The following is a 92682-nucleotide window of genomic DNA, read 5'->3' as shown; positions in this document are numbered from 1 at the left end:
CGTTCGTTCCGTTCCTCCTTTCTCTTCAGCATTCCAGACATACGCACCCCGGACCATCCGGGTCGAGGCGCACCGTAATTGATGTCGCTGACCCAGACCTGGTTCGGCGCGGTGGGCGAGAAGTTGCGGTCCAGCAGGTTGGGGGCGATCGGCAGGGCGTGCTTGCTGTCGGTGGTGCAGACGCGGAAGGCGCGCGGACGTTGGGCTCGAATGCCGTGACGGCGCATGAGGCGTTCGACGCGCCCGCGGCTGACGGTTCGACCCTGTGCCCGCAGGGCGGCGTGAATGCGCGGGGCTCCATAGCGTTTGCGGTGCTGGTCATGGAGGCGCTGAATGTCGGCCAGCAACTGCCGGTTCGCTGCCTTACGCGTGCTTTCCGGCCGAGACCGCCAAGCATAATAGCCGGACGGGGACACATCCAAGACGCCGCATAGAACACGCACCGGGTACTCGTCGCGGCAATCCTCAATGATCCGAAACCTCATTTCAGAGGCTCCGAGAAAATGGAGACAGTTTTTTTTAATATGTCCCGTTCCATGCGCACGCGATCAAGCTCTCGCTTCAGTCGAGCGATTTCCGCCGACTGATCGCCGGTAGACAGGGGGCCGCCGCCTGCTTATTGGGGAGCTGCGGCGGCCCCCCTGTCCCGCTAACCCGCCGACGCCAGTTGCGCAGCATCGAGGGCTGGATACCCAATTCCTTCGCCACGTGCTCCAGCGGCCGACCGCTGCTCTCCAGCAGCGCCACCGCCTCCCCTTTGAACTCGTCCGTGAAGAAGCGCCGTTTCGTCGTCATCGTCCACCTCTCCGCTCCCAGCGGGAGCTTACCAGAGGTGTCCACCGATTCGGAGGAGGGACATGACCGTGGTCCATGCCCGGTGCGGACTTGACGGTATCCGTGCGACTGCTCCAAGATTCGCCGGCTACCGGGTCGGCCGACCAGCTCGGGCTGGCGAACAGGCTTCGATCTCGGAGCGATTCCCAGCGAGGTCGGTCGTTCTGATCTGGAATCCGAAAAAGACCTTCCGTGCAATGTTTACGTTTGGAGGCAGGAGTGAGGTTGGCATTCGCCCACTTCCCAAAAACGGCAGGCACCTCTGTGATGAACAGCTTGGTCCGCCTGATCGACGGAATGCAGATAATATACATGAATTCCGAGATTCATGGCGAATTCAAGATGGACAAGCTTACGGAGACGTTGGGCGATATGCGATGTTTGAGCCCTCTGCATGCTTTGATAGGTGCCCCATCCTTCTGCGGACACTTCATTGCCTGGAGGATGGCGCAGTTCCTTGGACCCGCCGTCAGTCGGCAATACAAGTGGTTTACGGTTGTCAGGGAACCCGTCGACTGGGCCGTATCCATCTATAATTTTGCGCACCAGATCAGCCGCGACCCCTACCATTTCGCGTTCGGATGGGATGTCGCCCCGCGTTTCGGTGACTGGATCGCCAATCTGGAACCCAACCCCCAGACGGGCTTCGCCCCTGACCGGCGGGCAACAGCGGCAATGGACTATGCCCGCTTCCTGAACATGGATGTGATCCCACTGCCGAAGATCAATGAATACATCGATATCCTTTATAACGACTACGGCGCCCCGGCCCTCCCCGCCAACCACGACAACAAGAGCATCCCCCGTCTGCACAAGGACGACCTGTCGAAGCATGAACGGGATCTGATCCACGCGCGGTTGGCGGAGGATGCCCTTCTGTATGACTTGGCCGTCGAGCGCTTTTCCATGCCTACCCGTGTTAGGGCCGCGCCGTCGGCGGAAGTCGTGGCTCCCCGGACGACGGCCGACTTCGCTGGTTTGGCGAGGACGGGCCCGGTGTTCATCTATGGCAGCACCGTCCCCGGCCGGCTGGTTCTACGCGCGCTGCAGGAAACCCCGCAGGTGGACTTCGCCGGATTCCTCGACAGCACGAAGGAGGGGACGGTGGGCCGATATCCCGTCTTCCGAGCCGACGAGGTGTTGGTCGGCCTGCCTGGCAACGCCACCGTGATCGTTGCCGCCCAGGCGTACGGACCTGTCGCCCGGCGACTGGTCGATGCCGGTGTGAAACGGATATGGGACGGCTATCCTTATGCCGCCTCCCTCATGAACAGCCGGCCACGGGTCCGGTAGGCTCGGCATTCATTACGCCGGCGGAGATGCGGGCTTTTGGGAGGACGCGAGCCGAGATGACGGACTCCACCTGGGAAGCTCTCGCCGGGCCGGCGGTCCTCGCCGCCGAGCCGGTGCTCGCGGGACGCGCGCGCAGCGTCCTGGCGGCGATCATCGACGAACTTTTCGGCGATCAGCCGTTCACCGCGATCATTCCCGAAGCCAGTTGCACCAGCCTGTTCGCGGCGGTGTGGCGGCCGGGAGCCTCCATGTGTCTGGCTCCGCCGGATCCGGTGTATGGCGTCGCTCCAGCCCGTGCGTACCGCGAGGTGGCGCTCGCGGCCCGGCCTCCCGGGATCATCGTCCTGACGCACAGCTTCGGTTACCGCGTCGCCGACGATCGGGACGTCCGCGACTGCCTGGACGCCGGCTGGCATGTCGTCGAGAACGATCCTTGCAGCCTCGGCGTTCTCGATCCCGCCGGGATCAGCCGGCATGGTCTGGGGATCGTATTCAGCTTTGGCGCCGGAAAGGTCATCGATGCCGGAGTCGGCGGCGCCTTCCTTGCTCGCGACGAGAGTTTCGCGCGGCGGCTGCGTTGGCGGATCGCCACCTATCCCCCCGTCGATCAGCGCGCGCTGGATGTCGAATCCTATCTCGTTGGTCTCCGCCGCCAACTGTGGTACGGCCACCCCACCGGCCGTTCGCTGCTCGGATGCTGGCGTGCTTTTCTGACCGAGGAGCAGGCAGAGATCCGCTATCGCCTGCCCGATGGCACCGCGGCCATCGACGCGGCCTTGGATCGGGCAAAGACCGTTGCCGCCACCCGCGCCATGTTCGCCGCGCGCTGGCGGGACTCGCTTCAGGCCGCCGCCATTCCGCACCTGACCCTGCCGCAGCGGGAACCGGCGGCATGGTGGCGCTTCAACATACTGTTCGGCCGCGGCCGGGCGGAGGCGTTGCAGCATTGGCTCGGCGCGGGGCTGCGCGTCGGCCGCCTTTACCCTTCACTCGCAGCCTACTTCCCGGACCTGCTCCCCGAAGGGCCCAGCCCCGCTTGCGTTTCCTGGGCGGAGCGGGTCGTCAACCTGCCGGTGGACGGATCGGCGTCCTTGAGTGACATCGACCGGGCCGTGTTCTTGTTGTCGCGTTGCATGGGCGGCTGACGGCGACTCCCAGCCGCCGTCCAGCGGTTGGCGGCGTCCTCCGGCCGCCGTCAGCGGGCACCGGTCCCACCGACGGGGGCCAGCCGGCTCATCAGGCTGGCGTAGTTCGGGCCCGAGTCTGGCCAGTTGATGACCGACCAGTCCGGACATTTGCCGCAGAAGGCATGTTCGGAATAATTGCCGGAGAGATGGGCCTCGCGGAGCCGACGCATGGCCGGACCCTGCCAAACCTCGACGACCGTGCTTGATTCCAGGGCGCCCAGTTCGGCTTCGTGCAACCAGTCCGCGGGGCAAAAGCTGAAGCGCCCCGTCGGTCCGACGATCAGGCGCTCCCATGGATACAGGCAGGGGAGGCGCCGAGCCGGGGCCGCGGCCCAAAGCTCCTCGGCGACGGCTTCGATGGAGCCCGCGCAGGAATGCCGGCTTCGGACGACCACGGCGTCGGCGCCGGCGGCGGTCCACATCGCCCGGAACGCCTCCGCCTCGTGCTCGTTGGCGGGCTGCCGAACGAAGCTGACCACCACCTTGGCAGGGCATCCAAGGGTGCGATTGCGCTCAATCAGCGCCTCCACGTTGGAGCGGGCGACGGACAGATCGCCGTTGACGCGAATGCCGGCATACACCTCGGCAGACGCCGCATCCAGGCTAATATCGAATATAGCCACGCCGGCGTCGAGGAGCTGGTCGATCCGGCGCCGGTTCAACAGCATGCCGTTGGTCGTCAGATTGGTGGGCAGCCCCGTGGTTCTGACGGCATAGCCGATCATCTCTGCCAACTGAGGGTGCAGCAGCGGCTCCCCCTCTCCCGTGTATCGAATGTACCGGCAAACTCCCGCCCCCGCGTCGGCAATTTCATCGATCAATTTTCTATGAAGGTCCGGATCCAGGTTGCGGCGGTTGACGCCTTTTGTCTTGGTCACGGCTTCATATGGGCAATGGATGCAGGCAAGGTTGCAAAATTCGGTGACGTCGATGTTGATCTGGGAGGGGAAGGCCGAACTCAGGGATCCGTAGAAGGTTCCGGGATTCATGTTGGCTCTCCTCATTCTCGGGGGCGGCTCCCGCGAGGGAGTGGCACGAGACATACGCCGTCCTCAATTCGGAGCAAGCCAGTTAACAAAGCTCTAACAGGGTGCGGCTTTCGGAACCGCAGCGTGGGGCGGCACGGTGCTCGGTGGCGGCCACTCCCGTTTCAGCGATCTGTTAAGCATATCGAAAGACCTGCTCCGCTTAGATCCCGGTTCGGAAAAGCCATTTCGATGTGAAGATCGGACGATGTGCGGCATTGCCGGGGTGATCAGTCTCCAGCAGGGGCGGTACGGCGCCGAGACGCTCTCCGCCGTGGCGCACGCCATGGCGGACAGCCTGCGCCACCGCGGCCCTGACGACGAGGGCGTGTGGGTGTCGCCGGATGGGCGCTGCGCGCTGGGGCACCGCCGGCTCAGCATCATCGACACGTCGGCGGCCGGCCACCAGCCCATGGAGGACGATGCCGGATGTGTCGTCACCTACAACGGCGAACTCTACAACCACCTGGAATTGCGCGCCGCCCTGGAGCGCACCGGCGCAACGTTCCGCACGCGGTGCGACACGGAGGTGTTTCTGGCCGGACTGGCCCGCCACGGCGCCGACTGGCTGCCGCGGGTCGACGCCATGTTCGCGCTGGGCTTCCTCGATCAACGGCGCAGTCGGCTGCTCCTGGCACGGGACGCCTTCGGCGAGAAGCCGCTCTACTACACCGTCCAGAACGGTCTGTTCGCATTTGCGTCGGAGCTTCAGGCGCTGACCCGACTGCCTGGGTTCGACGCGGTGGTGGACGACGATTCGCTGGCGCTCTGCCTGTCTTTCCAGTACGTTCCGGCGCCGCGCACCATCTACCGATCCTGCCGGAAGTTGCCGCAGGGCTGTTTCCTGGAGGTCGACCTGACGGCCGGGGCGGCCGGGGTGGGCGAGCCTGTGCGCTATCACCGCTTCGCCTGCAGCAGCGAAACCGTGACCACAGTCCCGCTGGACGAGCAGGCGGATGCGTTGGAGGAGGTGCTGCTGCGCTCGCTGCGCCGTCGCCTCATGAGCGACGTGCCGCTTGGCGCCTTCCTGTCGGGCGGCGTCGATTCCTCCACCGTGGTGGCGCTGGTGACCCGGCGTCTTAATCGGCCGATCCAGACCTTCTCCATCGGTTTCGAGGGGACGGCGAGCACCGAGCACGAGTCCGCCCGCGCCGTGGCCGTTCACCTCGGCACCGCTCACCACGAGCAGATGGTCGCGCCCGGCGACGTCATGGAGATGGCGTCCTTCATTGCCGCCCGTCAGGACGAGCCGAACGGCGACAGTTCGTGCCTGCCAACCTATCTCCTGTCCGGGCTGGCGCGCCGGCGCGTCACCGTGGCGATCTCCGGCGACGGCGGCGACGAGATCTTCGGCGGCTACGACCGCTATTTCCACTGCGCGGCGGCGGTCGAGCGAAACCGCGACCGCATCGCCGCGGGGACCTGGCACGTCGGCCGTGACTACTATTCGTCGCGGATCCTGATATTCGACGATCGCGACCTGTCGGTCCTGTACGGCGGCATGCCGGCCGCCGCGGCGACGGTGCTGGCCGATCTGCGGAGGCGGATCGACGCCGACCCGCGGCCGCTGGTCAACGTCCTGCGCGAGATGGACGCCGCCCACTATCTGCCCGGCGCCGTTCTGCCCAAGGTCGACCGCATGAGCATGCAGCATGGGCTCGAGGTCCGCACCCCCTTCCTGTCGGTGGAGGTGGCGGACTTCGGGGCGGGGCTGCCCGCGTCCCAGATCAGCAATGGGATGAGCGGCAAGCTGGTGCTGAAACGGCTGGCGTCACGCTATCTGCCGGCGGAATGGATGGCGCGCCCGAAGATGGGCTTCGGTCTGCCCATGCACAATTGGGCGGAGGGAAGCCTGCGGGCTCGCACGCTGGCGCTGCTGTCGGAGCCCGACGCGCGGTTGACGCGCTGGCTTCCCGCCGAGACCGTCCGCGCGTTCTTCGAGCAGCGCGGCGCGGCGGCCTCGGTCTACCAGCTCTGGACGCTGCAGATCCTGGAGCACTGGCTGCGCACCCACCCGGCGGAACGGGCCGAGCCGGCGTGACAGGACGGCCGCGATGACCGACGGCGATCTCTGGCGCCGGGACGCGGTGCTGGCAGGGATCGATCTCACCGGAGTCGATCTCGTCACGATGGACGTCTTCGACACGCTGCTGATGCGGTTCAGCGGTCCGTCGGAATCGGTCTTCGCCCGCGTCGCCCGCGAGGCCCGCGGGCGGGGATTGGTCGAGGGCTGGGTGACCGGGGACGCCTTCACCCTGATGCGCCGCGACGCCGAGGCCCAGGCGCGGCGCGCGGCGGGGGGCGAGGTCACGCTGGCCGGAATCTACGCCCAACTGCGCCTGGACGGCGCCGACACCGCCGCGCTGGCGGCGCTGGAGCGGGAGGCCGAGGCGCGGACCACCTTCGCCAACCCCTACACCCTTTCCTTCCTCCGCAGTCTCGCCCGCCAAGGTGTCCCGGTCGCCCTGTTGTCGGACATGCATCTGCCCGCGGACGCCATCGACGCGATGTTGGAGACCGCCGGAATCCGCCGCGGTGCCGATTATGGAGAGCTGTACGTCTCCTGCGAGCGGGGAGAGGCCAAGGCGGCGGGCGGGCTGTTCCGTCGTCTGCTTGCCGACCGGCCGGACTTGACCGCGGCGCGCGTGCTGCATGTCGGCGACGACCCGGCGAGCGATCAGGCCGGCGCGCACGCCGCCGGCGTGCGCGCGGTGCTCTACGCGCCGCCAGCCCACTGCGCCGCCATCATGGCTCGGGAACAGCGGCTCGGCATCGTGGCGCCGGGCCCGCTTCCTGCGTTGCGCACACTGGCTGCCCTCGGGGTGACCGATCGCGGCGAGGGAGCGGATGGGTTCTTCGCGGAATTCGGCGCCCTCGTTCTCGGGCCGGTGGCTGTCCACTACGCCCACTGGGTGCTGCGCGACGCGCTGGCGCGCGGGATCGGCACCATCGCCCCGCTGATGCGCGAAGGCTGTCTGCTCGGCACCCTGATGGAACGCGAGGCACGCCGGCTCGGCCTGGAGGTGGCGGTGCGGCCGCTGCACGTGTCGCGCGCCGCGCTTCTGCTCCCCCAATTGACGGATTTCGACGCGGCGGACCTCGAGGGGCTCGCCACCGACAACGTGCACCGGACCGCCGGCGACCTCGCCGCGATGCTGGGCGTCGGACCACTGCCCGACGATCTCGCGGCGGCCGCGGCGGTGCCATTGATCGACCTCCTCGCGTCCCATCGCCGGGACGGCGGTGGTGCCTACGCACGGCTGCGTGACTGGTTGCTGGAGCCTTACCGTCACGCCGGCCTGACGGAGCGGGCGAACGCGGCGCGCGCCGCCCTCCTCGAATACCTGCGGCAGGAACTGGGGTACAGCGCCCGGATCGCGCTGGTGGACATCGGCGCCCGTGGCACGCTGGCGGCCCGACTGTCCGCCATCGACACGGTGCGCGAGCGCTACGATCCATTGGGATACCTGTTCTACGCCACGCCCGCGGCGCTGTCGCGCATGGCGGCGGGCCTGCCGTTGCGCGTCTGCATGCCGCTGACGGCCGAGCACATCGAACAGGCCCGCATCGTCTACCGCAGCCCCCAGTTCCTGGAGCTTCTGCTCAACGGCGAGGCCCAGACCACCGTCGGCTACCGCCGTGCCGCCGACGGCCGCGTGACCCCGGTGACCGAGCCGGCGACGCTGTCGGACGCGCAACGCGCGGCGTTGCGCGCTTGCCGCGCCGGCATCCTCCATTACGCCGATATCTGCGCCCGCGTCGGCGTCGGCGCCGACGCCGCGCCGGAGTCGGAACGGGACGTGGCGCCGGCGGCGCTGCTGGGCATCCTGCATCGGGCCGTCCACCTGCCGGCACCGCACGAGGCGGAACGGCTGGGGGCGCTCGTCTACGACGTCAACGACGGATCGCGCGCCGCCCGGGCGCTGTGCGATGCGCAGGCACGGCGCGTCGTCGCCGAGCTGTGCGCAACGGTGCGGCCGGCATTGTGGCCGAGCTTCGCGCTCCAGACGCGTCCGTCCGACGTGCCGTGGCCGCAGGGCGCGCTGGCGCTGGACCATCCCGGCCATCTCGACGACCTGATGGACGGCGTCCGCGGCGGGTTTGGGCACCGCGCGGTCAGCCGTCAGCTCGTCGACATGGCGGTCACCGACGGCATCGGTCACCTCTTGGTCTGCGCCGCCGGTGGTACCGGCGGCATGGGACCGGTCTTCATCGAAACGGCACGCGAGGCCGGACTGGCGATCGTCGGCTACGCCGATCTCCTGGTCCCGACGCCGGGCGGTGTCTTCGTCGGGGTACCGGCCATGACGATCGAGGAGGCGGCAAGACACGACTGCCGGCAGGTCGCGGTGATCAGCGTCGGCTACGGCGCCACGATCCTGGAAGCGCTGCGGGCGGGCGGGCGGGACGACCCGCGGCCGCTCGCCTGCGTCTGGTTCGACGGCGCTCGATTCCGGCGGACCGTTCTGGCCAACGGGTCTGAACCCGAAGGGACGCACGCGTGATCGGCGCTGCCGCGGCCGGAGCCCGGGCCGGGCGGACGGTCCCCGTCAGCCTCCGTTTTTCGCGGATCGCGGCAGGAGGTTCAGGCGCCGGGCGATCGTGGGAATGTGTCCGAGCTGCCGCAAGGCGGCCGGGGCGGACGGCAGCCGCTTCGCAGCCTCCAGTTCCACGGCGGCTTCGGCGGTCAGCCCGCGATCCGCGAGGAGACCGGCAAGCACCAGCCGTGCGTGCGGACCGGGAATGACGTCCGCCAGGCGACGCCACTCCGCGAGCGCCGCATCGGGCTCCAGGGTGTCGATGTCGATCAATGCGCGCACCAAATCGACCATAGGGGCCTCTCCGGCACGGGCGATGGCGGCTTTGGCCTCCGCCGTCCGTCCTGCGGCCATGTGGGCAAGGGCCGCGACCGCTTCGCGGGAGGGATCGCGGCCGAACCGCCGTTCGGCGTCGGCACACGCTGCAACGCAGCCATCCATGTCGCCGACCGTGAGCCGGATGACGGCCAGAACATAAGAGGACGGCGCGGCATTGGCACCGTCGATGTCGCTACACCGCTGCAAGACGCCGATCGCCTCGTCGATCTCGTCCATGAAGAACAGAGCGGAACCAAAGTACAGGAGCGGAAAGTCGTCTCCGGGCAGAGCGGCGACGGCCCGCCGCAGATGTCCCAACGCCGCCTCAATCTGGCGGCTGCGGTAGAGATCGTAACCGACTTTGAGGTTGGCTTCGCCATGCTCCGGGTCGGCCCGGAGGATCGAGCGCCAGAGATCCATCGCTTCCGCCTCACGCCCCGAGCCTTCTAGCTGGAGCGCCAGCAGGCGGCGCGGCGGCGTCCATCCCGGTCGCAGATCGGCGGCCGTGCGAAGCAGGCGGCACGCCTCGTCTTTCCGGTCGAGGCTGACCTCAATAGCGCGGCCCACGAGGATTTCAGCGTCCACGGCCGTGCAGGCGCCGGTGTCGGCCCCGAGCCGCCGAGCCGCACGCGCCAGTTCCTCGGCCGCATCGAATTCGCCGCGGTCGCAGGCGTCCGCGGCCTGCGCCAGTGCGAGCTCCGCCTCGAAGAGCGGCACGCGCTGCTGGGCTTTTTCCCGCCACACCCGAGCGTCGGCGCCGTTCGCCTCGAGAACGCGGATCAGCTCGCCCAGTGCGAGCAGATGGTCGGGATCCCGCTCCAGACAGGCCGTCAGGTGGGCAATGGCGGCGTCATGGTTGCCCTCCAGACGCTCGATCGCCTCGCCCATCCGGAAATGGTAGTTGGCTTCAACGTCGACTCGGATCCGGGTTCGCCACGCTTCGACATCGATGCTGCCAGCATCTACCGCCTGGCCCTGTGACATCCGCCCGTCCCCTTCCAATCCGGATTTTCGCCGCCCCGCGCTTTCCGGCAGGGAAAGGCAACGCGCGAAACCCTACACCAGCGCCGCGCGGCTTGTCATCCGTCGCCCGGAGCGGTAAAGGGGGTGGCCGCGGCCGGACCGATGGACTGGCCACATCCGTGCAGCGCGCCCGGCCCTTGGATTAATGGCTCGTTAAACACCCGACAGCATCATCGATTTCAATCATGACGGCGATGAAGACGCTCGAGCGTTGCACCATGGTGACTGGAGAATTCCTCTACGTGCCCGCTCTCCAGGCGCGGCCGTGAAGGCTGGCCTGACGACGGTCTGCGAGGGGCAATCGCCAGCAAGGCCGGACGGGACGCAAGACGCCGCGCAGCCACCCGAGGGAGATTGAGACTTGGCTTCCATGACGTTAACGCTTGATCTTCCGGGGCCGTTCATCCATGATGGTGGGTTCTGCTGGCGCTGTCTAGTCGACAGCTTGCGTCCCTTCGCAGACACGGCGGACGATCCCGCACGATCCGCTGTGATCGTCATGGAAGGGGAGCGGAAGCTGGATACCCCTCACGCTCCCCACAGGGACATCCGTGCGTTCGGCAGCGGGCGCTTCAGCTATTGGGAAAACGGACAGCTTTACTTCGCCGCTTCGGACAATTCGGATCCGAACCGCAACGGCCGCCCCTATCGCGTTCAGCTCGCTCTTGCCGAGGACGAAGTGTTGGCGGGCTTGGGAGTTCCCCCAAGGGTGTCCCCCGCCACGCCCCTGGCCGTGAGCGCGGCCGTCAAGGATTTCCTGAACGGAGGCCTCCTTTCCGAGAACCAGATGCGGGAAACCGCCGACGCCGTGTTCGCCGCGCTGCGCGATCCGCGGGACGAACGGAACCGAACCTATCACCTCAAAGAATACATCCTGCACAAGCTTGTGAACGAGCTGTGCCTGACCCAGGGCGCGTCCGTCAGGACCCTCACCATCGCGGACCAGTACATCCGACTCGCCCAGCGTCATCTTCCCAGCCTTCAGGGCGCCCACGTCGTGGAAATCGGTCCGGGTCGGAGCTTGGGCGCTGGCCTCGCCTTCCGCTTCCTCGGAGCCGACCGCTACACCGGGATCGAGATGCATGTGGGGGAAGACTTCAATTCCTGGTCTACATTGAACGCCATCGAGACCCTGGTGCGCTTCAAGTACGGGGAGTTCCTTGACAATTTTCAGAACCGGAGGCTCGGCATGGTGCCCCCCGGCGACCTCGCCGACGGGGTGACCCTGGATCCCGCCCACATGACCGTGCTTCAACCCGAAAGCCTCTCAAGGCTTCCGCTGCCCGACGCCAGCGCGGATCTCGTCTACTCCAACTTCACCTTCGAGCACATACAGGATCCGGCCGCCATGGCCGCCGAGATCGCCCGGGTGCTGAAGCCCGGCGGCTTGACGGCCCATTTCATCGACATCGAGGACCACAGCGATTTTTCGCAGCCCTTCAATTACCTCGTGCACTCCAAGGAGGCGTGGGATGCGCGCTACGGGCCGGGCAGGACGCCGCTTCATTACTACGAGAACCGGCAGCGAGCCTCCGACTTCAAGCGCGACTTCAGCGCCCACGGCTTGGAGGTGGTAGAGTTTCGCCCGCTGCGGTCGGCGACCATCCCGCCCGAGTTGCACGAGCGGATCGATTCGCATTTCAAAGCCTATGATCGGGACGATCTGCAGATCGTCTGGCTGATGATCGCCGCGGTGAAAGCCCCATGACCGACCAACGTTCCGCGCCCACCCCGCCCACGCTCTGCTACGGTTACGAATCCGGGCTGTGCTGGATGGTCATGCTGACGGACGGTGTCCTGGGCAGCGTCCCGGACGACACCATGGAGCATCCGTTCCGCTCGCCCCTGCGGGTGCTGGAGGACGGCCGGCCGCTCGCTTGGCCGCACGCGCCGCACACCGAGATCCGAAGCTGCGGCGGCGGACGCTATTCCCATTGGGCCTCGACCGTCCGCTTTTCGACCTCCGACAACAGCAATCCCCTCACCAACGGCCGCACGTACGAGCTGGAGGCCGGCTCCACGCGGGTTCGCCTGGCCATTCCGGCCGAAGCGTTGGCGAGCCCCCAAGACGAGGGGGCAAGGCGCTTCGCCGAGCGCATGGAGCAGCTTCGCCAGAACGCCAACGACGTCCACGTCTGGTTCACTCATGCTGGCGGCTTCTGCTGGAAGCTCGACCTCGCCCGGCTTGCCGCGCACCACGGGCGGGCGTGGAGCGACCGCGAGGAGGTGTCGATGGTCGTCGAGGACGGCAAGCCGCTGCCGGCGACCGACGATCTTCCTGAGCGGATCGCCGACCTTGGCGGCGGGCGCTGGTCGGTCGATGCGGACCGGCGGTTCCTGTTCCTGAGTTCTTTGGCCAACGACGACCCGAAACTGAACGGCGCGTCATACGCGGTCCGCATCGGCGGTGACTGGCTCGCCATCCCGCAATCGCTGGCGGCACGCGCGCTCGCCTCGGTGCCGGACAGGACGGTGGCGCCCCAGTTGGTGGCCATGATCCGCGACGCCCATTGCCTGGGCGCGGAGTGGAGGACGCGCAGACCCTTCGAAACCGAGTACTACCCGTTCCTGGCCGGTCTGGCTCAGCTCCTCGGGGCGCGGAGAATCCTCGAGATCGGCAGCGAACGCGGCGGATCGGCGGAAGCCATGTTGCTGGGGATGGGTGCCGAGGCCGAGCTGCTGGTGACCGTCGACGTGGTGGATCAGGCGCCGCGGCTGGACGACCGGCAGGGCGTCGTGAAGATCATCGACGACGCCGCGAGCGACCGCGCCGTACAGCGGGTGCTTGCCGCCTTCGGGCATCGCCCCATCGATCTCCTGTTCGTCGACAGCGCCCACGAATACGCCGCCACGCTGCAACACATCGCCATCTATACGGTCCTGCTGCGGCCGCGCGTGATCGTCGTCGACGATATCGTGCTGAACGAGTCCATGGCACGCCTGTGGGGCGATCTCCGCCGCGCGCTGGGCGACCGCGCGGTGAACGCGTGCGATGTCGAGCCGAGAATCCGAAATTGCGATTGCGGCCTGGGGCTCGCGGTGCTTATTGACTGGCCGGAATGGACGGTGCCGCCGCGTGCCGCCCCAGAACAGGAGATTTGATCATGGTGAGCGGTGTTTATCCAATCAAGTCGACGCCCTGCCCGCTGTGCGGGTCCCATGACCACACCCCCATACTTTCGCCATGGAAGCTCAACATTGCTTGCGGAAAGCACGAAATCATCGATGATCTCTGGGTCGTCGTATGCTCATGCTGTGGATTTGTTTTTGAAAATCCGACCATAGATGTGGACAAAGCGCCCGAATATGTCGCAAGTGGCTATTATGCTAGCCGAAATACCTTGACGCATCAGAACAATTTCCAATCGGCGACGGCCGTTCAGAGGTGGCGTTACCTCCGTGACCTCCTGCCGTGGCAATCGATGGAGAGAATCGCCGACGTCGGTGCCCTCGGGCCGTGGGCTCAGCTCGTCAAGGATAACTTTCCGCATCTGGTCAGCGAGGTCGTGGAGCCGTCCCTCGATGCGGTGAAATTCATCGAGGAGCATTATCCCACCCTCCGCCCGACGGCCAGTTCGTTCGAGAAATTCCAGGCCGAGGCGGGCTCTTACGACCTCATCGGCTTCTTCTTTTCCCTTTACGCGATCACCAATCCGCTCGAAGGCCTTGAGAAGGCTCGAAACCTGCTGAAACCCGGCGGCTTCCTCGTTATCGACATCTCGCACCAACTGCTCGAGGTCGAGCTTTGGCAGGAAATGGGGGGGCGCCCCTATGTCGATATGGATTTTCTGATCCAGTCGATCCTCGTCAGCTATTTTTCAAGGAGGACCTTGAAGAAGGCCCTCGAATATTGTGGGTTTACGATCGAGCACGAATTCGTCATTCCATTTCCTTTCGATCACGATTCACGTTATCGCCAGGAATTGGTGGTCGTCGCGAGGGCGCAGGGCCAACGCCCGGACGGGGATCGGATGGATTTCTTCCGCAATGAGGGGGAAGCGGCCTGGGCCCGGCGTTTCCTGACCGAGTTCTGCCGCGACGCGTCGTCACGCTCGATCGCCGCCTGGGTGGCCGAGGCTGCCCCACGGGAGGTCGCGATCATCTGGGATGACGAACGGTATCTGGCCATTCTCAAGGACCTCTTCCAGGAACACGGTTTGCCGGTGGTGGCGGTCCGATCCCTGGAGGAGGCGGAGCGGACGGTCGCGCCCACAACACCCATTCTCAATGCCGCCAGGACGCTCATCGACCATCCTAAGGTCATCAACTGCACGCGGGGCGACGACGGCAGCGACAAGTATCCGCCGGTGACGATCGGCTGGGGCGGACGCGAGGTGATGACCCGGGCCTTTCTTCCGCTTCGCCATTACCCCATCGAAGTGTTTCCGTTTCCGCGCGCGGTGGAGAGGCCGGTTCCCTAAGCGCAGGAACACACGACCGTTGCCCCGCTGTCCGTCCCGGCGGTCGCCCGTCGCCGCCTTCGGCCGCGGCGGGGGGCGGGTGGCTCGGTCATGGTGCGCCGAGGTGCGCTGGCGTGCCGCCCCGCCGCCGACGGCAGGTGAACCAGCATCCCGCGGCCGAATTTGCACTTTATTAACCTGCTTCTCCCTATACATGGCAGGAAACGGTTGATCCATGTTGCTTTCGCATCTGGCCGCTGATTGACGGCGGCCCGAAAGGAACAAGGCCTTTTGGTCCTGGATTTCGGGAGTGCAGGCATGGTCGGAGACGTGGCTCCTGTGGATTTTTCGTTTGGGAGGAACTGGCAATTTTTCCTGAATTTCTTTTTTGATGAATCCCGCCTGGACATCGCGCAAAAGAAGCTCCTGACGTTCCTTGGCCGTAGCGACCTGAGGGGCATGCGGTTCATCGACATCGGCAGCGGCAGCGGCATCAATTCCTGGGCAGCGTGGCGGGCGGGAGCCGACGAGGTCGTCAGCTTCGACGTCGACCGCCGTTCCGCGCAGGCGACGCGCGCCATGCGCACCCGGGCCGGATCACCGGCGAACTGGTCGGTGCTGGAGGGATCCGTCCTCGACCGCGCCTTCATCGACAGCCTCGGCCGCTTCGACATGGTCTACTCCTGGGGCGTGCTGCACCACACCGGAGCGGTGTGGGAGGCGATGGACAACGCGGCGCGCCTGCTCCAGCCGGACGGGCAGTTCTTCGTCGCTCTGTACACCCCCGACATGAGCCTGGACCCCACGCCGGATGAATGGCTGGCCATCAAGCAGCGCTACAACGCCGGCGGGCCACTGCGCCGCCGGCGCATGGAGTTGGATTACATCTGGCGCTTCATCCTCCACCAGGACACCCGGAACATCCCCTCCCTGCTCCGGCGCTTCGCCAATTACAAGAACGAAAGCCGGGGCATGGCCCTTTACGTCGACATCATCGATTGGCTCGGCGGCTGGCCCATGGAGTTCGTCGAACTGCACGACATCATGGCCTGGGCGCAGGGCCGCGCCGGCCTGTCGCTGATGCGGATCGAGACCGGCGAGGGCAACAACGAGTATCTGTTCGGCCGGGGGCGGGCCGCGGAGGGTCCCGTCAACCTGAGCCACTCCCTGCGACCGCTGATGTCCCTCGCCGACCTGCCCGCCGACCAGCCCGTCTATATCTACGGCGCCGGCCAGTCCGGCCGCACGCTCCTGCATGCCCTGCGCCGTGAAAGGTCGGCGACGGTGGCCGGTTTCGCCGACTCCGTCCGACGCGGCGAGACGGACGGGCTGCCCATCCTCAACGGGGACGATCTCGACGCGCGCGTCGACCGCTCCACCCCGATCCTGCTGGCATCCTACCGGTACGGTGAGATCGCCATGGCGCTTGCCGCGCGCGGCTACCGGAATCTTTATGCGGCGTATCCCCTGATCGTCCGGCTGCTGCGCGCCGGGCAAGGGGCGCCGGCCGCCGGCTCCTCCTGACCCATGGACCCGAAGATGCGTGACCCCGCCGGCACCACGGAGGCAAGATATGCCGCTCCTTGAAGGAGACGCGCAGCGTCGCCTCTACGAGGACGTACTCGACGGACGGCGCAAGCTGGTCGGCTGGGGAGCGATCAGCTCCTTCGTCTATTATTGCCTGCAGGCCCCCGTCATGCCGGAATGGGTGATCGACACCGATCCGGAGAAGTGGGGCACCTCCCTGTGGGGCGTGCCGATCGTCGGCCCCGACCGCCTGCGCGCCGAAGATCCAAACCGCGTCGCCCTCATGGTGTTTCCCTACTATGACGCATTCGTCACCGGGCAGATCCTGGAGGCGGTCGCCGAGTACGGGGATTTTCCGACGATCCCGCCCTTCCGGATCGAGGAGGACGGGCCGATGGTGCTCGACCTGCTGCGCCGCCGGATGGAGGACACCGGCCGCCACGGCGGCGCGGCGGAGTGCCAGCGGATCGGCGCGCTGCTGCGGAACTGGGCGGTGGAGGAGTTGGGAGGTCTGGTGGAGGCGCTGCGCGACAGCGCCGCACGGGACCTGCCGCCCCCCGTGCCGCGGCGCGCCAGGCTGATCACCAGCCGCCTCCAGCCGGGCGGTGCGGAGCGCCAGATGACCTATCTCGCCGAGGGGCTGAAGCGGCAGGGCTGGGACGTGTCCCTGATCACCTTCGCCCCGCCCTCCGCCGGTGCCGAGCACTACGCCGCCGATTTGGAACGCGCGGGCATCCACAACCGGATCATGCCGTCGGCGCGCGAGGCCTACGCCACGCCGCAGCCGACCCTGCCCGCCGACATCGTCCGTATCGCCGAGGTCCTGAGGCGCTTGCCGCTTCCGGTCGCGCACCCGGTCGCCATGGCGTATCGCGAGCTGGCCGCCGATCGCCCGGAGCTGGTGGTCTGCTATCTCGACCTCTACAACGTGACGGGCGGGCTCGCCGCGGCGATGGCGGGCGCGCCGCACGTGCTGCTGTCCGGCCGCAACCTCAACCCCACCTATTTCCCGAGCCATTACGGCTACCTGATGCGGTGGCTGGCCGACTACTACCGCATCCTGACGCGCTTCGCCGAGGTGCGGCTGTCCGCCAACAGCGGGGCCGGCGGGCGCTCCTACGCCGAGTGGCTGGATCTTCCGGCCTCCGAGGTGACGGTGATCGCCAACGGCGTGCCGAGGGAAGCCGCCGCCCCCGTGCCGGCCGAGGCGACGGCCGGCATCCGCGCCGAGCTGGGAGGCGATGACGGCACCCCGCTGGTGGTCGGGGCGTTCCGGCTGTCGGACGAGAAGCAGCCCCTACTCTTCATCGAGGTCGCCGCCCGCCTGCGCCGTCTGTGCCCCGACGTTCGCGTGGCCCTGGTCGGCGACGGCCCGCTGATGGCGGACGTCAAGGCTGCAGTCGCGGCAGCCGGGCTGGAACGGACGCTGACCCTGCTGGGCGTCCGCCAGGACGTGCGCGCCGTCATCGCGGCCGGCGACCTGCTCCTGCACACCGCGCTGGCGGAGGGGCAGCCGAACGTGCTGCTCGAGGCCCAGCTCCTCGGCGTCCCCATCGTCTGCACCGATGCCGGCGGCACCCGGGAGTGCCTCGCCCCCGTGCTGCACGGCGGCATCCGTGCGGTCGACGACGCCGACGGGCTGGTGGGCGCCTGCGTAGCGACGCTGGAGGATCTCGCCCGGGCGCGCCGTGCGGCCGCCGCGGCGGGTTCCTGGGTGGCGGACCGGTTTTCGGTTGAGCGGATGGTGGCCAACAGCCTGTCCGCCGCTGGCGTCAAGACCAGCGCCACCTCTACCGCACGCCCTTTTGCGGAATCCCTGCCATGACGCCATCGTCCCCATCGCCGATCATGAATCGCGTCGACCTCTGGCGCCTGCACAAGGACGCGGACTACCTCATCGCGCGCGGCGGCGACCGGACGCCGCCGCCCGCTTACTGCAACGTGGTCCTGACCAACAAGTGCAACCTGCGCTGCGAGATCTGCGGCAGCCAGAAGTACCTGGACCACACCGACACCACGCGCAGCCACATGCCCTTGGAGATCTTCCTGGGTCTGGCGGAGACGGTGTTCCCCGTGGTCTCGGAGGTGGAGCTGAACAGCCAGGGCGATCCGCTGCTGCACCCCGACATCCGGACCGTGCTGGACAAGGTGGCGGAGCACCGCTGTGAGTTGCGGCTCCAGACGAACGGCACGGTGTTCACCGAGGCGCTGATCGAGCGGCTCTGCTCCCTGCACGGCACGGTGTACCTGTCCATCGACGCCGTCGGCCCGAAGTTCGACGAGGTGCGGCGCAACGGCGTGTGGACCCGGGCCGAGCCGATGATGCGGCGCCTGTTCGGCCTGCGAGACCCGGCCAGTCTCGCCGTCCACCTCTACCCGACCCTTACCCGGCGGACCGTCGGCGGCATGGTGGACATCGTGCGTTGGGCTGCCGAATGCGGCCTCGACAGCGTCGAATTCCACAACTACAACCCCATCAAGTACAGCTTCGAGGAAGTGCCGACGGACGAAGAGCTGGCGCGCAACACCGACGCCGTCCGCGACTGGCTGAACGCGAACGCGCCGGACATGCGTGTGTCGGTGAATTCCGAGTCTCTTCACACCGCGCCGTCGCGCCGCCGCCTCTACGCCTGCCCCATCAAGGGGCGCTTCATCAACACCGTCCCGCTGTTCCCGCTGGACGCCGACCATCCCTGGGCGGCGACGCGCAGCCTGTGCATGGCGCCCTTCCGCCAGCTCGACGTCGGCATTTCCGGCAACGTCAGCGTCTGCTGCCGCTCGCAGGACGTTCCCCTGGGCAGGATCACCTCGGTGGAGGCCTTCGCCGACCTGTGGTTCGGCGACAATTACGAGGTCATCCGCCAGTCCCTGACGCGCGGCGACCCCGGGCCGCTGCCTCTGCCGAACTGTGAATCCTGCATCCGCTACCACGCTCCCAAGGCCGGGCAGGGCGTCCGAACCGTCCGCTACCGCGACGGCGTTCCCGACCATCCGCGGGCGCTGCGGTTCGGCGGGGAACATGTTCCCCTGGCCGTGATCTTCCGCAACGGGCCGAATGGCCACTGCTTCCGCGGGCAGATCCCGTACGGCCTCAACCCTGACGAGTTCGAGCTGTGCGAGAACGGCACGCCCCTGCCGCTGCGCGACGCGCCGCTCGACGACATCCGGACCCTGGGCGGCGGGCGCTACGCGATCACCGACAACATCGTATATTTCTCCACCAGCGACGGAACCGTGCCCATCCGCAACGAGCGCCGGTATGAGCTGCGCCGCCGCGCCGCCTGCTGAGAGGGGCGGCGCGGGCATGGAAAGCTGCCGCCGCCGGCTCCTGTTCCGGGACGTCGGGCCGGGCAATCTCGTTCGTGACGACGGCCTGTGCTGGCGTGCCGACGGGCTTCTCCTGCCCTGGGGCGACGATGACGCCGATCCCGAAGCGTCCGACATCGAGCTGTGGGAGGACGACCGCCGGCTCGGCCCGGCGCACGCTGTGCACGAGGCCATACGGGCTGAGGGGGCGGGCCGCTTCTCGCACTGGAGCGGTACGCTCTTTTTCTCCACGTCCGACGGCAGCGCCCCGGATCGCAACGGCCGCCGCTACCGGATCGCCATCCCCAGCGTCCTGGACGAGGACGACCAAGCGCGCCTGGACCGGCTGGCCGGCCGCCTCCGCAACCAGCGGCCCTACGCTCCGGAGGAGCTGCATCGTCTGATGCTGCTGCCGACACCCGCCCAACGCGGGCAGGTCTTCGCCGCGCTGGGGCGGGCCTTCCGGATCGCCGGACAGCACGACCGGGCAGTGGATCAGCTTCTGCGGGCATGGAATCTGGGGCGGGGGGCGGAGCTCGGTTATCTCGCCGGACGATTGCAGGCGGCCGGGCGCTTCTCCGAGTTGTGGCCGATCCTCATCCGGGCGGCCATCCAGGCCGCCGCCGCCGGCGACGCCGAAAGGGCCGCCACGGTGCTGATGGCGCAGCACGCGGCGATCTATGCCGCCTATACGGCCGCGGTGCCGCGGGTCTCCTTCCAGGACGATGTGGTGGCCCGCACCGCGGGACGACTGCTCCGGCCCCCTGCGCCGACCCCCGCCGCGCCGCCCGTATGGCCGGACGGCGCCCGTCCCCTGCGCGTCGGCTATCTTCTGGCCGGCCATGCCGACGCCAACTATTCGAGCCTGCCCGACATCGTCGTCGACCTCGCCGTCCACCACGACCGCCGCGAGATCGATCCGTGCGTACTGGCGTTCGAGGGCGCAACGATCCGGCCGGACGACGCGCCCTGGCACGCCGGACGCGCGGCGCGGCTGGCGGAGACGGGGATTCCGCTCCATCCCGTCCGGCTTGCCGATGCCGCGCCGCCCCTTGCGGCGGCCCGCGCGGCGGCCGATCGGATCGCGGCGCTCGGGCTGGACGTCCTGGTGACCACCACCGTCACCGGCTGGCACTTCCTCGTTTGCGCCCTGCGCCCGGCGCCGTGGGTGGCCGGCCTGGGCCTCGGCGAGATCGACATGTTCACCAGTCCGCTCCTGGACCTGGCGCTCCATTTCACCCGGAAGCCGACGATGGACGGTCTCTGCCCGTCGGTGGAGGTTCCCCCCTTCATGCCGACGGTCCGCTTTCGGAAGCCGACGCAGCCATTGAGCGCGTCCGATCTGGGCGTGCCCGCGGACGGCGTCATCCTGTTCGCCTCGGGGCGCGCGATGAAGTTCCACAGCCCGCCGTTCTGGCGCATCGTCGCGACCGCCCTCGCCGCGCGGCCGCAACTGTGGTGCGTCGTCGCCGGCATCGACGACGTCGCCGTCGCCCCGTGGCTGCCGGCCATGGCGCCGGAGGTGCGGCGGCGCATCCGCTGCCTGGGGTGGCGCAACGATATCCTTGACATCTATCCCGCCGTCGCCATGGCGATCGACACCATGCCGAATGGCGGCGGCTATTCCGTGATCGAGGCCATGGCCGCCGGCGTCCCGGCGGTCGGATTCCGCGACGACTATCTGAGCCGCTTCCGGGAAGACTCATGGCGCCCCGCCTTCGAGCGACTCGACCTCGCCGACGCCGTGTTCGCGGAGGATGACGAGGCGGGCGCCGTCGCCCGCATCCTGGCGCTGGCCGACGACCCCTGCCTGCGCGTCGCGGAGGGGGCGCGGGCGCGGGTGCAGGCGGAGACCCTGCGCCGTCCGGAGCGGACGTCGTCCGCCGTGGCGGCCGCCCTGCGCCGGCTCACGGCACCGGCGTGAGCCCGCCCGGGGCGAGAACCACCTCGTTGAGTCGCGCCGAGCGCAGGTGGAGCGCCGCCGCGTCACCGACGTTCATGAGCAGGTCGATGACGGACATGTGGTCGGTGAAGGCGCCCCACTGCTGGGGATAGGGCGCGTAGTCGTAGGTCTTGAACTCCAGGCCGATGCCGGCCCGGCGGAACTTGTCGACCTCGATGTAGGCCTTCGCCGCGGGACCGGACAGATAGGTCGTAGCGCCGACCTTCGTCAGGATGTCGACCAGGCGGTCGGTCTTGCTGCCGACGGCGGCGAGTTCCGCGGTCCGGCGCAGCGGTGTGGCGACGCCGAGCTCGCCGGCCAGCCAGTGGATGATCCGCTGGTTCAACTCCGACAGGCGTTGCGGACGCAGCGCGAGGATCTCGTCCAGCCGATTGCGGTAGACCCGGAAATGGGGTGCCTTACCGTAGCACTCCGCGAGCTGGTTCAGGTGTTCGCGCCGCCAGTCGGCATCGTAGGAAATCTCGATCTCGTCGATCCGCTGCCCGGCGGAATGGCGGCGCACGGGAACGGTCAGCCAGCGCCAGCTGGCGGCGGTCTTGATCCGGTTACGGTTCCGCCAGTCCTGCTTGGTGTACTGTATGTCGTCATGGAACAGGAACAGGTCCGCAGTGCCGATCAGGTCGAAATAGCCCCGCCAGGGAAGATAGCCGGACTGGATGACGACGACCCGCATTCTGAGATTCCTCTTTGAGAATGGCGGATCCGATCAATCCACCTCGATGTAAGCAGAGGGATTGCTGTGCCACGGAAACTTCCTGACCTTCGGCTTCCGGCCGGTGTGCTCGAGGAAAAACTCGTCCACGGCCTTGCTCTCGCCGCCGAAGCTGTCGATGGCGTACTCGTCGGCAATGATAATGCCGCCGCGCACCATGCGAGGATAGAGCGTCTCGAGCGCCAACCGGGTGGGTTCGTAAAGATCGAGATCGAGGTTGAGCAGGGCGATGCGCAGCCCTTCGCCCTTTTCGGCCACGAAACGAGGCAAGGTCTCCGCCACGTCGCCCTTGATCAGCCGGATGCGCGGGATGTGGCCGAGATGGCGGTCGGCGTCCATGGCCGCCGCGGCCCGGAGAAGGTCGCGCTCCGCGCCGGCACCCGCGGCGTAGCCGCCGATCACTCGGCCCTGCACCGGATCCGCCGGGCCGTCGGCCGCCGCGAGGGCCGTGAAGCCGGCGAAGGTGTCGAACCCGTAGACAGTCTTGCGGATGTCGGTGGGGCAGAAGATCTCGCACAGCTTGGCCCACGTGAACGTCGAGGCACCGCGGTACACCCCGAGGTCGACGATCACCCCCGGCAGGTCGACGATCTTCTTGAAGATCTCATAGTGGGCGAGGAAACGCGCGAGATTGAAGCGTGGCGCGTAGACCGGGAAATTCCTGAAGAGTTCGAAGTTGGACAGCTCCGTGTCCTGGAAGATCTCCTCCAGACGCTGCCGTTGCAGGGCCTCGTTGGCATGCCGTTCGGCCGCGTCGCTCATGGGAAAGCCCCGCGGCGCCGGGCGACGAACAGCTTGCGGGTGATCTGGGCGGTCATGTGGTAGCGCGGATTCTCCAGGATGCATTCGTGGATCGCCCGGTCGACCTGGGGATAATGGCCGGAGAACGCGTCGTCGAAGCAGACCAGGGCGCCGTCGGAACAGAACGGCTCGACGGCCGCGACATCGCGGCAGACCGCTTCGGTGCCATGGTCTCCGTCGATGAAGGCCAGCCGGCAACGCAGGTCGGCCGGCGCCTTGGCGCGGAAGTCTTCCGAGGAACCGCGATGGGGCGTGACGATGTCCGCCACCCCAAACCGGTCGAGCGTCGCCCGGAACTGGTCGAACACTTCTCCCTGGTCATACACCGGCGAGACTGCCCGATGGAACGCCGCGGCCCAGACCGTCTGGTCCTGATAGGCGTTGACCGGGCGGCCGTCGACGGTGGTGCGGATGCTCCACGATCCGTCGTCATTGCGCTGCCAATGCGCGCGTTCCGGGAACAGGTCGATGGCGTGAACGCGGGCACCGATCACGCGCGCCGCCAGTGCGAGGGCGACCGTGGAGCGCCCGCACCAGGAGCCGATTTCGATCACATCGCCGGCGACTCCGGCGTTGCCCATGGCCAGAGCGTGAAGCGCCACAAGCTCATCGAAATCGCTGAAGCCGGGCACCTCGGCGACGAGCCGCTGGAGCACCGACGATACCGAAGCCGAAGCCGCCGCAGGAACGGACGGCGCCGGCGCGGCGGCCGGGGCGTCGCTCGGTTCCGGCGCTGCGGCGCGCCGGCCACCCGCCCCCAGACAGTCCGCCAGCGCTTCGACCACCATCTCGACGTGCTCGTCCGGCATGGCCGGATAGAACGGCAACGACAAGGTCTCCCGCCCGATCCGTTCGGCGTTGGGGAACGCACCTTCGGCAAAGCCGAAGGTCTCCCGGAAATGGCGGGTCAGATGCACGGGCCGGTAGTTGACGACGCAGCCGATGCCCTCGGTCCGCAGACGGCGCAATGTCTCGTCACGGCGGTCGCCGTCGATCCACACGGGAAAGAGATGCCAGGCATGGACCGTGTCGGGAGCCCGTTCCGGCAGGCGGACGCCGGGCAACCCGGCGAGGCGCCGTTCGTACAGGCGGGCCAGCCGGTCCCGCCGGGCGTAGTTCCGGTCGAGCCGGTCCATCTGCGGCAGCAGAAGAGCCGCCTCGATGTTGCTCATGTTGTACTTCCAGCCCATGGCGACCATGTCCCAGTCGCCGCTGCTGCTGGCGTGGCGGTCGGCGAGGCTGCGGTCGATCCCGTGCAGCCTGAGCCGCAGGAGCCGCTCATGGAGCGCATCGTCATCGGTGACAAGGGCGCCGCCCTCGCCACAGGTGAGATTCTTGGTGGCGTAGAAGCTGAAGCACGCGGCCGCGGACAGCTCGCCCGGCCGGACGCCGTCGCGGCGCCCTTCGATGCAATGGGCACTGTCTTCGATCAACGCCAGGCCGTGACGGTCGGCGATGGCGCGCAGGGCGCGCATGTCGCACATGGCGCCGTAGAGATGCACCGGGATGATGGCACGGGTGCGGGGGGTGACGGCGGCCGCCACGGCGGCGGCGTCCAAGTTGCCGGTCGCCGGTTCGACATCCGCGAACACCGGCGTCGCCCCCGCCTCCAGAATGGCGGCGGCGGTGGCGACAAAGGTCATGGGCGTGGTGATGACCTCATCGCCCGGCCCGACGCCCAGGGCCATCAGCGCCATGTGCATGGCGCCGGTGCAACTGGTCACCGCGATGGCATGGCGCCGTCCCAGCAGGGCGGCAAGCCGGCGCTCGACCTCGGCCACCTCGGAGCCTGTGGTGAGAATCGGCCCTTCAAGCACCCGCGCCACCGCTTCCAGCTCTGGACGACCGAGGTCGTGGTGGTAGAACGGGATTGATTGCAGCTTGGGCGGCGCGGCGTCTTGCGCCCTCGGACGGTTCATCTCAGATCTCGCTTCGGATCGTTCGGGTCGCAGGAAAGACTGCCGTTGCCTGGAGGTCAATGCATATCGATCCGACCGCTCTGGGTGCGAATCGGAACGGTGCGCAGCCAGATCTGCGGCTCCCAGAGCCGTCGATTCTCTCTGAACCACGCAACGGTGTCGTCAAGGCCAGCGTCCCAATCGACATCCGGTCGCCATCCCAGGACATCGTGGATCTTCGACCAGTCCCCGTGGTGAAGAGCCACCTGCCCGGGGCGGTCGCCGATGTAGCGGATGCGATCGGCGCTGACGCCCATGCGCCCGACGACGTCGTGCGCGATGGACAGCACGCTGCGGCATCGGCCGCTGGCTACGTTGAACACTTCGCCCACGACGAGGTCGGTGGGGGCGTGCAGAACCGTATCCAGTGCGCGGCAGGTATCGGCGACGTGGACGAAGTCCCGCTCGGCCGCGCCCTCGCCATGCACCGTCAGCGATTCGTCAAGCAGGCAACTGGTGATGAAGCGCGGGATCACCTTTTCCAGATGCTGGAACCGGCCGTAATTGTTGAAGGGGCGGACGATGACCGCGGGCACCCCGTACGTCGTCCAGTAGGAATAGACCAGCCGGTCGGCACCGCACTTGGCGCTGGCGTATGGGCTCGCTGGATTGAGCGGGTGGTCTTCCGCCATCGCCACGTTGCCGACCGCGGTCCCGTAGACCTCGGACGTGGAGACGTGCAGAAAGCGCTTGACCCGCGAGCCCGCCCGCAGGACGGCATTCGCGACGATCTGCGTGCCAATGACGTCTGTCATGAAGAAGGGAGTGGTGTCGTGGATCGAGCGGGTGACGTTGGTCTCCGCCGCGAAATGCACGACCCAGTCCGCTTCAGCCACCAGATCATTGACGAGGCCGGCATTGCAGACGTTGCCGAGATGGAACGTCAGGGAGGCATTCTCGTCCAGGGGGTCAAAGGGCGGCAGATTCGTCATCGACCCAGCGTACGTCAAAGCGTCGAGAACGACGATCCTGTATTCAGGATAACGGTCAAGCATCCATCGGACAAAATTCGAGCCGATGAAGCCCGCCCCCCCTGTTACCAGGACTCTGCATGACATGCGACGCTCCAAGAAAGCACTTTGAAATTTTAGAAATAGCCTATTCCCACTATATTGCAAAACCTTAAGATCGGGTAAATAGGTCGCGCCCGGGGACGTGGTGTGAGATGGTCCCATTTCCCGGACAGCTTGGCGGCTGGAATAAGCTTGGTTCACGTTCGTGTCATACTGGCGAGCAGAGATCGTGACTCACTGAAGGGGATTGAACGAAACCGCTGATACCGCTTTCAGAAACTCCTGACTCGCGGAGTGTGGAAGTATATTGAGGCGTTGGCTGTGGTGTGATTCTGAACCGCGCCGGGTTTGTCGGAAGCGATTTTGCTTGAGTCACGCCGCCATGGCGACGTCCTCGGCTTGCGCATAGTAGCGTGCCTCGGCTTCGGCGGGAGGAATGTTTCCGATGGGCTCGAGGAGGCGCCGGTGGTTGAACCCGTCGACCCATTCCAGGGTGGCGAACTCGACGGCTTCCAGGGTGCGTCACGGTCCGCGGCGCCGGATCACCTCGGTCTTGTGGAGGCCGTTGATCGTCTCGGCCAAGGCGTTGTAGCTGCGCTGGCCCTTCGGGCTCGTAGCTGTCGCCGACGCTGCCCACGGAGGGGTCGACGCCGGCGTCGGTGAGACGCTCGGTGTACTTGATGGCAACGTATTGGGCGGATTCAAGCGGTCGTCGCAACAACCTGACACAGGAGGTTGCGATGAAGAAGAATCGGCGATCGGATCGATCTGGGCGGGTTCCTCTGCGATCACCTGGGCGGCCCCCCTCGGCGCAACGTGAGGATGGTCGGCGGTTCTGGTCAGCGATAGCGACGGGACAATCGAGCGAGGATGCGGCATCCAGTTCCGCAGCGTTTCGGGATTGCAGCCGATCTTCGCCGCGATCGAACTGATCGCCGTCCACTGCGAGGCGTGCTCGCCTTCGTGCTCGCAGACCATCCGTACCGCACGCTCGCGGATTTCAGGGGCGAAGGGGGATGTCTGCGTCGTCATGATGACCCCATCCTCTCAGGAAACAGGGCCTCCGAAAAGCCCGGCGCGGTTCATACCGCCTCCTGTCCAGCGCCGATGTTACCCGGCTATGGGAGGCGTTGCACGGGGGCAAGGTCACTTCGATCATCGCACCCGCGATGGTGTCCAGACGACGCGGCGGGTCGTGGTCGTCCAGCCCCTCGTCCGGGCGCTCCGGCCGCAGATCCGCCTCGTCCTGCGACCCGAGAACCTCGGTCGCCCGGACAACCATTCCGGCGGAAACGCCGCTGGTGCCGGTCCATCGCCGCCGCGCCTTCCCCTGCGACGCTCCGTCACATGCGCCCGTCCGCATATCCCATTCCACTCATATGCGGCGCGGCGCATACTCGCCCCATGGACCACGTCAGCACCGTCTTCGCCGCCCTGTCCGACCCGCTCCGCCTGCGCGCTCTGGCGCTGCTGGTGCGCCAGGGGGAGCTGTGCGTGTGCGAGGTCACCCACGCGCTGGCGATCGCCCAGCCCAAGGCGTCGAAGCATCTGGCGACCCTGCGGGACGCCGGGCTGCTGCGGGTGCGGCGCGACGCCCGGTGGGTGCTCTACGCCGTGGCCGACGACCTCGCGCCGTGGGCGCGCCGCGCCGTCGCGGCGGCGGCCGACGGGCTGGAGGGGGACGCCGCGCACCGCGGCGACCTGGAGCGGCTGGCCGCCATGCCGGGGCGGCCGTCCCGCACCCGCGCGGCGTGACCGGCGCGGCCGGGGCCCGGCACCCGGTCCCGGGCCAATGGGGAGGCAAGGCGATGTTCGCGATCTTCACCCGGCTGGCGGACTGGACGGCCTACGGCCTGCTCGGCCTCGATCCCGGCGGCAAGCTCGGCGACGCCGTCCATTTCTTCGTCGAGGACACCACCAAGATCTTCGCGCTGCTGGTCGCCATCGTCTTCGTCATGGGGCTGTTCCGCTCCCTGCTGGCGCCGGAGCGGGTGCGGGAATACCTGGAGGGCCGCTCGCGCGGCCTCGGCTACCTGCTGGCGGTGACCTTGGGGGCGGTGACGCCGTTCTGCTCCTGCTCCTCGGTGCCGCTGTTCATCGGCTTCCTCGAAGGCGGCATCCCCGTCGGCGTCACCATGGCGTTCCTCATCACCTCGCCCATGGTCAACGAGGTCGCGGTGGTCATCCTCGCCTCCATCATGGGCTGGAAGCTGGCGGCGATCTACGTCGCCGTCGGCATGGGGGTCGGCGTGCTGGGCGGCGTGCTGATCGACCGGCTGGGCCTGGAACGCTACGTCGAGCCCTATGTCTGGACCATCCGCATGGGCCGGGCGGCGCACATCGCCGCCGACACCTCGCTGCGCGGCCGGGTGCGCGGCGCCTGGGGCGAGGTCCGCGACATCGTCGGGCGCATCTGGCCCTACGTGCTGGGCGGCATCGCCGTCGGCGCGGCCCTGCACGGCTACGTTCCCGAGGCGCTGTTCGCCCGCTACGCCGCCGCCGGCAACCCGTTCGCCGTGCCGGCCGCGGTGCTGATGGGGCTGCCCCTCTACGCCAACGCCACCGGCGTCATCCCCATCGCCGAGGCGCTGCTCGCCAAGTCCGTGCCGGTCGGCACGGTGATCGCCTTCATGATGAGCGTGGTCGCCATCTCGCCGCCCGAGTTCATCATCCTGCGCAAGGTGCTGCGGGTGCCCATGCTGGCCTTCTTCGGCGGCTTCCTCGCCGTCGCCTTCACCGCCGTCGGCCTGCTGCTCAACGCCCTCTTCGCCTGATCCCACCATTCCACGGGAGGACACCATGAAGTCCGTCAAGGTTCTCGGGTCCGGCTGCCGCAACTGCCTCGCCACCGCCCGCCTGATCGAGGAGCGCGCCGCCGCGCTGGGGGTGCCCGTCGCGGTCGAGAAGGTCACCGACCCCGCCGCCATCCTCGGCCACGGCGTCCTGCGCACCCCCGGCGTGGTGGTCGACGGCACCGTCGTCCACGCCGGCGGCGTCCCCGCCGCGGCGGCGGTGGACGGCTGGCTGCGGGCGTAGGGGTGCCGCTTGACCGGGGCGAGTGATTTTGATAATTGGAAAATCATCGAATCGTTATCCGCCGCGACGGAGGCACCATGGCACCCGCGAAGGTCTACAACGTGCTGTTCCTGTGCACCGGCAACTCGGCGCGCAGCATCATGGCGGAGTGCATCCTGCGCCGCTGGTCCAACGGGCGCTTCGCCGCCTTCAGCGCCGGCAGCCGCCCGCGCGGGCTGGTCGATCCGACGGCGCTCGACCTGCTGCAGCGCTTCAACCATTCCGTCGAGGGGCTGCGCAGCAAGGACTGGGCCGAGTTCGCCCGTCCCGACAGCCCCCAGCTCGACTTCGTCTTCACCGTCTGCGACCAGGCGGCGGGGGAGCCCTGCCCGGTGTGGCCGGGCCAGCCGATGACGGCCCACTGGGGCGTCGAGGACCCGGTCGCCGTCCAGGGGCCGGAGGAGACCCGCCTCAAGGCGTTCCGCCGCGCCTATTTCGAACTCGACAGCCGCATCAAGATCTTCGCCAGCCTGCGGCTGGAGGGGCTGGACCGCCTGTCGCTCAAGCGCCGCCTCGACGAGATCGGCCGCATCCACCACGCCGACAGCGACGTCGCCTGACCCGCACCCGGACCGTTCGTCCGTCAGACGGACGAATCCTTGCCTCCTCCCGGCGCGGTCGCTTAGACTGTTGCAAAACAGTGAAAGCTGCCGGCAGGGAGGAGCGCATGCCGGACGCCGCCGGGCCGCCCGCGTGCCGCCGCCGCACCGTTCTCGCCGGCCTTGCCGCCGGCGCCACCCTGGCCGCCGCGCCGGTCCACGGCGGCGACGCCCTGCGCTTCGGCCTGACGCCGGTGTTCCTCGACTCCGACACGGCCCTGCTGGCGGCGCTGGAGCGCTACCTCGGCGCCGCCATGGGGCGGCCGGTGGCGCTGGTGCAGCGCCGCACCTACCAGGAGATCACCACCCTCCTGCTGACCGGCAACCTCGACGCCGCCTGGATCTGCGGCTTCCCCTTCGTGCAGTACCGGCCGCGGTTGGCGCTGGTGGCGGTGCCGCTCTACCGCGGCCGGCCGCTCTACCAGTCCTATCTCATCGTCGGCGCCGGCGGCCCGGTCGCCGCCGTCGACGACCTGCGCGGCACGGTGCACGCCTTCTCCGACCCCGACAGCAACTCCGGCTTCCTCGTCACCCAGCACCTGCTGGCGACCCGCGGCGAGACGCCGGCCAGCTTCTTCCGCCGCAGCTTCTTCACCTACGGGCACCGCAACGTGGTGCGCGCCGTCTCCAGCGGGCTGGCCGAGGGCGGCAGCGTCGACGGCTACGTCTGGGACGTCATGGCCGAGGTGGAGCCGGCGCTGGTCGCCGGCACCCGGGTGCTGCGGCGCTCGCCCTGGCTGGGCTTCCCGCCGGTGGCCTGCCCGGCGGCCCGGCGCGACGGCGCCGACATCGCCGCCCTGCGCCGCGCCCTGGTGTCCATGGCCGACCATCCCGCCGGGCGCGACGTGCTGGCGCTGCTGCGCCTCGACGGCTTCACCGCGGCGGAGCCGTCGCTGTTCGAGCCGATCGCCGCGATGTACGACGCCGTGCGGGCCCACACATGACCCGCCTCCCCGCCCCCGCCGCCTGGCCGCTCACCGTCAAGACACCGCTGCTGGTGGCGCTGCTGATGGCGGCGGTGGGCAGCGTCCTGTCCTGGTCCGTGCTCACCCGGCTGGCGGCGGACCAGGAGGCGCACCTGCGCGACCTCGCCTCGGCCCAGCTCGACAGCCTCGCCGTCGCCCTGCAGCCCCACGTCGCCCGCCAGGACGTGTGGGAGACCTTCGACATCCTCGACCGGCTGCGCCGCCGCGACACGCGGGTGCCGACGCGCGTCTTCGTCGTCACCCTGCCCGACGCCACCGTGCTCGCCGCCACCGACCCGCCGCAGTACCCCGTGGGCAAGGCACTGCCGGCACCGCTGCGGGTCCACCTCGGCGACGCCGGCGGCCTCGTCCTCGATCCCGCCCGGCAGACCGCCTGGGCGCACCGCCGCCTCGGCACGGCGGCGGCGCCGGCCGGCCATGTGCTGGCGGAGATGGACATCGCCCCGCTGATGGCGGCGCGGCGCGAGGTGCTGACCAAGCTCGTCCTGTTCAACGCCCTGCTCACCCTGTCCTTCGCGGCGGTGGGCTACGCCCTGGTGGCGCGGCTGATGCGGCCGCTGGCGATCCTGGAGGAGCACGTGGAGCGCGTCCGCACCGGCACGCCCGCCCCCATCCCGGAGCGCTTCATCGCCCGCCAGGAGACCGGCTTCGGCCGCCTGTTCCGCCGCTTCAACGCCATGGCCGAGGCGCTGGCCGAGCGCGAGGCGCTGGCCGGGCGGCTCGCCGACGAGGAGAAGCTGGCGCTGCTCGGCCGGCTGGCCTCGGGCATGGCGCACGAGGTCAACAACCCGCTGGGCGGCATGCTGACCGCGGTCGACACCCTGAAGCGCCACGGCGCCGACGAGGCCGTGCGGCTGCGCTCGGCGGCCCTGCTGGAGCGCGGCTTGCGCGGCATCGCCAGCGTCGTCCGCGCCGCCCTGGTGGTCTACAAGGAGCCGCCCGGCGGCGCCCCGCTGGCGCCCGAGGACCTCGACGACCTGCGCTTCCTGGTCGCCCACGAGGCGCAGCGGCGGCGCCTCGCGCTGGTGTGGCGCAACGGGCTGGCGGGGCCGACCGCGGTGGACGGGGCGGCGGTGCGCCAGATGGCCCTCAACCTGCTGCTCAACGCCTGCCGCGCCTCGCCGCCCGGCGGGCGGGTGGTGCTGGAGGCGGAGCGCGGCGCGGGCGCGCTGCGGCTGGCGGTGAGCGACCAGGGCCCCGGCCTGCCGCCGGCCATGGCGGCGCTGCTGGCCAGCCGCGGCGCCGCCCCGCTGCCGCGCGGCGGCCGCGGCCTCGGCCTGTGGACGGTGGCGCGCCTGCTCGAGCGCACGCGGGGCGGCGTCGCCGTCGCCGCCGGTCCCGCCGGCACCACGATCACCCTGACCCTGCCCTGCCCCGCCCTTCGCCACGACGACGGGAGACTGAGCCATGCCGCGGAGTGACGCCGACGCGCCCCCGACCATCGCCGTCATCGAGGACGACGCCATCATGGGCGAATCCCTGACCGAGCGGCTGCGCCTGGAAGGCTACCGGCCGCTGTGGTGGACCACCGCCGGCGAGGCGCTGGCCGCCCTCGACCGTGAACGCCCCGACCTGGTGGTCTGCGACATCCGCCTGCCCGACATGGACGGCGAGGCGCTGTTCCCCGCGCTGGCGCCGCGGCTCGGCGGCACGCCGGTGGTGTTCATGACCGGCTTCGGCGACATCGCCCAGGCGGTGCGCCTGGTCCGCGCCGGCGCCGGCGACTACCTGACCAAGCCGTTCGCCGTCGACGACTTCCTGGCCCGGGTCGGCGACCTGCTGCGGCACGGCGCCGCCGCCCGGCCGACCGGGGCGCTCGGCCGCTCGCCGGCGATGACGGCGGTGGAGCGCCTGCTGCGCCGCGTCGCCGACGTCGACAGCACGGTCCTCATCACCGGCGAGAGCGGGGCGGGCAAGGAGGTGGCGGCGCGCTTCCTGCACCAGGAATCGGCGCGCGCCGCCGCTCCCTTCATGGCGGTCAACTGCGCGGCGATCCCGCCCGAGCTGATCGACAGCGAGCTGTTCGGCCACGCCCGCGGCGCCTTCACCGGGGCGCACGCGCTGCACCGCGGCTACGCCGAGCGGGCGGCGGGCGGCACCCTGTTCCTCGACGAGATCGGCGACCTGCCGCTCGCCGTGCAGGCCAAGCTGCTGCGCCTCGTCCAGGAGCGGGTGTTCTTCCGGGTCGGCGGCGAGGCGCCGCTGCCCTTCGCGGCGCGGCTGGTCTGCGCCACCAACCGGGACCTCGAGCGGGCGGTGCGCGACGGCGCCTTCCGCCACGACCTCTACTACCGCATCAACGTCATCCCGGTGACGGTGCCGCCGCTGCGCGCCCGCCGCGACGACGTGCCCGACCTGCTGCACGCCTACCTGCGCCACTTCGCCGAGCGCTTCGGCCGGCCGGCGCACCACCTCACCCCGGCGGCCGAGGCGGCGGCGCGCGACCACGACTGGCCCGGCAACGTGCGCGAGCTGCGCAACCGCGTGGAGCGGGCGGTGGCGCTGGCCGCCGGCCCGGCCATCCCGGCCGACGCCCTGTTCCCCGAACGGGCGGCCGCCGAGCCGGCCGGCGACGGCCGGTGGCCGCCGCTGGCCGCCGTGCGCGACCGCGCCGAACGCGGCCACATCGAGGCGACGCTCGACCGCGCCGGCGGGCAGCTCGCCCGCGCCGCCGACCTGCTCGGGGTGGGCCGCACGACCTTGTGGGAGAAGATGCGCCGCCTCGGCATCGCCGACGGCCAGGGCGGCTGACGACGTCCGGAAATCCGGACGTCACACCGGCGCCCCATCCGGATTTCCGGACGCGGACGGCGCCGCAGGCCGCGGCTCCCGCGGCCCGGCGGGCAGCACGGCGGGCGGCACGGCGGTTGCTTCCTTTGGCACACCAACAATCGGTCCAAGGGAGGAACCGTTCATGCCGGAGTGTCCGAAACTCGCAGCGCTGGGCCGCCGCCAGTTCCTGCGCAGCGGTGCCGCCGCCACCGCCGGGGCCGCGGCGGCGGCCGTCGCCCCGTCCCCCGCCCGGGCCGCCCTGCCGGGGGCCCGCGTCGACTACCCGCCGGGCCGCCTCGCCAACCTCAAGGACCTGACGGTCGACGAGCCGCTGCCCATCGCCTGGCCCGACGCCGACTCCCCCGGCGTGCTCGTCAAGCTGGGCCGGCGGGTGCCGGGCGGCGCCGGGCCGGACGGCGACGTCGTCGCCTACTCCACGCTGTGCCCGCACAAGGGCTATCCGCTCGCCTTCGACGCCGCCGACCGCACGCTCAACTGCCCCGGCCATTTCTCGCGCTTCGACTGCGAGGCGGCGGGCCAGCAGGTGTGGGGGCACGCCACCCAGAACCTGCCGATGTTCCGCCTGACCGTCGACGCCGACGGCGACATCACCGCCGTCGGCGCCGACGAGCTGATCTACGGCCGCACCCGCAACGTGCTGCAGGGCTGAAGGGGAGGACGGACCCATGACCTACAAGCGTGGCATCGACCAGCTTCCCATCCCGCCCAAGGACGCCGCGGTGCACAACGTCACCTGCGACTTCTGCATCGTCGGCTGCGGCTACAAGGCCTATTCCTGGCCCATCGACCGCCAGGGCGGCACGCGGCCGGAGCAGAACGCCTTCGGCGAGGACCTCGCGCGCCAGCAGGGTGCCGAGAGCGCCGCCTGGTACGCGCCCTCCATGTACAACGTGGTGGAGCAGAACGGAAAGCTGGTCCACCTCGTGATCAAGCCGGACAAGGACTGCGAGGTGAACGCCGGCCTCACCTCGGTGCGCGGCGGCCGCATGGGCGAGACGCGGGTGTCGGAGCAGACCGGGACCATGGCGGCCCGCCTGTCCAGCCCGATGGTCTGGCGCTACTCCCAGATGATGCCGACGAGCTGGGAGGACTCCCTGGCGCTGGTCGCCGACGTCACCCGCCGCGTCGTCGAGGAGATGGGCGAGGACGGGGTGATCGTCTCCGCCTTCGACCATGGCGGTGCCGCCGGCGGCTACGAGAACACCTGGGGCACCGGCAAGCTCTATTTCGACGCCCTCACGGTCAAGAACATCCGCATCCACAACCGCCCGGCCTACAACAGCGAGGTGCACGCCAGCCGCGACATGGGGGTGGGCGAGCTCAACAACTGCTACGAGGACGCCGAGCTGGCCGACACCATCCTCGTCGTCGGCGCCAACCCGCTGGAGAACCAGACCAACTATTTCCTCGCCCACTGGGTGCCCAACCTGCGCGGGGAGTCGCTGGCGAAGAAGCGGGCGCTGCTGGCGGGCGAGGCGCACGCCGCCGGGCGCATCGTCGTCGTCGACCCGCGGCGCACCGTCACGGTCAACGCCTGCGAGACGGTGGCCGGGGCGGAGAACGTGCTGCACCTCGCCATCGAGCCCGGCACCGACCTGGTGCTGCTCAACGCCCTGCTCACCGAGGTGGTCGCCCGGGGCTGGCAGGCCAAGGACTTCATCGCCGCCCACACCAGCGGCTTCGAGGCGGCGGTGGCGGCCAACCGAACCTCGCTGGACGAGGCGGCCGCCGTCACCGGGCTGCCGGCCGAGGCCATCGCCAAGGCGGCGCGCTGGATCGCCGAGCCCAAGGAGGGCGGCAAACCGCGGCGCACCATGATGGCCTACGAGAAGGGGCTGATCTGGGGCAACGACAACTACCGCACCAACGCGGCCCTGGTGAACCTGGCGCTGGCCACCCACAACGTCGGCCGCGAGGGCACGGGGTGCGTGCGCCTGGGCGGCCACCAGGAGGGCTACGTCCGCCCCTCCGACGCCCATGTCGGGCGCCCCGCGGCCTACGTCGACCAGATGCTGATCGCCGGCCAGGGCGGCGTCCACCACGTGTGGGCGGTCGACCACTTCAAGTCGACCCTCAACGCCGAGGAGTTCCGCCGCGCCTACCGCCGCCGCACCAACCTGGTGAAGGAGGCGATGGACAGCGTGCCCTACGGCGACCGCGAGGCCCAGCTCGAACAGATCGTCGCGGCGATCAAGCGCGGCGGCCTGTTCAGCGTCGTCGTCGACATCCTGCCGACGCAGACCGGCGAGGCGGCGCACGTCTGGCTGCCGGCGGCGACGGCGGGCGAGATGAACCTCACCTCCATGAACGGCGAGCGCCGCCTGCGCCTGACCGAGCGCTACATGGACCCGCCGGGCACCGCCCTGCCCGACTGCCTGATCGCCGCGCGCCTCGGCACCGCGCTGGAGGAGTCGTTCCGGCGGGCGGGCAACGAGGGCTACGCCGCCCGCTTCAAGGGCAAGTTCGAGTGGGCGACGGAGGAGGACGCCTTCATGGACGGCTACCACGCCCACGCCGAGGGCGGGGAGCACGTCACCTACGAGCGGCTGCGGGCCATGGGCACCAACGGCGTGCACGAGCCGGTGGTGGCGGTCCGGGACGGCAAGCTCGTCGGCACCAAACGCCTCTACACCGACGGCCGCTTCAAGACCGACGACGGCCGCGCCCGCTTCCTGGAGACCGCCTGGCGCGGTCTGCAGGTGGCCGGCCGGCAGCAGCAGAAGGAGAAGTATCCCTTCCTCATCAACAACGGCCGCAACAACCTGGTCTGGCAGAACGCCTTCTACGACGTGCACACGCCGTTCGTGCGCGAACGCATGCCGGTCGCCCCCATCGAGATGAACCCCGACGACATGGCGCGGCTGGGGCTGGCGGCGGGCGACCTCGTGGAGGTCTACAACGACGTCGGCTCGACCCAGGCGATGGTCTATCCCACGCCGACCGCCAGGCCTGGTCACGCGTTCATGCTGTTCATCGCGCCGACCGGCCAGGTGGGGAACGTCATCAGCAAGGGGACCAACGAGCTGATGATCCCCAACTACAAGAACGTGTGGGCCGACATCCGCCGCATCGGCCGCGCCCCCGGCGCCGACGCCATGAGCTTCAAGAGCATCGCGTATCCCCGGGGCGTGTAGCGCCGCGGGAGCTTTCCGCGTGTCCCGACAAGGGCGCTTCGGCGCCCTTGTCGGCTTCCCCTGCCGGATGCAATTGCGTGTAGCCCAAGCATACCATATATTGAAGATCACAAAACGCCAACCGAACAAGTTCAAAGCGTTCCCGAATTTGGTTGTGGGCCCTAGTCCCCCCAACCATTTCTCCCGGTTTCGCTTTGGAATCGATGGTTTGGAATGCGTTCCCCCGTGCTTCGTGCGGGAGGCGCGCAGCTGTAGCCCGGATCTGCATCCCAGTTTCAGAGACGGCCTTTGTTCTTGGTGCGTTCGACCTTAGCGTTGTCCGCCGAACAAATGTCGCGATGGCCTCCTGTCGCGTGGCTATTTGTGCCCATGGGCAGAGCCTGCCGGGCGGAATGTGGCGCGTGTCAGCGGCATGAGTCGTTTGAACGGCAACCTTCGGCGCGGCAGACATGGCATGAACGTTGCTTTCATCCGGCGGCGAACGTTCAGAGCCACAAAACCGCAATGGAGGTGAACGTGCAAATCCTCGGTCACCATGCGCCTGTCGGCCATGCCGTCGCCTCGGATCGGGGCAGGATGTCAGGCGCCAACCAATCCACGGGCTCCACAAACTTCTCGGACCTGCTGGCAAACGTCCCCGAAGCGCCGGACACGACGGCGGCGCCGACACCGGCCGAGCAGGCCGAGGCCGAAGAGATCGCCCGGATGCAGGAGGACCTGGGCGCGTACAAGCGCCAGCGGGACAAGGTCGTGCAGAGCCGGACGGTCGACCCGCCGGCGTTTCAGATCGCGCTGCCCGTTAACGACCGCGGCTACATGCCATACGTGACGGCCGACCAGCAGAAGCTGATGGACCGCATCACCGACTCCTACCTTGGTCGGCCGGAGCACGAAATGGAGAAGATGTGGGAAGAGCTGAGAGCCAACGGCCTCACTCCGGACCAGCTCGTGCGCACCGCGAAGTACTTCGTCAATCTCGACGGCGAGATCGTCAGCCGCGCCGTGGCAACAGGAAGCCAGCGCCCCGCTCAGCACGGCAGCACGGCCTGGACGGCATCGAGCGTTTGAGGGAGTCGTCCATGCGGGACTGTGGCCGTGAACAGACAGCACCGGTGCGGGATACAGAGTCCGCTTGGCGCTCAACACCGCTCGCGACTTCCTGCGACCGGTGACAACGGCCCAAGCCGCAACCGGTTTGCGACGCGTTCCATCTACGTGACGCTTGGTTGCGATCCTTGCGCGTCACTGCTCGGCGATTCTTGGATGAGCCGTGCCCGGACTTCGGCGGGCGCGCCCTCGGCCCAGATCAGCAGGGCGTCGAGCGTCGGGCACAGGGACTGCCCCCATTCCGTCAGGTGATATTCCACCTTTGGCGGGACTTGGTGGTGAACGATGCGCCCGACGACGCCGTCGCTTTCGAGTTGGCGCAGTTGCTGAATCAGCATCTTCTGGGAAATGCCGGGAATGGCCCGCTCCAGATCGGAGAAGCGCCGCACCTGGCCACCGAACAGCTGGAATAGGATCACGAGCTTCCACCGCCCTTCCAGGACGCGGAGCACATTCTGCACGCTCTGGGCTCCCGATTGGGGCGTGTAGGAAGCACGCTTACCTTCGGGTGAGTACCTTACTTTTTCGTCCGTTCTTGTCATCTGGAAAGACTAATAGCAGTCTCCCTCCGACGCAACGCATTCCCGGAGGGATCTCATGGACCACGATCTGCCGCCCGCGATTGCCGCCTATGTCGAGGCGAATGCTCGGCTCGACGCCGAGGGCATGCTCGCAGCCTTCGCGCCGGACGCGGTCGTCCTCGACGACGGCGGACGACACGAGGGCGGACGACACGAGGGCCGCGAGGAGCTCAGGGCATGGATCCAGACGGCGACGCTCGACAGCCGGGCGGTCTTCACCCCCGACGCCTGGGGCGAAGAGGCCGGCCGTATCGTGGTGGATGGCCGGACCGCGGGGAATTTCAGCGGCAGCCCGATCCGCTTCACCTTCCGCTTCCAACTCAAGGACGGGGCGATCGTCGCCCTGGAGATCGCATGATGTCCGCCCGTCCCGATCCCACCGAGTTCCAGGGCCGTCGAGTCGTCGTTACCGGCGGCACCAAGGGCACCGGCCGAGCGACCGTCCAGAGGTTCGTGGCGGGCGGTGCCCAGGTCCTGACGGCGGCGCGCGGCGGTGTCGACGATCTGACCGGCGTCCGCCTCGTGGAAGCGGACCTGACCACTCCCGTGGGGACCCAAAGACTCGCCGAAGCGGCCATGCAGCACTTCGGCGGCGTGGACGTGTTGGTGCACGTTCTGGGAGGCTCGACTTCGCCCGGCGGCGGCTTCGCCGCCCTGACGGACGATCACTGGCGCGCCGAACTTGACCTGAACCTGTTTGCGGCGGTGAGGCTCGATCGAGCCTTGCTGCCGCAGATGATGGCTCGCGGCAACGGCGTGGTCATCCACGTCTCCTCCATCCAGCGGCAACTGCCGCTGCACGACTCCACGACTGCCTATGCGGCGGCCAAGGCCGCCTTGACGACCTACAGCAAGGCGTTGTCGAAGGAGCTCGGACCGAAGGGCGTGCGGGTCAACGTCGTCTCGCCGGGCTGGATCTACACGGAAGCCGCCGACGCCCTGATGACCCGCATCGCGGCGAGCACCGGCGGAACGCCTGAGGCGGCGCGCCAAAACGTCTTGGATGCGCTTGGGGGCATTCCCCTGGGACGCCCTTCCCAACCCGAGGAAGTGGCGGAGCTCATCGCCTTCCTGGCCTCGGATCGTGCCTCCGCCATCCACGGCGCGGAACACGTCATCGATGGCGGAACGATCCCGACGGTCTAGCAGGGCGCGGAAAAACCCGCCGGTGCGGGGGCATTCGGCTTGGAAAGGCACGAAATTTGGTAGGAATGCGCCCGTTCTCGGCGAAACCGCGTGGATTCCGGCGGCTTCTTGGCCCCGGAGCCGTCTTGCGGGCGGACTCCGGGTGCTGGTCAGGCGGCCAGCAGCCTGGGCAGGCGCACCAAAGTGTGGGCGGCGGCGGTAAGGGTGCACATCCGGCCGACGCGGGCAACGCCGCGGTGGCGGGTGGTGCGCCCATCGATGGCGGAGCGGCGGTTGCTGGCGTTCCGTGCCACGTGCGGGGCAGCGTTCAGCGCCCGCAGCGCGGCCACGAAATCCTTGGGGTCGTAGGCCTTGTCCGCCCCGACGGTAATCCGGTGCGGCGGTCAGCCGCACATCGACCGCCAGGGCGCGGTCGTCTCCCGAGAAGTGGTGTAGCTCGGGCATTTGGTCCGAATTCTCCGGCATGTCCGGCCGGTGAATTCATGCGTTCACGGCGCGGAGCATGATGGAGGGACCATCGCTCAAGGGAGCCATGGTTTCCAAGGTCGTATATCGGGATCTCTGGACGGCCCATTCACCGCTCTGTTCCAGGAGGATGGCGCCGATCAGGCCCGTGCCGACGCCCCCGCACCTGCGCCGCGTTCATCACGCCGGCGGGGTGGCCGGGCTTCCGGTCCGTGGCGGCTCCTCCGCGCGGCCGAGGAGATGCCGGCGGCCCGCCGCCCGGTGCCGGTCGCGCTGCGCCAGCAGCCAGGCGATCCAGGCGCCGAGGCCGTGGCCGCTCATGGCGGACAGCGCGGCCACGGCCGCCGGACCGCCCACCCGCTCGACCGCGGCGCGGGCGCGGGCGACGTCGAATTGGCCGACGTAGGGCAGGAGATCGGTCTTGGTGATCAGCACCAGGTCGGCGGCGCGGAAGACGAACGGGTACTTCTCGGGCTTGTCGTCGCCCTCGGTCACCGACAGCAGCACGACGTCGCGGTGCTGACCGACGGCGAAGCCGGCCGGGCACACGAGGTTGCCCACGTTCTCGATGAACAGCAGGTCGATCCCGTCGAGCGGCAGCGCGGCGAGGGCGTCGTGCACCATCGCCGCGTCGAGATGGCACGCCACCCCGGTGGTGATCTGCACCGCCGGCACGCCGTGGCGCCGGATGCGCCGCGCGTCGTTCTCCGTCTCGAGATCGCCCTCGACGACGGCGACGCGCACGCCGGCCGGCAGCGCGCCGATGGTCGCCTCGAGCAGGCTGGTCTTGCCGGCGCCGGGCGAGGACATCAGGTTGACCGCCAGCACGCCGCGGGCGTCGAGATGCGCGCGGACGCGGGCGGCCATCCGGTCGTTCGCCGCGCGCAGACTGTCCAGGACCGAGCTTGTCTCGCCGTCGGGCGGTCGATCCGCCCCGCATCCGCATTGGTCGCACATGGGTCTTGCGTCCTTTCCGCGCGTCTCCGGCCGGGCGGCGGAGCTGGCCGTCAGCCGCCGGCCGTCAGGGCGGCGGTTCCAGTTCCGCCTTCAGGCGGTCGAGATCGGGGATGACCATCGAGCTGTTGCCGAGCCGCTGCAGCACGCCGCCGCGGATCAGCTCGGCCACCACCGTCGACACCGACTGGCGGGTGGCGCCCACCTCCATCGCCAGATCCTCGCCGTGCGGGGCGACGTCGATGACCACGCCCTGCCGGGTGCGCCGCCCGTCGCGCTCGGCGGCCTCGCACAGGGCGCGCACCAGACGGTGCCGGACCCCGTGGAAGGCCATGTCCTCGATCATCCGGATCGACTTCTGCAGCATGCGCTCGACGGCCGGCAGCACCGCGAGGCCGAGCCCGGGGTCCTCCAGGACCAGCCGCCGGAAGGTCGCCTCGCGCAGCACCACCACCTCGCAGTCCCTCTTCACCTCCAGCATGGTCTCGGAGTGGAGCAGGATCGCGTCCCCGGCGTCGAGGGTGAAGAGGGTCAGCTCCTTGCCTTCGAAGGAGGCGAAGCAGCGCAGGCGGCCGGCGCGCACGACGAGGACCAACTCGCCGCCCTCCTCGACCTCCTGCGAGCCGTAGAGCAGATGGCCGGCCTTCATCCTGCGGACGGCGACCTGGCCGGCCAAGCGGCCGTCGAGCAGCCGGTCGAGGATCTCGTGGATCGGCCGCAGCACCGCCGGCTCGGCGGCGGGCGGGGGCGCCTCCTGGCGGCGCGACGGCGCCGCCGCCGGCGGCTGCATGCGGGCGAACAGCGTCGAGCCGCGCATCGTCTGCACCACGCACTCGTCGGACGCGGCGTGGCGGCGCACGCTGCCGTGCTGCACGGAGAAGAGCTGGTCGAAGCGCGCCGCGCCGACGGCCGACCAGGACAGCCCCAGCAGGTCGACCGCCTGGCGGTTGGCGCCGACGAGGCGGTCGCCGTCGAAGGCGAGCAGCCCCTCGTGCGGGCCACCCAGCAGGTAGGGATTGGCGTGGAGATGCATCTGCTCCTGCCGGCTGCAGGCCCGCTCGAACAGGAGCCGCTCGATCTGCTCCACCGCCCGGCGCATCAGCGGCAGGGTGTAGGCGTGCGGCGTGTCCGCCTCGGTCGTCACGTCAAGGATGCCGACGATCGCGCCGCACGGGTCGAGGATGGGCACGGCGGAGCAGCTGAGGACGCCGTTCGAGGTGAGGAAATGCTCGCCGCCGACCACCGACAGCGCGCTGCCCTCCACCAGCGCGGTGCCGATGGCGTTGGTGCCGACGCTGCCCTCCCCCCAGTGGGCCCCCGGGCGCAGGGCCACCCGGTCCGCCGCGACGGCGAAGGACGGGCTGCCGGCGCGGATCAGGACGACGCCCTCGGCGTCGGTGAGGACGGCGATGCCGCCGGTCAGCTCCAGGTCGCGGCACAGCGACTCGATCTCGCCGCAGGCCGCCTCGACCAGGAACTGGTTGCGCTCAAGCACCTCGCGCAGGGCCTGCCGCGACACCGCCTCCGCCCGCGGCGGCGCGTCGAGACGCAGGCCATGGGCGGCGCTGCGCTGCCACGAGCGCATGATCGGCAGCGGCACGTCGGCGGGAACGATGCCCGTGGCCAGGAACTCCCGCCGCAACGCCAGCATGTTGTCGGGGTCGCGCGGCATCCGCACGACGGCCGCCGCCGAGGCGCGGAACCCGCCCGGCGGCCGCCCGGCCGCAGGCACGCCCTCGCAACCGGCGCAGCGGCCGGTCCCCCGCTCCACGCACCCGTTCCGGTCCCCCGAGCCGCTCCCGCACGGCTCCGCGTCCGATCGCGTCATCCGCAGACGCCTTTCGTGTCCGTCGTCCCGCCGCGTCGCCCCCGCACGGCCTCCGTGATCGCCCGGATCCACGATCACCCCGCTTGCGCCCGTCGGTCCGGAGCCGCGGCCGCGAAGATCGGCGATTCTGCACCCGGACGGACGTCCCCCGCCTTGATCGAGAGCAATGCGGCCGGCAGATCCCACAGGGAATCGATGACCCGGGCGGCGCCAAGGTCGTCGACCCGACGCGCCGAGCAGCCGCCGCGGACGGCCACGGCCGCCATGCCGGCGGCCGTGGCGGCGTCGATGTCGTGCTCGCCGTCGCCGACGAACACCGCCTGCGCGGGCTCGATGCCGAGGCGCCGGCAGGCCAGGAGAAGGAGCCCGGGGTGCGGCTTCTTCGGCGGGCCGGCGTCGCCGCCGACCACCGTGTCCACCGCCGCCTCCAGCCCGAAGCGGGCGAGGACGGCACGGGCGTCCGCCTCGCCCTTGTTGGTGACGACGGCCCGCCGCACGCCCCGTTCGGCGAGGACGCGCAGCACCTCGGCGGCGCCCGGGCAGAGCGTCGTGAACCGCAGCGGCGGCGGACGGTAGAGCGCCAGGAACCGGGCCAGGACGAGCTCGCGGAGTCGCGGGTCGGGCGCGACGCCCCGCAGCGCGAGGGCGCGCTCGACCAGCGCCCGCGCCCCGCCGCCGAGAATCCGCCGGACGGCCTGCAGCGGCAGCGCCGGCTCGCCCGCCGCGTGCAGCGCCTCGTTCAGCGCCGCATGGACGTCGCCCACCGAATCGACCAGCGTGCCGTCGAGGTCGAAGAGGGCGGCGCGCGGCCAGGGGATGGCGCCGGCCGGACGCCGCGCCAGACGCCGCTTGCCGTCGTGCCGGCAGGCGGGGCCGGCGGCCAACGCCACCTCCAGCGCCAGGCTGCCGTCGGCGAGCGGTGCCGCCAGCGCCGGCAGCCCGGCGAGCCGGTCGCGGACCGCCGCGCAGACGTGCCGGCCACGCCGGGCCGGCGGCGTGGCGACGACGAGGGAAAGCCGTGGCCGTCCCCCCTCCTCCAGGGCGGCGCCGAAGTCGGCGACGGCGTCGAGCCCGAACAGCGCCTCGTCGAGGGCGGCGAGGGTCAGCGCCCCGCCGCCCGGCAGCGCCACCGCGCCGGCGAGCCGCTCCACCGCACCGTCGAGCCGGCGCAGGACCGAGCCGCAGCGGCAGGGGCCCGGCAGCAGGCGGCCGCGGTCGCCGGTGCGGTAGCGGACCAGCGGCAGGGCCCGGCGCCGCAGGGTGGTGACGACGATCTCCCCGGCGGCGCCGGGCGGCAGCGGCGTGCCGGTGTCGGGATCGACGACCTCGACGTACAGGTCGCCTTCGCGCAGATGCATCCCGGCGTGGGCGGCGCATTCCAGCGCGCCACCCAGCCCCGTCTCGGTCATGCCCCAATGGGCGAAGACGGCGCACCGCCACAGGCCGGCCAGGGCGTCGCGCAGGCTGGCGGGCACGCGGTCGGCGCTGAGCAGGACGGCGCGCGGCGCCACCGCCGGCCCGCCGTCGCTCGCCGCCAGCCGGGCCGCCGCCAGCAGCCGCACCGGCGTGCCGAACACGACGGCGGGCCGCTCGGCGCGCAGCAGCGCCACCAGCTCCTCGAGCGGCCGGTCCGGCTCGGCGGCGACCGGCTCGACGCCGAGGCGCCGCGCCGCGGCCGCCAGGCCGGCGCCGACGCCGCCGGGGCGCCGGGCGGGAAAGGCGATCACCGCCCGGTCGCCGGGGCGCGCGAACAGCGCCATGCCGTGGTGGAAGAAGTCGACGGTGTCCTCGAGGTCCTCCTCGGTGCAGAACACGCGCTTGGGCGGCCCGCTGGTGCCCGAGGTGTCCAGGGTGACGATGCGGGCGACGGCGCTCTGCGGCACCGCCAGCAGCGGCGGCGCGGCGGCGGCGAGGTCGCCGGGGGTGGTGAAGGGAAAGCGGGCGAGGTCGGCCAGGGTCGCGGGGGGCCCGTCCGGCCAGTCGGCGCGGCTCCGGTAGAAGGGGCTGGCGGTGCGCACGAACGCCAGCGTCTCGCGCAGGCGGGCGAGCTGATGGTCCTCGACGGCGCGGCGCGTCAGCGGCTCAGGCACGGCCATCCGGCGCGCCGTCCAGGCGTCGAGCGTGGCCATGGGGGACGCTTCGTTCGTCATCGCCACCTCACCGGCCGGTCGCGCGGTAGAGGGCGCGGCCCTGGCGGTCCGTCAGATTGTAGGCGCAGAAGGGGATGACCCGGCGGTCCGGCGCCACCACGTGGATGTGGCACTGGCGCACCCGCTCCACGTCGAAGGTCCAGGCGTCCTGGAAGGCCATGCCGGACAGGCCCAGCGTGCGCCGGCGCCGGTCGAGGAGCGTGTCGAACGCCTCCAGCCCTTCGGCCGGTCCGTCGCCGGCGGCGGCGCGGCCCCATTGCCCGGCGACGTAGCGCCGCGCCCGGTCGACGTCCGGGCTGGGCGCCGTCGAGCCGCAGCAGCCGCTCGGTTTCGCCGCCTCCGCCGCGGCGGGGACACCGCAGCAGGACGGCCGCGCCGTGCGCTCCGCCCGCAGCGTGCCGTCGTCGTCGACGAGGAAGCGGCCGCTGAAGGAGCAGTAGGGGTTCTCCGCCGAGCCCGGCTGGAAGTCGCCGAGGGCGATGGAGCCGCCGCTGTACGCCACCAGGGCCTCCATCACCTCCGGCAGGGTGACCCGCTCCAGCGCCCCCAGCGCCGCGGGGTGGCGGCCGAACCGGCTGATCGGCTGGAAGTGGACCGCCCGCACCGTCGGCATCGCCGCCTTGGCACAGTCGACGACGGCGGCGATCTCGTGGAGATTGACGCCGGCCGCCACGGTCGGCACCAGGACCACGCCGATCCCGGCGGCGCCGCAGTTGGCGACGGCGCGGGCCTTGAGCTCCGCCAGCCGGGCGCCGCGCAGGCGGCGGTGCGTCTCGTCGCTCACCCCGTCGAACTGCAGGAACACGCAGTCGAGGCCGGCCCCGGCCAGGGCGGCGAGATAGTCCGGCTCGCGGGCGATGCGCACGCCGTTGGTGTTGAGCTGGACGAAGTCGAACCCCCGGGCGCGGACCAGCCGCACGATGGCGGGCAGATCGTCGCGCAGCGTCGGCTCGCCGCCCGACAGCTGGATGTGGACACGCCCGCCGGCCGCGGCGAGGGTGTCGAGCCAGCCGCCGATCTCGGCGAGGTCGGCGTCGCGGCCGTGCCGCCCGGCGGAGGCGAAGCACACCGGACAGGCGAGGTCGCAGCGGGAGGTGACCTCCAGCAGCACGCAGCAGCTCTGCTGGCGGTGGTCGGGGCAGAGGCCGCAATCGTGCGGGCAGCCGTGGCGCACCGCCGTCGCGCAGACGGGCGGACGGGCGTGGGCACGGGCGCCGCGGCCCCACAGCCGGTAGCTCTCCAGGCCCCGCCACACCGGCACGGCGACGGTGCCGTGCGCGCGGCAGCTCTTCTCCAGGTACACCGTGTCGTCCTCGGCGAACCGCCAGGCCGACACCGTCGCCAGACACTCCGGGCAGACGCTTTCGGTCTCGCCCAGGAAAACGCGGGGCGCGGCGAGGGTCATGGCACGCTCTCCATCACGGCGGGAAGAACGGCGGCGGGATCGCCACGGTCACCGAGGCGGTCGCCGAGGCGGTCCGCCACCGCCCGCAGCACCGCCGCGGCCGCGGCGTGGCGCCGCCGCGCCCCGGCCAGGGCCTCGGCGTCGCCGGCGAACCGGCGCAGGGCCGGCGCGAAGCGCTCCTCCAGCGGCACGCGCCGCTCGCCCTGGATCAGCTTGTCGGCGAGGAACAGCACGGCGCCCTCGTCGAGGCACCGGACCTCGGCGGGCAGCTCCATGTGGCGGGCGATGACGGCGGCGACCTCGGGGAAGCCGAACCCGGCGACCAGGGCCGCGCCGGCCTCGGCGTGACGGGGACTGCCCTTGGCGATGTCGTGCAGCAGCGCCGCGGCGCGCAGCCGGTCGACGTCGAGCGCGACGCCGGCGGCGCCGAGCCGGCGGGCCAGCGCCTCGGCCAGGGCGGCGACGGCGCGGCCGTGCCGCCGCACCGGCTCGGCGGCCCCCGCCGCCGCCAGCATCGCCTCGCACTCCTCGTCGCCCGGCGAGTCGTGGTGGGCCAGGGCCTCGACCAGCCGGCGGTGCTCGTCGGGCTCGTCCATGTCGCGCAGGCAGCCGCCGTCGAACACCTCAACCTCGCGCGCCTCGCCCGCGTGGCGTTCGAGGACGGCGCGCAGCCCGCCCGGACCCGCCGCCGCCAGGACGTCGGCGAAGAGGGCGCGGGCGACGAAGGGCGGGTGGCCGCGGCGGCCCGCGAAGACCGGGTGCAGCAGCGGCGCGCCGGTGTCCGCCGCGGCCCGCAGGATGCGGGCGACGGTCGACGGCCGCACCAGCGGCATGTCGACCGGCAGGACGAGGCAGCCCGCCGCCTCTTCCGGCAGGGCGGCGATGCCGGCCTGCACGCTGCTCAGCATGCCGCGGTCGTAGGCCGGATTCTCGACCCCGGCGACGCCGAGATCCGCCACGGCCGCCGCCATGGCGGCGGCGTTGTGGCCGTAGACGACGACGATGGTCGCCACGCCGCCCCGCCGCAGCCCGTCGACGACGTGACCGAGCACCGACCGGCCGCCGAAGGGCAGCAGCGGCTTGAAGGCGCCCATCCGCGACGACCGGCCGGCGGCGAGGACGACCGCCGCCACGGCACCGCAAGGCGGGCGGCCGTCCATCACACCGCCTCCGCGCCGGCGCCCGCGCCGCCGCCCGCCGCGGCCGGTCCGCGGGGCGGCGCCGCCACCGCGGCGCCGTGGTCCGCCATCGTCTCCTGGACCTGCCGCCACACCTCGGCGATCAGGGCCGGACAGCGCTCCTGCTTGAGCCTCTGGTCGAAGGCCATGATGTCGGCGCAGTCGATGCCGCCGTAGGTCTCGGTCGCCATCGTCTCGAACCACTCGGCGAACTCGTCGAGCATGACCTTGAAGCGCGGGTCCTCGGTCTCGTCGTCGGCGCCGCGGCCGGCGCACAGGCCGAGCACGCAGCACCCGCCGCTCAGGGCGCCGCAGTTGAAGCCGCGCCCCATGCCGAGGGCCAGCCCCGACATCGCCCGCACCACGTCGGGCGCGTCGCGGCCCTGCGCCTCGAGCGCCAGCTTCACCAGGATGTGGCTGCACTTGTAGCCCTGCAGCAGGAGTTCGGCGATCCGGAACGTGTCCTCGTTCATCGGTGGTCTCCTTTTCCTCGTGCCGCCGCGTCGCCGGGCTTGCGCGCGACGAGCAGGCAGTAGCCGGGCGCCGCCCGCCGGGCGGCCTCGGCGGTGAGGCCGCAGGCGCCGCCCCACAGCGCGTCCAGCGAGCCGTAGCGGAAGACGAACCGGGCGACCCAGCCCGCCAGCACCTCGGAGCGGTCCTCGAAGCCGGCGACGCGCAGGCCCGCCGCGGCGACGGCGCGCTCCAGGGCGCGCCGGCCGGCCAGCGCGGCGCAGCCCTCCGCCGCAGCGGCGCCGTCCGGGCGGCGGCCATAGACGTCGCCGAGGGCGAGCCGCCCGCCCGCCCGCAGCACCCGGGCCCACTCCGCCAGCGCCCGTCCGCGGTCGGCCATCACCGACAGGCTGCATTCCGACAGCACGCCGTCGACGCTGCCGTCGGCCAGCGGCAGGGCGTCGCCGCGGGCGCGCAGCACCGGCACCCCGCGCGCCCGCGCCGCCGCCAGCGGCCCGTCCGCCGCGTCGACGCCGACGGCGCGCAGGCCGCGGCCGCCCATCAGCGCGACGCTCGCCCCCTGGCCGCAGCCGACGTCGACCACCCGGTCGCCCGGCGCGAAGCCGGCGCGGTCGAGCAGCGCCCCGGTCAGGGCGAGGCCGCCGGGGCGCAGCGGCTCCCCCGCCGCGTCGGTGACCAGGCCGCTGCCGTAGAGGCCGCTGCCGTAGAGGCCGGTCGGGGTGGCGAGCGGTGCGCCCATCACTTGTCCTCCAGCGCCTGTTCGACCTTCAGCATGCGCCCGCCGGCCAGCGCCTCGTCGACGTAGACGAAGCCGCAGGACGGACAGCGCGGCAGTGCCACCGGAAAGGTCTGGCCGAGGTAGGAGGCGGCGACCGGCCCCACCTGCAGCGGCACGTCGCAGCGCAGGCAGACGAGGTCGGCGGCGGCGGAGGCGCCGTCGGAGGTGTCGGGGGCGGGCATCATGTCTTCGCCTCCACGTCCATGCGATGGCCGTAGGCGCGGTGGACGACCGGGCCGGCCGCGGTCAGCTCGTACTCGGCCCAGACCGTGACGTTGCCGATGCGGCGCGAGGCGATCAGCCGCCCGGACGCGCGGTCCTTCAGCCTGCGGCCGGTGCGCTCCGCCTCCTCCACCACCGCGGCCACCTCCTCGACGAGGATCAGCTTGCGTTCCAGGTCGGCGCGGACCGCGTCGGAGACGATGACCGCCGGCGGCGGCTCGGCATCGCTGGTCATGGCTTCACCCCACAGCTCGTGCAGCAGGCGGCCCTTGAGCCGCGACCGCCCGTCGCGCCGGCGCGAGAAGCCCGGATCGGGCCGCGCCGCCGGATCCCCATCGTGATCCCCCGGAAAGGCGAGGTCGAGGAGATGCAGCGCCCGCTTGCCGCGCCGGGCGAAAGTGTCGCGGCACATGGCGCAGTAGGTGAGGTAGTCGTCGGCGCTCTCGGCGATGCGCCGGTCGACGATCCTGTCGGCGACCTCGGGGTTGGCGAAGGCGACGAGCCCGCCGAAGCCGCAGCAGGTGGTGCGCTCCGCCCCCGACAGCTCGCGCACCTCGGCGCCGAGGCCGGCGGCCAGGGCACGCACGGCGCGCTGCGCTTCGCTGTCGTGGCGTGCCGTGCAGGGATCGTGGACGGCGAGCCGGCGCGGCGGTGCTTCGTGCGTTCCCGCCGGCCAGCCGATCTCGGCGAGCACCGGCCACAGGGAGCGGGCGGGGATCTCCGCCAGGGTGTCGCGGAACATCGACAGGCAGGAGGAGCAGGCGGTGATCACCGCCGGCCGGCCGAGCGCGTCCCAGGCGGCGCGCAGGCCGGCGGCCGCCTCGGCGTGCAGGTCGCGGCGGCCGGCCCAGTGGGCGGGGGCGCCGCAGCAGTCGACCATCAGCCCGACCCCGCCGGGCAGCCGGTCGGCGAGGTGCCGGTAGACGCTCTCGACGTGCCAGGGCGAGGAGGCGGCGAGCTGGCAGCCGGGGAAGAACAGGAAGGCGCTGCCGGCGTGTCCCGGCTGGTGGCGCGCGAAGGCGACGGCCTCGGAGCGGCTGAAGGCCATGTCGCGCAGCGCAAACTCGTGGTGCGAGGCCGGCATGTGGCCGCTCTCCACCATGCTCTGGCGGGCGTGGAGGCAGACGTCGCCCATGGCGAGGTCGGTCGGGCACACCGCCGCGCACAGGCCGCACAAGGTGCAGCTGTCGATCATGCGGTTGGCCTTGCGGTTGCCCATGACGATGCTGTCGTTGTTGTAGATCTCGCGGATGGCGCGGCGCGGGAACGTCTTGTAGTGCTCCAGGAAGGCACAGGCCTTGACGCACTCCAGGCAGTGGCAGGGGAAGCAGCGCGCCGCCTCGGCCACCGCCTCGGCATGGCTGTAGCCGGCGGCGGCATCCGCCGGGTCGACCGGCGGCAGCGGCGGTCGCCTGCCCGTGTCGGTGTAGAGGCAGGTCCCGCCGGTCCGCTCGGCGTCGGTGCGGTTGGCGGTCAGCGAAGCGCCCTGCAGGAAGCGGTCGATCGAGGCGGCGGCGCGGCGCCCGTCGCGGATCGAGCCGACGGGCGAATAGACCTGCCCCGGCGCGCCGTGGACGCCGCCGGCGAACACCTTGGGATGGCTGGTAGCGCGGGTGGCGGGGTCGGCGTCGACCCGCCCCTCTCCGGTCAGGCGGACGGTCGGCGCGAAGGCGAGCGCCGGCCCCGGCCCGATGGCCAGCAGCACGGCGTCGTGCCCGGCCACCAGCGTGTCGAGGCCGCGCGGCCCGTCGTCGCCGGTGATCCGCGTCCGGCAGCGGATCTCGACGCCGAGTCCGGCGAGGAAGCCGAGGTCGCCGGTCACCGCCGCCGGCGGCAGGGTTTCCGGCGGGTGGTCGTGCCGCAGCCGTTCCAGGGGATGCGCCTCGCCCTCGAAGACGGTGACGGCATGCCCCTTCATGGCGAGATCGAAGGCGGCGGTCAGCCCGGCCAGCCCGGCGCCGACGACGGCGACGCGCCTCGGCTTGCGGATGCGCTGGGCGGTCCGCCGCAGGGTGGCGTAGGATTCCTCCACGCAGGCCCGCTCCAGGGCGGCGATGCGGACCGCCCCGCCGGCCTCGGACCGGCGGCAGGCGGCCTCGCAGGGATGGTCGCAGATGTGCCCGAGGATCGCGGGAAAGGGCACCACCCGCGCATAGGTCGCGAAGGCGGCGGTGAAGTTGCCGGCCGCCATCGCCTCCAGCATGGCGCGGGCGTCGACGTGCAGGGGGCAGGCGGCCATGCAGGCCGGCGGCTGCTCCTCGGTGCACCGCGCCTCCCATGCCTTGACACGCTCGCTGTCCACGTCGCTGCCCTCCGTGCGGAATGGCGGGGCGGGCGGCCACCCCTCCCCGGCCGCCCGAGGACGGACGGGGAGCGGGGCGGCCGCCCGGGCGCTCGGAGCAGGACCACGCTCAGTGGTGCTCGTGCTCGCGCGCCGGCTCGGCCGCCGCGGCGGCGCCCGCCTTGGCGTCGAGCGCCATCTTGATCACCTCCGGCAACGCCGGGACGCGGAAGATGCGCACGCCGCAGGCGTTGTGGATGGCGTTCAGGATGGCCGGGTGCGGCGCGGTGAGCGGCGCCTCGCCGACGCCGGCGGCACCGAAGGGGCCGAGCGGCCGCGGCGTTTCGAGATAGAGGATCTCGATGTCGTCGGGCACGTCCTTCGGATAGGGGATGCCGCAGTCCCGCAGGGTGTTGTGGAGCTCCAGGTCCTCGAAGTCCTCGCTGAGGGCGAGGCCGATGCCCTGGGCCAGGCCGCCGTAGATCTGCCCGTCCACGGTGGTCCGGTTGATGATGGTGCCGACGTCGGCCGCGGTGGTGAACTTCACCACGCGCGCCTTGCCGGTCTCCAGGTCGACCTCGACCTCGGGCATGAACACTTCGTACATGTAGACGGGGAACGGCGCCCCTTGGGCGGTGTCGGGACTGCAGTCGCTGCACGCCGCCGCCACCCACGTGCCGTCGTAGACCAGCGGGATGTTCTCGGCGACCATCTCGTCGTAGGTCCGGTAGGTGCCGTCGGGCTTCCTCATGGCGTTGAGCAGCATCTCCGCCGCCACCCGGGTGGCGTTGCCGGTGAAGACGTTGGAGCGGCTGCCGCCGGCCGGGCCGGAGTTCGGGCCGAAGGTGTCGTTCATCACCAGCCGGATCTGCTCGGGCCGGACGCCGGCGTGGCGCAGCACCTCGTGCGCCATGGTCAGGGTGCCGAGGTCGGCACCCTGGCCGTGGTCCTCCCAGGCGTTGTAGACGGTGACGCCGGCGGCGGTCAGCTCGACCCGGGCGTTGGAGCTGTCGGGGCCGTCAAGGCCGCAGCCGTAGATGCCCAGCGACAGGCCGACGCCGCGCTTGACCGTGTCGGTCGACAGATCACGGCAACGTTTCTTCGCCTCCTCGTACTTCGGCCGCAGCAGGTCGAAGAGCTGCTTGAGCACCAGCACGTCCGGCTTCTGCCCGGTCGGCGTGGTCGAGGTCTCGTTGTAGAGGTTCTTGTAGCGGAACTCGAACGGGTCCTCGCCCATCTTCTCGGCCAGCATGTCGATGGCGGTCTCGGACGCCAGGAAGGATTGCGGCGAGCCGTAGGCGCGGAAGGCGGAGCCCCAGGCGTGGTTGGTCGCGACCGTCCGGCCATGGCCGCGGATGTTCTCCAGATGATAGCCGGCCCCGGTGAACTGGGCCTGGCGCAGGGTCACCAGGTCGCCGAACTCGGAATAGGGGCCGTGGTCGAGCCACCAGTCCGTCTCCATCGCCGTCAGCTTGCCGGCGGCGTCGCAGGCCAGGCGGATGTTGATGTTGGCCGGGCTGCGTTTGCCGGTGTAGGTGATGTTCTGGTACTGGTCGTAGACCAGCGAGACCGGCTTGCCCGTCGCCAGCGCCGCCACGCCGAGCAGCGCCTCCATGGTCGGCGAGAACTTGTAGCCGAAGGTGCCGCCGGTCGGGTTCTGGATGAGGCGGAGCTTCTCCGGCGGCACGCCGATGCCGGGGCAGATCATGGCGTGGTGCAGGTGCACGCCGATGCTCTTGGACAGGATCGTCAGGACCCCGTCGTCGTCGATGAAGGCCTCGCCGCAGTCCGGCTCGAGGTGCAGGTGCGGCTGGCGGCTGCAGTAGGTGGTGACGTCGACGGTGGCCGCCGCCGTCTCGAAGAAGGGCCTGGTGTCCTCGCCCTTGGCGACGCCCTGCTCGTAATAGGCGTTGGGCACGCCGGGATGGATCTCCATGGCGTCCGGCGCCAGGGCGGCGAAGCCCGACATGTAGGCGGGCAGGACCTCCAGGTCGACTTTCACCGCGTCGGCGGCGGCGCGGGCGTGCGCTTCGGTGTCGGCGGCGACGATGGCGATGGCGTCACCGTACTGGAAGACCTTCTCCTTGCACAGGATCGGCCGGTCCCAGCCGTCGCCCTTGTTGGTGGGGAAGGTGATCAGGCCGGTGATGGCGTTGCGCCCGCGGACGTCCTTCCAGGTGATGACCTTCTCCACGCCCGGCATGGCTTCCGCCTCGGCGGTGTCGATGCCCTTGATGAGCGCGTGCGACACCTTGGCCTGGACCAGCGCGAGGCGCAGGGTGCCTTCCGGCATGCGCAGCGCGACGTCGGCGCCGAAGTCCCAGGTGCCCGTCACCTTGGCGAGGGCCGACGGCCGGATGTAGTGGGTGCCGAGGATGGAGCCGTCCTCCTTGGCGGCGGGAACCAGCTCCTCGGCCGTCTTCTCGCCGCGCAGCACGGCGGCGGCGTCCATGACGGCGTCGACCAGCGGCTTGTAGCCGGTGCAGCGGCACAGGTTGCGGTTGCGGTTGAACCAGGCGCGCACCTCTTCCCGGGTCGGCGACAGGGTGCGGTCGAGCAGGGTCTTGGCCGACATGATGAAGCCCGGCGTGCAGACGCCGCACTGGGCGCCGCCGTGGGCCATCCAGGCGACCTGCAGCGGGTGCAGGTTGCCGGGCGTGCCGAGCCCCTCGATGGTGGTGATCGCGGCGTGCGGCGCCACCTTGTCGACCGGGGTCATGCAGGCGCGGACCGGCTTGCCGTCGATGATGACGGTGCAGGCGCCGCACTGGCCGTCCTCGCAGCACACCTTGCAGCCGGTGAGCAGCATCTGCTGGCGCAGGACGTCGGCCAGCGACGCATCCTTTTCGGCCACGACCCAGCGTTCGACACCGTTGACGTTCAAAGGAATGCGCTTCATGGGTTCCTCTCCGATGGGAAGGGCGAGACCGACGTGCCCGTCTCGCGCGGGCTGGTTTCCACCGCCGGACAAGGCGGTCACGCCGCGTGGCGGTCCTCCGGCGCCGGTGCCGCGGCCCCGTGCGGCCGCTTCGCCCCGGCGCCACCGCCGCCACCGACGCAGTCGGCCATCGAGCGCATCAGCGGACGGACGGCTTCGGCGTCGCGGAGGTGGGCGATCATCTCGGCCGCGATGGCGACCGCGATCTCCTCCGGCGTGTCGGCGCCGATGGGCAGGCCGAGCGGCGCGTGGACGCGGGCGAAGCGCTCCGCCGCCACGCCCTCGGCGCGCAGCTTGTTGAAGACGGTGAGGATCTTGCGCTTCGATCCGATCATGCCGATGTAGCCGGCCGGCGTGCCGAGGGCCCAGGCGAGCACGTCGGCGTCGAAGGCGTGGCTGCGGGTGGCGATGACGATCAGCGACCGCGCGTCGGGGCGCAGCCCGCCGGTGATCGCCGCCAGTTCGCCGGCGTGCACCTCCCGGGCGTCGGGACAGCGGTCCCGGTTGGCGAACTCCGGGCGGTCGTCGATCACCTCGACCTCCAGGCCGATCATGCGGGCGAGCCGCGCGGTGACGACGCCGATGTGGCCGGCGCCGAAGATGTAGGCGACGGCGGCCGGACGGATCGCCTCGACGAAGATGTCGAGGCGGCCGCCGCACACCATGCCGGTGTCCATCAGCGGGTTCTCGTGCAGGTTGAGGGACAGCATCTGTGACCGGCCCGACGCCAGCACGTCCCGCGCCGCGGCGATGGCGTAGCCCTCCGCGGCCCCGCCGCCGACGGTGCCGACGATGGAGCCGTCCTCGCGCACCAGCATCTTGGCGCAGGAGTAGGAGGGGGTGGACCCCACCACGTTGACGATGGTCGCCAGCGCACAGGAGCGTCCCTCGCTGCGCTCGCGGATGAGTTCCTCGTAGACGTCCATGACCGTTCCTCCCGCGCCTCGTCGGTGTTGCGTGCGGCCGGGCGGCGTTACGCGGCCGCCGGCATGCAGGCGCCGTTCGGGCAGACGTCGGCGCACTGCGGGGTGTCGTAGTCGCCCTCGCACTCCTTGCATTTCTTGGGGTTGATGCTGAACAGCTTGCCCTTGTGGGTGATCGCCTGGTTGGGGCAGACGTCCTCGCAGGAGCCGCAGGCGCTGCACAGTTCCGCGTCGATTCGATAGGCCATGGCCTTCCTCCATTTCCCGCGTGCCCGCAGGAGCGTCAGCGCTCCGTGCAGGAGACGCAGGGATCGATGCTGTTGACGATGATGGCGATGTCCGCGACCTTGGCGTCGCGCAGCATGAAGCGCAGGGCGTCCCAGTTCATGAAGCTGGGGACGCGCCACTTCAGCCGTTCCGGTTGCGGGGTGTCGTTGGTCTTGAGGTAGTAGATCAGCTCGCCGCGCGGCGCCTCGCAGCGGGTCACCGCCCGCCCGGCCGGGACGTCGGGCTGCTCGCCGACGTTGACCGGGCCGTCCGGCAGGTCCCTGAGGCAGGCGCGCACCAGCTCGATGGCGTGGCGCGCCTCGTGCAGGCGGATCATCGCCCGCGACCACACGTCGCCGTCGCCGCGCGTGCGGACGTCCAGCGGCAGCCGGTCGTAGGCGTGGTAGGGCGCCACGCTGCGGACGTCGTAGGCGATGCCGCTGGCCCGCGCCACCGGCCCGACCACGCCGCAGGCGACGGCGTCGGCCTCGCCCAGCACGCCGATGCCGCGGGTGCGCCGCAGGATCGAGCCGTTGTCGTGGTAGGTCGCCTCGATGGCGGCGACCTCGGGGGCCAGCCGGTCCAGCGCCGCGGCGAGGTAGCCGGTGGTCTCGGCGTCGAGGTCGTAGCGCACGCCGCCGATGCAGATGGCGCCGAGATCCATGCGGTTGCCGAACACCGTCTCCTTGATGTCCTGGACGATCTCGCGCACCTGCATGACGTGCATGAACAGCGTCTCGTAGCCGACGAGGTGCGCCAGCACCGCCACGTTGAACAGGTTGGAGGCGACGCGCTTGACCTCCGCGGCGACGACCCGCAGGTAGGCCGCGCGCTCCGGCACCGCGATGCCGGCGATCCGTTCGGCCGCCATGGCGAAGGTCTCGGGATGGCTGTTGGAGCACAGCGAGCAGATGCGCTCCGTCAGCACGACGTTCTGGAAGAGCGAGCGCTTGGTGGCGAGGTACTCGACGCCGCGGTGGACGTGGCCGGCGTTGATGTCGACGTGGGCGACGGTCTCGCCGTCGACGTCGATGCGGAAGTACATCGGCTCCTCGAGCGCCACGTGCAGCGGCCCGACGGGAATCGTGTAGGTGGCGGGAGCGGCGGCGGTGGTCATGCGGCACCTGCCTTCGCCGTGTCCATGACCCTGGCCCACAGCTCCTTGGTGCTGGTGGCGTTGACCAGCGCGGAGAAGGGCACCAGGCGTTCGAGCACGGCCGGGTCGATGGAGGGGTCGATGAACAGGCGGCGCGGATCGGGATGGCCGCGCACGGTCAGGGCGTAGGTCTCCATGATCTCGCGCTCCGCCCAGTCGGCGGTGCGGAACAGCGGCGTCAGGGAATCGACGAAGTCCCCCGCGGCGACGAAGACCACGACGGTCAGGGTGTCGCCGGCGAGGTCGAAATGGTAGGTCATCTCGTAGGAGGTGCCGTCCATCGGCGTGCCGCCGAAGGTCCGCGGCGGCTCCACGGCCCCGGCCGCCCCGGCCCCGCCCTCCCCGTCCGGCTCCCCCTCCGCCTCCTCCTCCTCGTCCGCCTCCGGCGGCGCCGGCGGCTGCGATCCGGCGATCATCGACAGGCGCGCGTCCAGTGCCCGCAGGGCGAGCGCCACCGGCACCAGGTCGTCCTTGTCGGCAAGCTCGCACCAGGCGACCGTCACGCCGTTGCCGTCGGTGTCGGCGGTGAAGGCGATGCCCCCGGGCGCCGCGACGCGCAGGCGGGCCTCGATGTCCTCGGGAAGTCGCGTGGTCATCAGCGTGCCCTCCGGCTCTTCAGGAAGGCGGCGCGGCATTTCGGGCAGAGCGTGCGAAGCTGCCCGATGTCCTCCGCCGTCAGCGGCGGGCTGGCACGGCGCACCACCGGCGCGGTGGCCAGCGCCTTCGCGCCGCAGCCCGTGCAGACCTGGTTGGGGATGAGGCCGTGCTCGACGAGCGCGAACTTGCCGTCCTGCCGGTGGGCGAGGTGCCAGTCGGCGGTCTGGTGGATCGCCTTGGTCGGGCAGTGGAAGGCGCAGTTGCCGCAGAAGACGCAGGTGTCGTGCCAGCAGTCGAAGGTCATGCCCTCGGGCGTGCGGGCGAAGCGGATCGCCCCGGCCGGGCACATGCGCTCGCACATGCGGCAGCCCTCGCACTGCTCCACCTCGAAGGCGACGCGGCCGCGCAGGCGGGGCGGCGTCGGCGCCGGAGCGAAGGGGAACGGCTCGGTGTAGGGGCCGTGCCGGAGATTGCGGACAAACAGGCTGAAGATGTTCATCGTCGGCTCCTCACAGCCGGTCGCGCCAGATGGCGACGGCCTCGGCGATCCCCTCGATGATGGCGTCGGGCCGCGGCGGGCAGCCCGGGACGTTGACGTCGACGGGGAAGTAGCGGTCGATCGGCGCCAGCACGGCGTAGCTCTCGCGGAAGATCCCGCCGGAGATCGGGCAGACCCCGACCGCCACCGTCACCTTGGGATCGGGAACCTCGTCGAAGACCCGCCGGGCGGCGTCGAGGACGTGGCGGGTGAGCGGTCCGGAGATGAGGACGATGTCGGCGTGGCGCGGGCTGCCGCAGTAGCGGCAGCCCAGCCGCTCGACGTCGTAGCGCGGGATCAGCGCCGTCGTCGCCATCTCGACGTCGCAGCCGTTGCAGGAGCCGGCGTTGATCCGGTAGATCCACGGCGACTTCGCCGCGATGGTCTTGAGCGTCGCGAGCACGGACATCTCGGGTCCCTCCCCTCACATCGCGACCACGGCCGCCAGGCTCGCCGCGGCGAGCAGCAGCGGCCACTTGAAGAAGAAGGCGAAGGCCTGGTCGATGCGCATGCGGCCGGCCGAGACGCGCACCAGGGTGACGCCGCCCAGCATCAGCACGGTCATCTCCACGAGCCAGCCCGCCAGCGCCCCGGCGCCGTCGAGGGGCAGCGGCAGGAACAGCGCGATGCCGAGGCCCAGCACCACCACCGCCTTGACCGCCGACATCGCCTTGAAGAGGCCGAGCACCGGGCCCGAGTACTCGAGCAGCGGGCCTTCCAGCACCTCGGTCTCCGCCTCCGGGATGTCGAAGGGGACGATGCCGAGGTTGGCCGGCAGGAACAGCGCGAAGGCGGCGACCGCCGGCCACATCACCGGGTCGAACAGGTTGGCGCCGTGCGCCCGCTGGTGGGCGACGATCTCGCCGAGCGAGAAGGTGACGATGCCGCTCTCGGCGCCCGTGCGCAGCGCCACGGCGACGGCCACCAGGACGATCGGCCCCTCGTAGGCGAGCATCATGACCATCTCGCGCGAGAAGCCGATGGCGCCGTAGGGCGAGCCCGAGGCCGAGCCGGCCACCATCAGGGCGATGCCCGGCACCATCAGCAGGTAGAGGACCACCAGCAGGTTGCCGAGCGCCGGGTCGGGCGTGTAGAGGCCGGCGATCGGCAGCAGGGCGGCGGCGGCCAGCATCGACACGAGCCCGGCGAGCGGCGCCCCGAAGAACACGGGCCCGCACGCCGTGACCGGTTCCATGGTCCGCTTGAAGCCGAGCTTCACGAGATCGTAGAGCGGCTGCAGCAGCGGCGGCCCGACGCGGCCCTGCAGGCGGGCGGCGAAGCGCCGGTCGACGCCCTTGAGGGCGAGGCCGAGGGCGAGGGCGAAGAGACCGCCCGGGAACAGCAGCGTGGCGAGGATGACCGCGAGCGGCGTGGACATGTCCGTTCCTCCCTCAAGCCTGGCGGTGGCCGCCGAAGCGCCGGCCGGCGAGCCAGCCGCGGATGGCGCCGTCGGCGGACTCGAACAGGCCGGCGGCGACGACCCGCGTCCGCTCCGCCGGCAGGTCGCCGACGCCGCACTCGTGCATCGTGCTGCGGACGATCCCGCTGCGGCGGCCGAGCCGCAGCCACGGCACCAGGGCCAGGCCGAGGAGCAGCAGGACCACCGTCAGCAGGCCCGGATGCCACCCCTCCGCCCCCGGCAGCGGCCCGGTCAGGGTGGCGGCGACCGGCGTCAGGCCCAGCTCGGCCTGGATGGCGGCGATCGGCACCAGCAGCAGGCCGGGGAACAGGCCGACGGCGACGCCGGCGGCGGTCAGCACGGCCATCGGCACCAGCATGGCGGGCGGCGCCTCGCGGGCGGCCAGGGCCCGTTCGGTGGGGGCGCCGAGGAAGGCGGCGTGGGCGAACTTCAGCACCGCGGCGAGGGTGAACAGGCTGGCGATCATCGCCGCCGCGCCGAGGAACCAGTGGCCGGACCGGAAGGCCGCCTCGAAGATCAGCCATTTCGACGCGAAGCCGTTGAGCGGCGGCAGGCCGGACAGCGACAGGCCGGCGAACAGGAAGATGGCGAAGGTGACGGGCATGCGCCGGCCGAGGCCGCCCAGCTCGTCGAGCTGCGTGGCGTGGCTCTGCACCATCACCGCGCCGGCCACCAGGAACAGCGTGTCCTTCAGCAGCATGTGGTTGACGAAGTGCATCAGCCCGGCGGCCACCCCCAGCGAGGTGCCGAGCGACAGCGCCATCAGCACGTAGCCGAGCTGGCAGACCGTGGAGTAGATCAGCAGCCGCTTGATCCCGCTCTGCACCACCGCCATCGCCCCGGCGTAGAGGATGGTGGCCCCGGCGATCGCCGAGATCGCCGCCAGCAGCAGCGGCTGGCCGCCCACCGTGCCGCCGAGGCGGGTGAAGACGGCGGCGCCGCCGAACAGGACGAAGAGCTTCAGCACACCCCACGGGCCGCTCTTCAGCAGCACCGCCGAGATGTAGCCGGAGACCGGCGTCGGCGCCTCGGCCGGGTGCATCTGCCAGTCGATGCGCACCGGCAGCATCGCCGCCTTCATGACCAGCCCGAGGAACACCAGGACCACCGCCGGGGCGACCGCCTCGACCGGCAGGACGGCGAGTGCCGCGCCGACCGCCCTCAGCTCCAGCGTCCCGGTCCGCGCCGCCAGCAGGGCGATGCCGAGGAACATCAGGCTGGCGCCGGCGGTGTTGAAGAGGAAGTACTTGAAGCCCTCGCGCCGGGCCGCCGCGGTCTCCTCGTGGACGATCGCCGCCCACAGCGCCCAGCCGCTCATCAGCTCCCAGAAGAAGAAGAAGCTGAAGAGGTCGGCGGCGGCGGTCAGGCCGAGCAGCCCGGCGATCATCACCAGGAAGGCGGCGTAGAAGCGGGGCTGCGCATGGCCCTCGGCGAGGTAGGCGGTGGCGTGCAGCATGTTGAGCGCGCCGACACCGGCGATCAGCAGGGCGAAGCCCAGCGAGAGCCCGTCGTAGCGTCCGGCCTCGACGGCCACCGCGCCGACCGCGGCGACGAGGACCAGGACGGCGAGGCGTCCCGACCACGCCACCGACCGGCGCCCGACCAGCAGCACCGCCACCGCACCCGCCATCACCAGGGCGGCGGCCAGCGGCCAGGCCGCGCCGAGCTCGGGCAGGACCGCCGGGGCGAGGCCGCCGCGCGCCGCCACCAGGGCGCCGACCGGGGCGACCAGGTCGAGCTGCCAGCCCGGGGCCAGACCGCCGAGGAGGATGGCGGCCGCCAGCACGCCCATGGCGGCCAGCATCGAGGCCGGCGACTCGGTCACGCCGCCGCGCCCCGCGTAGGGCTGGTAGAACAGCACGGACAGCACGCGGGTGTAGTAGAAGACGGCGATGAAGCCGCCGAGCAGCAGCACCGCGGCGGCCACGACGTGGCCCGCCTCGGCCGCGGCGTAGATCATCAGGAACTTGGAGACGAAGCCGGCGAAGGGCGGCAGGCCCATGATGGCGACGGCGGCCAGCGCGAAGGCGCCGGCGGTGACCGGCATGACGCGCCCCAGCCCGGCGAGGTCGTCGATGCGACGCAGGCCGGTGCGCAGGACGAAGCCGCCGGCGGCGTAGAACAGCAGCGTCTTCATGGCGGCGTGGTTGGTGACGTGGAGCAGCGCCGCGTCGGTCGCCAGCGCCGTGCCGAGGCCGAGCACCAGCGCGATCTCGCCGACCTGCGCCAGGGTGGAGTAGGCCAGCATGCGCTTCAGGTCGGGCTCGACCACGGCGCGGATCTCGCCGAACAGCAGGGTAGCACCGCCCAGCACCACCAGCGCCGTCGCCGCGTCGATCCCGGCGGCGGAGAAGCGCGCCAGCGCCGCCGCCCCGAAGACCACGTAGAGGACCTTCACCATGCCGAAGACGCCGGCCTTGGTGAGGATGCCCGACAGCGGGCCGGACACCGCGGACGGCGCCTGCGGATGGGCGACCGGCAGCCAGGCCTGGAAGGGCACCAGCCCGGCCTTGACCGCGAAGCCGACGAAGAAGCAGGCGACGGCCAGCAGCCCGACCGGCGGCGGCACGGAGTCGACCGCACCGGCCAGCGCCGCGAACTCGAAGGAGCCCACCTCGGCGTGCACGAGGAGGATGCCGAAGTGCATGACGTAGGCGCCGGCGGCGCACATCAGGAAATAGAGGAAGCCGGCCCGCAGCGCCTTCGGCGTCTGCTCGTGGATGACCAGGAAGTAGGAGGTCCAGGTCATCAGTTCCCAGAAGACGTAGAAGTTGCCGAACTCGTGCGCCGTCGCCAGGCCGAGCATCGAGCCGGTCATCAGGAAGGCGAAGAAATAGTAGCGGTTCGTCCATTCCATGCGGGCCATATAGCCCCGGGAATAGACGATCATGACGGCGGCGACGGCGGCGAACAGCAGGGCGAACAGGCGCGAGGCGGGGTCGAGGGTGGTGTCGGCGGCGACCACGACCACCGTCGCGACGGCCAGCAGGATGGCCGCGGGATCGCGCAGGCGCGGCGCGAGGCGGCCCAGCGCGTAGATCAGGAAGCCGCCGACGTAGGGCACCAGCACGAGCGTCGCCCAGGGCGATTCGAACTCCGGCACCGCCGCCGTTCCGGCCACGCCGGCGATCTGTTCGGCCAGGTGCTGGAACGGCTTCGGCCACAGGCTGACGACGATGGTGACGAGCGCCAGGACCACCGCCAGGGGCATGGCGCCGCGCGGGCCGGGCTCCAGCGCCACGCGGCGGTCGGGCTGCTCGAAGCACACCTTCTGGATGAGCAGCATGTAGTAGACAGCGGCGACGACGGTCGCCACGGTGCCGACCGCCGCCAGGGCCCACTGGCCCTGCTCGATCGCGGCGTAGAGGATCAGGAACTTGGAGAAGGAGCCCTTGAAGGGCGACAGCCCCATCACCGAGAACATGCCGAAGCCGAACAGCGTCGTCGCCAGCGGCATGCGGCGCGCGCTGCCGGCGAGGTCGTCGAGGCTGGAGGAGCCGGTGCGGCGGATCAGGTACCAGCCGGCGACCACCACCAGCCCCCGCATCACCAGCTGGTTGCCGACGTGCAGCACCGCACCGGCCTCGCCGGCCGGCCCGCCCAGGCCCAGGCCGATCAGCACGTAGCCGACCTCGGCGACGGTGGAGACGATGACGACGCGGGGAAGGTTGGGCAGGCTGGCCAGCGCGGCGGCCTCCCCGAACAGCAGGAAGATCGCGCCCATCCAGGCCAGAGCCATGGGATCGACGGCGGTGATCGCCAGCATCGCAGCCTCCCTTCGCGTCGAACGCGGTGCGAGTCTGTCGGGAGGTTAGGCGCTCCGGCCGGAAAGTCTGTCCGCCAGCCGACAGCACGGTCGCGTCGCGCTGTCGGCTTGCCGACACCATGGCGGCGGCGGCCGTCTATACTGGGGGCCGGGCCGCCCCCGGGGCGGCGCCGGCGAAGGGAGGCGACCCGTGCACGAGACGGCCATCGTCGAGGGCGTGATGCGCATCCTGATGCAGAAGGCCGACGAGCACGGGATGGACCGCATCCTGTCGGTCCGCCTGAGGATCGGCCGGCTGCACGGGCTGGACCATCGCCAGTTGCGGGGGTGCTTCGACATCTTCGCCGAAGGAACGCCGGCGGACGGGGCGCGCCTCGTCATCGACGAGATCCCCATCACCGCCCGCTGCCGCGCCTGCGACCGGCCGTGGGAGGTGGCGGGCTACCGCTTCGTCTGTCCCGCCTGCGGCGCCGCCGACGCCGAGGTGACGGGCGGGCGGGAACTCTACGTCGAGAGCTTCGAGGGGCGGCGCGCCGCCGAGGACGACGCACAGGGAACGATGGCCGCGGAGCCGTCCGCCCGTTGACGCCGGCGGCGTGCGCCGCGTGCCGCCGGCGCCCCGTCAAGATCCTGAACAGTGGCCGTCAAAATCCGGCGCACCGCGAGGGCGCGCGGTTCCTGGACCGCGCGCCGGGCGCCGACGCCACTGTGCCGGATCGCCGACACGCCGATCGCCGACCGCCCGGCACCGCCCCCTTCAATTCCCTTATTCCATAGGGGGTATCCGCTTTGGCGTGGTGCTTGCAGTGCGGTCCCTGCGCGAAACGCACCGCACGCACAGCCGCGGTGGCGCGGTCTTCCGACCGCCGTTCCGGCAGGACAGCGCCGCAGGCGATCCGTCCGTGCCGGTGGGCCGCGCCACCACGACGTTGCCAGCATCAGGAACGACCATCATGGACTCTCTTCTCCCCGACACGGCGCTGCCGACGCTCGGGCCGCCCGGCATCATGGAGAACGTCACCTACGACGAGCTGCATCTCGGCCGTTCGGCGAGCCTGGAGCACACGGTCACCCGGCGCGACATCGTGCTCTTCGCCGCCGTCTCCGGCGACGTGAATCCCGCACATCTGGACCAGGAGTACGCCGATGCGTCCATGTTCCACGGGGTCATCGCCCACGGCATGCTGTCCGCCGGGTTCATTTCCGCCGTCCTCGGGACGACGCTGCCGGGCCCGGGCACGATCTATCTGAGCCAGGACCTGCGCTTCTGCCGCCCGGTCAAGCCCGGCGACCGGATCACCGTCACCGTCACGGTGGTGGCGAAGGACGACGAGAAGAAGCGCGTGACGCTGGACTGCCGCTGCGTGAACCAGGGCGGCAAGGACGTCGTCACCGGCACCGCCCTCGTCATCGCGCCGGTCGACAAGATCCTGCGCCAGCGCCCGCCCCTGCCGGAGCTGCAGCTCCTCAACCATGACGGGCACGAGGCGCTGCTCCAGCGCTGCCGCGACCTGCCGCCCATCCGGACGGCGGTCGCCTATCCCTGCGACGAGGTCTCGCTGCGCGGTGCCGTCGAGGCCGGCCGGCGCGGCCTGATCGTCCCCATTCTCGTCGGCCCGCGGGCGACGATCCAGGCCGTCGCCGATCGGTGCGGGCTCGACCTCGCCGACCTCGCCATCGTCGAGGCCGGCAACGACCGTTCGGCCGCCGCGGCCGCCGTGGCGTTGGCGCGGGACGGCAAGGCCGACGCCGTGATGAAGGGCAGCCTCCACTCGGACACCCTGCTCGCCGAGGTCGTCCGCCGCGACACCGGGCTGCGCACCGGGCGCAAGATCAGCCACGTCTTCGTCATGCACCCGCAGGGGCGCGAGACGCCGCTGCTGGTGACCGACGCGGTCGTCATGATGTTCCCGACCCTCGAAGACAAGGTGGACATCACCCAGAACGCCATCGATCTGGCGCACGCCCTGGGCCTGGAGCGGCCGCGCGTCGCCGTGCTCTCGGCGGTCGAGACCGTCAGCCCGAAGATCCCCAGCACCCTCGACGCCGCGGCGCTCACCGTCATGGCGGCCCGGGGCCAGATCAGCGGCGCCGTCGTCGACGGGCCGCTCGCCTTCGACAACGCGGTCGACCCCGACGCGGCGCGCATCAAGGGCATCGCGTCCGAGGTGGCCGGCTGCGCCGACATCCTCGTCGCGCCGAACTTCGAGGCCGGCAACATGATCGCCAAGGAACTGTCGAAGCTCGCCCGTGCCGACGGCGCCGGCATCGTGCTCGGCGCCCGCTGCCCCATCATCCTGACGTCGCGGTCCGACAACGAGCGCTCCCGCGTCGCCTCGTGCGCCGTCGCGCTGATGCTCGCCCACGCCGAACGCCGGGGCTGACCCCACCCTCCGCCCTCCTCCGCGACCATGTCCGGTCGTCAATCCTTCCTCTGAACAGGCTCTCGACCGAGAGCGGGAGAACACGAACATGCCCGACACGTCCCTTTCCACCCTGTCCCCCAACCCGGCGCTGTTCAGCCTCGCCGGCAAGAAGATCCTCGTCATCGGCATCGCCAACGAGAATTCGATCGCATGGGGATGCGCCAAGGCGTACCGCGCGCTGGGCGCGGACGTCGCCGTCACCTACCTGAACGACAAGGCGGAACGGTTCGTCCGCCCGCTCGCCGAGCAGATCGGGGCGCCGATCATCGCGAAGGCCGACGTCACCCGGGACGGCGAACTCGAGGCCGTCTTCGAGGAGATCGGCCGCACCTGGGGCCGCCTGGACGGCCTGCTGCACTCGATCGCCTTCGCCCCCATGGCCGATCTGCACGGGCGCGTCACCGACTGCTCGCGCGACGGCTTCATGCTGGCCATGGACGTCTCGTGCCATTCCTTCATCCGCATGACGAAGCTGGCCGAACCGCTGATGCCCGAGGGCGGGTCCATCCAGACCGTCAGCTATCTCGGCGCCGACAAGGTGGTGGAGAACTACAACATCATGGGGCCGGTGAAGGCCGCCCTGGAGAGCGTCACCCGATACCTGGCCGCCGAGCTCGGGCCGAAGGGCATCCGGGTCAACACGCTGTCGCCGGGGCCGCTGATGACCCGCGCCGCCAGCGGCATCGGCCACTTCGACGAGCTGATCGCCAAGGTCACCGCGCGCGCGCCGACGCACCAGCTGACGACGATCGACGAGGTCGGCGCCTTCTCGGGCTTCTTGATGACCGAGGCGGCCCGCTCGGTGACCGGCGAACTCCACTACATCGACGGCGGCTACAACACCGTCGGCTGAAGCGCCGGGGGCGGGCGGCACCGCTTCGCCCCCGCCCCGGCGCGCCTCGAGCACAATGGAGCCTTGCGGCGCTTCGCCGGCCGGGACCGAACCCGGCCGGCGAAGCGATTCGCGTTGGCGGTCCGGCCGGCACGCCGGCCGACGCCATCCCCGGACCGCCGGCGCCGCGGCAATCCGCCACGGGCCGGCGGTCCGGGGATGGCACCGCCCGGCCGGCACGGTCCGCCCCCGCTCCGTCAAGATCCCGAACAGCCCCTGTCAAAATCCGACGCACGGCGGCGGCATGGAATTCCGCGGTTGCGGGCCGCACGCCCGAGCCACTGTGCCGGATCGCAGACACGCCGCTCCCCGCCCGTCCGACGGCGGCGCTTCAACCCCTTATCCAATAAGGATTAGCCGTTTTGGCTTGGTGCTTGCAGTGAGATGTCTGCGCGAAACGCACCGCTCGCACAACGGTGTTGGCGTGGCCCTAGACCCGTCCCGGCGGGACAGCGTCGACGGCGATCCGTCCAGACCAGTGGAAAGCAGCAGTCACGGCACGCCGTGACCGCGCGGCGTTCCGATGCCGTGGCGCGCACCCGACCCTCACGACATTCGAGGACAAAAAAATGAAGAACAGAAGCGCCCTTGTTACGGGTTCCACCAGCGGCATCGGCCTGGCGACCGCCCGTGAACTCGCCCGCCGCGGGTGCAACGTGATGCTCAACGGCTTCGGCGACGCCGGGGAGATCGAGCGTCTGTGTGCCGAGATCGCGGCCGAGAGCGGCGCCAGGATCGTCTACTCCGGCGCCGACCTCAGCCGCCCGGCGGAGATCCGCGCCATGCTGGCGCAGGCCGTCGACGCGCTGGGACCGCTCGACATCGTCGTCAACAACGCCGGCACCCAGCACGTGGCGAGCGTGCAGGAATTCCCCGACGAGAAGTGGGACCTGCTGCTGGCGGTGAACCTGTCGGCCGCCTTCCACATCATCAAGGCGACGGTGCCGGCGATGATCGAGCGGAAATGGGGCCGCATCGTCAACACCTCCTCGGTGCTGGGTATGGTGGGCGCCCCGCACAAGCCGGCCTACGTCGCCACCAAGCACGGCCTGATCGGCCTGACCAAGTCGGTCGCCATCGAGGTGGCCGAGCACGGCATCACCTGCAACGCGGTCTGCCCCGGCACGGTGCTGACCGGCATCATCGAGAAGCAGTTGGCCCAGCAGGCCCAGGTCACCGGCCTGTCGCAGGAGGAGGTCATGAAGACCGTGTTCCTGCAGAACATGCCGACGCGCAAGTTCATCCCGGCCGAGCACCTGGCGGCCACCATCGCCTTCCTGTGCTCGGAGGAAGCGGGCTCCATCACCGGCGCCACCTTCGCCGTGGACGGCGGCTACACGGCCCATTGAGGCGTCCCGCGTCGCCGCGCCGACCGACGGGTCCGCGGCCGGCCCGGCACCGCCCCGGCCGCCCGCGATCCGCCGTCCCACCACCGGTGGAGGTCAAACATGAGCTTCTTGGTCTGCATCCTCTCGCTCGCGTTCCTGATGTACGTGGCCTACCGGGGCTTCAGCGTCATCCTGTTCGCGCCGATCGCCGCGCTGGGCGCGGTGCTGCTCACCGATCCCGCCAACATCTTGCCCGTCTACAGCGGCCTCTTCATGAGCAAGATGGTGGTCTTCGTCGAGAACTACTTCCCGATCTTCCTGCTGGGCGCCGTCTTCGGCAAGCTCATCGAGATGTCGGGCTTCGCCCAGTCGATCGTCACGGCGGTGCTCCGCCTGATCGGCCGCGAGCGCACCATCCTGGCGATCTGCATCGTCTCGGCCCTGCTGACCTACGGCGGCGTCTCGCTGTTCGTCGTCGTCTTCGCGGTCTACCCCTTCGCCGCGGCGATGTTCCGCTCGTGCGACGTGCCGAAGAACCTAATCCCGGCCACCATCATCTTCGGCGGCGCCACCTTCACGATGGACGCCCTGCCCGGCACCCCGGCGATCCAGAACATCATCCCCACCACCTTCTTCCACACCACCATCTACGCCGCCCCCATCCTCGGGCTGATCGGCGCCTTCTTCATCTTCAGCAGCGGCTTCATCTATCTGGAGTGGTCCCGCCGCCGCCTGATGGCGAAGGGCCAGGGCTATGCCGCCACCTGCGAGCTGCGCGAGGAGCCCGAGCGGGTGTCCGAGGAGAAACTCGTCAACCCGTGGCTGGCGATCAGCCCGCTGGTCCTGGTCGGCGTGCTCAACCTGGTCTTCACCAAGATGCTGCCGGTCTGGTACCCGGCCGAGATCGCCGTGACCATGAACGCCATCACCAAGCCGTTCACGGTGAAGCTGGCCGGCGTCATCGGCATCTGGTCGGTGGAGATCTCACTCGGCATCGCCTGCCTGTTCCTGGTCGCCGTGTCCTTCAAGACCCTGAAGGAGAAGTTCTCGGTGGGCAGCAAGATGGCGGTCGGCGGCGCCATGCTGGCGACCATGAACACGGCGACCGAGTACGGCTACGGCTCGGTGATCGCGGCCCTGCCCGGGTTCATCGTCATCCGCGACGCCCTGACCTCGATCCCCAACCCGCTGCTCAACGAAGCCATCACCATCAACGCGCTCGCCGGCATCGTCGGCTCGGCGTCGGGCGGCATGGGCATCGCGCTCGCGGCGATGGCCGACAGCTTCATCGCCACCGCCAACGCCGCCGGCATCCCGCTGGAAGTGCTGCACCGCGTCGCCTCCATGGCCAGCGGCGGCATGGACTCGCTGCCCCACAACGGTGCGGTCATCACCATCATGGCCGTGTGCGGCCTCAATCACAGAGAAGCCTACCCCTACATCTTCGGCATCGTCATCTGCAAGACCCTCGCCGCCTTCGCCATCATCGGCGTCTATTACCTGACCGGCTGGGTCTGATCTCCAACAACACCGTCTCGCAAGAAAACCCCACCAGGAGACAACGACTATGAGCAAGCTCGTCATCACGGCGGCCATCACCGGCGGCGTCCACGTGCCCAGCCTGTCGCCGTACTTCCCGCACACCCCGCAGGCGGTGGTCGAACAGGCGGTCGGCGCCGCCAAGGCCGGGGCCGCGGTGGTCCACATCCACGCCCGCGACCCCAAGGACAGCCGTCCCAGCAGCGACGTCCAGGTGTTCGAGGACATCTGCAGCGCCATCCACAAGCAGTGCGACGTCGCCATCTGCGTCACCACCGGCGGCGGGCTGGGCATGACGCCGGAGGAACGCCTCAAGCCGGTCACCGTGCTGCGCCCCGAGCTGGCGTCCTTGAACGCGGGATCGATGAACTTCGCCATCCATCCGCTGGCCGCCAAGGTCAAGCAGCCCATGTTCGACTGGGAGATCCCCTACCTGAAGTCGACCGAGGATCTCGTCTTCCCCAACACCTTCCACAGCCTCAACGTCTTCTCCAACACCATGCAGGACATCGGGACCAAGCCGGAGCTCGAGGTCTACGATGTCGGCATGATCAACAACATCCGCTATCTGATCGACACCGGCGTGCTGAAGACCCCGGTCTACATGCAGTTCGTCATGGGCATCCTGGGCGGCATGCCGGCGACGCCGGAGAACCTGCTGTTCCTGGTCGAGACGGCGCGCAAGACGATCGGCGAGGGCAACTTCGTGTGGTCGTGCTGCGCCGCCGGCAAGATGCAGATGCCGCTGCTCTGCCTCGCCATGACCTTGGGCGGCAACGTGCGGGTCGGGCTGGAGGACAACCTCTACATCGGCCCGGGCCGTCTCGCCCGCAGCAGCGCCGAGCAGGTGGAGAAGATCTCGCGCATCGCCAAGGAGCTGAACCACGAGATCGCCGGCCCGGACGAGGCCCGGCAGATCCTCGGGCTCAAGGGCCGCGCCGCGGTCGGCTGGGCCGAACGCCTCTGAACGGGCGGCGCTCGATTTCGACCCCTCCGGTCACCGAGGAACACCACCGGCGAACGCCCGTGCTCCCGGCAGGACACGGGCGTGGCGCCCTTTTCACCGGAAGAACGGGCTTTTTTCAAAATCGCGGCAGAAAGGATCGGCCATGAAAAAGGTGATTTTGCTGGAGGAGGCGGTCGAACGCATCCCCAGCGGTGCCGTGCTGATGATCGGCGGCTTCATGGGGGTGGGCTCGCCCCTGCGGCTGATCGACGAGTTGGTGCGTCAGCGCAAGAGCGGGCTGACGGTGATCGCCAACGACACCGCGTGGCCCAACGTCGCCATCGGCAAGCTGGTCTGCGAGCGCCTGGTGGCGCGCGTGGTCGCCAGCCACATCGGGCTCAACCCGGAAACCCAGAAGCAGATGATCCAGGGCGACATCCAGGTGGAGCTGGTGCCCCAGGGCACGCTGGCCGAGCGCATCCGCGCCGGCGGCTTCGGCCTGGGCGGCGTGCTCACCCCCACCGGGGTCGGCACGGTGGTCGAGGAGGGCAAGCGCACCGTCGAGGTCGACGGCCGCACCTTCCTGCTGGAGACGCCGCTCAAGGCCGACGTGGCCCTGGTGGCGGCCAAGCGCGCCGACTACCTCGGCAACCTCGAATACGCGCTGACCGCGCGCAACTTCAACCCGCTGATGGCGATGGCCGCCACGACGGTGATCGCCGAGGCCGAGGACATCGTGCCGGTCGGCGTCATCCCGCCCGACGCCGTGGTCACCCCCAGCGTCGTCGTCGATCACCTCATCGCCAAGGAGCGTCGTCATGGATGAGAAGACCCTGATCGCCAAGCGCGTGGCGCTGGAGCTGCGCGACGGCAACCTGGTCAACCTCGGCATCGGCCTGCCGACCCTGGTGGCGCGCCACCTGCCGCCCGGCGTCGACGTCCTGTTCCAGTCCGAGAACGGCGTCGTCGGCATGCAGGCGTTGCCGGAGCCGGGCCTGGAGGACGACGACCTGACCGACGCCGGCGGCAGCCCGATCGGCGCCGTGCCCGGCGCGGCGGCGTTCGACAGCGCCATGTCGTTCGGCCTGATCCGCGGCGGCCACCTCGACGTCACCGTGCTGGGCGGCCTGCAGGTGGACCAGGCCGGCCAGCTCGCCAACTGGATGGTTCCGGGCAAGATGGTGCCGGGCATGGGCGGCGCCATGGACCTGGTGTCGGGTGCGCGCCGGGTGATCGTCGCCATGACCCACACCGCCAAGGGCGCGCCCAAGATCCTCAGGCGCTGCACCCTGCCGCTCACCGCGGTGCGCCGGATCGACCTGGTGGTCACCGAGCTGGCGGTGATCGAGCCGACCGGCGACGGGCTGGTCCTCAAGGAGACCGCCCCCGGCGTCTCCGTCGACCAGGTGGTTGCCGCCACCGAGGCGGAGCTCATCGTCCCGGCCGACGTGCCGGTCATGCCCGTCGGCTGAGCGTCCGCCCGGCCGAGCCTTCCGAGAGTCAGGAGACCATTCCATGCCTTGCGCCCCCACCCCGCCCGTGGTGGTCGACGTTCCCGTGACGCTGCGGATCGAGGTGGCCTTTCCCGGCCCCGTCGCGTCCGACGCGCCGACCCTGGCACAGTCGATCGCCCATCACGCCGCGGAATTCTTCGCCCACGCCAGCCACGCCGAGATCCGCGCGTTCAACACCGTGCGCGGCCTGCACGACGGCGGCACGGGCGAGGTCCGCCGCGTCACCAGCATCCTGCACGACACCGCACCCGCCGCCTGAGGAGGCCATCGACATGGACGCTATCGTGATCGCGGGCGCCGCCCGCACGCCGATCGGCGCGTTCAACGGCGCCTTGAGCACCCTGCCGGCCCACGCGCTCGGCGAGGTGGTCATCCGCGAGGCGCTGACGCGCGCCGGGACCGACCCGGCCGAGGTGACGGAGGTCATCCTCGGCCAGGTGCTGACCGCCGGCCAGGGCCAGAACCCGGCGCGGCAGGCGGCGGTCAACGCCGGCATCCCGGTGGAGAAGAGCGCCTTCGGCATCAACCAGGTCTGCGGGTCGGGGCTGCGCGCGGTGGCGCTCGGCCACCAGGCGATCCGCGAGGGCGACGCCGAGGTCATGGTGGTCGGCGGCCAGGAGAGCATGAGCCTGTCGCCCCACGTCATGCACCTGCGCACCGGCACCAAGATGGGCCCGGCCGAGCTGGTGGACACCATGATCAAGGACGGGCTGTGGGAGGCCTTCCACGGCTACCACATGGGCACCACCGCGGAGAACGTGGCCAAGGCCTACGGCTTGACCCGCGAGGCGCAGGACGCCTTCGCCGCCGCCTCGCAGCAGAAGGCCGAGGCCGCCATCACCGCCGGTCGCTTCCGCGACGAGATCGCCGCGGTGACCGTCAAGGGCCGCAAGGGCGAGGTGGTGGTCGACACCGACGAGCATCCCAAGTTCGGCACCACCGTCGCGGCGCTGGCCAAGCTGCGCCCGGCCTTTTCCAAGGACGGCACGGTGACGGCTGGCAACGCCTCGGGGATCAACGACGGCGCCGCCGCGCTGGTGCTGATGACGGCGGGCAACGCGGCGCGGCGCGGCGTCGAGCCGCTGGCGCGCATCGCCTCCTGGGCCGCTGCCGGGGTCGATCCGGCGATCATGGGCACCGGGCCGATCCCGGCCAGCCGCAAGGCGCTGGAGAAGGCGGGCTGGACGGTCGACGATCTCGACCTGGTGGAGGCCAACGAGGCGTTCGCGGCGCAGGCGCTGGCGGTCAACAAGGACCTCGGCTGGGACCCGGCGAAGGTCAACGTGAACGGCGGCGCCATCGCGCTGGGCCACCCCATCGGCGCGTCGGGGGCGCGGGTGCTGACCACCCTGCTGTTCGAGATGCGGCGGCGCGACGCCCGGCGGGGCCTCGTCACGCTGTGCATCGGCGGCGGCATGGGCGTCGCCATGTGCGTCGAACGCGGCTGACACCGGGAGGCCGAAGCTCTGACACACGCCTTGCCCCACCCTCCCGCGTCACCGGGGAGGGTGGGGCAAGGCGTGTCCGGCGCTTCGGCTCACCGGCGTGACACGCGTACGCCCCGCTCCTCCCGCTTCCCGGGTCAGGACGGCTCCGCCGCGTCGAGCGGAATGCCGTGCTTGCGCAGCTTGGCGTAGAGGTTGGTGCGCGACAGCCCGAGGGTCCGCGCGGCTTCGAGCTTGTTGCCCTTCGTCTCGTCGAGCGCCGCCCGGATGAGGGAACGCTCCAGGTCGTCGATGGCGTCGGCGAGCGGACGCCGGCCGTGCGGCGCCGGCGGCGGCAGAGCGTCGGCGTGGGGAAGGATGTCGACGAAGTCCTCGGCGGCGATGTGCTCGCCGTCGGTGCGGACGTACACCTGTTCGATCACGTTGGCCAGTTCGCGGATGTTGCCGGGCCAGTCGTAGCCATGCAGCACGTCCAGCGCCGACGGGGTGAGGTTGCGCATCGGCTGGTCGAGGCTGGTCGCCGTCCTCTCCGAGAAGAGGGAGGCGAGGATCTCCAGATCCTCCTTGCGCTCCCGCAGGGGCGGCAGGTGGAGCGGGAAGACGTTGAGCCGGTAGAACAGGTCGGAGCGGAAGGCGCCGCTCTTCACCATGTCGGCCAGCGGCCGGCTGGTCGCCGCGATGATGCGGACGTCGACCTTGACCACCTGGTTGGAGCCGAGCGGCTCGACCTCGTGCTCCTGGAGCGCGCGCAGCAGCTTGGCCTGGAGGGCCAGCGGCATGTCGCCGATCTCGTCGAGGAACAGCGTGCCGCCGTGCGCGAGCTGGAACTTGCCCGGCCGCATGTGCTTTCCCGCACCGGTGTACGCGCCCGGCGCCACGCCGAAGCACTCCGCCTCCAGCAGGTTCTCCGGGATGGCCGCGACGTTGAAGCCGACGAAGGGGCGGTCGACCCGGTCCGACGCCGCGTGCACGGCGTGCGCCACCAGCTCCTTGCCCGTCCCGGTCTCGCCCAGCAGCAGCACCGGCGAGGTGATCTGGCCGGCCTTGCGGACCAGGCGCTTCAGCTGGAGCATCGCCGGACTGAAGCCGACGAGGTTCTCCGCCGTGTACTTCGACGTCCGGGTGGCGGCCAGCTCCTGCTCCATGCGGGCGAGGCGCGACTGCAGCTTGTTGAAGCGGTCGGCGATGGGCCGGAGATAGGGAAAGCCGTTCTTCAGGGCGAAGGAGATGGCGCCGATCACCTCGCCCCGCTCGTCGCGCAGGGGCAGGCGGCTGATCAGCAGCGTGTGCTCCCCGTACTGCATGATGTCCAGCGGCAGGGAGCGTCCGGTCTCCACCACCTCGCGCATTCGGCTGTGGGGGATCAGGCGTTCCACCGGCATTCCGACCGCATCCTCGATGGAGTGGATGCCCAGCAGCGCCTTCTGCTTGTCGCTGAACCACACGTGCCGGTCGTTGAGCCAGACGATGCGCGCATCCCTGTCGATGAGGAGCGCGCCGTCGATCATCTCGTCGATCATCCCCAGCAGAGCGCGCGCCGCAGCAAATTGTTCGCTCACTTCCGTCGGCATAGCGCGTCCTTCCGCATCCGGCCCGTCAAAAGCCCGGTCAGTATCCGTCAATATTCGGCACACGTCGATGGCCCAGAATTCTTGGGATGGCGCACTGTACGCCCGAGCCCCTGTGCCGGATGCGGACACCACCCCCCGGCCCCGTCCGGTCCCGGAAAATCAACCCGTTGCGGAATAAGGGTTTTTCCGTTTGGCGCGGTCCTTGCGTAAACGGACGCGGGCGGCATGCGCGGCGCGCAGGACGGTGTTGTGGCCGTCGCGGGCCGCCGTCCCCGTCGTACGTGCCCGGACCCGGCGAGGCGCCGCGGCCGGGGAATCGCAGGGAGAGGGGCGACATGTTCCTGAGGCGCGAGATCCCAGGCGCCCCGTCTCCCGTGGGAACCGCTGACATGAAAGGACACCACACGATGCTGACCTTCGAAGACTGTCTGGCTTTCAGCGACGTCGAGCCGAACGACCTGTCCGACCTGCGCCGGCTCGGCACCATTTCCGCCTTGCAGGCGGCCACGCTCAAGGAGGCGTGCGGCCGCGAGCCCGACGCCCGCGCCGCGCCGCTCACCGGGGCGCCGGACGGCAAGGCGCTTTTCTAGGGATCGGGCCGCGCGCAGCGCTTTTCCGGCGGGCGCCGCGGGCGCGGACCTCGGGCCCGCCCGTCAGGGCCGCCCCGCCGCCGTCACCCGCCAGACGCGGTCGCCGACGTCGTCGGCGACGAGCAGCGCGCCGCGGCGGTCCACGGCGACGCCGACCGGGCGGCCGAGCGCATGGCCGTCCGCGTCGAGGAAGCCGGTCAGCACGTCGACCGGGCCGCCGCTCGGCCGTCCCCCGGCGAACGGCACGAACACGACCTTGTAGCCGCTGTGCGGCCGGCGGTTCCAGGAGCCGTGCTGGCCGACGAAGGCGCCGCCCGCGAAGCGCGCGGGCAGCGCGCCGGGGCGCGAGAAGGCCAGGCCGAGCGAGGCGGTGTGGGGGCCCAGCGCGTAGTCGGGCACCACGGCCCGGGCGACGAGGTCGGGGCGCTGCGGCTCGACCCGCTCGTCCACATGCCGGCCGAAATAGCTGTAGGGCCAGCCGTAGAAGGCGCCGTCGCGCACGGCGGTCATGTAGTCGGGCACGAGATCGCTGCCGATTTCGTCGCGCTCGTTCACCGCGGCCCACAGCGCTCCGCTCGCCGGCTCCCAGTCCAGGCCGTTGGGATTGCGCAGGCCGGACGCGAAGACGCGGTGGGCGCCGGTGGCGCGGTCGACCTCCCAGATCGCCGCCCGCCCCTCCTCGGCGGCGATGCCGTTCTCGGCGACGTTGCTGTTGGAGCCGACGGTCACGTAGAGGCGCCGCCCGTCGGGGCTGGCGACCACGTTCTTGGTCCAGTGGTGGTTGATCGGTCCGGCGGGCAGCGCCACCACCGTCGCGCCGGGCGCGGTGATGCGCGTCTGTCCCGCGCGGTAGGGAAAGCGCACCACCGCGTCGGTGTTGGCGACGTAGAGGTCCTCGCCGACGAGCGCCATGCCGAAGGGCGAGTCGAGTCCTTCGAGGAAGGCCGTGCGGAACTCGGCCACCCCGTCGCCGTCGGCGTCGCGCAGCAGGGTGATGCGGTCGGCGCTGAGCCCGCCGGCCCCCGCCTCCTGCATCACCAGGCCCATGATCCAGCCGGTGATGCCGCCGCGGTCCTCGGGACGGGGCGGGGCGTTGGTCTCCGCCACCAGGACGTCGCCGTTGGGCAGGGGCAGGAGCCAGCGCGGGTGGTCGAGACCGGCGGCGAAGGCGGTGACCGCCAGCCCCGGTGCGGCCACCGGCGCGGCGCCGGGCGGCCACCCCGCGGCCGGGGCGATGTTGACCGTCGGGATCAGGGTCTCGCGCGGCGGCGGCAGGTCGGGGGCGGGGCCGATGCCCGCCGACACCGGCAGGGTCGCGCGGTCGCCACAGCCGGACAGCGCGGCGGCAAGGCAGAGGGCGGCCCCGACACCGAAGGAACGCATGGCGGCCATCCCATGGCTGGTGGACCCAGGGTGAACGGGTGTCGGACCGCCGCGGTTCCCCGAGGCGGGACGAGCCGGCCCCTGAGCGCGACACGCCGCGGCCTATTCCTCCAGCGGCCGGGTCTGCTTGAGGAGGTCGAGGAAGCGCTCCAGCACCGGGTTGGGCTGGTTCCCCTTCTTGGTCACCGCCTGGAACTGGACGCTGTAGCGGTGGGTGTTCGGCAGCAGCGCGCGCATCGCCCCCCGCTCCACCCACTGCCGGGCGTAGTGGGTCGGCAGGAAGCCGATGTAGCAGCCGGTCAGGATCAGGAAGGCCACGCCCTCGCGGTCGGTGGCGGTCGCCGTGGTGTTCAGGGTGTGCTGCAGGCGGACCGCGTCGGGCGCCTGCTGGGCCTGGGTCGGGGCGACCGCGTCGGCGGCCTCGACGGCGGCGCGCGACGCCCCGACGAGAGCGGCATCGAACAGCGGGTGGCCGCGGCAGCAGTAGAGGCGGGCGTGCTCCTCGTACAGGGGAAAGCGGTCGACACCCGGCAGCGGCCGGCCGGCCGGCACCACGCCGACGTGCAGGCGGCCGTCGAGCACGCCGCGCTCCACCTCGTTGGGCGGGATCATGCGGATGTTCACCCGCACGTCCGGCCCCTGCTCCTTCAGGCCCCGCAGCGCGTCGGTGACGCGCATGTGCGGCAGGGTCACCAGGTTGTCGGTGATGCCGATGGTCAGCTCGCCGCGCAGCCGGCCGTGCGCCGCGTTGATCTCGCTGCGGAAGCTGTCGAGTCCCGCGAACAGCCGCAGCGTCGCCTCGTAGGCCAGCCGCCCCTCCTCGGTCAGCCGGAAGCCGGCCCGGCCGCGCCGGCACAGGCGCAGCCCCAGCCGCCGCTCCAGGTCGGCCATGTGCAGGCTGATGGCGGCGCGGCTGATGTTGAGTTCCACCTCGGCGGCGGAGAAGCCGCCGCACTCCACCACCGTCTTGAAGACGCGCAGCAGCCGGACGTCGGCGTCGGTCACCGCCGCCAGGGGACGGGCGGCCTTGCCGTTGGGGGTGGGCATTCAGGTAAGCGATCGCTTGCGTGAAGTTTGCGTGGTTTGGATTTAACCAAAACCGAAGGCCGGTGCACACTGCTTTTCCGCCGCGACGCCGCAGCCATGGAGATCGCCCGATGCCGCCCCTGGACAGCCCGCACCCGACCGGCCGCGACCGCACCGCCGGCCTGAGCCGCGAGGAGCTCGACGCACACTGGATGCCGTTCACCGCCAACCGCGAGTTCAAGGCCAACCCGCGCCTGATCGTCGGCGGCGAGGGCGCCTGGTACGTGGACGCCGAGGGCCGGCGCGTCTACGACAGCCTGTCGGGCCTGTGGTGCTGCGGCGCCGGGCACGGCCGGCGCGAGATCACCGAGGCGGTGTCCCGGCAGCTCGCCCAGCTCGACTACAGCCCCGGCTTCCAGTACGGCCATCCCGCCTCGTTCAAGCTGGCGCACAAGCTGGCGGGGATGACGCCGGCCGGGCTCGACCACGTGTTCTTCGTCAACTCCGGGTCGGAGGCCGCCGACACCGCCCTGAAGATGGCGCGCGCCTACTGGCGCCTGAAGGGCGCGCCGACCAAGACCCGGCTGATCGGCCGCGCCAAGGGCTATCACGGCGTCAACTTCGGCGGCACCAGCCTGGGCGGCATCGGCGGCAACCGCAAGCTGTTCGGCGCCGGGGTCGAGGCCGACCACCTGCCCCACACCCTGCTGCCGCAGAACGCCTTCACCAAGGGCCTGCCCGACGAGGGCGCGCACCTCGCCGACGCGCTGGAGGAGCTGGTGGCGCTGCACGACGCCTCCAACATCGCCGCCGTCATCGTCGAGCCGCTGGCCGGCTCCGCCGGCGTGCTGCCGCCGCCCAAGGGCTATCTGCAGCGGCTGCGCGCCCTGTGCGACCGCCACGGCATCCTGCTGATCTTCGACGAGGTCATCACCGGCTTCGGCCGCATGGGGGCGGCCTTCGGCGCCGACGCCTTCGGCGTGGTGCCCGACATCATGACCGTCGCCAAGGGCCTGACCAACGGCGCCGTGCCGATGGGCGCCGTCGTCGCCAGCCGCGAGGTGTACCGCACCTTCATGGACCAGGGCGGCGCCGAGCACCTGGTCGAGTTCCCGCACGGCTACACCTACTCCGCCCACCCCGTCGCCTGCGCCGCCGGCCTCGCCGCGCTGGAGCTGTTCGAGCGGGACCGGCTGGCGGAGCGCGCCGCCGCCCTGGCGCCCCATTTCGAGACGGTGCTGCACGGCCTCAAGGGGCTGCCGCACGTCACCGACATCCGCAACTACGGGCTGGCCGGCGCGGTGCAGATCGCCGCCGACGGCAGCACCCCGGGCCGCCGGCCCTACGAGATCGCCATGCGCTGCTGGAAGGCCGGCTTCTACGTCCGCCACGGCGGCGACACCCTGCAGTTCGGCCCGCACTTCATCGCCGAGCCCGCCGACCTCGACCGCCTGATGGACGTCGTCGCCGACGCCGTCCGCGCCGCCGCCTGACCCCTCCCCCACTCCCCCACTCCCCCACTACCCCACTGCGGAACGCCGATCCCATGACCTTGCTTCCCCATCTCATCGGCGGCGCCGCCGAGGCCCCCGCCGGCGGCCGGTCCGCGCCGATCGTCGACCCGGCCACCGGCGCCACCGTCGGCCAGGTGCCGCTCGCCGACCGGGCGACGGCGGAGCGGGCGATCGCCGCCGCCGAGGCCGCCTTCCCCGCCTGGCGCGCCACCCCGCCGGCCAAGCGCGCCCGCATCCTGTTCCGCTACCGCCAGGTGCTGGAGGACAACGCCGAGCGCATCTGCGCCCTGATCACCCGCGAGCACGGCAAGACCCTGGAGGACGCCCACGGCGAGCTGACCCGCGGCATCGAGAACGTGGAGTACGCCTGCGGCATCCCCGACCTGCTGAAGGGCGAGCATTCCAAGAACGTCGGCCCCGCCATCGACAGCTGGTCGGAGTTCCAGCCGCTGGGCGTCGTCGCCGGGATCACCCCGTTCAACTTCCCGGCCATGGTGCCCCTGTGGATGCACCCCGTGGCCATCGCCTGCGGCAACACCTTCGTGCTCAAGCCGTCGGAGCGCGACCCCAGCGCCGCCCTGCTGGTCGCCCAGCTCGCCCTGGAGGCCGGGCTGCCGCCCGGCGTGCTGAACGTGGTGCACGGCGACAAGGAGGCGGTCGACACCCTGCTGACCGACCGGCGGGTCGAGGCCGTCAGCTTCGTCGGCTCGACGCCGATCGCCGAATACGTCTACGCCACCGGCAGCGCCCACGGCAAACGGGTGCAGGCGCTGGGCGGCGCCAAGAACCACGCCATCGTCATGCCCGACGCCGACCTCGACAACGCCGTCGGCGCCATCATGGGGGCGGCCTACGGCTCGTGCGGCGAGCGCTGCATGGCGATCTCGGTGGTCGTCGCGGTGGGCGACGACACCGCCGACCGGCTGGTCGCCGCCCTGACCGAACAGCTCCGCGCGCTCAAGGTCGGCGCCGGCACCGGGGCCGGCTGCGACATGGGCCCGCTGGTGTCGCGCGCGCATTTCGAGAAGGTGAAGGGCTACGTCGACCGCGGCGTCGCCGAAGGGGCGGAGCTGGTGGTGGACGGCCGCGGCCTGGTGGTGCCGGGCCACGAGGGCGGCTTCTTCCTCGGCGGCTGCCTGTTCGACCGCGTGACGCCGGACATGAGCATCTACCGCGAGGAGATCTTCGGCCCGGTGCTGTGCGTCGTGCGCGTCCGCTCGATGCAGGAGGGCATGGACCTGGTCGACGCCCACGAGTACGGCAACGGCACCTGCCTGTTCACCCGCGACGGCGAGGCGGCGCGCTATTTCAGCGACCGCATCAAGGTCGGCATGGTCGGCATCAACGTGCCGCTGCCGGTGCCGGTGGCCTACCATTCCTTCGGCGGCTGGAAGCGCTCCCTGTTCGGCGACCTCGCCGCCTACGGCCCGGACGGCGTGCGCTTCTACACCCGCCGCAAGACGATCACCCAGCGCTGGCCGGCCGGCGGCGTGCGCGAAGGCGCGCAGTTCGCCTTTCCCTCGATGAAGTAGCCGACGGGGGCGCGGGACGCGGCTGCACCGGTCCCCCCTCCCGACCTCCCCCCACTGCGCGGGGGGAGGAGAAACGCCCTCCCCCGCGCAGTGGGGGAGGGTTGGGTGGGGGGCCGCCGCAGCCAGGCTCCCGCCCGCAGCGCCGCTCACGAATAGTAGGCGGGCGCCGTCCGATACCGGCCGAACTGCTCGAGGTCGTGGCTGACGAAGACCTCGGCGTCGTACGTCAGCGCCAGCGACTTCAGCCGGCGGATCGACTGGACCGCCTTGACGGGATCGAGGTGGAAGCTGGCGATCAGCTCCTCGTCGAAGCCGCGGCGGGTGTAGCAGGCGTCGGCGGTGAACAGCATCGGCCGGCGGCCCGCCAGCTCGACCAGCAGGCTGTAATGGCCGGCGGTGTGGCCCGGCGTCTCGATGAGGTGGAGGCCCTTGGCGATCTCCTGGTCGCCGGTCAGCAGCTCGACCTTCGGCGTCCAGACGTCGCTTTCCGGGTTCGGCACCTCCTTGCCCTCGCGCTTCAGCTTCTCGCGCTGCATGTCGGGGTGGAAGCTCATGTCGGAATAGCCCAGCACCTCGAAGGGCTGGGGGCACTTGCACTGGCCGAACTCGTTGGCGTGGCAGACCGTGCAGGCCTCGCGCAGGTGCCGGTTGCCGCCGCAATGGTCGAAATGGTAGTGCGAGTTGATGACGTAGTCGACGTCCTGCGCCCGGTAGCCGGCCTTCTCCAGCGCCCCCAGCATGGTCTGCTCGCGGGTCTGCTGCGGCTTCTCGAACGGCAGCACCGCCATCACGTGGTCGTAGTCGAAGCCGCTGTCGAAGAGGTAGAGCCCGTCGGCGTGGTCGATCAGCACGCTGTAGACGGGGAACCGCACCTCGCCGGCCGGCCCGCGGTTCCAGTAGACGTGGAAGCCGTCGATGACGAGCGAGCCGCCGTCGAGGATGAACACCTTCGTTTCGGACATGATGCCTCCGTTGTCCAGTTGTTGGCGACCGTTCAGGCGGCTGCCGGCGCCGGCCAGGGGACGCGGCCGGACAGCCCGGCGGCGGCCCGTTCGGCCAGCGCCACCACCGCCGCGTTGACCGGGCCGCAGGGGATCTCGGGAATGACCGAGGCGTCGGCGACCCAGAGGTTCTCGACGCCGCGGACGGCGAGGGTGCCGTCGACCACGCCCTCCCCCGGCGGCCCCATCCGGCAGGTGCCGACGGGGTGGTGGTGGGTGAAGGCGGCCCGGGCGATGAAGGCGTCGAGCTCCGCCGCCGCCGTCAGCCCGGCGCCCGGCAGCGCCTCCTGCGCGATCCAGGGACGGAGCGCCGGCATGGCGGCGATCTGCCGTGCCGCCGCCAGCGCCGCGCGCATCGCCGCCCGGTCGGCCTCCTCGCGCAGGTAGGCGGGATCGATCACCGGCGCCGCCGCGGGGTCGCGGCCGCCCAACCGCAGGGTGCCGCGGCTGCGCGGCTTGGTCGCCCCGAACAGCAGGGTGAAGGCCGCGCCCTCGAGGGGGGCCGCGAACCCCTCGCCCGCCACCGGCAGGACGCAGCAGCCGACCACCCGGTCGGGCTGCCCGCCCGGCCGGGCGGCGAGGTACATCATGCTCTCGGAATGCTGGGTGCGCGTCGGCGCGACGGCGCGGCGGGCGGTGTAGACGTTGCCGGCCAGCAGATGGTCGTGGAGGTTGGCGCCGACCGCCGGCTGGTCGAGCCGCACGGCGATCCCGTGGCCGCGCAGCTGGTCGGCCGGGCCGATGCCCGAGCGCATCAGGAGCAGCGGCGAGGCAATGGCGCCGGCGGCGAGGACGACGCGGTCGCCCGAGACGGCGACCGGACCGTCCCGCGTGGCCCCCTCAACCCCGGCGGCGCGCGCACCGGCGAAGACCAGCCGGTCGACGGTGACGCCGGTCATCAGCGTGAGGTTCGGCCGTTCCAGGGCCGCCGGCAGATAGGCGTCGGCCAGCGAGACGCGGCGGCCGTCGCGGATGGTCAGGCTGTTGGGCGCCGGGCCGTCGAAGCGCACGGCGTGGTCGCCGCTCGGCGCGTGGCCCGCCTCGCCGCCGGCCTCCAGGAAGGCGCGGACCAGCGGGTGCAGCTCGGCGTCGGGCAGCCACACCGTGAGCGGTCCGTCGCTGCCGTGCACCGGCGACGGCGGGCCGACGAAGCGCTCCGACGCCTTGAAGAAGGGCAGCAGCGCGTCGTGGCTCCAGGCCGGGCCGCCGGCCGCCGCCCAGGCCGCGAAGTCGTCGGGGTGGCCGCGCATGTGCGCCATCGCGTGCAGGCAGCTCGACCCGCCGACCAGGCGCCCGCGCGGCCAGGGATGGCGGCGCCCGGCGGTTCCCGCCTGCGGCACCGTCGCGTAGGCCCAGTCGTAGCGGCGGCCCGGCAGGCGGCCCCAGCGCGCGGGGTCGGCGATGTCGGGGTCGTCCTCCCACCCGCCCGCCTCGACGAGGCAGACGCGCAGGCCGGGGTCCTCGCTCAGCCGCGCCGCCAGCACGCAGCCGGCGGACCCGGCGCCCACCACCACCACGTCGAAGGCGCCCGCCCCCGTCATGCCGCCGGCCCCGCCGGCTCGGGGCGGCGGTTGCCGACGCGCGGGTCGGGCCGCCCGCCGTCGCTGACCGCCAGCACGGCGACGATCTCGCCCGGGCGCGGGGCGTCGTGGACGAACACCGTCATGGCGTCGAGATGGTCGAACGACCAGACCTCGTCCTTGTGGCCGAGCGGCACGTCGATCGGCATGCCCATGCCGCCCAGCTTGGTGGTCGAGGGGATGATGGCGGCGCCGCCGCCGACCGCCGCCCGGAAGGGCTGGCCGAGGCGCGGGTGCAGCAGCGCGGCGGCGTGCTCCACCTCGCCGCCGGCGCCGACGATCGCCGCCTTGCCGTAGGCCGCCACCGGCGCGCCGAGCAGGGCCACCGCCTCGCCGGCGAGCCGCGCCCCGAGGACGGCGCCGAAGTCGACCAGCGGCGTCAGGTCGTCGGCCGGGCGCCCGGCGAACGGGTTCTCCAGCACGGCGACCGCCGCCACCCGGACGACCGGCCGGGCCGCCGGGCGGTCGCCGTCGGCCAGCACCGTCTCGCGCAGCAGCAGCGTCTTGCGCAGGCGGGGCGGCGCGCTCACCACCGCACCATGCCGGCGTCGACGTTGATGGTCTGCCCGGTGATCCAGCGGGCGTCGTCGGAGGCGAGGAAGGCGACCGTGCCGGCGATGTCGGCCGGCTGGCCGTAGCCTTTCAGCGCCTGGAGCATCTCGACGAAGGCGAAGGAGTCCTTGTGCGGGCTGTCCATGACGCCCTCCGAGGCGGTCAGGCCCGGCGTCACCGCGTTCACCGTGATCTCGTGCTTGCCGAGCTCGGTCGCCAGCGCCCGGGTCAGGCCGAGGACGCCGCCCTTCGCGGCGACGTAGGCCGCCATGTTGGGCGTCCCGGCGAAGATGGTGTTGGAGGCCATGTTGACGATCCGGCCCTTGCGGCCGAGCCGGCGCATCTGGTCGGACCCGGCGCGGCACATCAGGAAGGTGCCGGTCAGGTTGACGTCGATCAGCCGGCGCCAGTGGGCGAGGTCGACGTCGTCCCAGGCGATGAAGGGCACGATGGCGGCGTTGTTGACGAGGATGTCGAGGCCGCCGCACTCGGCCTCGACCATCTGGTGCAGGGCCATCACCGCGTCGGGGTCGGCGATGTCGCAGACCACCCCCAGCGAGTCGTTGCCGAGCCCGGCGGCGACGGCGCGGGCCCCCTCCCCGTTCAGGTCGGCGACGACGACGCGCGCGCCCTCGGCCGCCAGACGCTGCGCGACGGCCTTGCCGATGCCCTGGGCGGCGCCGGTGACGATGGCGACCTTTCCTGTGAATCGAGTCATTCCCTGCATCCTTGTTCGCTGGTTGGAGCCGCCACGGGCGACCTTCAGGAGTCCGACAGAGCGGCGAGCGCGGCCTCGGCCGCGGCACCGGCGTCGGCGCGCGCGCCGAGCCGGCGCAACGCCCCGGCCAACGCGGCCAGGCCGACCACGGCGTAGAGCGGCTGGGCGGTGCTGCCCATGTGGCCGATCCGGATCAGCCGGCCGAGCGTCTCGCCCCGCCCGGCCGAGAAGCTGACGCCGAAATGGTCGCGGGCGGCCGCCAGCAGCCGGTCGGCGTCGATCCCCTCGGGCACCCGGACCGCCGTGGTGGTGGGCGAGGCGATCGCCTCGCGGGCCGGCCACAGCCGCAGGCCCATGGCCTGCACGCCGGCGCGGCAGGCCCGCGCGGTCAGCGCGTGGCGGCGCCACACCGCCTCCGGCCCCTCCTCCAGGTAGAGGTCGAGGGCGGCGTCGAGCGCGTTGACCTCGGCGACCGACGGGGTGAAGGGGAACGGCCGGTCGTGGCGCCACGCCTCCTCCCAGTCGAGGATGCTGAGCATGGAGGCGCGCGGCGCCAGCGGGTTCGCCTTCATCTTGTCCCAGGCGCGGCCGCTGACCGCGAGCAGGGTCAGGCCCGGCGGGCAGCCCAGGCACTTGTTGGGCCCGGTGACGAAGAGATCGGCGTGGCAGTCCCCGGGATGGACGTCCATGCCGGCGAAGGACGACACGGCGTCGACGATCAGGTAGGCACCGTGCGCCGCGACGATCCGGCCGATCTCGGCGACCGGGTTGAGCGTTCCCGACGGCGTGTCGTGGTGGCAGACCGCGACCACCGTGATGTCCGGCCGCTCGCGGAAGGCCGCCTCCACCGCCGCCGGGTCGATCGCCTCGTCGTAGGGCACCTCGACCTCCAGGAGCTCGCCGCAGTAGCGCCGCGCCCAATAGCCGAAACCCTTGCCGTAGACGCCGGACACGAGGTTCAGCACCACGTCGCCCTGGCCGATCAGGCTGGCGGCCGCCGCCTCCAGCCCGAGCACCGGCTCGCCGTGCAGGATCACCGGCGGCTCGGCGGTGCGCAGGGCGCGCGCCGCCTTGCGCGCCACCGCCTCGTAGAACGCCTGGAAGGCGGGGTCGAAATCGTACAGCACCGGGCGCGACAGGGCGCGCAGCACGGCGGGATAGGCGTTGACGGGACCGGCGCTCAGCGTGAAGACCGGTTCGGCGATGCGCTCCGTAGCCATGTCCTTCCCCCCTTTGGTGACGATCGTTGACACCGGGCTCAGCGCGCGCCGCGGACGTAGGGCAGCCCGAGGGCCGCCGGCAGGCTGGCGCGCCGGCCGAAGACCACCAGCACCGCCATCACGGCGGCGAACGGCAGCATCTGGATGACGTCGGTCGGGATCTCCACGCCCGCGACCTGCAGCGCCGTGGTCATGGAGAGGCAGGCGCCGAACAGCGCCGCCCCCGCCAGCACCCACAGCGGCCGGCCGCGCGCCAGCATCGCCAGCACGATGCCGATGAAGCCGGCGCCGCCGGTCATGAACGGGATGAAGAGGCCGGCGCCGACCTCCGCCATGAAGGCGCCGCCCAGGCCGGCGAAGGCGCCGGTGGCCAGCACCGCGGCGAAGCGGGTGCGCATCACGTCGACCCCGGCGCCGTCGAGGGCGGCCGGCTTGTCGCCGGCGGCCTGCAGGGTGATGCCGAGGTGGGTGCGGCGGTAGAGCACCGCCATCACCGCCGCCAGCGCCACCGCGAGGTAGACGACGGGGTGCCGGTCGAACAGGCCCGGCCCGACGACGGGCAGCGACGCCAGCCCCGGGACGGGCAGCGTCTCGACGCCGGGCAGGCGCGGGTAGGAGCGGCTGAACTGCACGTGGTGCAGCAGCGCCGTCAGCCCCTCCGCGCCCAGCGTCAGGCCGATGCCGATGACGATCTGGCTGAGGCCGATGCGCACGCACAGCAGCCCCATCACGAGCGCCGTCGCCATGCCGCCGGCGACGCCGCAGAGGAAGCCGACCCACAGCGAGCCGGTCTGGTAGGCGCCGAGGAAGCCGGCGTAGGCGCCGATCAGCATCATGCCCTCGATGCCGATGTTGAGCACGCCGGCCTTCTCCGAGATCTGCTCGCCGAGGCCCGCCAGCAGCAGCGGCACCCCCGACATGACGAGGCCGACCACCAGCGAGGTGAGGAACGGCTGCGAGAGGATCATGTCCATGGCCGTCAGCTCCGCGCGTCGAGGCGCCAGCGCTGGGCCAGGTGTTCCACCAGCGCCAGCACGATCAGCAGGTTCGCCACCAGGACCAGCGAGAAGTAGTGGGGCACGCCGAGCCGGCGCGCGGCACTCTCGGCGCCGATCTGCAGGGCGGAGAAGAACAGCACGTAGACGATGCTGGCGAGGCCGTTGAGCCGGGCCAGGAAGACCAGCGGGATGACGGCGAGGCCGAAGGCCGGGTTCCAGTCGGCCCGGACGTTGCCGTGCACGCCGAGGATCTCCACCGCCCCGGCCAGCCCCACCAGCCCCGCCGAGAGGGCGAAGACGGCGAGGGTCAGCAGCGGCACGTGCAGCCCGACATGGACCGCGGCGCGCGGGTTGGCGCCGACGATCCGCAGGCGCAGGCCGAAGCTGGTGCGCGTCATCACGAGATGGACCGCGACGACGGCGATCAGGCCGATGACGAGGCCGCTGCTGACCGTCGTCCCCGGCAGGGGCGGCAGCCGGTCGGCGACGGCCAGGGTGCGGGTCTGCGGCACGGTCGTGCCGGGGTCGAGGAAGACCATCTTGACCAGCGCGTTGGCGACCGACAGGCCGAGGAACGACATCATCAGGGTCGTGATGATCTCGTTGACGCCGTGGTAGGCCTTCAGCAGCGCCGGCAGCAGCGACCACAGGGCGGCGGCCGCCACCGCGGCCAGCGCCGCCGCCAGCAGCACCGCCGGCACCGGCCACGCCCCGGCCAGCGCCGGTGCCACCGCCGCCGCGGCCACCGCGCCCAGCATGAACTGGCCGTCCAGCCCGAGGTTCCACAGGCCCGCCCGGAAGGCCAGGATCAGCCCGGCCGCCAGCAGCAGCAGCGGCGCCATGCGGGTCAGCGTCGCCTGGAAGCCGGACTCGGTGAGGAAGGCGCGGCGCACGACGTAGCCGTAATAGTCGAGCGGGTCGGAGCCCATCAGCCACAGCACCGCCCCGGACAGGACGAGCGCCAGCACCACCGGCGCCCCGGCCGTCAGGCCGATCCTCAGCGCCGCCCGCCCGGCCGCCGCGGCGGCCGGCCCCAACGCACCCGATCCCACGGACTGGGCCGGTTCCACCATCATGCCGCTTCTCCGTCCCTGGTGATCCCGTCCGGCTCGTCGCCCACCATCAGCTCCGCCACGACCGACCGCGCGTCGCCGTCGTTGTCGACGATGCCGACGATGCGCCCGCCCGCCATCACGGCGATGCGGTCGGACAGGTCGAGGATCTCGTCGAGGTCGGTGGAGATCAGGACGGTCGCGACCCCGGCGTCCGCCGCCTCGCTCAGGCGGCGGCGGGCCGAGGCGATGTTCTGCACGTCGAGCCCGTAGGTCGGCTTGTTGTAGACGACGACGCGCGCGCCGCCGAACAGCTCGCGGGCCAGCACCGCCTTCTGGATGTTGCCGCCGGACAGCCGGCCGATCGGCGTCTCGGCGTCGGGCGTGCGGACGTCGAACTCCTCGACGAGGCGGCAGGCGTGGTCGCGGATGCGTCCCGGCTGCTCGATGCCGCGCCGCCAGAACGGGTCGCGGCCGACCTCCTTGAGCAGCAGGTTGATGGCGATGGGAAAGGTGCCGACCGTCCCCTCCCCCAGCCGGTCGTCGGTGACGTAGCGCAGGCCGAGGCGGCGGCGCGCGCCGACCTCCAGCGCGCCGATCGGCCGCCCGTCGAGCAGGATCTCGCCGGCCGACGCGCGGATCTGGCCGGCGAGCGCCTCGGCGAGCTGCTTCTGGCCGTTGCCGTCGATTCCGGCGATGCCGAGGATCTCGCCGGCGCGGACGGCGAAGCTGGCGCCGCTGACCCGGCCGTCGCCGACGCCGGGGACCGACAGGCCGCGCACCTCCAGCACCGGCGGCCGCACCGCACCGTCGGCCGCCGCCGGGCGGCGGACGTGGGTGGTGCCGGTGGCGCCGCCGAACATGCTGCGCACCACCGTCTGGTGCAGGGCGTGCTCGTCGCCGTCGCGGAGCTGGTCGGGGCCGAGCTCGGCCACCTTGCGGCCGAGCCGCAGGATCGAGATGCGGTCGCCGAAGTCGAAGGCCTCGCGCAGCTTGTGGGTGATCAGGATCACCGCCATCGAGCGCCGCGCCAGGTTGCGCATCAGCGCCCCCAGCTCGGCCACGCCCTGCGGCGTCAGCATGGAGGTGGCCTCGTCCAGCACGAGAACCCGGCTGCCGCGCAGCAGCGCACGGAAGATCTCCACCTGCTGCTGCTCGCCGAGCGACAGGGCGCCGGTCACCCGGTGCGGATCGATGCGCACGCCGAAGTCGGCGCACAGCGCCTCGAAGCGCCGGATCACCGCCTCCTCCCGCCGCAGCGCCCACCACGGCGCGCCGAGCGAGAGGTTCTGGGCGACGGTCAGGGTCGGCACCAGCATCGAGTGCTGGAACACCGTGCCGATGCCGAGCTGGAGGGCGCGCTTGGGCGAGGCGATCCGGACCGGCGCGCCGTCCAGGCGGATCTCCCCGGCGTCGGGCTGCAGCAGGCCGGACAGCATGGCGATCAGCGTCGACTTGCCGGCGCCGTTCTCGCCCAGCAGCACATGGACCTCGCCGGCGTGGACGCCGAGGTCGACCTGGTCGTTGGCGAGCACGCCGGGAAACCGCTTGGTGACGTTCCGGAGTTCGATCACCGGAGAGGACGCGTCGGGCATGGGCAGACCTTTCGCACGGACGGGCCACGGGCATAGGCGTCGCCCCCACCCTCCCCATGCTCCCGCATGGGTCCCCTCCCTCCCCCGCGGCGCAGGGGAGGGTTAGGGTGGGGGCACCGCACCGCTACACGCGCGCCCGGCGTTACTTCGCGGCGACGTCCGTCACCAGCGAGCGGACGGCGGCGGCGTCGAACACCGGCTCGACCTTGACCTTCCCCGAGACGATGTCGTCGCGGATCTTCATGACCGCGTCCCAGGCCTCCGCCGGGACGTTCTTGGTCTTCAGCAGGCGCACGGAATCGTCGGCGAGCTGGATCTTGTAGTGCTTGGTGCCGAAGGTGCCGGCCTTGAGGTCGGCGATCATCGCGCCGTAGACCGGCGTCATGTCCCACAGCACCGAGGTCAGCAGGTGGCCCTTGTCGAGGGAGGACTTGTCGCCGATGACGTCGATGAACATGACCTTGCCGCCGTCCACCGCCTTGGTGGTCTCGACCGCCTGCAGCATACCGAAGCTGGAGCCGTTGCCCTGGCCGAAGATCACGTCGGCCCCGGCGGCGATCACCGAGCCGGTGACCCGCTGGCCGCCGGCGGCGTCGCTGTAGGCGGCCGGGCCGATGACGGCGTAGACGATCTTGGTGTCCGGCTTCTCCGCCTTGACGCCCTGGGCGAAGCCGGCGGACTGGCTGTTCCAGCTCGGCGGCTCGCCGGAGACGACGATGCCGACGGTGCCGGTGCGGCTGACCTTGGCGGCGAGGCGGCCGGCGAGATAGGCCCCCTCGTGGCCGCTCAGGGTGTAGTCGGCGACGAGGCCCGGCTTCAGGAGGTCGGGGCGGTCGACGATGGCGACGGGGACCTTCAGCTCCTCGGCGATCTCGGGTGCCGCGGTGTTGTAGCCGCTGGCGTGGGCGATCATCAGGTCGACCCCCTCCTCGGCCAGCTCGCGCAAGGTCGGGCGGACGTCGCCGTAGCCGAGGCCCTGGGCCACGGTGATCTCGACGCCGGCCTTCTCGGCGGCCGCCTTGGCGGAGTCCACGCCCTGCTGGTTCCAGCCGAAGTCGGTCCCCTGCTCCGGCACCAGCACCGCGATGCTCTCCACCTCGGCCGCCGTCGCCGCGATGGAGAAGGAAGAGATGGTCAAGGCGCACAACGATGCGACGAGGCTGGTCTTGTAATTGTTCATGGCACGACTCCCTGTTCAAGAGTGATTTACGCCAGCAGAACCTGACCTTGTATTTTGTTTACTGTAGCGATTGCGATGACGTTCCGTTATTCTGGTTCGAGTTCAAGCAACGTTCGAGAGCTTGCGCGATGACGAAACGAGCGAAGGCGGCGGCCGCCCTGGTCCTCCTGGCGCTGTCGGCCGGCCCGGCCGTTGCCGGCGAGGCCGGCGGCGAGGCGCTGCACCGGACCGCCGTCGACGTGCGCAACCGGTCCGGCCGGCCGATCGCCTGCGTCGCCCAGATCGCCCACTGGTTCTCGGCCGAGCTGGGCCGGGCGATGCCCGACGAGGCCCTGCGCGCCGAGCTGTGGTCCGACCCGGCGAGCGGCGCCGTCTTCCTGCTCAACGCCGCCGGCGACCGGCTGCCGGTGGAGGCCGCCTGGTGCGGCTTCGCCGGCGAGGCCTGGGCGACGCGCAGCCCGCTGACCCTGGCGCGGCGGCACGGCGAGGCGGCCGCCGACGTCCGCGTCTCCTGCGACGCCGCCGGCGACCACCGCCTGCGGTGCCGCTGACCCGGTCACCGCGACTTGCCCTCCAGGACGAGGCGCGCCGCCACCAGGGTGCGCGCCCGCTCCGCCTGCAGCTCGCGGATGCGCTCGGGCGTGTACTCGTACATCCCGCCGCCGCTCTTGATGCCGAGCCGGCCGGCCGCCGTGCGCTCCCGCACCGTGGCGCTGGTGGTCGCGGCGTTGCACAGGTCGGCGTTCAGGTAGGACGAGACCGACTGGTAGATGTCGAGCCCGGCCATGTCGAGGAGCGCCATCGGCCCGATCACCGACAGCTTGTAGCCGATGCCCCAGGACACGCAGGTGTCGAGGTCCTCCGGGTCGATGACGCCGCGGTCGACGAGGTCGACGCATTCCCTGAGCAGCGCGTAGAGCACGCGGTTCTCGACGAAGCCGGGGACGTCCTTGCGCACCCGCACCGGGATCAGGCCGAGCGCGCGGATGGTGTCGGTGACGAAGGCCGCCGTCGCCTCCTCGGTCGCCGCCCCCGGGATGACCTCGATCATCGGGATGATGTGCGGCGGGTTCGACCAATGCATGCCGATGAAGCGGCCGGGGCGGGTGACGAAGGCCTGCAGCGTGCCGATCGGGATGCCCGAGGTGTCGGTGGCGATGACGCAGTCGTCGGCGACGAGGGGGCACAGGGCGCGCAGCACCTGCTCCTTGACCTCGACCCGCTCCGGCACGTTCTCGATGACGAGGTCGGCGCCGGCGACGGCCTCGGCGAGATCGCCGTGGAAGGCGACCGTCCCGGCCCCGCCGGCGGGCGGCGCGATGCCGAGCCGGTCGAGCACGGCGTCGACCTGCGGCATCGCCGCCCGCGCCCGGTCGAGGGCCGCGTCGGCGACGTCGTAGGCCCGCACCTCCACCCCGCCGCGGGCGAGGCGGCCGGCCATGCCCGGCCCCATGGTGCCGAGCCCGATGATGGCGACCTTCAGCATGCCGGCCTCCCCGCTCAGGCCGCCTGGGCGATCGTGCTCGGCCGGCTGCCCACCGCGACCTGGAAGGCGGGCCGCTCCGCCATCGCCGCGCGCCAGCGCTCGACGTTGGGGAACGCCGGCCGCTCGACCGGGAAGTCGAGGCAACGGGCGACGACCGGCGCCAGCGCGCAGTCGGCCAGGGTGAAGCGGCCGAGCGCCACGAAGTCGGCGCCCGCGAGCTGTCCGTCGAGGATCGCGAGCTGGGCGATCATGTCGGCGCTCTGTGCGGCGAAGTCCGGCGCCCGTTCCTCCGGCGCCTTCTTCGAATCCTTGAAGACGGCGACGTAGGGGGTGTTGAGCGAGGCCAGCAGCCAGTCCATCCAGCGCTCGACCTGGGTCTTGTCGGCCCGCCCGGCGCCGCCGAGGTCGGTGTCGGCGGCGAGGTAGCGCAGGATCGTGTGGGATTCCCAGATCACCAGGTCGCCGTCCACCAGGGTCGGCACCTTGGCGTTGGGGTTGAGGGCGCGGTATTCCGGCGTCTGGGTGTTGCCGAACTGGCGGCCGTAGTCGACGCGGGTGTAGGGGATGCCCAGCTCCTCGAGCAGGAAGAGCACCTTCTGGACGTTGCCGGAGGTCTGGCGTCCCAGCAGCTTGATCATCACATCATCCTCTCGTTCGGCGGGCGTCACCGCGGCAGCGGCTTGTAGACGATCGCTTCCATTTCGATCTTGGTGTTGATGACGGCGCGGGCCTCGACGGTGGTGCGCGCCATCATGCCGTCGGGGAAGAACTCGGCGAAGGCGCGGTTGTAGCGGCCGAAGTCGCGCACGTCCTCGAGGTAGGTCGTGATGCGGACGACGTCGGCGAGCGTGGCGCCGTCCTCGGCGATGATCCGCTCGATCGCCTGGATCGTCCACCGGGTCTCCTCCTCGATCGTCCCGGTCATCATGGTGCCGTCG

The 92682-nt window shown here is 71.0% G+C and carries 77 protein-coding genes and 5 pseudogenes (1 of these 82 only partly in view); 37 read left to right on the top strand and 45 right to left on the bottom strand.

Features of this window, described 5'->3' with window-relative positions:
* Nucleotides 1-795, bottom strand: a pseudogene (locus tag ACSBPG_RS17930) (IS3 family transposase); the annotation flags it as partial.
* Nucleotides 796-1101: 306 nt separating this feature from the next.
* On the opposite strand from ACSBPG_RS17930, the gene ACSBPG_RS17925 reads away from it, so the two are divergent.
* Together ACSBPG_RS17925 and ACSBPG_RS17920 are read left to right on the top strand one after the other, a co-directional pair.
* Nucleotides 1102-2127 carry a hypothetical protein gene (locus ACSBPG_RS17925; RefSeq protein WP_435538561.1) on the top strand — a complete coding sequence of 342 codons (1026 nt, stop codon included), beginning with the start codon at nt 1102-1104 and terminating at the stop codon, nt 2125-2127.
* Between the two features lie 56 nt (nt 2128-2183).
* On the top strand, nt 2184-3272 hold the full coding sequence (locus ACSBPG_RS17920; protein ID WP_435538560.1) for a DegT/DnrJ/EryC1/StrS family aminotransferase: 1089 nt from the start codon (nt 2184-2186) through the stop codon (nt 3270-3272).
* Nucleotides 3273-3322: 50 nt separating this feature from the next.
* On the opposite strand, the gene ACSBPG_RS17915 is transcribed toward ACSBPG_RS17920, so the two are convergent.
* Entirely contained in the window at nt 3323-4303 is a 981-nt protein-coding gene (locus ACSBPG_RS17915) for a radical SAM/SPASM domain-containing protein (protein ID WP_435538559.1), read from the bottom strand.
* A gap of 244 nt (nt 4304-4547) precedes the next feature.
* On the opposite strand from ACSBPG_RS17915, the gene asnB reads away from it, so the two are divergent.
* Entirely contained in the window at nt 4548-6380 is a 1833-nt protein-coding gene (gene asnB, locus ACSBPG_RS17910; protein WP_435538558.1) for an asparagine synthase (glutamine-hydrolyzing), read from the top strand.
* 13 nt (nt 6381-6393) lie between these two features.
* Complete coding sequence (locus tag ACSBPG_RS17905; protein ID WP_435538557.1) at nt 6394-8844, top strand: HAD family hydrolase; 2451 nt, start codon at nt 6394-6396, stop codon at nt 8842-8844.
* Between the two features lie 45 nt (nt 8845-8889).
* On the opposite strand, the gene ACSBPG_RS17900 is transcribed toward ACSBPG_RS17905, so the two are convergent.
* Nucleotides 8890-10179, bottom strand: a complete 1290-nt coding sequence (locus tag ACSBPG_RS17900; protein ID WP_435538556.1) for a hypothetical protein — start codon at nt 10177-10179, stop codon at nt 8890-8892.
* A gap of 409 nt (nt 10180-10588) precedes the next feature.
* Between ACSBPG_RS17900 and ACSBPG_RS17895 the strand changes: the two genes are divergently transcribed.
* From ACSBPG_RS17895 to ACSBPG_RS17865, 7 genes are all read left to right on the top strand, one after another.
* On the top strand, nt 10589-11926 hold the full coding sequence (locus ACSBPG_RS17895) for a class I SAM-dependent methyltransferase (RefSeq protein WP_435538562.1): 1338 nt from the start codon (nt 10589-10591) through the stop codon (nt 11924-11926).
* Nucleotides 11923-13320, top strand: coding sequence for an O-methyltransferase (locus tag ACSBPG_RS17890; protein WP_435538555.1), 1398 nt, complete (start codon nt 11923-11925; stop codon nt 13318-13320). The genes ACSBPG_RS17895 and ACSBPG_RS17890 overlap by 4 nt, the downstream gene beginning before the upstream one ends.
* Before the next feature lie 2 nt (nt 13321-13322).
* A complete protein-coding gene (locus ACSBPG_RS17885) occupies nt 13323-14639 on the top strand; it encodes a class I SAM-dependent methyltransferase (protein WP_435538554.1) in 1317 nt (438 codons plus the stop codon).
* 297 nt (nt 14640-14936) lie between these two features.
* On the top strand, nt 14937-16142 hold the full coding sequence (locus ACSBPG_RS17880; RefSeq protein WP_435538553.1) for a methyltransferase domain-containing protein: 1206 nt from the start codon (nt 14937-14939) through the stop codon (nt 16140-16142).
* Between the two features lie 49 nt (nt 16143-16191).
* Nucleotides 16192-17970: a glycosyltransferase gene (locus ACSBPG_RS17875; RefSeq protein ID WP_435538552.1), complete on the top strand. Its 1779-nt coding sequence runs from the start codon at nt 16192-16194 to the stop codon at nt 17968-17970.
* Nucleotides 17967-19433 (top strand): radical SAM protein, encoded by a 1467-nt coding sequence (locus ACSBPG_RS17870; protein ID WP_435538551.1) that lies wholly within the window; start codon nt 17967-17969, stop codon nt 19431-19433. The genes ACSBPG_RS17875 and ACSBPG_RS17870 overlap by 4 nt, the downstream gene beginning before the upstream one ends.
* A 16-nt stretch (nt 19434-19449) precedes the next feature.
* Nucleotides 19450-21375 (top strand): hypothetical protein, encoded by a 1926-nt coding sequence (locus tag ACSBPG_RS17865; protein ID WP_435538550.1) that lies wholly within the window; start codon nt 19450-19452, stop codon nt 21373-21375.
* On the opposite strand, the gene ACSBPG_RS17860 is transcribed toward ACSBPG_RS17865, so the two are convergent.
* The 6 genes and pseudogenes from ACSBPG_RS17860 to ACSBPG_RS17835 form a co-directional block, all read right to left on the bottom strand.
* Entirely contained in the window at nt 21359-22087 is a 729-nt protein-coding gene (locus ACSBPG_RS17860) for a WbqC family protein (RefSeq protein WP_435538549.1), read from the bottom strand. The two genes, ACSBPG_RS17865 and ACSBPG_RS17860, sit on opposite strands and share 17 nt — an antisense overlap.
* A 33-nt stretch (nt 22088-22120) precedes the next feature.
* Nucleotides 22121-22888 (bottom strand): TylF/MycF/NovP-related O-methyltransferase, encoded by a 768-nt coding sequence (locus ACSBPG_RS17855; RefSeq protein ID WP_435538548.1) that lies wholly within the window; start codon nt 22886-22888, stop codon nt 22121-22123.
* On the bottom strand, nt 22885-24846 hold the full coding sequence (locus tag ACSBPG_RS17850; RefSeq protein WP_435538547.1) for an aminotransferase class I/II-fold pyridoxal phosphate-dependent enzyme: 1962 nt from the start codon (nt 24844-24846) through the stop codon (nt 22885-22887). Before ACSBPG_RS17850 ends, ACSBPG_RS17855 begins: the two co-directional genes overlap by 4 nt.
* Nucleotides 24847-24902: 56 nt before the next feature.
* The gene (locus ACSBPG_RS17845) at nt 24903-25943 is read right to left on the bottom strand and encodes a dTDP-glucose 4,6-dehydratase (protein ID WP_435538546.1); all 1041 of its coding nucleotides are present in this window, start codon (nt 25941-25943) and stop codon (nt 24903-24905) included.
* A gap of 327 nt (nt 25944-26270) precedes the next feature.
* Nucleotides 26271-26595 (bottom strand): annotated as a pseudogene (locus tag ACSBPG_RS17840) (integrase core domain-containing protein); the annotation flags it as partial.
* Between the two features lie 179 nt (nt 26596-26774).
* A pseudogene (locus ACSBPG_RS17835) lies at nt 26775-26930 on the bottom strand (IS3 family transposase); the annotation flags it as partial.
* Nucleotides 26931-27302: 372 nt separating this feature from the next.
* Here ACSBPG_RS17835 and ACSBPG_RS17830 point away from each other — a divergent pair.
* The 10 genes from ACSBPG_RS17830 to ACSBPG_RS17785 all read left to right on the top strand — a co-directional run bounded on the left by ACSBPG_RS17830 (nt 27303) and on the right by ACSBPG_RS17785 (nt 37553).
* Nucleotides 27303-27653 carry an ArsR/SmtB family transcription factor gene (locus ACSBPG_RS17830; RefSeq protein WP_435538545.1) on the top strand — a complete coding sequence of 117 codons (351 nt, stop codon included), beginning with the start codon at nt 27303-27305 and terminating at the stop codon, nt 27651-27653.
* 53 nt (nt 27654-27706) lie between these two features.
* On the top strand, nt 27707-28672 hold the full coding sequence (locus ACSBPG_RS17825) for a permease (protein ID WP_435538544.1): 966 nt from the start codon (nt 27707-27709) through the stop codon (nt 28670-28672).
* A 25-nt stretch (nt 28673-28697) separates the two neighbouring features.
* Nucleotides 28698-28934 (top strand): thioredoxin family protein, encoded by a 237-nt coding sequence (locus tag ACSBPG_RS17820; protein ID WP_435538543.1) that lies wholly within the window; start codon nt 28698-28700, stop codon nt 28932-28934.
* Nucleotides 28935-29011: 77 nt separating this feature from the next.
* Nucleotides 29012-29533, top strand: coding sequence for an arsenate reductase ArsC (locus tag ACSBPG_RS17815; protein ID WP_435538542.1), 522 nt, complete (start codon nt 29012-29014; stop codon nt 29531-29533).
* A 107-nt stretch (nt 29534-29640) separates the two neighbouring features.
* Complete coding sequence (locus ACSBPG_RS17810) at nt 29641-30516, top strand: substrate-binding domain-containing protein (protein ID WP_435538541.1); 876 nt, start codon at nt 29641-29643, stop codon at nt 30514-30516.
* On the top strand, nt 30513-31979 hold the full coding sequence (locus tag ACSBPG_RS17805; protein ID WP_435538540.1) for a sensor histidine kinase: 1467 nt from the start codon (nt 30513-30515) through the stop codon (nt 31977-31979). Before ACSBPG_RS17810 ends, ACSBPG_RS17805 begins: the two co-directional genes overlap by 4 nt.
* The gene (locus ACSBPG_RS17800) at nt 31966-33309 is read left to right on the top strand and encodes a sigma-54-dependent transcriptional regulator (protein WP_435538539.1); all 1344 of its coding nucleotides are present in this window, start codon (nt 31966-31968) and stop codon (nt 33307-33309) included. The genes ACSBPG_RS17805 and ACSBPG_RS17800 overlap by 14 nt, the downstream gene beginning before the upstream one ends.
* A gap of 163 nt (nt 33310-33472) precedes the next feature.
* The gene (locus ACSBPG_RS17795) at nt 33473-34000 is read left to right on the top strand and encodes an arsenate reductase (azurin) small subunit (protein WP_435538538.1); all 528 of its coding nucleotides are present in this window, start codon (nt 33473-33475) and stop codon (nt 33998-34000) included.
* A 16-nt stretch (nt 34001-34016) separates the two neighbouring features.
* On the top strand, nt 34017-36485 hold the full coding sequence (locus tag ACSBPG_RS17790; RefSeq protein ID WP_435538537.1) for an arsenate reductase (azurin) large subunit: 2469 nt from the start codon (nt 34017-34019) through the stop codon (nt 36483-36485).
* A gap of 504 nt (nt 36486-36989) precedes the next feature.
* The gene (locus tag ACSBPG_RS17785; protein WP_435538536.1) at nt 36990-37553 is read left to right on the top strand and encodes a hypothetical protein; all 564 of its coding nucleotides are present in this window, start codon (nt 36990-36992) and stop codon (nt 37551-37553) included.
* A 143-nt stretch (nt 37554-37696) separates the two neighbouring features.
* On the opposite strand, the gene ACSBPG_RS17780 is transcribed toward ACSBPG_RS17785, so the two are convergent.
* Nucleotides 37697-38053, bottom strand: coding sequence for a winged helix-turn-helix transcriptional regulator (locus tag ACSBPG_RS17780; RefSeq protein ID WP_435538535.1), 357 nt, complete (start codon nt 38051-38053; stop codon nt 37697-37699).
* Nucleotides 38054-38189: 136 nt separating this feature from the next.
* Here ACSBPG_RS17780 and ACSBPG_RS17775 point away from each other — a divergent pair, with 136 nt between their 5' ends.
* The gene (locus ACSBPG_RS17775; protein ID WP_435538534.1) at nt 38190-38531 is read left to right on the top strand and encodes a nuclear transport factor 2 family protein; all 342 of its coding nucleotides are present in this window, start codon (nt 38190-38192) and stop codon (nt 38529-38531) included.
* Nucleotides 38528-39319 carry an SDR family oxidoreductase gene (locus tag ACSBPG_RS17770; RefSeq protein WP_435538533.1) on the top strand — a complete coding sequence of 264 codons (792 nt, stop codon included), beginning with the start codon at nt 38528-38530 and terminating at the stop codon, nt 39317-39319. Before ACSBPG_RS17775 ends, ACSBPG_RS17770 begins: the two co-directional genes overlap by 4 nt.
* Nucleotides 39320-39468: 149 nt before the next feature.
* Here ACSBPG_RS17770 and ACSBPG_RS17765 read toward each other — a convergent pair.
* The 20 genes and pseudogenes from ACSBPG_RS17765 to ACSBPG_RS17670 form a co-directional block, all read right to left on the bottom strand.
* Nucleotides 39469-39693 (bottom strand): annotated as a pseudogene (locus tag ACSBPG_RS17765) (IS5/IS1182 family transposase); the annotation flags it as partial.
* 106 nt (nt 39694-39799) lie between these two features.
* A pseudogene (locus ACSBPG_RS17760) lies at nt 39800-39934 on the bottom strand (IS256 family transposase); the annotation flags it as partial.
* Nucleotides 39935-39964: 30 nt separating this feature from the next.
* Nucleotides 39965-40741: a hydrogenase nickel incorporation protein HypB gene (gene hypB, locus ACSBPG_RS17755; protein WP_435538532.1), complete on the bottom strand. Its 777-nt coding sequence runs from the start codon at nt 40739-40741 to the stop codon at nt 39965-39967.
* A gap of 64 nt (nt 40742-40805) precedes the next feature.
* Nucleotides 40806-42509, bottom strand: coding sequence for a helix-turn-helix domain-containing protein (locus ACSBPG_RS17750; protein ID WP_435538531.1), 1704 nt, complete (start codon nt 42507-42509; stop codon nt 40806-40808).
* Nucleotides 42510-42640: 131 nt separating this feature from the next.
* Entirely contained in the window at nt 42641-44716 is a 2076-nt protein-coding gene (locus tag ACSBPG_RS17745) for a DVU_1553 family AMP-dependent CoA ligase (RefSeq protein ID WP_435538530.1), read from the bottom strand.
* Nucleotides 44717-44723: 7 nt separating this feature from the next.
* The gene (trsS, locus tag ACSBPG_RS17740; protein ID WP_435538529.1) at nt 44724-46121 is read right to left on the bottom strand and encodes a radical SAM (seleno)protein TrsS; all 1398 of its coding nucleotides are present in this window, start codon (nt 46119-46121) and stop codon (nt 44724-44726) included.
* Complete coding sequence (locus ACSBPG_RS17735) at nt 46118-47281, bottom strand: DVU_1551 family NTP transferase (RefSeq protein WP_435538528.1); 1164 nt, start codon at nt 47279-47281, stop codon at nt 46118-46120. The genes trsS and ACSBPG_RS17735 overlap by 4 nt, the downstream gene beginning before the upstream one ends.
* A complete protein-coding gene (locus tag ACSBPG_RS17730) occupies nt 47281-47772 on the bottom strand; it encodes a DVU_1555 family C-GCAxxG-C-C protein (RefSeq protein WP_435538527.1) in 492 nt (163 codons plus the stop codon). The genes ACSBPG_RS17735 and ACSBPG_RS17730 overlap by 1 nt, the downstream gene beginning before the upstream one ends.
* Complete coding sequence (trsM, locus tag ACSBPG_RS17725) at nt 47769-48509, bottom strand: DVU_1556 family methyltransferase (RefSeq protein WP_435538526.1); 741 nt, start codon at nt 48507-48509, stop codon at nt 47769-47771. The genes ACSBPG_RS17730 and trsM overlap by 4 nt, the downstream gene beginning before the upstream one ends.
* On the bottom strand, nt 48509-48733 hold the full coding sequence (locus ACSBPG_RS17720; RefSeq protein WP_435538525.1) for a DVU_1557 family redox protein: 225 nt from the start codon (nt 48731-48733) through the stop codon (nt 48509-48511). The genes trsM and ACSBPG_RS17720 overlap by 1 nt, the downstream gene beginning before the upstream one ends.
* On the bottom strand, nt 48730-51072 hold the full coding sequence (locus ACSBPG_RS17715) for a pyridine nucleotide-disulfide oxidoreductase/dicluster-binding protein (protein ID WP_435538524.1): 2343 nt from the start codon (nt 51070-51072) through the stop codon (nt 48730-48732). Before ACSBPG_RS17715 ends, ACSBPG_RS17720 begins: the two co-directional genes overlap by 4 nt.
* A 109-nt stretch (nt 51073-51181) precedes the next feature.
* Nucleotides 51182-53950, bottom strand: coding sequence for a molybdopterin-dependent aldehyde oxidoreductase (locus ACSBPG_RS17710; RefSeq protein WP_435538523.1), 2769 nt, complete (start codon nt 53948-53950; stop codon nt 51182-51184).
* Nucleotides 53951-54027: 77 nt separating this feature from the next.
* Nucleotides 54028-54915, bottom strand: coding sequence for an XdhC family protein (locus tag ACSBPG_RS17705; RefSeq protein WP_435538522.1), 888 nt, complete (start codon nt 54913-54915; stop codon nt 54028-54030).
* Between the two features lie 47 nt (nt 54916-54962).
* Nucleotides 54963-55160, bottom strand: coding sequence for a 4Fe-4S binding protein (locus tag ACSBPG_RS17700; protein WP_435538521.1), 198 nt, complete (start codon nt 55158-55160; stop codon nt 54963-54965).
* A gap of 35 nt (nt 55161-55195) precedes the next feature.
* Nucleotides 55196-56296 carry a nickel-dependent hydrogenase large subunit gene (locus tag ACSBPG_RS17695; RefSeq protein ID WP_435538520.1) on the bottom strand — a complete coding sequence of 367 codons (1101 nt, stop codon included), beginning with the start codon at nt 56294-56296 and terminating at the stop codon, nt 55196-55198.
* Nucleotides 56293-56931 carry an NADH-quinone oxidoreductase subunit C gene (locus ACSBPG_RS17690; protein WP_435538519.1) on the bottom strand — a complete coding sequence of 213 codons (639 nt, stop codon included), beginning with the start codon at nt 56929-56931 and terminating at the stop codon, nt 56293-56295. The genes ACSBPG_RS17695 and ACSBPG_RS17690 overlap by 4 nt, the downstream gene beginning before the upstream one ends.
* Nucleotides 56931-57431: a 4Fe-4S binding protein gene (locus ACSBPG_RS17685; protein ID WP_435538518.1), complete on the bottom strand. Its 501-nt coding sequence runs from the start codon at nt 57429-57431 to the stop codon at nt 56931-56933. Before ACSBPG_RS17685 ends, ACSBPG_RS17690 begins: the two co-directional genes overlap by 1 nt.
* 10 nt (nt 57432-57441) lie before the next feature.
* The gene (locus tag ACSBPG_RS17680) at nt 57442-57879 is read right to left on the bottom strand and encodes an NADH-quinone oxidoreductase subunit B family protein (protein ID WP_435538517.1); all 438 of its coding nucleotides are present in this window, start codon (nt 57877-57879) and stop codon (nt 57442-57444) included.
* 15 nt (nt 57880-57894) lie between these two features.
* On the bottom strand, nt 57895-58848 hold the full coding sequence (locus ACSBPG_RS17675) for a respiratory chain complex I subunit 1 family protein (RefSeq protein ID WP_435538516.1): 954 nt from the start codon (nt 58846-58848) through the stop codon (nt 57895-57897).
* 13 nt (nt 58849-58861) lie between these two features.
* Nucleotides 58862-62656: a proton-conducting transporter transmembrane domain-containing protein gene (locus tag ACSBPG_RS17670; RefSeq protein ID WP_435538515.1), complete on the bottom strand. Its 3795-nt coding sequence runs from the start codon at nt 62654-62656 to the stop codon at nt 58862-58864.
* 190 nt (nt 62657-62846) lie between these two features.
* Here ACSBPG_RS17670 and hypA point away from each other — a divergent pair, with 190 nt between their 5' ends.
* The 10 genes from hypA to ACSBPG_RS17620 all read left to right on the top strand — a co-directional run bounded on the left by hypA (nt 62847) and on the right by ACSBPG_RS17620 (nt 72749).
* Nucleotides 62847-63242: a hydrogenase maturation nickel metallochaperone HypA gene (gene hypA, locus ACSBPG_RS17665; protein WP_435538514.1), complete on the top strand. Its 396-nt coding sequence runs from the start codon at nt 62847-62849 to the stop codon at nt 63240-63242.
* Between the two features lie 367 nt (nt 63243-63609).
* A complete protein-coding gene (locus ACSBPG_RS17660; protein ID WP_435538513.1) occupies nt 63610-65040 on the top strand; it encodes a bifunctional enoyl-CoA hydratase/phosphate acetyltransferase in 1431 nt (476 codons plus the stop codon).
* Between the two features lie 88 nt (nt 65041-65128).
* On the top strand, nt 65129-65935 hold the full coding sequence (gene fabI / locus ACSBPG_RS17655) for an enoyl-ACP reductase FabI (protein WP_435538512.1): 807 nt from the start codon (nt 65129-65131) through the stop codon (nt 65933-65935).
* A gap of 608 nt (nt 65936-66543) precedes the next feature.
* Nucleotides 66544-67323 carry a 3-hydroxybutyrate dehydrogenase gene (locus tag ACSBPG_RS17650; protein WP_435538511.1) on the top strand — a complete coding sequence of 260 codons (780 nt, stop codon included), beginning with the start codon at nt 66544-66546 and terminating at the stop codon, nt 67321-67323.
* Nucleotides 67324-67422: 99 nt separating this feature from the next.
* Nucleotides 67423-68820, top strand: a complete 1398-nt coding sequence (locus tag ACSBPG_RS17645) for a GntP family permease (protein ID WP_435538510.1) — start codon at nt 67423-67425, stop codon at nt 68818-68820.
* Between the two features lie 49 nt (nt 68821-68869).
* On the top strand, nt 68870-69808 hold the full coding sequence (locus ACSBPG_RS17640) for a 3-keto-5-aminohexanoate cleavage protein (protein WP_435538509.1): 939 nt from the start codon (nt 68870-68872) through the stop codon (nt 69806-69808).
* A gap of 142 nt (nt 69809-69950) precedes the next feature.
* Nucleotides 69951-70613 carry a CoA transferase subunit A gene (locus ACSBPG_RS17635; RefSeq protein ID WP_435538508.1) on the top strand — a complete coding sequence of 221 codons (663 nt, stop codon included), beginning with the start codon at nt 69951-69953 and terminating at the stop codon, nt 70611-70613.
* Nucleotides 70606-71259 carry a 3-oxoacid CoA-transferase subunit B gene (locus ACSBPG_RS17630; protein ID WP_435538507.1) on the top strand — a complete coding sequence of 218 codons (654 nt, stop codon included), beginning with the start codon at nt 70606-70608 and terminating at the stop codon, nt 71257-71259. The genes ACSBPG_RS17635 and ACSBPG_RS17630 overlap by 8 nt, the downstream gene beginning before the upstream one ends.
* A gap of 43 nt (nt 71260-71302) precedes the next feature.
* Nucleotides 71303-71560 carry a hypothetical protein gene (locus ACSBPG_RS17625; RefSeq protein ID WP_435538506.1) on the top strand — a complete coding sequence of 86 codons (258 nt, stop codon included), beginning with the start codon at nt 71303-71305 and terminating at the stop codon, nt 71558-71560.
* Nucleotides 71561-71573: 13 nt separating this feature from the next.
* Nucleotides 71574-72749 carry an acetyl-CoA C-acetyltransferase gene (locus tag ACSBPG_RS17620; RefSeq protein WP_435538505.1) on the top strand — a complete coding sequence of 392 codons (1176 nt, stop codon included), beginning with the start codon at nt 71574-71576 and terminating at the stop codon, nt 72747-72749.
* Nucleotides 72750-72883: 134 nt separating this feature from the next.
* On the opposite strand, the gene ACSBPG_RS17615 is transcribed toward ACSBPG_RS17620, so the two are convergent.
* Complete coding sequence (locus ACSBPG_RS17615) at nt 72884-74317, bottom strand: sigma-54 interaction domain-containing protein (RefSeq protein WP_435538504.1); 1434 nt, start codon at nt 74315-74317, stop codon at nt 72884-72886.
* A 407-nt stretch (nt 74318-74724) separates the two neighbouring features.
* Between ACSBPG_RS17615 and ACSBPG_RS17610 the strand changes: the two genes are divergently transcribed.
* On the top strand, nt 74725-74907 hold the full coding sequence (locus ACSBPG_RS17610; protein WP_435538503.1) for a hypothetical protein: 183 nt from the start codon (nt 74725-74727) through the stop codon (nt 74905-74907).
* A 63-nt stretch (nt 74908-74970) separates the two neighbouring features.
* Here the strand turns inward: ACSBPG_RS17610 and ACSBPG_RS17605 are convergent, their stop codons facing one another.
* Both ACSBPG_RS17605 and ACSBPG_RS17600 read right to left on the bottom strand, forming a co-directional pair.
* Nucleotides 74971-76290 carry a PQQ-dependent sugar dehydrogenase gene (locus ACSBPG_RS17605; protein WP_435538502.1) on the bottom strand — a complete coding sequence of 440 codons (1320 nt, stop codon included), beginning with the start codon at nt 76288-76290 and terminating at the stop codon, nt 74971-74973.
* 102 nt (nt 76291-76392) lie between these two features.
* Entirely contained in the window at nt 76393-77337 is a 945-nt protein-coding gene (locus ACSBPG_RS17600) for a LysR family transcriptional regulator (protein WP_435538501.1), read from the bottom strand.
* A gap of 110 nt (nt 77338-77447) precedes the next feature.
* Here ACSBPG_RS17600 and ACSBPG_RS17595 point away from each other — a divergent pair, with 110 nt between their 5' ends.
* Together ACSBPG_RS17595 and ACSBPG_RS17590 are read left to right on the top strand one after the other, a co-directional pair.
* A complete protein-coding gene (locus ACSBPG_RS17595) occupies nt 77448-78809 on the top strand; it encodes an aspartate aminotransferase family protein (RefSeq protein ID WP_435538500.1) in 1362 nt (453 codons plus the stop codon).
* Nucleotides 78810-78862: 53 nt separating this feature from the next.
* Entirely contained in the window at nt 78863-80362 is a 1500-nt protein-coding gene (locus tag ACSBPG_RS17590; RefSeq protein ID WP_435538499.1) for a CoA-acylating methylmalonate-semialdehyde dehydrogenase, read from the top strand.
* A gap of 146 nt (nt 80363-80508) precedes the next feature.
* On the opposite strand, the gene pldA is transcribed toward ACSBPG_RS17590, so the two are convergent.
* From pldA to ACSBPG_RS17545, 9 genes are all read right to left on the bottom strand, one after another.
* On the bottom strand, nt 80509-81324 hold the full coding sequence (gene pldA / locus ACSBPG_RS17585) for a 4-pyridoxolactonase (protein WP_435538498.1): 816 nt from the start codon (nt 81322-81324) through the stop codon (nt 80509-80511).
* A 32-nt stretch (nt 81325-81356) separates the two neighbouring features.
* Complete coding sequence (locus ACSBPG_RS17580; protein WP_435538497.1) at nt 81357-82904, bottom strand: GMC family oxidoreductase; 1548 nt, start codon at nt 82902-82904, stop codon at nt 81357-81359.
* Nucleotides 82901-83473, bottom strand: coding sequence for an amino acid synthesis family protein (locus tag ACSBPG_RS17575; protein ID WP_435538496.1), 573 nt, complete (start codon nt 83471-83473; stop codon nt 82901-82903). The genes ACSBPG_RS17580 and ACSBPG_RS17575 overlap by 4 nt, the downstream gene beginning before the upstream one ends.
* A complete protein-coding gene (gene pldH / locus ACSBPG_RS17570; protein ID WP_435538495.1) occupies nt 83470-84213 on the bottom strand; it encodes a pyridoxal 4-dehydrogenase, SDR-type in 744 nt (247 codons plus the stop codon). Before pldH ends, ACSBPG_RS17575 begins: the two co-directional genes overlap by 4 nt.
* 44 nt (nt 84214-84257) lie before the next feature.
* Entirely contained in the window at nt 84258-85433 is a 1176-nt protein-coding gene (ppaT, locus tag ACSBPG_RS17565; RefSeq protein WP_435538494.1) for a pyridoxamine--pyruvate transaminase, read from the bottom strand.
* Between the two features lie 38 nt (nt 85434-85471).
* Nucleotides 85472-86407: a putative B6 ABC transporter permease subunit 1 gene (locus ACSBPG_RS17560; RefSeq protein ID WP_435538493.1), complete on the bottom strand. Its 936-nt coding sequence runs from the start codon at nt 86405-86407 to the stop codon at nt 85472-85474.
* A gap of 5 nt (nt 86408-86412) precedes the next feature.
* Nucleotides 86413-87507, bottom strand: coding sequence for a putative B6 ABC transporter permease subunit 2 (locus tag ACSBPG_RS17555; RefSeq protein ID WP_435538492.1), 1095 nt, complete (start codon nt 87505-87507; stop codon nt 86413-86415).
* Entirely contained in the window at nt 87504-89078 is a 1575-nt protein-coding gene (locus ACSBPG_RS17550) for a putative B6 ABC transporter ATP-binding protein (protein WP_435538491.1), read from the bottom strand. Before ACSBPG_RS17550 ends, ACSBPG_RS17555 begins: the two co-directional genes overlap by 4 nt.
* A 142-nt stretch (nt 89079-89220) precedes the next feature.
* A complete protein-coding gene (locus ACSBPG_RS17545; RefSeq protein WP_435538490.1) occupies nt 89221-90258 on the bottom strand; it encodes a putative B6 ABC transporter substrate-binding protein in 1038 nt (345 codons plus the stop codon).
* Between the two features lie 128 nt (nt 90259-90386).
* Here ACSBPG_RS17545 and ACSBPG_RS17540 point away from each other — a divergent pair, with 128 nt between their 5' ends.
* On the top strand, nt 90387-90809 hold the full coding sequence (locus ACSBPG_RS17540) for a hypothetical protein (RefSeq protein WP_435538489.1): 423 nt from the start codon (nt 90387-90389) through the stop codon (nt 90807-90809).
* A 5-nt stretch (nt 90810-90814) separates the two neighbouring features.
* On the opposite strand, the gene fhmpcd1 is transcribed toward ACSBPG_RS17540, so the two are convergent.
* The 3 genes in view from fhmpcd1 to ACSBPG_RS17525 are tightly spaced (at most 26 nt apart) and all read right to left on the bottom strand, a layout consistent with a single transcriptional unit that may run on beyond the window.
* Nucleotides 90815-91744, bottom strand: coding sequence for a 5-formyl-3-hydroxy-2-methylpyridine 4-carboxylate 5-dehydrogenase (gene fhmpcd1 / locus ACSBPG_RS17535; protein ID WP_435538488.1), 930 nt, complete (start codon nt 91742-91744; stop codon nt 90815-90817).
* 14 nt (nt 91745-91758) lie between these two features.
* The gene (locus ACSBPG_RS17530; protein WP_435538487.1) at nt 91759-92382 is read right to left on the bottom strand and encodes a glutathione S-transferase family protein; all 624 of its coding nucleotides are present in this window, start codon (nt 92380-92382) and stop codon (nt 91759-91761) included.
* A gap of 26 nt (nt 92383-92408) precedes the next feature.
* Nucleotides 92409-92682: the 3' portion of a RidA family protein gene (locus tag ACSBPG_RS17525; RefSeq protein WP_435538486.1), read on the bottom strand. Its footprint extends 134 nt past the window's final position; only the last 274 of its 408 coding nucleotides appear in the window; the start codon falls outside the window, past its right edge — the gene reads right to left on this strand; the stop codon is at nt 92409-92411.

This window comes from Azospirillum sp. ST 5-10, assembly GCF_051225715.1.
GTDB lineage: Bacteria > Pseudomonadota > Alphaproteobacteria > Azospirillales > Azospirillaceae > Azospirillum.
The sequence above is the reverse complement of the archived record's forward strand: the minus strand, read 5'-3'. Positions and strand labels throughout refer to the sequence as shown.

Bases quoted from the DNA above. Each gene is read 5' to 3' on its own strand.
- ACSBPG_RS17925 (WP_435538561.1), top strand. From the start codon at position 1,102: ATGAACAGCTTGGTCCGCCTGATCGACGGAATGCAGATAATATACATG.
- ACSBPG_RS17920 (WP_435538560.1), top strand. From the start codon at position 2,184: ATGACGGACTCCACCTGGGAAGCTCTCGCCGGGCCGGCGGTCCTCGCC.
- ACSBPG_RS17915 (WP_435538559.1), bottom strand. From the start codon at position 4,303: ATGAATCCCGGAACCTTCTACGGATCCCTGAGTTCGGCCTTCCCCTCC.
- asnB (WP_435538558.1), top strand. From the start codon at position 4,548: ATGTGCGGCATTGCCGGGGTGATCAGTCTCCAGCAGGGGCGGTACGGC.
- ACSBPG_RS17905 (WP_435538557.1), top strand. From the start codon at position 6,394: ATGACCGACGGCGATCTCTGGCGCCGGGACGCGGTGCTGGCAGGGATC.
- ACSBPG_RS17900 (WP_435538556.1), bottom strand. From the start codon at position 10,179: ATGTCACAGGGCCAGGCGGTAGATGCTGGCAGCATCGATGTCGAAGCG.
- ACSBPG_RS17895 (WP_435538562.1), top strand. From the start codon at position 10,589: ATGACGTTAACGCTTGATCTTCCGGGGCCGTTCATCCATGATGGTGGG.
- ACSBPG_RS17890 (WP_435538555.1), top strand. From the start codon at position 11,923: ATGACCGACCAACGTTCCGCGCCCACCCCGCCCACGCTCTGCTACGGT.
- ACSBPG_RS17885 (WP_435538554.1), top strand. From the start codon at position 13,323: ATGGTGAGCGGTGTTTATCCAATCAAGTCGACGCCCTGCCCGCTGTGC.
- ACSBPG_RS17880 (WP_435538553.1), top strand. From the start codon at position 14,937: ATGGTCGGAGACGTGGCTCCTGTGGATTTTTCGTTTGGGAGGAACTGG.
- ACSBPG_RS17875 (WP_435538552.1), top strand. From the start codon at position 16,192: ATGCCGCTCCTTGAAGGAGACGCGCAGCGTCGCCTCTACGAGGACGTA.
- ACSBPG_RS17870 (WP_435538551.1), top strand. From the start codon at position 17,967: ATGACGCCATCGTCCCCATCGCCGATCATGAATCGCGTCGACCTCTGG.
- ACSBPG_RS17865 (WP_435538550.1), top strand. From the start codon at position 19,450: ATGGAAAGCTGCCGCCGCCGGCTCCTGTTCCGGGACGTCGGGCCGGGC.
- ACSBPG_RS17860 (WP_435538549.1), bottom strand. From the start codon at position 22,087: ATGCGGGTCGTCGTCATCCAGTCCGGCTATCTTCCCTGGCGGGGCTAT.
- ACSBPG_RS17855 (WP_435538548.1), bottom strand. From the start codon at position 22,888: ATGAGCGACGCGGCCGAACGGCATGCCAACGAGGCCCTGCAACGGCAG.
- ACSBPG_RS17850 (WP_435538547.1), bottom strand. From the start codon at position 24,846: ATGAACCGTCCGAGGGCGCAAGACGCCGCGCCGCCCAAGCTGCAATCA.
- ACSBPG_RS17845 (WP_435538546.1), bottom strand. From the start codon at position 25,943: ATGTCATGCAGAGTCCTGGTAACAGGGGGGGCGGGCTTCATCGGCTCG.
- ACSBPG_RS17830 (WP_435538545.1), top strand. From the start codon at position 27,303: ATGGACCACGTCAGCACCGTCTTCGCCGCCCTGTCCGACCCGCTCCGC.
- ACSBPG_RS17825 (WP_435538544.1), top strand. From the start codon at position 27,707: ATGTTCGCGATCTTCACCCGGCTGGCGGACTGGACGGCCTACGGCCTG.
- ACSBPG_RS17820 (WP_435538543.1), top strand. From the start codon at position 28,698: ATGAAGTCCGTCAAGGTTCTCGGGTCCGGCTGCCGCAACTGCCTCGCC.
- ACSBPG_RS17815 (WP_435538542.1), top strand. From the start codon at position 29,012: ATGGCACCCGCGAAGGTCTACAACGTGCTGTTCCTGTGCACCGGCAAC.
- ACSBPG_RS17810 (WP_435538541.1), top strand. From the start codon at position 29,641: ATGCCGGACGCCGCCGGGCCGCCCGCGTGCCGCCGCCGCACCGTTCTC.
- ACSBPG_RS17805 (WP_435538540.1), top strand. From the start codon at position 30,513: ATGACCCGCCTCCCCGCCCCCGCCGCCTGGCCGCTCACCGTCAAGACA.
- ACSBPG_RS17800 (WP_435538539.1), top strand. From the start codon at position 31,966: ATGCCGCGGAGTGACGCCGACGCGCCCCCGACCATCGCCGTCATCGAG.
- ACSBPG_RS17795 (WP_435538538.1), top strand. From the start codon at position 33,473: ATGCCGGAGTGTCCGAAACTCGCAGCGCTGGGCCGCCGCCAGTTCCTG.
- ACSBPG_RS17790 (WP_435538537.1), top strand. From the start codon at position 34,017: ATGACCTACAAGCGTGGCATCGACCAGCTTCCCATCCCGCCCAAGGAC.
- ACSBPG_RS17785 (WP_435538536.1), top strand. From the start codon at position 36,990: ATGGAGGTGAACGTGCAAATCCTCGGTCACCATGCGCCTGTCGGCCAT.
- ACSBPG_RS17775 (WP_435538534.1), top strand. From the start codon at position 38,190: ATGGACCACGATCTGCCGCCCGCGATTGCCGCCTATGTCGAGGCGAAT.
- ACSBPG_RS17770 (WP_435538533.1), top strand. From the start codon at position 38,528: ATGATGTCCGCCCGTCCCGATCCCACCGAGTTCCAGGGCCGTCGAGTC.
- hypB (WP_435538532.1), bottom strand. From the start codon at position 40,741: ATGTGCGACCAATGCGGATGCGGGGCGGATCGACCGCCCGACGGCGAG.
- ACSBPG_RS17745 (WP_435538530.1), bottom strand. From the start codon at position 44,716: ATGACGAACGAAGCGTCCCCCATGGCCACGCTCGACGCCTGGACGGCG.
- trsS (WP_435538529.1), bottom strand. From the start codon at position 46,121: ATGACCCTCGCCGCGCCCCGCGTTTTCCTGGGCGAGACCGAAAGCGTC.
- ACSBPG_RS17735 (WP_435538528.1), bottom strand. From the start codon at position 47,281: ATGGACGGCCGCCCGCCTTGCGGTGCCGTGGCGGCGGTCGTCCTCGCC.
- ACSBPG_RS17730 (WP_435538527.1), bottom strand. From the start codon at position 47,772: ATGAACGAGGACACGTTCCGGATCGCCGAACTCCTGCTGCAGGGCTAC.
- trsM (WP_435538526.1), bottom strand. From the start codon at position 48,509: ATGGGCGCACCGCTCGCCACCCCGACCGGCCTCTACGGCAGCGGCCTC.
- ACSBPG_RS17720 (WP_435538525.1), bottom strand. From the start codon at position 48,733: ATGATGCCCGCCCCCGACACCTCCGACGGCGCCTCCGCCGCCGCCGAC.
- ACSBPG_RS17710 (WP_435538523.1), bottom strand. From the start codon at position 53,950: ATGAAGCGCATTCCTTTGAACGTCAACGGTGTCGAACGCTGGGTCGTG.
- ACSBPG_RS17705 (WP_435538522.1), bottom strand. From the start codon at position 54,915: ATGGACGTCTACGAGGAACTCATCCGCGAGCGCAGCGAGGGACGCTCC.
- ACSBPG_RS17700 (WP_435538521.1), bottom strand. From the start codon at position 55,160: ATGGCCTATCGAATCGACGCGGAACTGTGCAGCGCCTGCGGCTCCTGC.
- ACSBPG_RS17695 (WP_435538520.1), bottom strand. From the start codon at position 56,296: ATGACCACCGCCGCCGCTCCCGCCACCTACACGATTCCCGTCGGGCCG.
- ACSBPG_RS17690 (WP_435538519.1), bottom strand. From the start codon at position 56,931: ATGACCACGCGACTTCCCGAGGACATCGAGGCCCGCCTGCGCGTCGCG.
- ACSBPG_RS17685 (WP_435538518.1), bottom strand. From the start codon at position 57,431: ATGAACATCTTCAGCCTGTTTGTCCGCAATCTCCGGCACGGCCCCTAC.
- ACSBPG_RS17680 (WP_435538517.1), bottom strand. From the start codon at position 57,879: ATGTCCGTGCTCGCGACGCTCAAGACCATCGCGGCGAAGTCGCCGTGG.
- ACSBPG_RS17675 (WP_435538516.1), bottom strand. From the start codon at position 58,848: ATGTCCACGCCGCTCGCGGTCATCCTCGCCACGCTGCTGTTCCCGGGC.
- ACSBPG_RS17670 (WP_435538515.1), bottom strand. From the start codon at position 62,656: ATGCTGGCGATCACCGCCGTCGATCCCATGGCTCTGGCCTGGATGGGC.
- ACSBPG_RS17660 (WP_435538513.1), top strand. From the start codon at position 63,610: ATGGACTCTCTTCTCCCCGACACGGCGCTGCCGACGCTCGGGCCGCCC.
- fabI (WP_435538512.1), top strand. From the start codon at position 65,129: ATGCCCGACACGTCCCTTTCCACCCTGTCCCCCAACCCGGCGCTGTTC.
- ACSBPG_RS17650 (WP_435538511.1), top strand. From the start codon at position 66,544: ATGAAGAACAGAAGCGCCCTTGTTACGGGTTCCACCAGCGGCATCGGC.
- ACSBPG_RS17645 (WP_435538510.1), top strand. From the start codon at position 67,423: ATGAGCTTCTTGGTCTGCATCCTCTCGCTCGCGTTCCTGATGTACGTG.
- ACSBPG_RS17640 (WP_435538509.1), top strand. From the start codon at position 68,870: ATGAGCAAGCTCGTCATCACGGCGGCCATCACCGGCGGCGTCCACGTG.
- ACSBPG_RS17635 (WP_435538508.1), top strand. From the start codon at position 69,951: ATGAAAAAGGTGATTTTGCTGGAGGAGGCGGTCGAACGCATCCCCAGC.
- ACSBPG_RS17630 (WP_435538507.1), top strand. From the start codon at position 70,606: ATGGATGAGAAGACCCTGATCGCCAAGCGCGTGGCGCTGGAGCTGCGC.
- ACSBPG_RS17625 (WP_435538506.1), top strand. From the start codon at position 71,303: ATGCCTTGCGCCCCCACCCCGCCCGTGGTGGTCGACGTTCCCGTGACG.
- ACSBPG_RS17620 (WP_435538505.1), top strand. From the start codon at position 71,574: ATGGACGCTATCGTGATCGCGGGCGCCGCCCGCACGCCGATCGGCGCG.
- ACSBPG_RS17615 (WP_435538504.1), bottom strand. From the start codon at position 74,317: ATGCCGACGGAAGTGAGCGAACAATTTGCTGCGGCGCGCGCTCTGCTG.
- ACSBPG_RS17610 (WP_435538503.1), top strand. From the start codon at position 74,725: ATGCTGACCTTCGAAGACTGTCTGGCTTTCAGCGACGTCGAGCCGAAC.
- ACSBPG_RS17605 (WP_435538502.1), bottom strand. From the start codon at position 76,290: ATGCGTTCCTTCGGTGTCGGGGCCGCCCTCTGCCTTGCCGCCGCGCTG.
- ACSBPG_RS17600 (WP_435538501.1), bottom strand. From the start codon at position 77,337: ATGCCCACCCCCAACGGCAAGGCCGCCCGTCCCCTGGCGGCGGTGACC.
- ACSBPG_RS17595 (WP_435538500.1), top strand. From the start codon at position 77,448: ATGCCGCCCCTGGACAGCCCGCACCCGACCGGCCGCGACCGCACCGCC.
- ACSBPG_RS17590 (WP_435538499.1), top strand. From the start codon at position 78,863: ATGACCTTGCTTCCCCATCTCATCGGCGGCGCCGCCGAGGCCCCCGCC.
- pldA (WP_435538498.1), bottom strand. From the start codon at position 81,324: ATGTCCGAAACGAAGGTGTTCATCCTCGACGGCGGCTCGCTCGTCATC.
- ACSBPG_RS17580 (WP_435538497.1), bottom strand. From the start codon at position 82,904: ATGACGGGGGCGGGCGCCTTCGACGTGGTGGTGGTGGGCGCCGGGTCC.
- pldH (WP_435538495.1), bottom strand. From the start codon at position 84,213: ATGACTCGATTCACAGGAAAGGTCGCCATCGTCACCGGCGCCGCCCAG.
- ppaT (WP_435538494.1), bottom strand. From the start codon at position 85,433: ATGGCTACGGAGCGCATCGCCGAACCGGTCTTCACGCTGAGCGCCGGT.
- ACSBPG_RS17560 (WP_435538493.1), bottom strand. From the start codon at position 86,407: ATGGACATGATCCTCTCGCAGCCGTTCCTCACCTCGCTGGTGGTCGGC.
- ACSBPG_RS17555 (WP_435538492.1), bottom strand. From the start codon at position 87,507: ATGATGGTGGAACCGGCCCAGTCCGTGGGATCGGGTGCGTTGGGGCCG.
- ACSBPG_RS17550 (WP_435538491.1), bottom strand. From the start codon at position 89,078: ATGCCCGACGCGTCCTCTCCGGTGATCGAACTCCGGAACGTCACCAAG.
- ACSBPG_RS17545 (WP_435538490.1), bottom strand. From the start codon at position 90,258: ATGAACAATTACAAGACCAGCCTCGTCGCATCGTTGTGCGCCTTGACC.
- ACSBPG_RS17540 (WP_435538489.1), top strand. From the start codon at position 90,387: ATGACGAAACGAGCGAAGGCGGCGGCCGCCCTGGTCCTCCTGGCGCTG.
- fhmpcd1 (WP_435538488.1), bottom strand. From the start codon at position 91,744: ATGCTGAAGGTCGCCATCATCGGGCTCGGCACCATGGGGCCGGGCATG.
- ACSBPG_RS17530 (WP_435538487.1), bottom strand. From the start codon at position 92,382: ATGATCAAGCTGCTGGGACGCCAGACCTCCGGCAACGTCCAGAAGGTG.